This is a genomic window from Bradyrhizobium sp. MI1.11 (genome assembly GCF_055811255.1).
Genome location: NZ_JBVVPM010000025.1, coordinates 1 through 89,411, shown reverse-complemented (window position 1 = coordinate 89,411; position 89,411 = coordinate 1). Strand labels below are relative to the sequence as shown.

The window sequence follows — 89,411 nt, the reverse complement described above, 5'->3', positions numbered from 1 at the left end:
CGGCGTGCTCGTTTGTGGGCGTCGCCCCTAACCTCCCCGTCTTTTTTTCCCTCCCCCCCCGCGGGGGGGCCGGGGCCCCCCCCCGGGGGGGGGCCGCCCCCCCCCCCCCCCCCCCGCTTGCCTGGGTAAAGCGCCGTGACCGGTTAATGGCCATCCATTCCGGGCTCTGCTGCACCGCAGCAGCCCGCCCATCGGGCTGATTGATTTGTCCCCGCCGAATTCGCTAGCCTGAAACAACCGCCGCGTCATATCCGTATGACAGGCGCGGGCGTATCGTACCGCCTCATGCTGGCGAGAGGATGGGAATCGTGGCCGACGAGAATAAGACGCAGGAATCGCCTCACTTATCGGCCAACGTATCCGCCAAACGGCTGCCGCTGGTGGAAGAGGGGATCATGGAAACCCTGCTGCTGCCATTCTCCCCGCGCTTCATCGTCCTGACGATCTGCGCGGTGGTCACCGCGCTGCTGATCGGCATCGGCATCGCCGACCGCAAGATCTTCGACATCCTGCTGATCCCGATTCTGATCTTCGGCGCGTTGACGCTGCTGGGCGTCCGTGACCTCATGCAGAAGGGCCACGCCGTTCTGCGCAACTACCCGATCTCGGCGCATATCCGCTTCCTGCTCGAAGAAATTCGCCCGGAGATGCGGCAGTATTTCTTCGAGAGCGAGAAGGACGGCATGCCGTTCTCGCGCGACATTCGTGCGGTGGTCTATCAGCGCGCCAAGATGCAGCTCGACAAGCGTCCGTTCGGCACCCAGGAGGACGTCTACCGCGAGGGTTATGAGTGGATGCATCACTCGGTCTCGCCGAAGACGCATGCCGAGGAGAAATTCCGCGTCACCATCGGCGGACCGGATTGCGCCAAGCCGTATTCGGCTTCGGTGTTCAACATCTCCGCGATGAGTTTTGGCGCGCTCAGCCCGAACGCCGTGCGCGCGCTGAATGCCGGCGCCAAGAAGGGCGGCTTCGCGCACGACACCGGCGAGGGCGGCTTCAGCCCCTATCACGCGGAGATGGGCGGCGACATCATCTGGGAGATCGGTTCGGGCTATTTCGGCTGCCGCCATCTCGACGGCGCCTTCGATCCCGAAGCCTTCGCGCGCGTCGCGAGCCAGGACCAGATCAAGATGGTCGAGCTCAAGATCAGCCAGGGCGCCAAGCCCGGTCATGGCGGCGTGCTGCCGGCGGCGAAAGTCTCGGAGGAGATTTCCAAGATCCGCGGCGTCGCGATGGGTGAGGATTGTATCTCGCCGGCCTCGCATCGCGCCTTCTCGACACCTGTCGGCATGATGCAGTTCATCGGCGAGATGCGAAAGCTCGCCGGCGGCAAGCCGACCGGCTTCAAGCTGTGCATCGGCCATCCCTGGGAATTTTTGGCGATCTGCAAGGCAATGATAGAGACCGGCATCTATCCTGACTTCATCGTGGTCGACGGCAACGAGGGCGGCACCGGCGCCGCGCCGCTCGAGTTCATGGACCATTTGGGCATGCCGATGCGGGAGGGCGTCAATTTCGTCCACAACGCTCTGATAGGCATCAACGCACGCGACCGCATCAAGATCGGCGCCTCCGGCAAGATCGCCACCGCGTTCGACATGGCACGTGCCATGTCGATCGGCGCGGACTACTGCAATTCGGCGCGCGGCTTCATGTTCTCGCTCGGCTGCATCCAGTCGCTGAGCTGCCACACCGACCGTTGCCCGACCGGCGTCGCGACGCAGGACCCGACGCGTGCGCGTGCGCTCTATGTGCCGCTCAAGATCGACCGCGTGCACAATTACCACCTTGCGACGCTGCACTCGCTGACCGAGCTGATCGCCGCGGCCGGTCTCGAACATCCGCAGCAGCTGCGCCCGATCCATTTCTCGCAGCGCACCTCGACGACGGACGTGAAATCGTTCGCGCAGCTTTATCCGTCGCTGCGTCCGGGCGAACTGCTCGAAGGCACCGAAGACCCGCGCTTCCGCGACGCCTGGCGTATGGCGCGGACAGAGACGTTCCAGCCGGCGCTGTAGGCGCCGGTCCACTTGCAAGGCCGCAGGCCCCGCGCGCAAAAGCATCGCAACGAGGGCTGCGTTTAACGTTTGGTTCAACTTTGGGTGTAGATTGTCGCCATGGATGAGCGGCGCGACAAGGCAAGGCATCGCGTGCTGAAGGCCGGAACGATCGAGTTCGGCGGCGGCGGCGCGATCGACTGCACCATCCGCAACCTGTCCGATACCGGCGCCGCGCTCGACGTCAGCAGTCCCGTCGGCATCCCCGACCATTTCAGCCTGTTCGTCCAGGCCGACGGAACACATCTCGCCTGCACCGTGATCTGGCGCAAGGAAAAGCGGATCGGGGTGAGGTTCGGGTGAGGGCCAGCGCAACAAATTCCACTGTCGTCCCGGCGAAGGCCGGGACCCATACCGCGTGATTTATCGATAGTGCGCAGACGGCAGCACCGCGCAACTCTCAATCTTCGCCAAACTCAATTGTGTGGTTATGGGTCCCGGCTTTCGCCGGGACGACGTGTTGAGAGTATCGCGAGCGCGCGCTCATCCCGTCTCTACTTCACCCAGCCGGCTTGCGAGAATCTTGTCGATCCTCCGTCCGTCGAGATCGACCACCTCGATGTGCCAGCCGCCGAAGTCGAAGGCGTCGCCGACATCAGGCAGCACGTTGAATTGTTGCAGCACGAGGCCGGCGACGGTGTTGTAGCGGTGTGGCGGCAGTTCGATGCCGAGCAGTTCGCCGAACTCGTCGACCGGCATCCAGCCCGAGACCAGCAGCGAATCGTCCGCGCGCTTGACATAGGCCGGTTCCGGCGGGCCTTCCTCGGAATGGAAGGCGCCGACGATCGATTCCAGAATGTCAGCCGTCGTCACGATGCCTTCGAAGGCGCCGTATTCGTCGTAGACGAGGCCGACATGCACCGGCGCAGCCTTGAGGATCGCCAGCACGTCGCGGGCATCGGCCGAGGCGGGAATGCCGGGCGCCTCCCGAACCAGCACGCGCAAATCCGGCGTGCGCTCGTTCATGAAGGCGACCAGCAGGTCCTTGGCCTGGAGCACGCCGATCGGCTTGTCGCGGTCGCCGTCGGAGACGGGAAAGCGCGAATGCGGACTCTTGGCGATGGTCGCTTGAATGCTCTCCGGCGTATCGTTCAGGTCGATCTCGTTGACCTCGGTGCGCGGCGTCATGATCGCGCCGACCGGCCGGTCGCCGAGCCGCATCACGCCCGCGATCATCTCCTTTTCACCTGACTCGAGCACGCCCGCGCTTTCGGCCTCGCTGACGAGATGATGGATCTCGTCTTCCGACACCTTCTCTTCGGACTTGCCGCCGTGGCCGAGCAGCGTGAGGATCAGCTTGCCGGAGAGATCGAGCAGGAAGACCAGCGGCAGCGAGACCTTCGCAAGCACGTGCATCGCGGGTGCAACCCTGACCGCGATGCTCTCGGGGTCGCGCAGCGCCACCTGCTTCGGCACCAGCTCGCCGACGATCAGGGTGGCGTAGGTGATGAGCGTGACGACCAGGCCCACTCCGACGATGTCGGCAATTCCTGCGGACAGGCCGAGCTCGAGCAGCCATTGCGTCAGCCGCTGTCCGAGCGTCGCGCCCGAGAACGCGCCGGAGAGGACGCCGACTAGCGTGATCCCGATCTGCACCGTCGAGAGGAATTTGCCGGGATCGGCCGCGAGCGTCAGCGCCCGCTCGGCGCCGCGGACGCCCTTTGCGGCGAGCATCGACAGCCGGGCCGGGCGTGACGAGACCACGGCCAGCTCGGACATGGACAGCAAGCCGTTGATGACGATCAGGACGACGACGATGGCGAGTTCGGCGGAAAGCATTGATGTTCCGAGGTAAGGGAGTGTGGCGCGGATGGCGGCACAGGCCTTGATATAGGTATTCGAGAGAGAAATGCCGACGATTCTGTCGCATCCGGCATCGCCAGGGAACTTCGGCGACACCGTCCGGAAGGCACTCGAAGCCCAAGACCCCGCGGAACTACGGGCATGCCGTTGCTTAACGGGCTCTTAGCGGCAACCGGCTAAGTTTTCGGCATTTGCAGGAATGTATTCGGGGGATCAGATGCGGATCGGGAAGCTCTTTGCGCTGTCGATGCTGACGGTGACGGTGTTTGCAGTCATCCTCGGCGCCGAGGTGCTGATACCCCAGGCGCGTATCTTCGCGAACCGCTCCGACGCGATCAAGACGGTCGACGCCTTTGGTGCGACCCTGATGGTCAGTCAGCAGATTGCTAGCCTTCGTGCCCCCTACATTTCCCCGATCTTCCAAGAGAACGCTGCGACGCAGGTCCAGATCGAAGCCGCCGCGAAGGCCGCGAAAGCAGTCGATGCCGCATTCGGGGGGGCAAGGCGCGCCATCATGGTGCTGGATGATTCCGGCGCGATGATCGAAAACCTGGACCGTACCGCGCGGCGGCTCAAGGACATCATCACGGGGGCAGATCGCGCGATGAGCGTGCCGCTGGCGACACGCGACAGCGCTGTGATCAAAGGCTTCCTTCCGGGCGTTGCCGAGGTCATCGGCAATATCGAGCCCATCATGAACGGGCTCGAAGCCAAGGTCATCAATGCCGATTCCTCGCTTGCGGCGCTGTTGAGCCTGGCGCGAACGGCGCAGGACCTGCGCGTCTCGGCCGGCAGCCGCGCCGCCACGCTGTCGCCGGCGCTGAGCGCACGCCGCCCGCTCACGTCGACCGAATTCTCGCTGATGGATCGTATGCAGGGGCGCGTCGATGCCGACCGCGAGCGCATCGCGGCCGGCATCGACCAGCTCGGAAGTCCGCCCCGCATCGCCACCGCGCTGAAAGCGGCGACGGATTCATATTTCGGAAAAGCAGCGCTCGTCGTGGACAAGGAGATGCCTGCGGCACGTGGCGACGGCAAGTACGGCATCAACGCCGAAGAGCTGGCCAATGTCATCGTACCCGCCATCCAGATGTTCTACGGCGTGCGCGATGCTGCGCTGGCCGAAGCGGCCGAGCGTGCCTCGGCCGCGCGCGACGGCGCGCTGGCGATGTTCGCGCTCGCGGGCGTGGCGGTGCTGGCTCTGCTGGGGACGCTCGGTGGCGTGACCATGATGCTGCGCCGGCGCGTGGTGACGCCGCTGAGCCGGCTCGCGGACGTGATCGCAACGCTTGCCGCCGGACAGCACGAGGTCGAGATTCCCGTGACCGGCCGCAATGACGAGATCAGCCAGGTGGCGGGCTCGCTCCAGCACTTCAAGGACTCGCTCTCCGCCAAGAAGGCCGCCGACGAGGCCGCCGCGGTCGAAGCCGAGGCAAAACTCCGGCGCAGCCAGCGCATGGACCAGATCGCGCGCGATTTCGAAGCGTTGATCGGCGACGTCATCAACACGGTGTCGTCGGCATCGTCGGAGCTGGAAGTGTCGGCGGGAACGCTGACGAGCACCGCCGATCAATCGGAAAAGGTCACCGCGACGGTCGCGGCCGCCTCCGAGCAGGCCTCCAGCAACGTGCAGACCGTCGCCGCGGCTGCGGAGGAAATGGCGTCCTCGGTCGACGAGATCAGCCGGCAGGTCCAGGACTCCGCGCGCGTGGCCAGCGAAGCGGTGCAGCAGGCCGCGCGGACCAACGACTATGTCGGCGAGCTCGCCAAGGCGGCCGGCCGGATCGGCGACGTGGTCGAGCTCATCAGCCAGATCGCGGGCCAGACCAATCTTCTGGCGCTCAATGCAACGATCGAGGCCGCGCGCGCCGGCGAGGCCGGGCGCGGCTTCGCCGTGGTCGCCTCCGAGGTCAAGGCGCTGGCCGAGCAGACCGCCAAGGCCACCGGCGAGATCAGCCAGCAGATCACGGGAATCCAGAGCGCGACGGAAGATTCGGTCGGCGCCATCAAGTCGATCAGCGACACCATCACCCGCATGTCCGAGATCGCATCGGCGATCGCTTCCGCGGTCGAGGAGCAGGGCGCGGCGACGCGGGAGATTTCCCGCAACGTGCAGCAGGCGGCACGCGGCACCCAGCAGGTCTCCGCCAGCATCGTCGACGTGCAGCGCGGCGCGAGCCAGACCGGATCGGCCTCCTCCACCGTGCTTGCGTCAGCGAAGTCGCTGTCCGGCGAGAGCAGCCGCCTCAAGGTCGAAGTCGGGAAGTTCCTGGACGCGATCCGGGCCGCCTAAGAAGGTCATTGTGGAGGGAAGCGGCTTCACCTAGGCTCGCACCACCGGGGATGTCGCAGCCTCCCCGTGAAGTGGTGATCCCACGCAAGCGCTGCTCGCTGACGTTTGGAGCGAGCAATGGACGGGATCGCAGTCGAACTACCGCTTTTTCTGTTGGCCACCTTCGCCGGCGCGTTCGTCGCCGGCCTCTCCGGCTTTGCCTTCGGCCTCGTTGCGGCATCGCTGTGGCTTTACGTGCTGACGCCGCTTCAGAGCGCCAGCCTGATCGTCGGCTTCGGCCTCCTGGTGCAGGGCTACTCGGTCTGGAAGCTGCGCAGCGCGCTCGACTGGCGCCGGCTATGGCCCTTTATGATCGGTGCCGTCGTGGGCGTGCCGGTCGGCGTGTCACTCCTGACTTCGGCCGATCCCAAGACCGTCCGCATCGCACTTGGAGCGATCCTGATCGTCTACAGCCTCTATGCGTTCTTCAGGCCAAAGCTCAAGGTCGCGACCATCGTGCCGCCGGCCGCCGACATGACCATTGGTTTCGTCAACGGCCTGCTCGGCGGGCTGACTGGCCTTGCCGGCATCATCGTCACCATCTGGTGCAATCTGCGCGGTCTGCCCAAGGACGTCCAGCGCGCCACGTTCCAGCCCGTCGCCGTCGTGGTGTTCGCCACGGCGGCACTCTTCCTGGGTGCCAAGGGAGCGCTGACGTTCGAGACCGCAAAGCTGTTCGCGCTCGGTCTGCCGTTTCTCTTTGCGGGAACGTGGCTCGGGCTGAAACTGTTCGGCCGCATCGACGAGGCCACGTTCCGCAAGATCGTGCTTGCGCTGCTGTTCGTCTCGGGCGTCGCGCTGTTGTTCTGAGCAGCGCTCAGAACTCGCCGTGCAGCCGTCCCGAGAATACCGACACCGGGCCGCGATCAGCATTGTAGGCGGGGTTGACGATCAGCTGGTAGTCGGCGGTGAGGGTGAGACTCTTGTTCAGCGCGTAGGCGTAATAGGTTTCGAGGATGCGCTCGCGGCGATAGTTGAGCGCGCCATCGCCGATGAGAACACCGAGGCCGCCGGCGGCCAGGAAGTCGCGATAATCCTGCGAGATGGCATTGATGGCGCCACCGACGCCGATCACGTCATCGGGTCGGCCCCATTTCGTGCCCTTGATCGACAATCCCGCGGACAGGCTGCGGTGAATGTCGGTGAAGGCCAGCGTCTCGGTCTTGCCGTCGTTCCAGCTCCAACGCCCGAACAGACCGACATCCTCGGTGATCGCCTGCTCGAGGTTGAGCACGTAGCCATACTTCAGACGGCCGCGCCGGGTCTGCGCGATGTCGAGGTTGAGCGCAGGATTGTTCAGCGTCTCGCGGAAGCTGCCCATGTTGGCGCTGTCGAGCCAGCCTATGGTCCTGAGCTTGCCGGGCTGGCCAAGCAGCGAGAAGCGCGTTTCGAGCTCGAGCACGTACTGGCCGCGCTCGCCGACCCTGGTGTCGAAATGATTCGAATTGGACTCGGCGACCATCAGGAAGTAGCCGCCGCGCAACGCCCACTGCTTCTGGTTCAGCTCGGCGGTGACGCCGTAGGTGAGGCCAACCTTGTCGGCGGAATAGTCGAAGGCGCCTGGCGCCCACAGCGACCAGTTCATGAAGTCCTTGCGGGTGTCCTTGGCGTAGGCGTTGCCATCGAACACGTCGATCACCGGGAATTTGCCGGCCTGCACCGTGAGCCTGGAAACATCGACCTTCTGCCCGAGCTGCAACTGGCCGCTCGCGAGCTCTTCCTGCTCGCCGCCAAAGCCGAACGTCTGGCGCACGAACAGGCGCGAGGTGTTGTAATGCGGATAGGGAAAGTTCGACTTCTGCGCTTCGCCATTCGGGAAGCCGGCGGCACCGACGGTGTCGTTCAATCCAAATCCCTGCAGCAGTTCGGGATTGTAATAGACCTCGCCGCCGTCCCACAGCTTTGCGTTCAGGAACAGGCTGTTGCTCCAGGTCGCCTTGGCCTGCCGTGATGGCGAGAGCGAATTCGGCCCGGTGTAGAGGGCGGGGAACGAGGGGTAGCCTTGCGGCAGATACGTGCTCTGGCCGTGGATCTCCCAGCGATCCGATTCCGTGTCGATCAGCGAGCCAATCCCCGAACTCTTGGGATTGTAGCTCGGCATGCCCGGCCAATCGACCTTTCGGTTGAGGCCGAGCCGGACCGACTGGAAGTCGAGCGATGACGAATTGTACTGTGCGCCGGTGGAGAAGGCGACATTGGCGCCGTCGAAGCGGCTGTAGAGATATTCGACCCGTGCGCTCCAATGCGGTGCGAAACCGTATTCGATGCCGGCACCCGCGATCCAGCCGGGCCGCGTGTTCAGGATTTTCGGGACTGCTTCGCCTGTGGCCGGCGTGTCGAAATAGCGCTCGCCCATCCATGCAAAGCCGCCGGTGGCGTAGACCAGCCAGGGACCGCTGGTGTAGCCGACGCGGCCGCGCAGGCTCGCGGTGTAGTCCCATTGCTGCGTGACGGTGTTGGCGGGTGTCGCCAGAAAGGAAACGATCGAGTTGGAGGTGATGTAGTTCGGAAACGAAAAATCGCCTTCGACGCCGACCAGCCAGCCGGAATTGAGCCGGTAATTGTAGCCGGCCTGCACGCCGCCGATCATGCCGCTGAAGACGCCGCTGTCGTTGATCCCGGTGCCGTCGTTCAGCGCAAAGCGCGACGAGCCGAGGCTGTAGCCGGCATGCGCGCCGATATAGAGGCCGGTCCAGTCATAGACGGCCTTCAGCGCCGGTGCCTTCAGCGGCAGATCAGCCGCGCGGCTGCTGGCGGGCAAAGCCAAGACGCCCGAGGCAATCGCCGCGGCCGTCCGCAAATACCTGTAACGGTGACCCCTCAACGTCAAAACGCACGCCCCCAAAGCGAGTGTGTCCACTCGCCGCACTATCCCTGCCGATTCGCGGCGACCCTGTCATCAGGATTAGGTGCTCCGCGAGCGAACGAGATGATCTCGATCCGGCGCGACTTCTTCCCAAGCCCCTGAACCTGTTGCGAACGTTATTGCGATTAATTCGCAATAGCAACTAGTGCAGATTGCCGCAGGGGATGGTTCGCACCGCTGTGTGACGGGACTGCAACAACTTCCCGAGGCGCTAAAACGGTTGACCCCGCCCGGGGGGACATCCGGGCGGGGTCGGGGGCACGACACGGGGTGGATGAGGCGCCCGTGTCGGACGCAGGATCCACGTGAGATCGGCCTCAGGCACTCAAATCAGAAGCAGGTACGAACGCGGCCAACGTACTGGCCAAAGGCGTTGTACTGGGCGGCCCAGCCGCAGCGGTGATAGCCGTTGTAATAGGGGTCGTTGCTGGCGGCGATCGCGGAGCCGACGACGGCGGCGGTAGCGATGCCCAGGCCGACGCCGACGCCCCAGCCGAGCGGCTTGGCTTGCGCCTGCGAGGTGGTGGCGACGACGCTGCCAGTCAGGGTGAGCGCGGTGAGGGCAACTGCAAAAATCTTGGTCTTGATCGACATGTGAAACTCCATCCGGGTTGAGGCGGTCCGTTGTGGCCCGCGTACCGAGTTGGACGGAGGCTCCGCGCGTCCGGTTCGAAACCGGCAAAAGCGGAGGTCGAGTCTGGCTCTTTCCCGAATGTTTCCAGGAGGATAGGCGCTAACCGAGAGGGCCTTTGGCGAGCCTGTTCACGTCGAAGTTATCAACCTCGGCAAGCAGCTCGCAAAAAGCGCGGGCGCCCTGGTCGATCAGCCGCTCGCCTTTCGCGGCGACGGCTAGCGTCGCATTGCCGATAGCGCCACTTGGGTTGAGATCCTGGGCCTGCCAGGCGAACGGTGCGGGTCGCTGCGTCGACAGCCAGCGATATTGTTGCTCCATCGCGATGCTGCTCGCGGGAAAATCCGCGATCGCATCCATGCGCACCTGATCGGGATAGCGGGCCAGCATGATTGAGGTCTCGACTGCACCGCCGTGGATGCCGTGCCGTACTTCGTCGGCCGGGAACAGCTGGTCCGCGCCCGACAGCCGCGACCACGACGTGGTCACCACGAACAGCTTCTGATGCGCGCGAAGATCTTGCGCGATCAGCATCATGGCCGCGCTGTTGCCGCCATGGCTGGTGATGATGACGAGCTTCTTCAATCCGCGGCGCGCGACGTCTTCGCCGATCGCGTTCCATTTTTTCAACGCGATGTCGGTCGGCAGCGTCTGCGTGCCCGGATAGTCGATATGCTCGGTGGAAATCCCGATCGGTTCAACGGGCAGGAAACTGGCCGGAGCGCTCCCGGGCAGGAGCTCGCGCACCCGCGCCAGATAGGCGTCGGCGATCAGCACGTCAGTCTCGAGCGGCAGATGCGGGCCGTGCTGCTCGGTCGCCGCCAGCGGCAGCACTGCGATCCAGCGCGACACCTCGGCGGGGCTGGCATCGGCCCAGCGGATCTCGGTCCAGTCGCGGGAAGGCGTCATCAAGGTTTCTTTGCCCGAATTTGTCACGTAATTTGGGTTATCAGGGGACGCGGGCCAGGTCGGCTCGCGTCCCTGAATGTCTTGCGGTTTTATCGCGTTGCTTGGACATCGGCTAGAAGCGATCGACGGAGTCCCATCATGAGCCCTTCTCATCTGCGGCGAGCCTTAACGGCGGGCCTGATGGCCGCTTTGGTCTCGGTCGTTCCGGCGCGCGCCGAAACCCTGGACAAGGTCATGTTCGGCACCAATTGGGTCGCCGAGGCCGAGCATGGCGGCTTCTTCCAGGCGGTCGCAGACGGCACCTACAAGAAATATGGGCTGGACGTCACCATCGTCCCCGGCGGGCCCAACGAGAACAACCGGATGCTGCTGATCGCCGGCAAGATCGATTTCTTCATGGCAGCGAACACGCTGATGTCGTTCGACGCGGTCGCCAACAACGTCCCGGTCGTCACGATCGCCGCGGTCTTCCAGAAGGATCCGCAGGTGATGCTGACGCAGCCCGATGCCAAGGTCGCCAAGATCGAGGATCTCAAGCCGCTGACGCTGTTCGTCTCCAAGGAGGGCATGACCAGCTATTTCCAGTGGCTCAAATCCGAATACGGTTTCAGCGAGAAGAACGTTCGCCCCTATAATTTCAATCCGCAGCCCTTCATCGCCAATCCCAAGAGCGCGATGCAAGGCTACGTCACCTCCGAGCCCTTCGCGGTCGAGAAGGCCGCCGGCTTCAAGCCCAACGTGTTGCTGCTCGCCGATTACGGCTTCAACACCTATTCGACCCTGATCGAGAGCCGCCGCGACGTGGTCGAGAAGAAGCCCGACCTGGTGCAGCGCTTCGTCGATGCCTCCATGGTCGGTTGGTACAATTACATCTACCGCGACAATTCCGCGGGCAACGCCATGATCAAGAAGCTCAATCCGGAAATGACCGACGAGCTGCTCGCCTATTCCGTCGCCAAGATGAAGGAATACGGCATCGTTGATTCCGGCGATTCGCTGAAGAACGGCATCGGCGCGATGAGCGACGAGCGCTACACCTCCTTCTTCAACAAGATGGTGAAGGCGGGCGTGGTAAAGGCAGACCTCGATTTCCGCAAATCCTATACGCTGCGCTTCGTCAACAAGGGCGTCGGCGCCGAGCTGCGCCCGAGCAAGCCGTAGCGCAAGGCCGATGTCATCAGTCCAAACGTCGGCGGGGGTCGAGGCCGGCCTGACGGCCCTGGCTGTCAGCCTGCGCGGCGTGACGAAGACCTATGACAACGGCGTGCTGGCGCTCGGCCCGCTCGATCTTGCGGTGCGCAAGGGCGAGTTCATCTCGCTGCTGGGCCCCTCAGGCTGCGGCAAATCCACCGCGCTGCGGTTGATTGCCGAGCTCAGCGCGCCGTCGTCCGGAATCGTGAGGCTGGCGCGTCGCGAGGGCAAGGTGCAGCCAAGTCTTGTTCAACCAGGTCATGGCATCGGCTTCGTGTTTCAGGAACCGACCCTGATGCCCTGGACCAGCGTGCGCGAGAACGTGCGATTGCCGCTGAAGCTCGCAGGCGTTCCGAAGGCGGAAGCGCGCGCGCGTGCCGACGAGGCGCTGGCAAGCGTCGGGCTTGCCGATTTCGCCGACGCCTTTCCGCGCGAGCTCTCCGGCGGCATGAAGATGCGGGTGTCGCTGGCGCGCGCGCTCGTCACCGACCCTGATATCCTCCTGATGGACGAGCCGTTCGCGGCGCTCGACGAAATCACGCGCTTCCGCCTCAACGACGATCTGCTCGCGCTGTGGCGCAGGCTCGGCAAGACCGTCATCTTCGTCACGCATTCGGTGTTCGAATCCGTCTATCTGTCGCAGCGCGTGGTGGTCATGACGGCGCGGCCGGGCCGCATCCAGGCCGACTTCCGCATCGAGACGGTCGAGCCGCGTGGCGAGGAGTTTCGCACTTCAGTCGCCTATTCCGATTATTGCCGGAAAGTGTCGGCGGCGCTGGCGCCGTCCTATGCGGGGCAGTCGACGCTATGAACGCGCAAGCTTCCGTCACTGCGAAGCCGTCCGGCGCAAAACGCGCGGTGCGCTTCGTGCTGCCGGTCATCGTGTTCGCGGCGGGACTTCTCGCCTGGGAGCTCGTGGTCCGCATCAAGGACATCCCGCCTTACGTGCTGCCGGCGCCCTCCGTCATATTCGTGACACTGATCAAGGATTGGTCGGTGCTGTCACAATCGCTCGCCGCGACGCTGCTGACCACGCTTGAAGGTTTTGTCGCGGCCAGTATCGGCGGCATCGCGCTGGCGCTGCTGTTCAACCAGTCCAAATGGGTGGAAGCATCGCTGTTCCCCTATGCCGTGGTGCTTCAGGTCACGCCTGTCATCGCGATCGCGCCGCTGCTGCTGATCTATCTGGAGCAGCAGACCGCGGTCGTGGTCTGCGCCTTCATCGTCGCCTTTTTCCCGGTGCTGTCGAACACCACGCTCGGGCTCAATTCGGTCGATCGCAACCTCGCGGGCCTGTTCCAGCTCTATGGCGCCTCGCCGCAGCAGACCCTGCGCTTTCTCAAGCTGCCGGCGGCGCTGCCTTATATTCTCGGCGGCCTGCGCATTGCCGGCGGCCTGTCGCTGATCGGCGCGGTCGTGGCCGAGATCGCGGCGGGAACGGCCGGGGCCGGCTCCGGGCTCGCCTACAGGATCGCAGAATCCGGCTACCGCTTGAACATACCCCGCATGTTCGCAGCGCTGCTGCTGTTGTCGCTGGCCGGGATTGTCATCTATGGGGTGCTGGCGCTAGTTTCCCACCTCGTTTTACGGCGCTGGCACGAGAGCGCGCTTGGAAAGGACAACTGATGACCACCGGTTCGATTTCGTCCGAAAAGATCGACCTCCTGATTTATGGGCCGGTCCGGCCGATCCTCGAGAACGGGTTTTCCGATCATTTCGTCGTGCACAAGGCGGAGACGTGGGGGGATCTCGAGCGGCTGACGCCGGCAATCCGCGAAAAGATCCGCGGCGTGGCGGTGACCTATCACACCGTGCGCGCCGACAAGAATTCGCTGTCGCAATTGCCCAAGATCGAGATGGTGGCGAGCTTCGGCGTCGGCTACGACCACGTCGATGCCAAATACGCCGCCGAGCACAACATCATCGTCACCAATACGCCCGACGTGCTGACCGAGGAGGTCGCCGACGTCGCGATGGGCCTTCTGATCTCCACCGTGCGTGAGTTCATCAAGGCCGACCGATATGTGCGCTCCGGACTCTGGCAGACCCAGAACTATCCGCTCAGCGTCGGCTCGCTGCGCGACCGCAAGGTCGGCATCGTCGGCATGGGCCGGATCGGACAGGCGATCGCACGGCGGCTCGATGCCTCGCTGGTGCCGGTGGTCTATCACACCCGCAATCCGTCCAAGGACGTCGCCTACAAGCATTACCCCGACCTGATCGACATGGCGAAGGCAGTGGACACGCTGATGGTGATCGTGCCCGGTGGCGCCAGCACCAACAAGATGATCAACGCCGAGGTGCTGAAGGCGCTCGGCCCGCGCGGTGTGCTGGTCAACGTCGCGCGCGGCTCGGTGATCGACGAACCGGCGCTGGTCCAGGCGCTCAAGTCCGGCACCATTCTTGCCGCCGGCCTCGATGTGTTCGCGGCCGAGCCGAACGTGCCGGACGAGCTCAAGACCATGCAGAACGTCGTGCTGCTGCCGCATATCGGCTCGGCCTCGGTGGTGACGCGCAACGCGATGGATCAGCTCGTGGTCGACAATCTCAAGTCCTGGTTCTCAGGCAAGGCGCCATTGACGCCGGTTGCGGAAACGCCGTTTAGGGGACGCTGATGGGAGGTCTTCGGGTCCTAGCATCTGTGATCGCGGCATGCGTTGCCGCGATCGGCATCGCGCAGGCGCAGGATACGACGACCCTGAAGAAGGAGATGCCCGGGCAGTGGGAGCTCTCGACCACTGAGCGCAGCAAGACCTGCGTCGTCACGCTCAAGGCGGACGCCGCCGCTCAAGGCTTCAAGCTCGAGCTGGAGCCGGCCTGCAAGGCCGCGCTGCCTTTCACCAAGGACATCGTCGCCTGGAGCGTCAGGGGTCTCGACATCGTCCGCTTGCAGGATTCGAGTGGTGAAGCCGTGATCGACTTCACCGAGGTCGAGGCCGGCATCTTCGAGGGCCTGCGGCAGGGCGAGGGCGTCTACATCCTGCAGGACCTTGCCGCCGCCCGCTCGATGGCAAAGTCGATGGACCAGATGATCGGCGACTGGTCGATCGTGCGCGGCAACGGCCAGCCGGTCTGCGGGCTGACGCTGACCAACACGGAAGCCGGGCCGGACAATTTCCAGGTCTTCCTCAAGCCGAAATGCGATCCAGCCATCGCGCAGTTCAACCCGACGCAATGGCGGCTCGACCGCGGCCAGATCATCCTGCTGTCGAAGGCCGGTGAGGCCTGGCAGTTCGAGGCCGACGACAACGCGCAATGGCGGCGCGTCCCCGATACCGCCGAGCCCCTGATCATGCTGCGTCAGTAGCGTTCGCCCGGCCTCGCAATTTTCCCGTTGCTGATGTCGATCCGGCGCCGGCTGGATCGTCATCCCAATAGCGAGCTGATTTCGCGGCCGAACTGGCCGCGTCTCGCCTCAACAGGAGTTTTGCATGCGCTTCATGTACATCGTTACTTCTCCGAAGCCCCTGGCAGGGCCGTCCCCGGCGCTGGCGGAGGCGATGCAAAGGATTTCCGAACGGGAGATCAAGGCCGGCCGGATGCTCGATAATGGCGGCCTGATGCCGCTTGCGACCGGCGCGCGGGTGTATGTCGCTGACGGCGAGCTCAGCGTCATCGACGGCCCGTTCGTGGAGGCCAAGGAGGTGATCGGCGGCTATGCCATTTTCGAATTGCGCGACAAGGACGAGGCCCTGGCGATGGCCAAGGAATTCATGCAGTTGCACCTCGACCACATGCCGGGCTGGGAAGGCACCTGCGAATTGCGGGCATTCGCGACGCCGGGCGTGGACGTGGCCTGTGAGGTCAACGCGCGTGCAGGGGTCGCCGCCCACGCCTGATGGACAACTCCGCTCGTCTCCTTCGGCGGCGATGACGGCCGCCGACACCGACATCGATCGTGTCATCCGCGCCACTTGGCGCGTCATGCAGCCGCGGCTGATAGCCACGCTGTCGCGGATGCTGCGCGACGTGCCGCTGGCGGAAGAGCTGACCCAGGACGCGCTGGTTGCGGCTCTGGAATCCTGGCCCATCGTCGGCGTGCCCGAAAATCCCGGCGCCTGGCTCATGACCGCTGCCAGGCGCCGCGCGCTTGATCATTTGCGCCGCGGCAAGATGCTCGCGGAGAAGCACGACATGCTGGCGCGGGACATGTTGCAGGAGCAGGCGACCGTGCCGGATTTCGATGCCGCGCTCGACGACGACATCGGCGACGAATTGTTGCGGCTGATCTTCACGGCCTGTCATCCGATCCTGTCGCGCGAAGCCCGCGCGGCGCTGGCGCTACGCATGATCTGCGGCTTGACCACATCGGAGATTGCGCGCGCCTACCTCGTGCCGGAAGCAACGATCTCGCAGCGCATCGTCCGCGCCAAGCGAACGCTGTCGGAATCCGGCCTCGCCTACGAGACCCCGAGCGGCGAAGCTCTGTCGGAGCGTCTCGCCTCGGTGCTGGAGGTTGTCTATCTGATCTTCAACGAGGGCTATCTCGCGGCGCGGGGAGAGGAATGGTTGCGGCCGCAGCTCTGTGACGAGGCGTTGCGCATGGGCCGGGTGCTCGTCGGTCTGGCGCCGGACGAGCCGGAAGTTCACGGCCTCATCGCCCTGATGGACCTGAATGCTTCGCGTGCGCGTGCGCGCACCGATGCGAATGGTGATCCCATTCTGCTGATGGACCAGGATCGCACGCTCTGGGATCAATTGCAGATCCGTCACGGCCTGCGGTCGCTCGAACGTGCCTGCGAGCTCGGCGGCGCCGGAGGATTTTACGCGCTTCAGGCCGCCATCGCGGCGTGTCATGCCACGGCGGCGGATTCTGCTGCAGGCACGGACTGGCGGCGCATCGCGCAGCTCTATGCCGCGTTGGCGCTTCTGGTGCGCTCGCCAGTCATCGAGCTCAATCGCGCGGTCGCGGTCGGCATGGCGGAGGGACCGCAAGCCGGGCTCGACGTGCTGGACGCAATCGCCGTCGAGCCGGCGCTGACGGCCTATCATCATCTGCCGGCGGTTCGCGGCGACTTCCTGCAAAAGCTCGGGCATCTCGCAGAGGCGCTGCTGGCGTTCGAGGCTGCCGCTACTCTTGCGACCAATGGGCGTGAGCGCGCGCTGATGCAGCGTCGCGCCGCGGCGCTGCGCGACCAGTGTCTCTAGGTCGTCGGCCTGGGCGGCGGCGCGGTGCCTTGGGCCCACTTCTCCATCTTGCCGAGTATGCCCCAGGCCGTGAGCGCCAGCGAGATCGGCATCGCGAACTGGCCGAGGCCCGGCACCGCCGACACGAGCGTCCCGAGCAACCCGGCTATGCCTCCCGCGTTGGGGCTCGCCGTCACCGACGAGAGCAGCGCCGTGATAAGCGAGCCGCCGATGCCGAGCGCAGTCTTCTTGCCGTCGAGCATCTTGCCGATGGTATCGCCGAGCGCGCCATTGACCTGGCCGAGGACAGGCTTGCCGTCCCGGTTGAGCAAGGTGCCGAGCAGGTCGACGACCTGCTTCAACTGGTCGACGGGAGCGGTGCTGGTCGGGGTGAGGGGGCCTGGCATGGGGGCTGTCTTGTTGACGAGGGAGAAGAGCCGTTCGAACAGGCTGATCGGATCATTGGTGGCGGGCAGTGTATTGCCCGATGTAGTCGTTGCCGGCGTCACACCGCCGACCGGCGGCCGCAGCAATTGCGCGAGGTCCTCGAGCCGCTTCATGATCCGGGACACATCGCCGGTCGGTCCGGTGGGGGCCGACTGCGTCGCGCGCGTGAGGGCGGCGACCGTGGCGCCGTCGAGAAGTCCGGTATCTCTCAGGCCGTTCTGCTGCTGAAATTGCGAGACCGCGGTTCTGGTCTTCGGTCCGCTGATGCCGTCCTCGGCGAGCGGCGGATTGGCGCCGAGCTTGTTGAGCGCCTGCTGCATGAGAACGATCGTCGACGCCGCGTCGTCTTCCGGCTCCGCGCGGCTCGCGAATTGCGGGCTGTCGTCGAGGGTGATCGAGGAATCCAGCGACATCATGGCATGCAGGATTACCGCGGTGCCGAGCTGGGAATCGACGTGGTTCGAATCGAACACGTGATCGCGAACGAATTTGCCGGCCCTTGCCTCGGGCGGGCCATACAGCGTCGAACCGCCATAGAGATAGGGCGAATTGCAGCCCTTGGCGTGATAGCCGAAGCCGTTGAACGCTTCGAGCCGGAACAGAATCCGCGCGATCCCCCAGTCGTGAGCGCCGACGAAATTCTCGATCCTGAAGGCGTCTACGGCGCCGTCCACGAACGTGGCAAACGGACCGCGCCCCTTCGGAACGAGCGCCGTCACGCGATGAAGCGTTTCGCCGTTGCCGAGATAGGTGTCGAAATCGAAATTGGACTCGCGGTAATGGCAGAGGGCAGCGAAATGCCAGGGGACGCCGGTCAACCGTTCGATCTGCTGATAGGTCGCCTTGCCGTTGATGGCCTTGCGCGCGACCGCATTCGCGTCGGACAGGCGCGAAGGCCGGATCTCGAGATTGGACCAATTGCGCTCGTATTCGCTTTTCAAACTCTCGAATGAAATCATTTTCCGCTCCCACAATGAATGAACTATCGCAACTCCGCGTCAGACGAAGTGAACCAGGTGCCGTGATCAGGGCGTGAGGCCAGCGTGATCTCCCGCAAGTCTGGCAGGCCGCCGCGGCGCCGCGTGTGAAGTGGGTTACAACCTCGCCGGGAAATGAGCGGCAGGACCGGGATCAGGGCGGCCGCCCGCGAGGGAACCGGCAGGGCCGCTGCCCCGTTAGCGACGCGAGACAGTCCGGCAAGGAGCCCTGCATGACCACGCGCGTCCTCGCGATCGGCATCGAACCCGGCAATGCGGACTACAGCGCATTCCCGCAGCTCACGCCGGAGCTCATGCGCAACTATATCGATGCGCAGCTGCTGCGCCTGCGCGATCTCGGTTACGAGGTCACGAGTTGCCTGATCGATCTCGATGCCGCGGCGGAAGCCGCCGTCACGGCGGCGTTGCGCGAGGAGAATTTCGACTGCATCGTGATCGGCGCGGGGCTGCGCGAGCCGAAGGAGCGCCTGCTGCTGTTCGAGAAGGTGCTCAACCTCGTCCACCGCCTGGCGCCGGATGCGGCGATCTGCTTCAACACCACGCCGGCCGACACCGCCGAGGCCGTGCAGCGCTGGGTCGATGCATGAGATGAAGCATCCGGCCGCGCGGCGCACGCGGCATGGCCTGAGCCGCCTTCGAGCCGAGCCTCCGACGCCATCGCGAGACGTGCCGGGTCCCGGCATGGTGATTTTTCTGGTCCGAATCCGGTTGCGGCGCTATGACTCGTCTGACCACAGGGGAGGGCGAGCATGCTTCGAGGTCTTCGCATTGGAAGTTTCGCTATCGCGGCATGTCTGGCGGTCGTAATCGCGATGCCGGCTCATGAGGCGGCGGCGCAGGACGCAATTGGCGGTGCCATCCTCGGCGGCGTCGGTGGAGCGATCGTGGGTGGCGCCATCGGCGGAGGCCGCGGAGCCGCCATCGGCGCTGTCGTCGGTGCCGGCACGGGCGCCGCGATCGCCTCCGAGGGCGAACGCCGCCGCTCCGGCTATTACGCCTATCAGCGCGGCTGCTACATGCAGCGCCGGGACGGCTCCTATGTCCCGGTCGATCCGCGATATTGTTACTAGATCAACCGCATCCCGCGCAAACTCGCATGCCCGCTCTTGCCCACGATGATGTGGTCGTGGACGGCGATGCCGAGCGGCTTGGCGATGTCGATGATCGCCTTGGTCATCTGGATGTCGGCCTGCGAGGGCGAGGGATCGCCTGAGGGGTGGTTGTGCACCAGGATCAGCGCGGTCGCGGATAATTCCAACGCGCGCTTGATCACCTCGCGCGGATAGACCGGGGTGTGATCGACGGTGCCGGTCTGCTGCACCTCGTCGGCGATGAGCTGGTTGCGCTTGTCGAGGAACAGCAGGCGAAACTGCTCCTTCTCGGCAAACGCCATGCTGGTGCGGCAATAGTCGATCACCTCGTTCCAGGACGACAGCGCGTTGCGGCTGTTGACCCCGCCCTTGGCGACGCGGTGCGCCGCCGCCGCGAGCAGCTTGAGCTGGTGGATCGCGGATTCGCCGACGCCGTCCACCTCGCGCAGGCGCGCCACCGGCGCGTGCACGACCTCGGCAAACGAGCCAAAGGTCTTGATCAGCGACTTCGCCAGCGGCTTGGTGTCACGCCGCGGCAGCGCCGGAAACAGCGCCATCTCCAGCAGCTCGTAGTCGCTGAGCGCGTCCGCACCCGCGCTGTAGAAGCGCTCGCGCAGCCGTTCGCGATGGCCGAGATAGTGCGGCGTGTCTTCGGGCTTGCTCTTGTCGTGGTCGGGCTTGGCCGGCATCGGCCGCCAGCATTGCCGCGGGTAACCGTTTTTGCAACCGTCAATTGCGCCTGCGGCGCGCTGGTCCCAACAGCTGACCCAGAAGATGGTGGCTCAGCCTATCGGCTTCTTGGCGCTGTGCGCCGGCGGGGACACCGTAATCGCCACGACGCCGACGAGAATGAGCGCCATGCCGGCAAGGCTGGACCAGGTGAAGTGCTCGCCGAGCCATACGGTGCCGAGCGCCACGGCAAAGCCCGCACGCAGGTAGCTCCCACTGGTCGTGCCAAGCGGGCCGAGCACGCGGATCAAGCGGAAGTAGATCACCATCGCAAGGGCCGTACAGACAATCGCGAGCGTGATGACCGCTGCGATCGCGCTCGCGGGCGGTGGCGGGAGGGTCCAGGGCCGTTCGATGGCGGTGGCCGCGGGCAGCATCAGCGCTGCGGCGCAACTCATGGCGCCGGCCGCGGTGACGATTGCGGGCAGGCCCGAGAAGCGTTGTCCCCATATCGGTGCCAGCGCGTAGCAGAGGCTCGCGCACAGCACGGCCGCCTGCGCCAGCGGTGCCGTCGTGCCGATCCCTGAGAGCGCGTCGGCACCCATGGTCACCGCGACGCCCGCAAGGCCGAGGGCGACGCCGATGATCTTCCGGCTACTCATGGTCTGCCGCCCGAGCCGGGTCATCAGCGCGATCGCGAGCACGAACATCGGCGGGGTCGCATTGAGCACGCCGGCAAGACCGCTTGCGATATGCATCTCGCCCCAACTGATCAGGGTGAACGGCAAGGCGCTTTGCAGCAGCCCTTGCACGAAGAAAGCCGCCCATACCGATCCACGGCCGGGAAGGGCGTGTCCCTGCGCGCGAGCGACCGCAATCAGGAGAATGGCCGCGATCGTCACACGCGCGGCAACCATCGTGAAGGGCGGGATCGTCGGGATCGCGACCTTGATCAGCGTGAACGAGCTGCCCCAGATCAGCGAGAGCAGCAGCAGAAGCCCGATATCGAGCGCGAGAGTGGTTTGTTCTGTCGTGTGTTGCGCCTGCGGGCTCATGCGAATCTGCTCCGGGATGGACCGGGACCATGATCCGGCGCGGCGGCGCAGGCTGGCTGGATTCGGACCTCATCGCCCGACCGAGTCCGATTTCGGCTACTCGGCGTGCAGCGCGGGCATTATTGTCGCGCAATGGCGACAGGTTCGGAACATCGGCAGACGCTGCCACCGCATCTCGACTGGGACACTTGCGATCGCGCGCGCCTCGCGCGTGCGCGCGCATTCGACGGCCTGTTCTTTTCGGGTGTCCGCTCGACGCGGATCTACTGCCGGCCGGTCTGCCCGGTTCGCCCCGCGCGCTCCGAAAACGTCACCTTCTATCCGACCGCCGCCGCCGCCGAACGTGCCGGCTTTCGCCCGTGTCTGCGCTGCCGGCCGGAAACCGCGCCGGGGTCGCCGGCCTGGATGGGAACGGCGAGCACCGTTGCGCGCGGCGTGCGCCTGATCAATGAAGGTTTCCTGGATCGTGCATCCATGGCGGAGCTTGCAGAAGCCCTTGGCGTCGGGCCGCGCCATCTGCTCCGCCTGTTCATGCGCCATGCCGGGGCGAGCCCGAGCGAGATCGCGGCGACGCGGCGCGTGCAGGAAGCCAAGCGCCTGATCGACCAGACCAGCATGACATTGGCGGAGATCGCCTTCGCCGCAGGCTTCGGCAGCGTTCGCAGATTCAACGATGCCTTTGCCGCGACCTACAAGCGGCGGCCGTCGTCGTTCCGCCGGCCGCGATAAGCGCGCGGTGGGATCACCCGATCTGCTTCTCGCCGTGCCGCTCCGACAGCGTGAAAATCTCGACGCCGGTGGCGGTAACGCCCACCGAATGCTCGAACTGCGCCGACAGCGAGCGGTCACGGGTCACGGCGGTCCAGCCGTCGGAGAGGATCTTCACATGCGGCTTGCCGAGATTGATCATCGGCTCGATGGTGAAGAACATGCCGGGCTTGAGCTGCACGCCTTCGCCGGGCCGGCCGATATGGATGATGTTCGGCTCGTCGTGGAACATGCGCCCGAGGCCATGGCCGCAGAAATCGCGCACCACGCTCATGGCCTGCGGCTCGACGAAACTCTGGATGGCGTGGCCGATGTCGCCGGTGGTGGCGCCGGGCTTCACTGCGGCGATGCCGCGCATCATCGCCTCATAGGTCACCTCGATCAGCCGCTCCGCCTTGCGCGCGATCGGGCCGACCGCATACATCCGGCTGGAATCGCCGTACCAGCCGTCGACGATGAAGGTGACGTCGATGTTGACGATGTCGCCCTCTTTCAGCGGACGGTCGCCAGGCATGCCGTGGCAGACCACGTGGTTGAGCGAGGTGCAGGTCGAATAGCGGTAGCCGCGATACATCAGCGTCGCCGGATAGGCATTGTTGCTGAAGGCGAAGTCGCGGACGAACTGGTCGATGCGCTCGGTCGGAACGCCGGGCCCGACGATGTCGGTGAGCTCGTCGAGGCACTTCGCCACCAGCGCGCCCGCCTTGCGCATGCCGGCAAAGGCGCTTGGCCCATGCAGCTTGATCTGTCCGGTCTTGCGCAGGGAGGTATCGGAGGCTTCGACGTAGCTCATGCGGGCGCAATCTTCTGAGGTGGGCTCGATATCGGCGGAAAGGCTTGATTTCGCGCCCCAATTTAATGATTGCGCGCCTTCATGCAAGTCAGGCCTGCCTGCCTTGCGCCCCTAAGCTGGCCTAATTCGGGACTTCCATGATGGTTTCCACCGGCAGGGCACCGCCGCGGACGCGGATTTCGCGGACCGGGTAGGGAACCCGGATACCCTCGCGCTTGAAGGCGTCCCACAGCGCCAGCATCACGTCGCTCTTGACGTTGTCCATGCCGTCGGGGTCGGCGATCCAGAAGGTCAGCGAGAACTTCATCCCGGCTTCGGCGAACTCGGTCAGGATGCAATTCGGCGGCTTGCCCTTCTGTGCGCGCGGATGCGCGGCCGCGGTCTCGGCGGCGAGCTTGCAGACCAGCCGTGGGTCCGCGTCGTAATTGGTGCCGAAGGCGATCTTCACCAGCGTGTTCTTGTCGGTGTAGGTCCAGTTGACGACCTTCTGCGTCACCAGATCCTCGTTCGGCACCAGGAATTCGCGGCCATCGCCGGCGGCGACGGAAATATAGCGCGTCTTCATCGCGCTGATCCGCCCGGTGTTGTCGCCGATGGTGACGAGATCGCCAGGCTTCACCGATTTGTCGGCGAGCAGGATGATCCCCGAGATGAAATTGGCGACGATCTTCTGCAGGCCGATGCCGATGCCGACGCCGACCGCGCCGGAGAACACCGCGAGCGCCGAGAGATCGATGCCGACCGTGCCGAGCGCGATCACGATCGCGACCGCAAGCAGGCCGATGCGGATGATCTTGACCAGCAGCACCTGTACCGACGGGGTCAGATCGGTGGTCGAGTTGATCCGGCTCTCGGCGAAATTGCTGGCGATGTTGGTGAGCCAGAGCGCGATGAGCAGCAGCGCGCCGGCCTTGATCACCAGCAGCGGTGTCAGCCGCAGCCCGCCGAGCACGATGGCGAAGGAATCGAGCAGGTCGACCGTCGCATCGAGCTGGCCGAGGATCGAGAGCGCCGCGACGAACCAGGCCGTGATCGACACCAGCTTGACGATGAAGGCGTTGCGCAGCACCGAGGTCAGCAGCCGGATCGCGAGCCAAGCCAGCCCCAGCTTGGCGGCGACCATTAGGAGATAGCTGCGGCTTGGCCAGGTCGCGTGGTACATGACAACGCGCGAGACGATCACGAGCAGCGTGAACACCGCCGTCGAGGCGCTGGCGACCATCACCCGGGCGAAGTGCCGGAGCGGCAGCGGCCAGCGCATCGCCAGCGAGGTCATGTCGACCCGGCTGCGAACGGCGGCTTCGGCGGCATAGGCGATGCCGGCCGCGGCCAGAATGAGCCCGAACTGCAGGTAGAACCAGGGCGAGGAGATTTCGGCCCCGACGCTGCGCGCAGTGGTCTGCACGAACTCCATGAAGTCTTTGAGGTCCATGTCTATCGGTCTCGTCGGGGAGCGGGCGGGAGGCATTGATTCGAGCGCGCCGGAGAATCCCACAAAGGGCCCGGCCGGGCCACCGATACACCGCTAAGTAAAGAGCGTTAAGGCCGCAAAATGCGGGCAGATTGCCGCGAGCGGGAGAAAATGGGTTGGCGTGGGAGTCCGCCGACGATAAGGATGCAATTCCAGCGATTTCGTACCCGGAAGGTGGATGGCTTCCCTCGACACTGTCAGCCTCGCCATATTGCTCGGCGCCGTCCTGGTGTTGGCCGGGATCCTGTCAAGCCTGCTTGCGCTGCGCTTCGGCGCGCCCCTTCTGCTCGTCTTCCTCGCGATCGGCATGCTCGCGGGCGATTCCGGTCCCGGACAGCTGCAGTTCGACGACGTCCGAACCACCTATCTGGTCGGCTCGGTCGCGCTCGCACTGATCCTGTTCGATGGTGGCTTGCGGACCCGATTTGCCAGCATTCGCACCGTGCTCGCGCCTTCCATGGTGCTCGCGACCGTCGGCGTGCTGCTGACCGCGCTGATCACGGCGCCGTTCGCTAAATACGCGCTCGACCTCAACTGGACGGAGTCGCTGCTGGTCGGCGCGGTGGTGGCCTCGACTGACGCGGCCGCAGTGTTCCTGCTGGTGCATACCCAGGGCCTGCGCCTGCGCCCGCGCGTCGGGGCGACGCTGGAGGTCGAATCCGGCACCAATGATCCCTTCGCGATCTTCCTGACCCTGATGCTGGTCGAATACATCTCGCTCGGAACGGGCACGGCCGTGCATGTGCTGATGGAGTTCGCCCAGGAGGCCGTGCTGGGCGCCGTCGTCGGGGTGATCGGCGGGCGTCTGGTGGTCATCGCGCTCAACAAGGTCGCGCTGCCGCAGGGCCTCCATGCGCCGTTTGTCACCACCGCCGCGCTCGTCATCTTCGGCGGCTCGCAGATCATGCACGCCTCGGGCTTCCTCGCGGTCTATCTCGCCGGTATTATCATCGGCAACCGGCCGACGCGTGCGCATAATTCGGTGGTGGCCTTCCTGGACGCCGCGACCTGGCTCGCGCAGATCGTGATGTTCGTGCTGCTCGGCCTGCTGGTCTCGCCGAGCCGGCTTGGCGGCAGCGTGCTGCCGGCGGTCGGGATCGCATTCGTCCTGATGCTGGTGGCGCGGCCGATCGCGGTGTTCGTGTGCCTGGCGCCGTTCCGCTTCAACTGGCGCGAAAAGATCTTCATCGCCTGGACCGGTCTGCGCGGCGCGGTCGCGATCTTCCTGGCCTCGATCCCGATGCTGGTCGGGCTGTCGAAGGCCTATCTCTATTTCGACGTCGCCTTCGTCGTCGTCATCACCTCGCTCCTGCTGCAAGGCTGGACGCTGGCGCCGGCCGCGCGCAAGCTGCACGTGGCGCTGCCGCGCGCCGAGCGTGGCCCGCGCCGTGTCGAATTGGATCTGCCCGGCCAGCTCGAGCAGCAGCTCGTCGGCTATCCGGTGCGGTCCAAGAGCCTGTATTTTCGCCGCGGCCTGATCCCGTCCTGGTCGAAGCCGACGCTGGTGATCCGCAACGAGAACATCTTGACGCCGATTGAAGCCGAGCCGATCGCGCCCGGCGATTACATCTATCTGCTGGCGCCCCCGGAAAAGGCCGAATCGCTCGACCGCTTCTTCGTCGACATGCAGCCGAGCTCGGCGCCGGACCCGCATCTGCTGGGCGACTTCATGGTCTCCGGCGAGCACACGCTCGCCGAGCTCGCGGAGATCTACGGCGTGAAGGTCGGCGAGGACGAGAGCGGGCACACGCTCGCTGATTATTTCGACGTCCATCTCGACCGCGCGCCGAAAGAGGGGGCGGAGCTCGTGCTGGATCCGATCGTGCTTGTGGCGCGCTCGATCTCCGGTGGCCGAGTCAACGTCGTCGGCCTGCGCCTGCCGGAAGATGAGGAAACCCCCGCCCCGCTGACGCGCATGCAGGTCCTGCGGCGCAAGCTCGCGGATTTGTGGAGCTCGGTGGCGGGGGTTTAACGCTACATCCGCGTCGGCGGTCATTGATGAAGCGCACGTCTGCTTCTTCGTCGTCCTGGCCTAGTGCGCAATTGCGCACGGGGGCCAGGACCCATAACCACCGCCAGCTGTTTCGCGAAGGCTGGTGGTGACGATCTGCCCCACCCGCTTCTCCCTAGGGTAATGGGTCCTGCCTTTCGCCAGGACGACGGCGGGGTCCGTGGCGACAGCGCGGGAACCGCCACCAAATCGCCGCAACCGCCGAAGATTTGCGCGTCTTCGTGACCGCCGCTCCCGGAACGCTCCGCGATGCCGCTCGTTCTTAGCGGCGTAAACGCAGCTGACAGGAGTAATCCATGCGAAAGCTCATCTTGCCGGCGATCGTTGCGATCGGCATCGGATCGGCCGCGCCCGCGATGGCCTATGACACCGGAGATCAGATCTCGATGCAGGTCGCGCTCGATGTCGCCACCGATATCGGCGTCATGACCGTCTCGCACACCGAGTTCCTAGGCGATGAATGGCAGATCGAAGGCCGTGATCGCGCCGGCCGCTGGATGGAGGTCGACGTGGACGCCCGAACGGGCGAGGTGCGCAACGTCGATCGCGGCTGGTAGTTGCGGTTCCCGGTAGCAGAGCGCGCCGCCGCAACGCGCGGCGACCGCGTCGCCTCGGTGCGGCTGTCGAGCGCGCTCCACGTTCATCTGGTGGAAGCGCTCGGCAATGCGGAGCTGTCGCACTTCCTCGCCGATCTGCTCAGCCGGTCCTCGGTGATGGTCTCGGTCTACGAGTCCGCCCCAACGTCGTCCTGGCGAAAGCCAGGACCCATTACCCCGGGGAGTAGTTTTGCGAACACGGGCAGTTACGTTTTCTTCGCTGGTACGCACACCACCTGCCGCTGATAGATCACGCGGTATGGGTCCTGGCTTTCGCCAGGACGACGGCGGAGGGTGGGCCGGCGGCTTGCCTCATCCGTTGCCTGCTCAACCGCCCCTCACGTCAGCACCTTCACCCCGCCGAACGACGTCACGCGGCCGTGCTTCAGCATCACGATCTGCGTCGCGAGCTGGCGCAGCTCGGCGGCGTCGTGGCTGACATAGACCATGGGGACGTTGGCCTCGTCGCGCAGCCGCACCAGATAGGGCAGGATCTCCAGCTTGCGGCCCTCGTCGAGCGCGCCGAGCGGTTCGTCGAGCAGCAGCAGGCGCGGCCGCGACAGCAGCGCGCGGCCGAGCGCGACCCGCTGCCGCTCGCCGCCGGAGAGCTTTCCGGGACGGCGACCCTGCAGTGCGCCGATGTCGAGCAGCTCGATGACGCGCTTGTGCTGCGCCGGATCGGGCGCGAGGCGGTTCATCCGCCTGCCATAGTCGAGATTTTGCGCGACGTTGAGATGCGGAAACAGCCGCGCATCCTGAAACACATAGCCGATGCGACGGCGCCAGGTCGGGACATGAATGCCGGCCACGCTGTCGTCGACAGTCTCGCCGTCGATCACGATGATGCCGCGGTCGGGCCGCAGCAGCCCCGCGATCATGTTGACCAGCGAGGTCTTGCCGGCGCCCGACGCTCCGAACAGGCCGATGACGCGGCCCTCGCTCGCGAAGGCGGCGGACAGCGAGAATTCGCCGAGCTGCTTTTCGATGTCGACACGCAGCATGGTCAATTCCCGTGCAGGCGCGCGGTGGCGCGGCGGGCGAACCATTCGGCGGCAATCAGCGCACCGAGCGCCAGCACGATCGAGACGATCACGAGCCGTCCCGCGGCGGCGTCGCCGTCCGGGGTCTGGATCAGCGAATAGATCGCGGACGAAATCGTTTGGGTCTCGCCGGGAATGTTGGAGACGAAGGTGATGGTGGCGCCGAATTCGCCGATCGCTTTGGCAAAGCCAAGCACCATGCCGGCGAGCACGCCGGGCAGCGCCAGCGGCAGCGTCACCGTGAAGAACACTTTGAAAGGAGTGGCGCCGAGCGTCTCGGCGGCCTGCTCGAGCCGGCGGTCGATCGCCTCGATCGACAATCGCATCGGACGCACCAGCAGCGGAAACGCCATCAGGCCGCAGGCAAGCGCGGCACCGGTCCAGCGGAAGGCGAAGACGATGCCGAGATGGTCCGCCAGGAAGCCGCCGACGAGTCCGCGGCGGCCGAAAGTGAGCAGCAGCAGATATCCGGTGACGACGGGCGGCAGCACCAGCGGCAGATGCACCAGCGCATCGAGCACCGACTTGCCCCAGAACTCACGCCGCGCGAGCAGCCACGCCAGCGCAATGCCGAACGGCGTTGCCACCAGCGTTGCGATCACGGCGACCCTGAGCGAGAGCAGGATCGCCGTCCATTCGGCGGGAGAGATGTCGAGCATCAAATCGCAAAATTAAGTGGAGGGGCTGATCAGGAACTTGAAACCGTATTTTTCCAGAATGGTCTTGGCGGCGGTCGAGCGCAGGAAGGCGAGATAGTCGCTGGTCTCGCCCTTTGCCGTCGCGGTCGCAGCGACGGGATAGATGATCGCGGGATGCGAATCCGCCGGGAAGGTGCCGACGATCTTCACGCCGGGCTCGACCTTGGCATCGGTGGAATAGACGATGCCGAGATTGGCCTCGCCACGCGCGACCAGCGTCAGCGCGGCACGCACGCTCTCGGCCATGGCGAATTTCGGCTCCGCCGCCTGCCAGGCGCCGAGCTTTTCCAGCGCCGCCTTGGCATATTTCCCGACCGGCACCGACTTGACGTCGCCGGTCGCGATCCTGCCATCGCCGGCGAGTTTTGCGAGGTCGAAGCCCTGCGCGATGGCGACGTTGTCGAGTCTGGAATCCTTCGGCGCAATCAGCACGATGCTGTTGCCGAGCAGATTGACCCGGGTCGGCTCGTTGATGGTCTTCTTGGAGATCGCGTAGTCCATCCAGTCGGTGTCGGCGGAGACGAACACATCGGCCGGCGCGCCCTGCTCGATCTGCCTGGCGAGCACGGAGCTTGCGGCATAGCTGACGCTGAACTTGACGCCGGTCCTCGCGGTGTAGGCCGCGTCGACCTCGTCGAGCGCGTTCTTCATCGAGGCTGCCGCGAACACGGTGATGGTCTTGTCCTCGGCGGCGGCAGGCGAAAGGCCCGCGCCCGCGAGGATCACGAAAGCGGTGAAAAGTCCGGCAATACGAATCATGGATGCGCTCCGTGCGAGATCGCGCGCGCAAGAAGCACGCGCAGATCCGGCGTTGGTGGGTCTGAGCGACGAGCGGAAGCGCTGTTCCACGGGTCCCGGCGGCGGCTTACGGCCGGCAGGGATATCGCTACTCTCGAAGATAGCAGGCCAGGGCCTCAGGTCAAAGGCGACCGCTTGGCTCATTGCGCCGGTAGGATGGCGATTGAGAGCGAATTGTCCTTGGCGCCGCTGACCTGGAGCACGACGGGCTGGCCCGACAGCTCGTATTTCATGGTCTTGCGGATGCCGTCGCAATCGGTCGCGCCACTGAACGCCACGGGCTTGAGGGCATGCCCGTCCTGGACCAAATCGACCCACGCGCCCGAGGACAGGCTGACCGTGTAGAGCCCGGCCTTCGGGGCCTTGATGCCAGTGAAGCCGGCAAATGTGCCGTCCTTTGGCGCGCGCTCCGGAGGCGTCGGCAGTTTTGCCTCCGCGGACGCGACCAGCCCCAGCGTGATGGCCGACGACGGCAACGCGGCCTGCTCGCTTCCCGATGCCATCTTGACACCGTCGGGCGCGGTCAGCGCGGCGCGCTCGCGCTCGATCGACCATTTGAATTTGTCGCAGCCGCTGGGTTCTTCCGCCGCAAAGGTGGGCGCGATACCGAGCAACAGCAATCCAAGCAGCAGAGGGATGCGCATCTCAGTCCACCGCGATCATCACATCGGAGGCCTTGATCACCACCGTGACCTGCCCCTTCGCCTTGATGCCGAGGTCGTCGACCGCCTCGTTGGTGATCGAGGAGGTCACGATCGTACCGTTGCCGATGTCGACACGGACGTGGGACGTCGTGGCGCCCTTCGTGACTTCGATGACCGTTCCCTTGATCTGGTTGCGTGCACTGATGCGCATGGGCTCTCACAATGGCTGGCGCGCGCGACGAAGCCGCACGCGTGAGGAGGGATTTGGTTGATGAGGGCGGGATTGCATCCCGGCAGGGCCGACCCGCTTACGGCAGGGCAGCGCCGCACTCTAACGCATTTGGAGATCCGAGGACTAGCCGCTGACGAAGTTGTTACAGCCTGACCGGCTACGGCTTCGCATTGCCCGCGTGCAGCACGGCCTTGCACGCCGCCGGCATCTGCGCCAGCGTCATCGGCGGTTTCGGCTTCGGTGGCTCCGGCGGGGGTTTGGGGTGCAGCACGCCGTCGCTGAACCAGTAGGAGAGATCGGACGGCTTGCAGCCTTCGTCCTCGGATTGCGACGGCTGGCCCTCGCAGTCGCTCGCGCCCGCCGGGCAGTGCATGCGGATGTGGAAGTGGTAGTCGTGGCCCCACCACGGCCGGATCTTCGACAGCCAGGAACGGTCGCCCTTGGCCTCGCGGCACAGCGCCTTCTTGATCGCGGCATTGACGAAGATGCGCTGCACCGCCGGCTCCTGCGCCGCGTCGCGCAGCACCAGCACATGCCCCGGCGTGAACACCTTCGGATCGATGTCGAGCCGGTCCGGCCGCACCATCATCACCGCCGACATGTCCTCGCGCTCTTCGCGCGAGAGCCGATGGTCGGGCATCGGCGTCAGCCAGATGTCGGCATCGAGGCCGATCTGGTGGCTGGCATGGCCGGACAGCGCCGGCCCGCCGCGCGGCTGGGCGATGTCGCCGACCAGGATGCCCGGCCATCCCGCGTCCTTGTGCGCCCTCGCCGCAAGCCGCTTGATCAGCGCGATCATCGCGGGGTGACCATAGCTGCGATTGCGCGATAACCGCATCACCTGCCAATTGTCGCCATTGAGCGGCATCTGCTCGGCGCCGCCGATGCAGCCCTTCACATAGGAGCCGATGACGTGCGCCGGTCCCTTCGACGGCAGCAGCTTTCGCGCGAACAGCTCCTTGGCACCAATACTCGGATCGTTCGGATTAGCGAGCGGCGGCAGCGGTTTTGGGTTGATGCTGCCCTTGTCCTGGGCCAGCGCGTCGCCGGCGGCCAGGAGCGTCATGACGAGCAGGAGAGGGGCGAGGCGGCGGGGACTCATGTTGACATTCTTATAGCCCAACACCGCGTCAGGGTTAAGGAACAGTCCAGCAGATGAAATCTCGTTCAAAAGTCGCAGTTCCGCAGAGTCGGACGGCCGATTCTTAACGAGGCGATAACCCTCTCATGCATTGACCAAAATTCGTGCGCGGGACGCGTGCTCACTCCCTTCTGCATGCAATCGCGCGCGATCGCGGAAATGATTCAAGGCAGCGCGCAATTTTGCGCCATCTCGTTCTCCGATGACGACAATGCGATGTGCTTGGAGCGCCCATCGCCACTGCCGCGCCTTGCAAACGGGCAATGAGGGCTGTTTTTTCGAGACTGCCAGACCGTGCGTGCCACCGCCATGCCACCCAAGATTACCTTTTTTTCAGACACTTGCCCCAAGAGTTGCGGTGGCTGGGCGCGACTGGGGCGAGTGAAGTTGAGTTTGGGGTTTCGAAAGCCAAAAAAGCGAAAGGGAAGCGTGCTTGGCAGGTCCGGCCTGCACCCGCGCAAGCCGCGCTTTGCGCGCGCCCATCATCCTCCGTCCGAACGCGACGAAGTTCTGCGCCGCCGTGCCGAGGCTGCGATCGCGGAAGCGCGCAAATCCCATGAGCGCCTGCGCCAGGCCATCGACATCCTGCCGCAGGGCATCGTGTTTCTCGATGCCGAGGGCCGCTATGTCCTCTGGAACAAGCAATACGCGGAGATCTACAGCAAGACCGCCGATCTGTTCGAGGAGGGCGCCCGCCTGGAGGACACGCTGCGCATCGGCGTCGCCCGCGGCGACTATCCCGAAGCTGCCGGCCATGAGGAAGAATGGATCGCGGAGCGGCTGCAAAAGCTCTATCAGCCCGGCTCGCGCCACGAGCAGAAGCTGGCGGACGGCCGCGTCATCCTGATTGACGAGCGGCTAACCGAGGACGGCGGCGTCGTCGGCCTGCGCGTCGACATCACCGAGTTGAAGCAGCGCGAGGCCTCGTTCCGGCTGCTGTTCGACGGCAATCCGGTCCCCATGATCGTCTGCGCGCTGGACGACGAGCGCATCCTCGGCGTCAACGATGCCGCGGTCGCCCATTACGGCTATAGCCGCGCCGAGTTCGAGCGGCTGACGATCCGTTCCCTTCAGGCTTTCGACAGTGAGCCGCCCTGGACCGCCGCTTCGGCCGGTGAGGAGCAGGCCGGACGCACCTGGAAGCACGTCAAGGCCGATGGCGCCCTGATCGACCTTGCGATCTATTCCCGCGAACTGACCTATGCCGAGCGGCCCGCGGTGCTGCTCGCGCTGATGGACATCACCGAGCGCAAGCGCGCCGAGGCGCGGCTCGCCTTCATGGCCCAGCATGACGGGCTGACCGGTCTGCCGAACCGCAATCTGCTGCGCCAGCAGGTCGACGAGATGCTGCTGCATACGAGGCGCAGCACCGACAAGGTCGCCCTGCTGATGCTGGGGCTCGACAATTTCAAGGCGGTCAACGACACGCTGGGGCACGCGGTCGGCGACAAGCTGCTGCGCGGCGTCGCCAAGCGGCTGCGTTCGTCCTTGCGCGAGGACGACGCGCTGGCGCGGCTGAACTCGGACGAGTTCGCGATCGTGCAGAGCGGCCTGACGCGTCCCGAGGATGCGGTGCTGCTGGCCAAGCGCCTGCTCGAAGCCATCGCCGATCCCTATCTGCTCGACGGCCATTCCGTGGTGATAAGCGCCTCCATCGGCATCGCGATGGCGCCGGGCGACGGCGACGATTCCGAAAAGCTGCTCAAGAGCGCCGACATGGCGCTGTCGCGCGCGAAGCTGGATGCGCGCGGCTCGTTCGCGTTCTTCGAGGCGGCACTCGATGCGAAAGCGCAGACCCGCCGCAAGATCGAGGTCGAGCTGCGCGACGCCATCCAGAACGACGTCCTGCGGCCGTATTACCAGCCGCTGATCGACCTCCAGAGCGGCCGCATTACCGGCTTCGAGGCGCTGGTGCGCTGGCCGCATGCCGAGCGCGGCATGGTTTCGCCGGCCGAGTTCATTCCGGTCGCGGAAGAAACCGGGCTGATCAATCCGCTCGGCGGCCTGATGCTGCGCCGGGCCTGTCACGACGCAGCGACCTGGCCGGACGACGTCCGCGTCGCCGTCAACCTGTCGCCGCTTCAGTTCCGCAGCGGCAATCTGCTTTCGGTGGTGACGGATGCGCTGAAGCATTCCGGCCTGCCGCCGCGGCGGCTCGAGCTCGAGATCACGGAAACGCTGCTGCTGGAAAAGAGCGCCCAGGTGCTGGCGACGCTGCATGCGCTGCGCGCGCTCGGCGTGCGCATCTCGATGGACGATTTCGGCACCGGCTATTCCAGCCTGAGCTATCTGCGCAGCTTCCCCTTCGACAAGATCAAGATCGACCAGTCCTTCGTGCGCGATCTCGGCGCCAATCGCGAGGCCCAGGCGATCATCCGCTCCATCGTCAGCCTCGGCAAAGGCCTCGGCGTCACCATCACCGCCGAAGGCGTCGAGACCGAAGCCGAGCTGAGCTGCCTGCGTGCCGAAGGCTGCGACGAAGGCCAGGGCTTTCTGTTCAGCAAGGCCCGGCCGAATGCCGAGATCATCAGCCTGCTCGCCGCGCAGCGCGGCATCGACGGTGCCGAGGAAGACGCCGCGCTGGTGGCCTAGAGTTAGGATGCTGACCTGTTGTCTCGCGTCTCGACATGCCCAAACCTGGAAGCTCACCGACCGACAAGTGTTACGGCCTCTTGCTCCTCGGCAGGAGCGGTTTCATGGGACCGCACGAATACGAACCGGGATGCCGCGGGGATCTGTGCCTCGGCACTGCCATCCTGGCCGATGAGGATGAGTCCCGCGCCGCCATTGGCTACATTCAAGATGACGGGCGCGCCCTGCCAGGTCCCGATTGGCTCCATTCCGATGATGAGAAACTCGCCGATCGGCTGGTCGAAATATTGAAGCCTCAGTTGTGGTCCGACTTCTGCAGCCGCCAGGCCGAAACCCAATTGTTTGGCGCGCGCATAGATCTCCGCCAGCAACGCCGTGTCGGTCCGAAAGCCCAGTTCGGCTGCCGACACCGTGAAAAGCTCTACACTCGTTTTCGTGGCGCTAACGGTAAACGTTGGCCGCGCCAGAATTTCGCCAGCCGAGTTTCCGATACCACAACCTGCCGCATCCAAAGCGTTACTGAGGGCGAAGAAATTTGCAAACGTCCCGATCCTGATCGTCTTCCACGCGGGGAGATCGACGGCGGATGTGATTGGGACTTGCGGCCGATCAGACGGCGCCTGCTTGAGCTTCAGCTGATTCCGCAGGACGTCTCGCGCCGAGCATTGCGCCACGGCTTCGCTCGCAAACAGGAGAGTGCAGAGGGTGGCAACAAAGAGAATGCCACCATGGCGCCATCCCGGCGAATGACCCTGAATGGCATGGCAACTGACTTTCCTGCCAGCTGTGCGGCCCATAACGGACCTCTCTTGCGCAAATGCAGCGCGCTAAAAACAATTCGGAATTATCGCTTCCACATGGTCGGCGCGGTCACGGCGGAAAAGCCGTCGTCCTGTAGCTATGGAAATTAGTCGGAGAAAATTCACGAAGGTTCAGCGACGAAGACGCCGGATGGCGAGTTCAATATAGGTCAGCGTGCGTGCACTTTCGCAACTGGTTGACGTCAGCGGTCCCCTGAAAGGATCATCTTACCGACATCCTCGTAATGGGTGTCGCGCGCCTGGATCTGCTGGGCGATGGCGTGCATGTCGCGAAACCGGCGCTCGAACGGATTGCTGCGGAATACGGCGGTCGCGCCGGCCATGTGATAGGCGGTGTCGACCACCTTGGCCGACTGGTGAATGGTCCAGGTCGCGGCGAGGCGAACCGAGCTCCGATGCGCCGCGCTGAACGCGCCGGTCGCGCAGAGATCGCGCCACATCGCACTTGCCGTCGCATAGAGATAGGCGCGCGCGGCCCGCAGGTCGCCCTCGGTGCGGCCGATCAGGCCCTGGACCGCCGGGTTGTCGTGCATGGCGCTGGCCGCCAGCGACTGATGCTTGCCGCGCGCCAGCGCGATCGCGGCATCCAGCGTGGCGCGCGCCCCGCCGAGCGACACCGCGGCAAAGCCGAGGCTGAAGGTCGAGCCGGTGCCGATCCTGTAAAGTGGACCCTGCTCGCGTAGCGCGGACGGCACGTCACGAAACGCGGTGAAGCGCTCGGGGACGAACAGGTCGGCGACCTCGTAGGAATCGGTGCCGGTGCCGGCGAGCCCGATCGCCTGCCAGACGTCGTGCAGCACGGCGCTGGCGACCGGAAACAGGATGGTGCGCACCTCCGCCGAGCCGTCGGCATTTTTCCGCGGCGTGCCGTCGGCGCCGACGATGCGGACATGCGCCCCGAGCCAGCTCGCCTGCCGCGAGCCCGAGGCAAAATCCCAGCGCGCCGTGACGCGATAACCGCCCTCGACCGCCCGCGCCTCATGCGCGATTGCGCCCCAGGCGAGGATGCCCGGCGCCGTGTTGAAGATCTCCTGCGCGGTGTCGTGGTCGAGCGAGGCCGCGATCATCGCGCAGACCGCGCATTGACCAAGGCACCAGGCGGTGGAGGCATCCGCTTTCGCGATCTCCTCAAGCATCTGCATGAAGGCTTCCGGCGGCGCTTCGACCCCGCCAAGACTCTGCGGCAGCAGCGCGCGATAGAGCCCGTTCTCGATCAGCGCGCCGACGACAGCCGGCCTCAGCCGCCGCGACCGCTCGATATCGTCAGCCTCGCCCGCGATGAGAGGTGCGATGGCGCGGGCGCGTTCGACGAGGCCAAATCCGGGAGTTGCGTTCATGCGCGTTTCCTCGCCCATTCTTGCTGTGAGCGGTAAGAGGCAATGGTGGTCTATCTGGCGGGGAGGATCAAGCTGGTCCCAGCGTCATTCCGCACGCGCCAATTGGCGCGCCGCGGGATGACGGTTCGATCTCGCAAGCTCGCGCTGACGCGGCCGACATCACAGCTCGGACAAACCCGGCGGCGGCTTGCGTGCGTCGGTTGCTTGCTCGAAGGCATACGCCAGACGCAGCAGCTTGTGCTCGCTCCAAGCGCGCCCTGCGAAAGTGACGCCGAGCGGATAGTCGGGCGTGTCTTTGCCGTCGTCTGTCCCCGAGACGAAGCCGCCGGGCACCATGACGCTGGGATAACCCGCCTTGGCGGTGACTACGGCGCCGTAGGCGCCGGGGAACAGCACCGCGTCGAGCTCGTGCTGGTTCATATAGGCCTCCATGCCGCGCGTCCTGGCGGAGAGCAGGTCCATGACACGTGCAGACTTGTATTCGGGCTCGCTCAAATCGCCCCTGGTCAAGTCAGCGGCGAGAAAGTAGTCCTGTCCGAAACGGAGCGCTTTGTTGGCGTTCGCTGCGTTGAAGGCCACGATGTCGGCCATGGTCTTGATGTCTGTGTTGGTCGCCCATTCCCGCAGATAGAGATTGAGACCGTGCTTCATCTCGTACAGAAAGACGATCGGCGGTCTTGCGACCGTGCCTTTGTGGGCGCTCAGCGGATTGCGGTTGAGCACGGCCATGGTCGTGCCCGGTCCACCGATCCAGCCAAGTGTCGGCATGCTGGCGTGCACGATGACGGCGCCGAGATCCTCCAGCACCTTGATCGCCTCGGTCATCAGCTTGGTCGACTTCGGCAGCAGCTTGCCGTAATAGCAATCGTTCAGCGGGTCAGCGGGGTCGCTCGGCACGCCGATGCGCGCGCCCTTAACGGCGTCCGACGCGAGGCCGGCGGTGTAGTCGGCCGGGCGCCGCTGCGCTTGCGTCACTGGGTCGAGCGGGTCCTTGGCAGCCAGCACATTCAGCAGCATCGCCGCATCGCGCACCGTGCGCGTCATAGGCCCGGCGGTGTCCTGGCTGTGCGCGAGCGGCAGGATGCCGGCACGGCTGATCAGCCCGACCGTCGGCTTCACGGTGACCAGTCCGTTCAGGCTGGCAGGAAACAGCAGCGAGCCCGAGGTTTCGGTACCGATCGAGGCCGCGCACAGTCCGGCTGCCACCGCGACGGCCGAACCCGAGCTTGAGCCCCCTGGGGTCAGAACCGGGATGCCGTGCTCGTCCATCAGGCCTGGTGCGTAGGGGTTCTTCACCTGCCCGCCCAGCGATGAATAGCCCGAGGGCATGTCGATCGCGAGCATGTTGGCGAACTCCGTCAGGTTCGCCTTGCCCAGGAGCACCGCGCCGGCGCTCCGCAGCAGCTTGACGATGGTGGCATCATCCCTGGCGTGCGCGCCCTCGAGCGCCAGCGAGCCCGCCGTGGTCGGCTGTTCGTCGCCGGTCGCGATATTGTCCTTCAGCAGGATCGGTACGCCCGCCAGCGGCCGCTGGACCGACGGCCTCGTGCCGTCGAGCGTGCCCGCGAGCGCATCGGGATTGAGCGCGCGGACCGAGTTGAGTTTAGGCCCATCGCGGTCATAGACCGCGATGCGGGCAAGATAGAATTCGGCCAGTGCCCTCGCGGTGATCCGCCCGCCGGCCAGGGCATCGACGATGTCGCTCATCGGCGCGTGCGCGAGCATCTGCATGGTCGGTGCCGACGGCGTCCGTTCAGTCAGGCCAGCTCCAGGAAGCTCGGACATGCGCGTTTCCTCGCCCATTCTGCCGTGAGCGGTCAATCGCGCGATGGTGATCTATTTGCAGAGGAGGATCAAGGTGGTGTGGCGTCAATCCGGCAATCACTACGTGAAGTGCGGAATCGGAGATGATAGCGCAAGCTCGAAGAGCTCACGCCGGCCCCAAGAAACTATTGGTGCTGCTCGGACATTATCGTTGTCCAGAAGAGCATGATACTGTTCCGAAACAGGCAGCGATTTTGACCTCCAACCGGCAGCGGCAAATGTCCTCGTCTGATGCTCCGATGAAACGCGGTGACGCAGCCCGCCGAGGGCGGAGACAGACGAAGACCCTACTGCTGATTTTAGCCATCGGATTTCTCGTTTTCGGTGCCGCTGCGGGTACATTGTATTACGCGCTGCGGCCGATAACTCTTCGGATTGCCGTCGGACCGCCGGGAAGCAACGATCACAAAGTGATCGAGGCGATGACCGAGGCCTTTGTCAACGAGAGCAGGACCGTGAGGCTGTCTCCGATCACGACCGCCGGAGCGGCCGAAGCTCTCGCTCTGCTCGGTGCCGGCAAGGTCGACCTTGCGGTGGGTCGCGGCGATCTGGAAATGCCCGCCGACGCGCAAACAGTCGTCATCTTACGCAAGAACTTCGTCGTGCTGTGGTCTTCTTCGGGACCGGCGGGCAAGGGCTCCAAGCGAAAGCCGGCGGCGAAAATCAAGGAGGTCGCCGATCTCGCGGGACACAAGGTGGGGGTGATCGGCGCGACCCCGGCGAACGCCGCGTTGCTGAGGGTGATCCTGAGCGCCGCCGGTGTGGAGCCGGACAAGGTCACGGTCACTCAATTCGGCACGGGCCAACTCGAGGAGCTGGCGCGCGACCCGAGCCTCGACGCCTTCATGGCGGTCGGTCCGCTCGACAGCAAGATAACCGCCGACGCGATTGCCGCGACCGCCCGGATGCGGGGCGAGCCGAAATTTCTCGCGATCGACGCATCGGAAGCCATCGCCCTGAAGCATCCTCGTTATGAATCGGAGGAAATTCCGCCAAGCATTTTCAATGCGAATCCAGCCCGGCCGGATGACAAGGTGGAGACCGTCAGTGTCAGCCATTTGATCGTCGCACGGAAAGCCTTGTCCGAAACGACAGTGTCAGCGTTCTACCGCCAGCAATTCGCCCTCCGCCAGGCGATCGCCAGGCAGGTGCCTGGCGCTGCGCAAATCACCAAGCCGGACACAGAGAAGGAAGCCGAGCTGCCGGTTCACCGGGGAGCGGCGGCCGTGATCGACGGGACCGAGCGCACCTTCCTCGACAGGTACGGCGACTACTTCTGGTTTGCGCTCCTGCTTCTCTCCGGCATCGGCTCGGCCGGCGCCTGGCTGCGTCAATATCTGAATCGGGATGAAAGGGACGAGAACACCAGCCATCGCAACAGAATCCTGGCCCTGGTTTCCAAGGTGCGCACCGCGGAGTTCGACCACGAACTGCTGGCCATGCAGCAGGAGGTTGACAGCATCATCGAGGAAACGCTTGGCTGCTACGATGACGGCGCCATCGAGGAGGAGGAGCTGGCAGCCTTCGGCCTTGTGCTCGAACTGTTCGACCATGCCCTCAGTGAGAGGCGCGCAGCGTTGCAAACCCCTCCTTCGAACGTGCTCGCCGCGCGGCGGTAGGCGAAACAATAAGCCCGCTGCCCGCTGAATCCCAGAGAACAGTCCAAACCGGATCTAGGTCGGGTCCTTTAGCAGGCGCTCCATGATAATCGTGCGTTCGTCACCATGATAGCTGTCGTGCACCGCCTTGAACCCGAGCCGCGCGTAGAAAGTCTCGGCGGTAACGGAAGAAGGGACGGTCAGCGAAGCAATGTTTCGCGCGCGCGCCGTGCGCTCAATCTCGGCCATCAGCAGCTTGCCGATGCCCCGGGCCTGAACATCGGGAGCCACGAAAACGGTGCGGACCACATTTCCGTCGAGACCTGCGGTCGCAACGATGCGGCTGCGGATCGTGGCGACAAACACGGTGCGTTGTCCGATCAGTCGCCGTACGTCTTCGGGACTGAAGCTATGCGCGATCCTTTCGATGATCCCGTCCGCATAGTCCTTCGCGTTCGTTTCCCGCAGCGCCCACAAGATGACCGCGCTGATCTCATCGGCATCATCTGCGCGTGCAGGCCGGATTGCGCATTCCATGGGCCACTCCAGTCGGCGCGCCGGGTTCGCTCCGTGAAAAGCGCAATGACCCCTCGCTATTGCAGTCCCAGACCGCTGCAGTACCACGCCATGTCTTCGTGTCTCCAGCCCCGCTTGACGCCTGATTCCTTGCATTCGTTGTAGGTCTTGAAGTTTGCTCCGTTTCGGCAGCCTGACGGGTAGCTCCCGAAGCCGCCACCCGAGGTGGAACATGCGACCGGGCTGGCTGCCGTGGTCGGGGCGGCCGTGGCTTTGGGAGCTGCGTTCGCTGATGTGATCGACAAAATGATCAAGCCCCCTAACGCTAAAACCGAAGCTTTCATTGCCTTCTCCTGATCGCAGGGATGCGTCATGCTATCCCAGGATGTGTTGTAGCAGAAGATGCAACCGAGATGAAGGAACACTGTGCTGCGCGCGCTTTCTGGTTGTGCCATTCAACAGCAAACCCCCACTGCGTCGGTTCCTTCGGAGGAACGGTCATCAGCTCCAGGCGTTTGAGGTAGCGAAAGGACACTTGCATGACCGAGAAATTCGATCCGGCGCCGCCGGACAAGAACGCGGAAGATCTCAAGCGTGGCATCCGACGCGACAAGGCCAAGGACGACGAATTGGAAAAGGGCTTGAAGGACAGTTTCCCGGCGTCGGACCCGGTGAGCAGCACCCAGGCGTCGAAGGCGACGCCGGACGCATGAAGGAGGGATAGATTATGGGCATCGCAGCCTATGATATTGTTGGCAGGGATGGTGCATGGCACGTCGACCACGATGGTGAAATCAGGAACACTTACCAGACCAAGGAAGCCGCTTTCGAGGCGGCTGTTGCGGCGGCATCGCTTGCCATGCGGCAGGGTCACTCCGTCCGGCTGACGGTGCCGGAGAGCGAGAACGCCGTCGGCGCGGAAAATTCGGGCGGATGACCTTCGAGGAAATCCCCGTTCTACACGGCCGCCAGCAAATGAGCTGGCGCAAACGGCTTGCGCAAAAAAATCGTGTTGGGCGGCAGCGGCGCCATCATTGTCCCGGACATCAGCACGATGTTCAGCCCCGGATGGGCACTGCGAGCGTACTCTGCGAGCTCGAGCCCGGTCATTCTCCCTGCGAGGTTGTGATCGGTGATGAGCGCCCGCAGCTCCGTGCCCGTCGACGCCACGATAAGCTCCGCCGCTTCTGCGGTGGCACATTCGACGACTTCGAACCCTTCGTCCTTGAGGAGGTCGGATAGAACTTCGCGCTGGAGCGAGTCATCCTCGACCAGCAGCGTGACGAAATTCGACATGCGGTCATTCCCAACTTATCGGATGTTAATGCGCATCCCGGAAGATTGTTCGGTTGTGATGTCTTCGTTCGCAGCGACCTGCGCACGGCATGATCAGTCGAACATGTTGCATTCTCCTTGAGGCTTCGACGGAGGCGCCGAAGCGGGGATCGGACAGGAGTGGCAATGGCAATCGTCTTCATCACGGGCAGCACGGACGGTCTGGGCCGCGCAGCTGCCCAGTCTCTCCTCGAACAGGGCCACCAAATCGTCCTGCACGCACGATCGGCGGAACGTGCGGCGGCAATCTCCGAGCTTGACTCGCATTCCGCACGGGTCGTGATCGGCGATCTCAAGAGCGCCGCCCAGACGAGGCATGTGGCAGATCAGGTCAACGCGATCGGACGAATGGACGCGGTCATCCACAACGCCGGCGTCTATACCGAGCGCAGCCGCGGCCCGACGCCCGAAGGCCACGCCTCCACCCTGGCGGTCAACACGCTCGCGCCCTATTTGCTCACCGCCCTGATGAAGCGCCCCGATCGCCTGGTGTATCTCAGCAGCGGACTACATCGCGGCGGAGAGGGATCGCTAGGCGATCTCGACTGGACGAGGCGAGCCTGGGATTCGGCCAAGGCGTATGCGGAGAGCAAGCTGCACATGGTCGCACTGGCCTTTGCCTTGGCGCGGCGTTGGCCGCAGGTGCTGAGCAACGCCGTCGATCCCGGCTGGGCGCGCACCAAAATGGGCGGTGCCGGAGCGCCGGTCGGCGTGGCCACCGGACAACGGACGCAGACCTGGCTCGCCGTGAGCGATGATCCCGCCGCCCTGGTCAGCGGTCGTTACTGGCATGACCTCCGGCAACAAGAGCCGGCGCACGAAGCGACCGATCCCGATTTTCAGGAAAAGCTTCTCGACAAGCTGGGCGAGTTAACCGGGGCGACGCTGCCTCCGGCGTAGAAGCAATTCGCCTGATGCTCGTAGGATGGGTAGAGCGCAAGCGAAACCCATCAAACTTCCAGACAGCGCTCGTCGGCCGATGGGCTTCGCAAGAGCTCAACCCATCCTACGAGCTGATCGGGCGTTGGTCCAAATGACCGGAATGTGCACCGATGCCTTGTCGAGCCGGTGTTTCCTCCAAGCGCACCGAAGACCTCGCGTGAGGTCCGTCAGACGTCCGCTATCGGAAACACTTCCAGCTTGGCTGCTGATTTTTCCAGCAACGAGGCCTGACCTGTCCGCCGAGGGTCATTCCGATAGTTTTGAAAGTCCTCATCGGATGCGAAGCTGACGATGTGCATCTCGATGGTGCCATCCGGAGTTCGAAGCCGACGGTCCAGACGTCCGTTGAACTCGGGCAATAGCGGCAGAACCGCGCCCTTGTAGGCTCGAAAGTTCGCGATACCCTCTGCCGGTATTCGGGCCACGAGCACGACTGGTTTGCTTTGATGGGACATCGCCGCCTGCCGACCGCACCGCTGCCATGATGCCATCATGCTCCTGTTTTGCCCGACGAGTCAAACAGGATTCGTAAAATCGGAAGTTGGAAAAACCTTGTGCCAACAACGTGCCGGCTACTGTGCATGGGGTTGTTTTCGCGTTTTTTGTTATCCGGCCCCAAACATCCCTACCGGACCTGTGTTGTTTCGCTCGAGCCGGGCTAGGCCCCCGCCTCAGCTATCCACCTTCAGCGCGGCAATGAAGGCTTCCTGCGGGATGTCGACCTTGCCGAACTGCCGCATCTTCTTCTTGCCTTCCTTCTGCTTCTCCAGAAGTTTGCGCTTACGCGTGATGTCGCCGCCGTAGCACTTTGCGGTGACGTCCTTGCGCAGCGCACGCACCGTCTCGCGGGCGATCACCTTGCCGCCGATCGCCGCCTGGATCGGGATCTGGAACATGTGCGGCGGGATCAAATCCTTCATCTTCTCGACCATGGCGCGGCCGCGCCCCTCCGCGCGGGTGCGGTGGACCAGCATCGAGAGCGCGTCGACCGGCTCGTTGTTGACGAGGATCTGCATCTTCACCAGATCGGCCGGCTTGTAGTCGGTGAGATGATAGTCGAACGAGGCGTAGCCTTTGGAGACCGACTTCAGGCGGTCGTAGAAGTCGAACACGACCTCGTTGAGCGGCAGATCGTATTTCACCATGGCGCGGGAGCCGACGTAGGTCAGCTCCTTCTGCACGCCGCGGCGGTCCTGGCACAGCTTGAGCACGCTGCCGAGATATTCGTCGGGCGTGAGAATCGTGGCCTCGATCCAGGGCTCCTGGATCTCCGCGATCTTGACCACATCAGGCATGTCGACAGGATTGTGAATCGAGATTTCCTGCCCGTCGGTCAGGCTCATCTTGTAGATCACGCTCGGGGCGGTCGCGATCAGGTTGAGGTCGAATTCGCGCGACAGACGCTCCTGGATGATCTCCAGATGCAACAGCCCGAGGAAGCCGCAGCGGAAGCCGAAGCCGAGTGCGGCCGAGGTCTCCATCTCGTAGGAGAAGCTGGCATCGTTGAGGCGCAGCTTGCCCATCGCCGCGCGCAAGGTCTCGAAGTCGTCGGCGTCGGCGGGGAACAAGCCGCAGAACACCACGGGAATGGCCGGCTTGAAGCCCGCCAGCATCTCGGTGACAGGCTTCTTGTCGTCGGTGATGGTGTCGCCGACGCGGGTGTCGGCCACTTCTTTGATCGCGGCGGTGATGAAGCCGATCTCGCCGGGGCCGAGCTCGTCGACCTGCGTCATCTTCGGGGTGAAGAAGCCGACGCGCTCGATGTCATAGGCCGCGCCCGTGCCCATCATGCGAACCCGGCTGCCCTTCTTCATGACACCGTCGACGACGCGGATCAGCACGACGACGCCGAGATAGACGTCGTACCAGCTGTCGACCAGCAGCGCCTTCAGCGTCGCCTCGCGGTCGCCCTTCGGCGGCGGCAGGCGGGTGACGATCGCTTCCAGCACATCGGGCACGCCGAGGCCGGTCTTGGCCGAGATCATCACGGACTCGGAGGCGTCGATGCCGATGACGTCCTCGATCTGTTGCTTGACCTTCTCGGGCTCTGCGGCGGGGAGGTCGACCTTGTTCAGGACCGGAACGATCTCATGCCCCGCATCGAGCGCGTGGTAGACGTTGGCGAGCGTCTGCGCCTCGACGCCCTGGCTGGCGTCGACCACCAGCAGGGAACCCTCGCAGGCCGCCAGCGACCGCGAGACTTCGTAGGCGAAGTCGACATGGCCGGGCGTGTCCATCAGGTTGAAGATGTAATCCTTGCCGTCCTTGGCGCGGTAGGCGAGGCGCACCGTCTGCGCCTTGATGGTGATGCCGCGCTCGCGCTCGATGTCCATGGAATCGAGCACCTGCTCCTTGCCCGCCATTTCCCGGTCGGTGAGGCCGCCGGTCATCTGAATCAGGCGGTCGGCCAGCGTCGATTTGCCATGGTCGATATGGGCGACGATGGAGAAATTGCGGATGTTGGAAATGGGGACGGTCGTCATGGGCGCGGGATACCACTCACATCCCCGTGCGGCAACCATATTGCTGTATTTTCAGGGCCTTTGTTCACGCCAAGCTGATTCCACGACAGCCCGAAACGCGCTACGCAACGCCTGATGTCCAGGCCCATGTCGACGACCTCGATCCCGTCTGCCCGAGCGCGCGCGAAGACCCGGGTGAGCTATGCCCGCTTTCGGGCCTGGCTGGTTGCCAGCGCGACCCGCCCCGAGGCGCGCCTGTGGCTGGTGATCCAGCTCGCCATCCTGCATGCGGTGCTCTGGACCTTCATCCTGATCAATCTCAAGGCAGCGCAGGACGTTCACATGGACGTCGCGGAAGCCTGGGGCTGGGGGCAGAAATTCCTCTGGGGCTATGGCAAGCACCCGCCGTTGTCGGGCTGGGTCGCCGGCCTCTGGTTCACGGTGTTCCCGCCGACGGACTGGGCGACCTATGCGCTGGCGATGGCGACCGTCGGCACCGGTATGGTGATCTGCTGGCTCATCGCGCTACGCGTCGTGGATGCGCGGCGCGCGTTCCTGGTCGTGGTGATGGTCGCGCTCTACCCGATCTTCAATTTCAAGGGTTTCAAGTACAATCCCGATCTGCTCCAGCTCGTCACCTTGCCGCTCCTCGTGCTCGCTTATCTCAATGCGTTCGAGAAGCGGAGCTGGCAATCCGGGATCTTGCTCGGCCTTGCCGGCGCGCTGGCGCTGATGACCAAATACTGGGTGCTGACCATGATCGGCGCCATCGGGCTCGCCGCGCTGATCCATCCGGAGCGGATGAGATTCCTGTCGTCGCCGGCGCCATGGGTTGCGATCGCGTCGATGATGGTGGCGATGATCCCGCACATCGTCTGGCTGGCGGACGCGCATTTCGTGCCGCTGACCTATGCGGGCGATACTTACAGCCTCGAGGACAGCGGCCAGGTGCATCAGCTGGTGGCCGGCTATGCCCTGCACAATGTCGCGCTGCTGGCATTGCCGGTGGCGCTGGCGGCGCTGGCGATGGCGCTGGTGCCACCTTGGTTCAGGCTGCTCCTGCGTGCGCCCTTGCGCATCGTCACGCGCGCCTGGGCGCGCGGCGCGAATGCGAGCGTGAACCTTTCGCAGGCGCGCAACGTCTGGATCATCCAGATCATCGTCGCGGTCGGACCCGCGCTCGGCGCGCTGGCGTTCAGCATCTACATGAAGACCGATTGGGGCATCTCGCTGTTCTTTCTGGTGCCGCTCTCGCTGGTCGCGATCCCGGCGTTGCGGGTGCAGAGTGCGGCGCTGTTCAACATTGTCGCGATCTGGCTCGTGCTCAGCGTCGCCACGCTCATTGCCTCGCCCTGGATCGCCGCGCGCGAGATGACGGCCAATGCCGGCAACACGGCGACTTATGGCGCGCGCTCGGATCTCGCACGCGAGCTGACGCAGGCCTGGCACGCGCGCTTCGCCTCGCGCTGGGCGGTCGTCGCCGGCACCATGGAGTCGATCCAGCCGATGGTGTTCTACAGCCCGGATCATCCGGCCGCGTTCACGCCGCTCGAAGCCTGGGGGTCCGGGTTGATTTCGCCCGATGACGTCAAGCGATACGGCTTCATCGGCGTGTTCGACCCGGCCGACGGCCGCCTGCCGGCGTTCGAGAAATGGGTGTCCGAAGTTGCGCCAAACGCCGAGCGCATCGTCATGACGACGCGCCGTTTCACCCACGGCAAGGCCGGTCCGTCGATGAGCTGGAACATCTACATCGCGCCGCCGGGGAAATGATCGAGGCGAAGCCGCCTAAATCCCTTCCTCGTTGAATTTGCTTTCAACGAGTTCGGTGATCGCCGCGAGCGCGGCTTCGGCATCGTCGCCGGAAGCGGCGACCGTGATGGTGGTGCCGGGACCGGCGGCGAGCATCATCAGGCCCATGATCGAGGTGCCGCCGACGGTTTCGCCGCCGCGCGTCACCCAGACCTGCGCGTTGAAGCGCTCGACGGCCTGGACGAACTTGGCGGAGGCCCGCGCGTGCAGGCCGCGCTTGTTGATGATCAGGAGGTCCTTGGAGATCGCGCCCGCGGGCACGCCCGTCCCGGCTTGCGGCGCCTCGTCGCTCATTTGCCGGCGAGGACGCGGCTGGCGATGGTGACGTATTTGCGGCCGGCTTCCTGGGCCATCGCGATCGCATCGGGGAGCGGACGCTCCTCGCGCACCTTGGCGAGCTTCACCAGCATGGGAAGGTTGATGCCCGCGAGCACTTCGACCTTCGGCCGGCTCATGCAGGATATTGCCAAATTGGACGGCGTGCCGCCGAACATGTCGGTGAGGATCGCGACGCCGTCGCCGGAATCGACGCGGTTAACCGCCTCGATAATGTCGCTTCGACAGAGATCGGAATCATCTTCGGCGCCGATCGTGATCGCTTCGATTTGCTTTTGTGGGCCCATGACATGTTCAAGCGCTGCCTTGAATTCGTCGGCAAGGCGCCCGTGGGTCACAAGTACTAGACCAATCATCGGAAAACTCCTCGCGGGCGCTTTTGGTGCACCGCACGAACGCGCCACTTTGACCATCCAGAGCCCCCGCGCAAGAGGGGATGTTGCGTATCTCCCTGAATCTAGACGGATGGATAAGGGGAGCTGCGCCGGTCTATTCGGTCGCGAGTGTGGGGTTCATATGGTTACCATTTCCCTTCAAACAATCGGCTGAAGGGTTAACGGAAGATGAACTCTTGGTAGTGGTCAAGGCCGCGACAACCAGAGGGAGGGGCAAATAGTCGCGGCCCACAGGTATTCGCGGTATTTCGACACCGAAAATGACTGTTTTCAAGGATTCTGCCGGCGGCAGTCGCTCTGCATCCGCGGCGTCCAGATCGACCACGAGGCCGACGGTCGCATGCTCCACGAAGTCGCAGCTGCGGATTCCCAGCCCCCGGATCTCGATCAGGCCGGCCAGGACCGGGGCGGGGCGGACCTCAATTTCGCGGCCGAGTGTCGCCAGATGGACACGGTCATCACCGACCAGAACGGCCCTTTCGAGCACGCCGCTACGCCCTGCCATGATCAAATCGAAGGCAAGGCGCGACTTGCCGGAGCCCGAGGGCCCGCGGATCAGCACCGCCAGATCTCCAACCTTGACCGCTGAGGCGTGAATGCTGGGACCGCCGTCGCTCATAGCGCCGGCAGCCTCACCACGAAGCGCGCGCCGACAACACTAGGCGCTCCGTCCTCGTCCGCCGGGCCGGGGCGGTTCTCGGCCCAGATGCGTCCGCCATGCGCGTCGACGATCTGCTTGGAGATCGACAGGCCGAGGCCGGAGTTCTGGCCAAAGCCCTGATGAGGTCGGTCGGTGTAGAAGCGCTCGAAGATGCGCTCCAGCGCGTCGTCGCGGATTCCGGGGCCGTCGTCGTCGACCACGATCTCGATCTCTCCGCGCACGCGGCGGCAGGTGAGGCGCACCTTGTTGCCGGGCTCGGAGAAGGACTGTGCGTTCGAGAGCAGGTTGGAGACCACCTGTCCGAGCCGCGAATCGTGGCCGGTCACGGCGAAATTGTCGGTCGGGCTGCGACCCTCGAAACGCATTTCGACCGCGACGTCATGGCCGAGCTTGGTTTCATTGGCGACGGAGACGAGCGTCGTCAGCAGGCGGCGCAGGTCGACCGGGATCGCATCCTGGCGCTGCAGTTCGGCATCGAGGCGGCTGGCGTCGGAGATGTCCGAGATCAGCCGGTCGAGCCGCTTGACGTCATGCTCGATCACCTCGAGCAGCCGCGCGCGGCTGTTCTCGTTGCGCGCCAGCGGCAACGTCTCGACCGCGGAGCGCAACGAGGTCAACGGGTTCTTCAATTCGTGGGCGACGTCGGCGGCGAACATCTCGATCGCTTCGATGCGGCTGTAGAGTGCACTGGTCATGTCGCGCAGCGCACCGGAGAGATGGCCGATCTCGTCGCGACGACGTGTGAAGTCGGGAATTTCGACCCGGGTCCTGATGCGGCGGCGGATCAGCTCGGCGCTGTCTGCGAGCCGGCGGACCGGACCTGCGATCGTGCTGGCGAGCAGCAGCGACAGCATGATCATGACCGCGGCGGCGACACCGCCCACCTTGAGGATCGCGAGGCGCTCCGCGGTGACCATCTGGTCGATGTCGTCGCCCTGTGTCGACAGCATCAGCGCGCCGTGGATGGCGCGCGAGCGCAGCACGGGGACCGCGACCGAGACGATCACCTCGCCGCGCGCATTGACCCGCACCATCGAGCGCTTCTGGCCCTGAAGCGCGTCGCCCACCTCCGCATAGCCATTGCCGTTCTCGGGGCCGAGCTCGCGATAGAGCGGCAGGTCGCCGCGATTGAGCCAAGTACGAACCGCGACCATGCCGCGTTCGACCATGCCCGGCTTCTCGGCGGAGACTGACGGCAGGGGGAAGCGCACCACGGTATCGAGGCTGCGGCTGTCGACCAACAGGCTGCCGTTCGGGTCGTAGATGCGGGCGCGCGTCTTGGTCGGCGAGATCAGCGTGCGCAGCACCGGCGCCACGCGCTCCGGATTGATCGGAAAATCCAGCGGGGAATACTCGTCCGACCCGCCATAGGTCTCGCCCGGCTTGAGGTCGAGCAACCGGTCGGGGTCGATGGTGATGGCGTTGGTCTGCACCGTCGCGGAGGCCGCGATCGCGCCGGCGATGATCTCCGCCTGCACCAGCAGGCTCTGCGCGCGCGCGTCGATCAGGCCGGCGCGGAATTGCGACAGATAGAGGATGCTCGCCACCAGCGCGACGAGGCCGGCGAGGTTGAGCGAAACGATGCGGCGGGTCAGGCTCGAGAAGGACAGCGCGAAGAAGAACTGCCCGGCGCGTTTCAGCCAGTTCAGCGGACGCCAGCCCCGCACGGCCGGCTTGTCATCGGCCAATTGATCCGGAGCGCCGCGGGCGGTGACGTCCTCGGCGTTCTGGTTCTCGTCAGGCTGCGTTCGGTCAAGCAATGCTCACGCCCGCGTTAGGACAGCTCGTGCGAAGGTCCCCGCATCCTAGAGCCATCCCGGTCCCGATGGAATCAGAACCGGCGATGCTCTCGGTCTTTCGTGGAGGCGCGCGCCTCAGGCTTCCTTGAAGCGGTAGCCGACGCCGTAGAGCGTCTCGATCATCTCGAACTCGTTGTCGACGACCTTGAACTTCTTGCGCAGCCGCTTGATGTGGCTGTCGATGGTGCGGTCGTCGACATAGACCTGGTCGTCATAGGCGGCGTCCATCAGCGCGTTGCGGCTCTTCACCACGCCGGGCCGGGTCGCGAGCGCCTGCAGGATCAGGAATTCGGTGACGGTCAGCGTCACCGGCTCATTTTTCCAGGTGCAGGTGTGCCGTTCAGGATCCATGCGCAGCAGGCCGCGGTCGAGCGCCTTGGCGTCGTTCTCCTTCGGCGTGACGGTCGGATCCTTCGGCGCCGAGCGGCGCAGCACCGCCTTGACGCGCTCGACCAGCAGGCGCTGCGAGAACGGTTTGCGGATGAAGTCGTCGGCGCCCATCTTGAGGCCGAACAGCTCGTCGATCTCTTCGTCCTTGGAGGTCAGGAAGATCACCGGCAGATCGGATTTCTGCCGCAGCCGGCGCAACGTCTCCATGCCGTCCATGCGCGGCATCTTGATGTCGAGGATGGCAAGATCGGGCTGGGTGGTGCGGAAACCGTCGAGCGCGGAGGCGCCGTCGGTATAGGTCATGATGCGGTAGCCTTCGGCCTCCAGCGCGATCGAGACGGATGTGAGAATGTTGCGGTCGTCGTCGACCAAAGCGATTGTGGGCATGAGCCTCTGCTTTCTGCTTTCCGTTTGGGTCGTGGCTTGAAAACGGCGAGCAATCCACTGATGCGCCGCATACATGGGTGCCGATGTTGGCATTCGAACCTTGTCACCGAGCAATGCAAGCTAGGCTGAAGTGTGACCAAGTTCCACGAAACACGGCAGATTCGCCGCATCTCGACCCATATCCGGGCCCCGGTTTACCCGAAAAAAGGCCCTCCATGCAACCACCTGACCCGAGAAAGCCGATGCAACCGACCTCCGATTTCGACCCCGGAAAGCTCGCCAAATCGCTGCTGCGGCGGTCACGGCAGGGGGCCCTGGCGACATTGATGGCCGGCAGCGGCGATCCCTATTGTTCCCTGGTCAATCTGGCGAGCCATCCGGATGGCTCTCCGATCCTGCTGATCTCAGGATTGGCCGTGCACACCAGGAACATCCTGGCCGACAGCAGGGTGTCCCTGATGCTGGATGAGCGGGCGGCGGGCGATCCGCTGGAAGGTGCCCGAATCATGCTGTCCGGCCATGCCGAGCCGGCCGATGCGGACAAGGATCTGCTCCGGCGACGGTATCTCAATGCTCATCCCTCAGCGGAGGCCTTTGTTTCCTTTAAGGATTTCTCCTTCTTCCGGATTCGGCCCACGGGAACCCATCTGGTCGCCGGCTTCGGCCGGATCGTCGATCTCAAGCCGAAGCAATTCCTGACGGACCTCACGGGCGCCGAGGAATTGCTGGCGGCGGAGCAGGGCGCGGTAGAGCACATGAATGCCGACCACCGCGAGGCCATGGGCCTCTATGCAACAAAACTGCTGGGCGCTGCCGCGGGCGACTGGCGCTGCACCGGCTGCGATCCGGAGGGCCTCGACATGCAGGACGGCCAGACCGCCTTGCGGCTGGACTTCCCGGAGCGGGTTACTGATGGCACCTTGCTGCGCAAGATGCTGGTTCGCCTCGCCGGCGAAGCGCGCACCAGGATGGACCAGAGCGCAAAAGATTGAACGCTGCTGCCCATCGCCGCGACCCAAGACCATAATTGGTCAGAAGGCGGCGGCGAGAGCGTCATGGCAGAATGGAATAGACTGACGCTGGTTGCGGGTTTGACGCTCGCGATCACCGCATCGTTTGTCACGCCCAGCCTTGCCCAGACAAGCCTTGCTCAGAAAGGTCTCGCCGCGGAGGGCGAGCGGATCAACGCACTCATGAGCGCCGGCAGATATTCGGAAGCACTGCCGTTGGCGCAAGGCATGGTCGCGAGCCTGGAGAAGAGCGACACCGGTCGCGACCTCGCCGCCGCGCTGAACAACCTCGGCCAGGTTCATGCCGGTCAGGGCCACGACGATCTGGCGGAGCCGCTCTACAAGCGCGCCATCATGCTGATGGAAAAGTCGCTCGGTCTCGAAACCCCGTTGATTGGAGCCGAACTGAGCAATCTCGCCGCGCTTTACCAGCGGCAGAGCCGCTACGCCGAGGCCGAGCCGCTGTTCAGGCGAGCGCTCGCCGTTCGCGAGAAGGGGCTGTCGCGCGAGCATCCCGATGTCGGGCAGTCGCTCAATAATCTCGCCACGCTCTATGTGAAGCAGCAGCACTATGCAGACGCCGAACCGTTGTTTCACCGGGCGCTCGCGATCTATCAGAAGGCCGGCGGCCCCGAGCATCCGGCGGTGGCGACGGTCCTGAACAATCTCGGCCAGGTCTATCGCGATCTCAACCGCGATGCCGACGCGGAAGCGCCGATCAAGCGCTCGCTCGCGATCCGCGAGAAGGTGCTGGGACCGGATCATCCCGACGTCGCCCGCTCGCTGAACAATCTCGCAGGCCTCTACGAGCACCAGCAGCGCTACGGCGACGCCGAGCCGCTCTATCGCCGCGCGCTGCTCATCCGCGAACGCGCGCTTGGGCCTGATCATCCCGAGGTCATGACCTCGACCAGCAATCTCGCTTATTTCCTCTACGTGGCCGGGCGCACCGCGGACGCATTGCCGTTCGCGGAAAGGACGCTTCGGGGCGATCGCGCCCAGTTGCGCGTCGTGTTGCCGGTCCTGTTTGCCGCACGCCAACAAGATCTGCTGCCCGGCGACAAGGCGCTGGACGAGGCCCTCGCCGCGATCCAGCGCGGCACACAATCCTCCGCCGCATCCGCCGTGAACAAGCTCGCGGTTCGGCTTGCCGCCGGCAGCGACCGGCTCGCCGAGCTGGTTCGCCGGGACCAGGATCTTGCGGCTGAATCCGAGGCACTCGACAAGGCGATCGTCACCGCAGTGTCGAAGCAATCCGCGCAGCGCGATCTCGCAACCGAGCAGCGCAGCCGCGCGCGGATTGCAACGATTGCCAACGAGCGTGCGGGCTTGCAGAAGACGCTCGCGGTCGAGTTTCCCGACTACGCGTCGCTCTCCAATCCCCAGCCGTTGACGGCAAAGGACATCCAGCTGCTGCTATCAGCCGACGAAGCGATGGTGCTCTACTCCGTCGTCGACAAGCAGAGCTATGTCATCGCGATCACGCGCGAGGGCGTCGACTGGATGGCCATCCCACTCGGCGCGGATGCGCTGACGCAGAAGGTGACGGCATTCCGCAAGGGACTCGACGTCGGCAAGGCGCGCGATGCCTCCGGCAAATCCGGATTGTTCGATCTCGCGCTCGCCAACGAACTCCATGTCGCGCTGCTCGGTCCGGTCGAGGCGTTGACAAAGGACAAGCGCAGCCTGCTGGTGGTGCCGTCGGCTGCGCTGACCGCATTACCGTTTCATCTGCTCGTCACCGAGAAGCCGCAGGCTGCGATCCCCGACACGCTCGAAGGCTATCGCAGCGCTGCCTGGCTGCTGCGGCGTCAGGCCGTCTCGGTGCTGCCGTCGGTGGTCAGTCTGAAATCGTTGCGGGCCTTTGCGCGTCGGGACCAAAGCGTGAAGCCGATGACCGGCTTCGGCGATCCCGTGTTCAATCCTGCACTGGAAGCGCCCGCCGAGCGGCGCGCCGCGAACGGCAAGGTCGCCGCGCGCAGCATCGCGACCATTGCCTATAGCGATTTCTGGCGCGGTGCCGGCGTCGATCGCGCGCGGCTTGCGCAGGCGCTGCCGCAACTGCCCGACACCGCCGATGAGTTAAACGCGGTGGCCAGGGATGTCGGGGCTGCCGAGGCCGATATTCATCTCGGCCGCGACGCCAGCGAGACGACACTCAAGCGTGCAGCGCTTGCTCAATACGGCATCATCTACTTTGCCACCCACGGCCTCGTTGCCGGCGACATCAAGGGACTGGGTGAGCCCTCGCTCGCGCTCTCCATTCCCGATCAGCCGACAGAGCTCGACGACGGTCTCCTCACTGCAAGTGAAGTCGCTCAGCTCAAGCTCAATGCGGATTGGGTTGTGCTGTCGGCCTGCAATACCATTGCAGGCGACAAGCCGGGCGCCGAGGCTCTGTCGGGACTGGCGCGCTCGTTCTTCTACGCCGGTGCGCGCGCACTCCTGGTCTCGCATTGGGCCGTGGATTCGGAAGCTGCCACCCGCCTGACCACGATGACTTTCGAGCTGCTCAAAAACGAACCAAAAATGGGGCGTGCCGAAGCCTTGCGCCGCGCGATGTTAACCTACGTTGACGACACCTCGTCACCGCGCAACGCCTATCCTGCGATGTGGGGGCCCTTCGCGCTCATCGGCGAAGGCGCGGTAAGATAGGGTGGGCTTGGAATTTTCGCTGCGACTGTCTTCGGAATTGTGCGTCGCAACAACCTTGGGAAACGCCGAAGCGCGCATTTGGTTGCGCGATCATTGTCGATTTTTTGACGCACCTGCTCAGAGCTGACATGCGCGACGTTTGGCGCGGTCCTTGAATAAACCAAATCCTAAGGGATCAGCTTGGCAACGCCTGCGTTCATCAGTATTAGGTCGTTCCAACCGAGGCCGAACGGCCTGTAATCACGGTGACCGCGGCGGCGCCAAGCATGATCGCGCTGAGTGGGTTCTAGGAGGATTTTTCGTGCAAGAGACGGGCGTGCGCAACGGTGCCTTCGGCGCCGACAAATTCGGCTTAAAGAATCTCAAGCAGGTTCACTGGAACCTCGGTGCGCCGCAACTCTATCAATACTCGCTCTCCGCGGGCGAGGCGGTGCTGTCGGCCGATGGCGCGCTCTGCGCCGACACAGGCGAGTTCACCGGCCGCAGCCCCAAGGACAAATTCACGGTGCGTGATGCCACCACCGACAAGAAGATGTGGTGGGCCGGCAACCAGTCGATCACCGCAGAGCAGTTCGAGACGCTCTACCAGGACTTCCTCAAGCACGCCGAAGGCAAGTCGCTGTTCGCGCAGGACCTCTACGGCGGCGCCGATCCGGCATATCGCATCAAGACCCGCGTCTTCACCGAGCTCGCCTGGCATTCGCTGTTCATTCGCACGCTGCTGATCCGCCCCGAGGCGGTCGAGTTATCGAGCTTCACGCCAGAGCTCACCATCATCGACATGCCGAGCTTCCGCGCCGATCCGAAGCGCCATGGCTGCAAGTCGGAGAACGTCGTCGCGATCGATTTCGCCCGCAAGATCGTGCTGATCGGCGGGTCTTATTATGCCGGCGAGATGAAGAAGTCGGTCTTCACCACACTGAACTACTATTTGCCCGAGCGCGGCGTGATGCCGATGCATTGCTCGGCCAATGTCGGCGCCAAGGGCGACGCCGCGATCTTCTTCGGCCTGTCCGGCACCGGCAAGACCACGCTGTCAGCCGATCCGAACCGCACGCTGATCGGCGATGACGAGCACGGCTGGGGCCCGAACGGCGTCTTCAATTTCGAAGGCGGCTGCTATGCCAAGTGCATCAAGCTGTCGCAGGAAGCCGAGCCCGAGATCTACGCCGCCTCGACCCGCTTCGGCGCAGTGCTCGAGAACTGCGTGCTCGACGAAGACACCCGCGTGGTCGATTTCGACGACGGCTCAAAGACCGAGAACACGCGCTCGGCCTATCCGCTCGAATTCATCCCGAACGCCTCGCGCACCGGTCGCGCGCCGCAGCCGAAGAACGTGGTGATGCTCGCCGCCGACGCCTTCGGCGTGCTGCCGCCGATCGCCAAGCTCTCGCCGGCGCAGGCGATGTATCACTTCCTGTCGGGCTACACGGCGAAGGTCGCGGGCACCGAGCGCGGTCTCGGCAATGAGCCGCAGCCGGAATTCTCGACCTGCTTCGGTTCGCCCTTCCTGCCGCTCGACCCCAGCGTCTACGGCAACATGCTGCGCGACCTGATCGCCCAGCACAATGTCGACTGCTGGTTGGTCAACACGGGGTGGACCGGCGGCAAATACGGCACCGGCTCGCGCATGCCGATCAAGGTGACGCGCGCGCTGCTCACCGCTGCGCTCGACGGCTCGCTTCGCAACGTCCAATTCCGCACCGACAAATATTTCGGCTTCGCGGTCCCGACCGCGCTGCCGGGTGTGCCGAGCGAGATCCTCAATCCGGTCAACACCTGGAAGGACAAGGACGAGTTCGACAAGACCGCCCGCGCGCTGGTCGGGATGTTCCAGAAGAATTTTGCCAAGTTCGAAGCCCAGGTCGACGCCGAAGTCCGCGCCGCTGCACCGGACGTGAAGCTCGCGGCGGAGTAAGATCGCCGCGCTTGAAATCGAAAGGGCGGCCGCGAGGCCGCCCTTTTTTATCTTTCCTTCTCCCCTTGCGGGAGAAGGTGGCGCGAAGCGCCGGATGAGGGGTTCTCTCCGCGCGTTCAACCGCAAGAGAAGCGCTCGCGGAGAGAACCCCTCACCCGTCTCGTCGCTTCGCGACGAGCCACCCTCTCCCGCAAGGGGAGAGGGGAAGCAGCTACGCCTTGAAATACGCGATCTGCGTGCTCGTCGCGAGCAACCTTCCGTTCGGCGACCACAGCTCGGCGTTCTGGTCGGCGTAGCTCTTGTGCATGATCTTGGAATCTGCGGTCGCCAGCACGCGGGTGATGTCCTCGGCCGCGAGCTCTTCGCTGTCGGTGTGGAAATACGTCGTCAGCGACACCGTGCCGAACGGCACCAGCTCGCGCCGCGCATGGAAGATGCGGCCGAAGAAGGCGTCCGACATCGACATCAGCGACGGCATGTCGAGCTTGCGCGGCTCGCGATCACTGATCCAGAGCTTTGAGTAAGTGCTGGCGAGCTCGGCCCGCGGCGGGCCGATCCGCATCTCGCCCTCGACGAAGCGGAATTCATACTGGTTGGCCCAGGACGCCGCGATCTTCGGGAACGGCATCGTCTGTTCGAACGGCTTTGCATCGGGATATTGCGCCACCCTGTGCTCCCAGGACGGCCGGCGTTCGGCGAATACGGCGGTGGCGAGCGTTGCGACCTCGCTGCCGCCTTGCGACAGTTCGACGCTCCAGTGCTGGCTGGAGCGGTTGGCCTTCACCAGCCGCACGTCGAGATCGAACGGTCCCTTCGCGATCGGCGCGCAGTAATTCACGGTGAGCGCCAGCGGATCGCCGGCACGTTCCGGATGCTCGATCAGCGCACGCAAAATGGTCGCAGCAGTGGCGCCGCCGAACGGGCCGACAAAGGCCCAATAGTCGTCGCTGGTGTGTCCCTGCCAGCTCGAGTCACCGGCGGTGACGCGGGTGGCGTCGTCGAAAGGGTGCGGGAGCTTGGCGTGCATCGTTTGATCCGGCGTTCAATGACGGACGTCATATCACGTCCGCCGCCGGCTTGTGCAATTACCTCGCGGGTAACCGATTTCACGCAGCGGAAAATCAGCCCGCGACGTCGCGCAGGGTCGGCAGCAGCGGTGTGGTCGGATTCACCGGCACGTTCCAGATCTCCTCGGCGTATTCGCGGATGGTGCGGTCGGAGGAGAACCATGCCATGCGCGCGACATTGAGGATCGAGGCGCGGGTCCAGGCCGGCGCCACCTGCCAACGTGCGTCGACGCTGCGCTGCGCCTCGTAATAGGAATCAAAATCGGCGCTGACCATGTAATGGTCGAGATAGCGCAGCGCGTGCGCGATCGATTCGAAGCGGCCGGGATCGCCGGGCGAGAATTCGCCGGCGCCGATCGCGTTGATGGCGCGCTGGAGCTTCGGCGAATTGCGGATCACGTCGGAGGCGTCCAGCCCCTGCTTGCGCCGGATCATCACGTCGCCGGCTTCCATGCCGAAGATCGCGATGTTCTCCGCGCCGACATGGTCGCGGATCTCGATGTTGGCGCCGTCGAGCGTGCCGACAGTGAGGGCGCCGTTCAGCGACAGCTTCATGTTGCCGGTGCCGGAGGCTTCCATGCCGGCCGTCGAGATCTGCTCGGACAGGTCGGCGGCGGGAATGATCACCTCGGCAAGGCTGACATTGTAGTCGGGCAGGAAGACGACCTTGAGCTTGCCGCCGATCGCGGGATCGTTGTTGACGGCTTCCGCAACGTCGTTGATCAGCTTGATGATCAGCTTGGCGTAGCGGTAGCTCGCCGCAGCCTTGCCCGCAAAGATCTTCACCCGCGGCACCCAATTGCCGTTGGGATCGTCCTTGATCGCCTGGTACAGCGCGACGGTCTCGATGACGTTGAGGAGCTGGCGCTTGTATTCGTGGATGCGCTTGATCTGCACGTCGAACAGCGCGGTCGGATCGACCTTGATGCCGAGCCGCTCGCCGATCAGGCGCGCCAGCGCGGTCTTGTTGTGATGTTTGACGGCGCGGAACTTCTTCTGGAATTCGACGTCGCTGGCGCGGGCCTCGATCAGGCTGAGCTGCGTCGGATCGTCGAGCACGGCATCGCCGCAGGTCTCGCGCAACAGATCGGTCAGCTTCGGGTTCGCCAACATCAGCCAGCGGCGGAAGGTGATGCCGTTGGTCTTGTTGGTGATGCGGCCGGGATAGAGATGGTTGAGATCGTGGAACACGGTCTCTCGCATCAGGTCCGAATGCATCGCCGAGACGCCGTTGATGCGGTGCGAGCCGACGAAGGCGAGCTGGCCCATGCGCACGCGCCGCCCGCTCCTCTCGTCGATCAGCGAGACCGAGGCGCGGAAGTCGATGTCGCCGGGGGCGCGCGCCTCTGCGAGCGCGAGATGCTGCACGTTGATGCGGTAGATGATCTCGAGATGCCGCGGCAACAGCCGTTCGAACAGCTCGACCGGCCAGGTCTCCAGCGCTTCGGGCAGCAGCGTGTGGTTGGTGTAGGCCAGCGTGGCGACCGTGATCTTCCAGGCCTCGTCCCAACGGAAATTGTGGTCGTCGATCAGGATCCGCATCAGCTCGGTGACGGCGAGGCTCGGATGGGTATCGTTGAGCTGCACCGCGACCTTGCTCGACAGGCTGCGGAGTTGGCCGTCGGACGCAAGATGCCGCTTGATCAGGTCCTGCAGCGAAGCCGAGACGAAGAAATATTCCTGGCGCAGGCGCAGCTCGCGGCCCGCCGGGCTCTCGTCGTTCGGATAGAGGAATTTACAAATGGCTTCCGCGCGCGACTGCTCGGCGCTGGCGCTGACATAGTCGCCGGTGTTGAAGGCGTCGAGCTTCAACGGATCGGGCGAACGTGCCGACCACAGCCGCAGCGCGTTGACGTGCTGGCCGCGCCAGCCGACGATCGGCGTGTCATAGGCCATCGCCTGCACGGTCTCGGACGGATGCCAGATCGCGCGATCCCGGCCCTTGTCTTCGACGTGCTCGACACCGCCGCCGAAGCGAATGTCATAGATCACTTCGGGCCGCTGCAATTCCCAGGGGTTGCCGAAGCCGAGCCATTCGTCCGGGTATTCCTGCTGCCAGCCCTGATTGATGATCTGGCGGAACAGGCCGTAATCATAACGGATGCCGTAGCCGATCGCGGGGATCGACAGCGTCGCCATGCTTTCCATGAAGCAGGCGGCGAGACGGCCCAGGCCGCCGTTGCCGAGCGCCGCGTCCGGCTCGCATTTGCGCAGCTCAGGCAAGGAGACGCCGAGATCGCCGAGCGCGACCTCGAAGATCTTCAGCAGCCCCATATTGTTCAGCGCGTCGCTGAAGAGGCGGCCGATCAGGAATTCGAGCGAGAGATAGTAGACGCGCTTGCGTCCCGCATCGTAGCTGTGCTTCTCGGCCGTGAGCCAGCGATGCACGATGCGGTCGCGCAGCGCCAGCGCGGCGGCCTGGTACCAGTCGTGCTTGGTCGCCATGCCCGCATCCTTGCCGATGGCAAGGCGCAGCTTCGCCAGAATCGCGCCCTTGATCTCAGCCAGCGCGAGCTCGTCGATGGGCTGGTTGGCGGCGGGAAAATTGGGCTGGAACGATGAATCTTGCAAAGTCGTCACTTCCTGGTCGCGAGAACACTACTGACCCTACGCATCTTGCCTCTGTACCGGAACCATTGCTGGTGCGACCGTGCACTGCGCTGGCGTAAAATTATGCAAGGAACGGGCCGATTTGGGAACCCGGACGCATACGGGGAAACGTGGATTTGGTGCTAGAATGGCGGCCAATTCAGCCATCAGTGTGGAGGAGACATCCATGAAAGCTCTGATGAGACCTGTGACGCGACGGCTGATCGAAATCGCAGCGGCCATCTTTCTCGTCGTCTGCATCACCGCCTCCAGCGCCGCCTTCGCCGCCGGCAAGATCGGCCGCAGCGTCGACGGCCTGAGCTGCGCCGTCACACTCCCGCAAAACGCATCCCCCGCCGCCCGCTGCGCCGCCATCAAGCGCCAATGCGGCGGTAAGTTTTACGCGAGCGCGTGTGGGGACAGGTTGATGTCGGCGGCGAATTGAGCATGACCGGTGCAACGAAGAAGGTGTCGTCCTGGCGAAAGCCAGGACCCATTACCCCGACTGTCAGAGAAGGCCCGACCGATCATTCCAATCGGGATTTTCCTCCTCGATCAGCTTGATCTTCCAATCCCGCTTCCAGAACTTCAATTGCTTCTCGCGCGCGATAGCTTCCTGGGGAGTCGCGAATGCTTCGACGTGAACGAGGCGGAATGTCTTGTACTTCAGCACGAACTTCGAACCCCGACCCGAGCGGTGTAATTCAAGCCGCGCGCGGATGTCGTTGGTGACGCCAATATAAATTGTCCCGTGGTGGCGGCTCGCCAAGATGTAGACGTAGTAGCTGCTTGCGCTCATGGCCTCAGCTCGCAAGGGCAACGCTGACCGGGTAATGGGTCCTGGCTTTCGCCAGGACGACGCTCTCCAACAATCGCGCCTAGCGTCAGAACAAATTAAGAACACTTTAGCAAGTCTTTGATATATCATTGTGATTCGGCGCGTTGCCGACACAATATCTAGCGTCCGCCAGACTTCGCGAGGACTACATGTCCACCATTGCCTTCGACCAGTTTGCCCTCACCAGGATCGCCGATTTCGCGCGCTCGCTGTCGCGGCTGCATCAGGCGGCGCGGCGCTACGCGGTCGATGACGACCAGTTCGACCGCGAGTTCAATGCGGTGTGCCAGTCGATCTGGGGCTACACCATCGACGACGTCAGCGACGATCTGTTTTCTGCCGAGGACCATCTGTTCCTCGACACGCTGGACGAAGCGCAAGCGCGCATCTTCGCCGCCGAGCAGGGTTATGACCTCGTCGACGATCAGGGCATGCTCACCGACTGGTGGGGGTTTTGCTGGATGATCCTGGCCGAGAAGCGCGGCCTGCTCACGGCAGACAACCGCGCCGCCGCGCGCGCGGCGATCGAGGAGAAATATCTGGCGGCGCCGAACGTGATCGGCGTGATCATCGGACGTTGACGGTCTCAACCCTCATCCTGAGGAGCTTGCGCAGCAAGCGTCTCGAAGGATGAAGGCCGAGCCGTAGCAGCCGGGCCTTCATGGTTCGAGACGCGCGTTCCGCGCTCCTCACCATGAGGATTTCAGTCCAGCCCCGCCCGCTTCGCTGGCTTTTGCGTTTTCGGCACCGTCACGTCGGGCAGCGTCTCGCGCACGATCTCCGTGGCGGGGCCATCCGCCGCCACCGTGTCGGCGCGCACCGGCGCCACCTTCATCTCGCCGAGCCGTGCGCGGACCTGCGCGGTGAGACCGGGATAGGAGGCGACCGGCGTGAAGTCCGCGGCCTGGTCGTTGCCGACGCGAATGCCGGTATAGGCGACGAGGCCGTCGCTGGTGGCGATCACGTCGCCGGGTTTTAGCGACGAATCCAGCGCCAGATCGACCGGAGCAAGTCCGACCGGCTCGCGGCCGTTGCAGGTGCAGTCGGCGCGCAGCGCCTTGCGATAGGCGAACGCGTTCTCGCTATCGGCGTAGCGCTCGCCGGTCTGCGACGCCGCGCCGTCGATCGAGGAGCCGAAATAGATCTTTGTCGCGCTCGCAGGACAGAAGGCCTGACACATCTGCGCGGGCGAGGTGAGACCGCGCATCAGCGGAAAATATTTGCCGTCGCAGCTGCGCACGCAGAACGCCGGTCCCGAGCCGCCGGCTGCGGCCGAACGTGTCGGCGGCACGTATTGCGGGCTCGCGGCATTCTGCTGGCCGGTGAAGGGATCGGCGTAAGAGCTCGCCTGCTGCGGCACCTCACGCTGGGGCCGTTGCTGCTGCTGCATTCCGCCGAAGAAGAAGTCGAACAGGCCTTCGGCCGAAACCGGCGCCGGAGCCGCGAGCAGCGGTGCTGCCAGTGTCGCGGCGACGAGCATCGCGCGACGCCGCCGGCGCGCATGGGACATGACTGTACGCAAACGCTTACTCCACGCGACGCTACCCAACCGGCCGGGACCATCAGGCCCAGCACATGATTCACCATAGAGCGGGATGGTAAATGAGCGGTTGAGGGGGATCTGAACCTCGCCCCGCTTGCGGGGAGAGGCATAGGCCGCCTCCGGCGGCCGTTCCAAAGACGCCGAAGCAGAGCTTCAGCTATGTCGCTCTTGCGATCCGGGTGAGGGGGTACAGGTCTCACGGCTATCTCATCCGTGGAGAGAGGCCCCTCACCCCAACCCTCTCAGCGCGAGCGAAGCTCGTCGCGGCCCCGTAAGAACGGGGCGAGGGGGAAGAAAGACGTCAAGCCTTCAAGAACTCCGACGCCTTGTACAGCGAGCGGAAGGGCAGGCCGGCCGCGCCAAAGGTGTCGTCGGCGCCTTCCTCGCGATCGACCATGGTCAGCACCAGCACCACTTCCGCGCCGGTCTCGCGCACCGCTTCCACTGCCTTCATCGCCGAGCCGCCGGTGGTGGTGACATCCTCGACGATCACGACGCGCTTGCCCTCCAGCGTCTCGCCCCTGGGCAGCCCCTCGATCGCGAGCTTGGCGCCGTGCTCCTTCGGCTTCTTGCGCACGAAGAACGCCGCGATCGGATGGCCCTTGATCCAGGAAATCTGCGCCAGCGCGCCGGCCAGCGGCACCGCGCCCATCTCGAGCCCGCCGATGAAATCGAGATTGTCGTCCTTCAGCGCCTCATAGGTCAGCTCGGCCAGCAGGGTCGCGCCCTCCGGGTCCAACATGGTCGGCTTGAGGTTGAAGTAGAAATCGCTCTTGCGGCCCGACGCGAGCGTCACCTCGCCGCGGCCGAAGGAGCGCCGGCGGATGATCTCGAACAGGCGGGCGCGGGAGGCTGATTTAGACACGGCGGGCCCTCGGGAGCATTTTTGGAAGTGGCGGAATTTATCCGCGACGGCCCCGACATTCCAGAGGGGGCTTCCCCCGTCAACAGGGATCGGCCATCCCGGCCCGCCGGTTGTGGGGGTGCAACCTTCTGGAGTAGGTGGATGCCGGGTATCTTGGGCAAGAAAACCGGCAAGAAGGCTGGGCAAGGACACGCGAAAATGACCATCGAGCTGCACACCTGGAATACGCCGAACGGCCGCAAGATCTCGGTCGCGCTGGAGGAGATGGGGCTGCCCTACAGGGTGATCCCGGTGAATATCAGCAAGGGCGAACAGATGGCGCCGGAGTTCCTGAAGCTCTCGCCCAACAACAAGATCCCCGCGATCCTCGATCCCGATGGCCCGGACGGCAAGCCCGTCAGCATCTTCGAGTCGGGTGCGATCCTGCTGTATCTCGGCGAGAAGACCGGCAAATTCCTGCCGAAATCGCTTTTGGGCCGCATCCCCGTCTATGAATGGCTGATGTGGCAGATGGGCGGTTTCGGGCCGATGCCGGGCCAGGTGCACCATTTCATCGCGATCGAGAACGAGCAGGACCGCGCCTACGGCCTCAAGCGCTACATGGCGGAGACGCGACGGCTCTACGGCGTCCTCGACCGCCGGCTAGAGGCCCGCGATTTTGTCGCCGGCGAGCTCTCGGTCGCCGATTTTGCCATCCTGGGCTGGGCCTGGCGTCACCCTCGCCACAAGGTTGACCTGGCCGACTTCCCCAACGTCAAGCGCTGGTACGAGGCCCTGATGGCACGCCCGGCGGTGAAGCGGGGCATGGAGGCGAAGCTGGATTGAACTGACGGTGTCATCGCCCGCGAAGGCGGGCGATCCAGTATTCCAGAGGGGGTGGTGATTTACCGAGAGGCCGCGGCGTACTGGATGCCCGCCTTCGCGGGGCATGACAGCGTTGCGCCTCACACCTTCCGCGCCTCGACCGCCATCCGCACCGCAAGCCCGGCCAGCACCGTGCCCATCAGCCAGCGCTGCACCAGCATCCAGCTTGGCCGGCTTGCGAGAAACAGCGCGATCGATCCGGCCGCGAGCGCGATCATCGCATTCACGCTGACACTGATCGCGATCTGGATCGCGCCGAGCACCACCGACTGCGCCAGCACGCTGCCGGCGGTGGGATTGATGAACTGCGGCAGCAGCGCGAGATAAAGCATCGCGATCTTCGGGTTGAGCAGATTGGTGACGAACCCCATTGCGAACAATTTGCGCGGGCTGTCGATCGCAAGCTGCTTCACCTGGAACGGCGAGCGACCGCCCGGCTTCACCGCCTGCCAGGCCAGCCACAACAGATAACCGGCGCCGGCAAAGCGCAGCGCGTCGTAGGCGAAGGGAACGGCGAGCAGCAGCGCCGTGATGCCGAACGCCGCGCACAGCATGTAGAACACGAAGCCGAGCGCCACGCCGCCGAGCGAAACGATGCCCGCTGCCGGCCCTTGCGTGATCGAACGCGAGATCAGGTAGATCATGTTCGGCCCCGGCGTGAGCACGAGGCCGAGGCAGACGAGGGCGAAGCCGAGCAGGGCGGAGGTGTGGGGCATGGCTGAACCGGTGCGGGAGACGGCACGGTTCTAATATGGGTGGCGCGGTCGGGCCATCGCGCAATTGCACGGAGGACAATTCAACCCGACCGGCCGGTGGTGAACGCGAACCAGACCGCTATCGCGACCAGTGCCAGGGCGAACAAGCGCCGCACCACGTTGCGGTTGTTCGCGACGTCGATGGTCGATTGCAGCGAGCCCGCCAGCGCGACGATCGCCGCATGGATCAGCGTGGCGATTGTCACGTAGATGACGCTGAGCATCAGCGTCTGCCGGACCACGGAGCCGGCATCGGCGCGCACGAACTCCGGCAACACCGCCACGTAGAACATCGCGGCTTTCGGGTTGAGCAGGTTGGTGATCAGGCCGCGCCGGAACGCCGGCCACGGCCGCGCGTCGGCACCGACCGTCCTGCCCGGCGAAGCGTCCTCCTTGCCCGACCACGCGTCCCAGGCAAGCCACAGCAGATAGGCGACGCCACCCCATCGCAGCAGGCCATAAAGCCACGGCGAATGGTCGATCGCCGCGGCGAGGCCGAAGGCCGCGATCACGCCATAAGTCATCAGCCCGAGCGCGATGCCGGCCACCGCGGCAAAGCCCGTGCGCATGCCGCGCGAGAGCGACAGCGCGGCGAGATAGGTCATGTTGGGACCGGGCGTGATCTCGATGACGAGCGCCGTCAGCGCGAAGGCGAGCAGCGGGCTGAGATCACTCACGCAGTTCGCCTCTGGACTCGATCACGGTGACGGATCAGTGCGCCTCGTCCCAATTGTTCGCCGCGCGTGCATCGACATGCAAAGGCACCGAGAGCAGCACGGCCGGGAACGGCGCGTCCTGCATCACGTGCTGCACGACGGGGAGCGTGGCCTCGACCTCCGCGTCGGGCACCTCGAAGATCAATTCGTCATGCACCTGGAGCAGCATCTGCGCCGACAGCTTCTTCTCGGCCAGCGCGTCCTCCATCCGCGTCATGGCGCGGCGGATGATGTCGGCGGCGGTGCCCTGGAGCCGGGCGTTGATCGCGGCGCGCTCGTTGAAGGCGCGCACCGAGGCGTTCGAGGCCTTGATGTCGGGATAGTACATCTTCCGTCCGAACAGCGTGGTGACGTAGCCGTGGCTGCGGCAAAAGTCGCGCGTCTCGTCCATGTAGGCGCGGATGCCGGGGAAGCGCTCGAAGTACTTCTTGATGTAGGCGGAGGCTTCCTCGCGCGCGATGCCGAGCTGGTTGGCGAGGCCGAACGCCGAAATGCCGTAGATGATGCCGAAATTGATCGCCTTGGCGCGGCGCCGGATTTCGCTCGGCATGCCCTGGATCGGCACGCCGAACATTTCCGATGCCGTCATGGCGTGAATGTCGAGACCGTCGCGGAACGCCTGCTGCAGCACGGGAATGTCGGCGATCTCGGCGAGCAGCCGCAGCTCGATCTGCGAATAGTCGGCGGAGACCAGCTTGTGCCCTGGCGTTGCGATGAAGGCGCGGCGGATTTTTCTGCCGTCCTCAGTACGTACCGGAATGTTCTGCAAGTTCGGCTCGTTCGACGACAGCCGCCCCGTCGTGGTCGCGGCCAGCGCGTAGGTCGTGTGGACGCGGTGGGTCTGGGGATTGACGTAGGTCGGCAGCGCGTCGGTGTAGGTCGATTTCAGCTTCGAGACCTGGCGCCACTCCAGAATCTTCTTCGGGAGGTCGTGGCCCTGCTCGGCGAGCTCGTCGAGCACCTGCGCGGTGGTGGACCATGCGCCGGTCTTGGTCTTGGTGCCGCCGGACAGTCCCATCTTGCCGAACAGGATGTCGCCGATCTGCTTCGGGCTGCCGACATTGACGGGCTCGCCCGCGATCTGCTGGATCTCGGCCTCGACGCGCGCCGCGGTCTGGGCGAAGTCGCCGGAGAGACGCGACAGCACCTGGCGGTCGATCGAGATGCCGCGCCGCTCCATGCGTGCGAGCACTGCGACCAGCGGGCGTTCCAGCGTCTCGTAGACCGTGGTCATGTGCTCGGCGACGAGGCGCGGCTTCAGCACGCGCCAGACGCGCAAGGTGACGTCGGCGCCTTCCGCCGACAGCACCGCGGCCTTGTCGATCGGCACCTGGTCGAACGTGATCTTGCCCTTGCCGCTGCCGAGCAGCTCGTTCTCCTTCAGCATGGCGTGACCGAACCAGCGCTCGGACAGCTGCTCCAGCGCATGCGAGCCGCGACCGGCATCGAGCACGTACGAGATCAGCTGCGCATCGTCGGTGTTGCGCAGTGTGATGCCGTGCTGCGCCAGCATCACCGCGGTGAATTTGACGTCGAAGCCGATCTTGAGAATGCCTGACGATTCCAGCACCGGCCGCAACGCCTCGACCGCCTCGGCATGCTTGACCTGATCGGGCGCGAGGCCCGCGTCGAACAGGCCGGCGCCGCCGCCGGACTGCTTGTGCGCCAGCGGCACGTAGCAGGCTTCGTTCGGCGCCAGTGCGAGCGCGATACCGCAGAGATCGGCCTGCATCGGGTCGATCGAGTTTGCCCGGATCTCGACCGCGACATGGCCGGCATCATGGATGCGCGCGATGAAGGCGTTCAATTCCGCGAGGCTCTTGATCGCCTGGTACTTGCTGCGGTCAACCGGAAGCTTGCGCAAAGCCTCTTCGCGCGCCGCGGCGAGAGAGATCGGCGCGCCCTTCGGGCTCGCGGCCTTGTCCTCCTTGGTCGCCGATGCGTTGCGCTGGCCCGCCGGAACTTGCGGCGCGCCGGTTCCCGGGGCCGGCACGACGTCCGAAGGCGGCAGCGGCGAGAAGACGCTGGCGCCGCTGGAATAGCCTGGATCGGCATCGACGTTGGCCGGATCGATCTGCGAGAACTCGGCGACGCGGCGCGTCAGCGTGGAAAATTCCATCGCCTTCAGGAACGCGATCAGCTTGCGCGCATCGGGCTCGTGGACGGCGAGATCGTCCAGCGGGACTTCGAGGTCGACCTTGTCGTCGAGCAATACGAGCTGCCGCGAGATGCGCGCCTTCTCGGCGTGCTCGATCAGCGCCTCGCGCCGCTTCGGCTGCTTGATTTCGGTGGCGCGGAACAGCAGCTGCTCGAGATCGCCATATTCGACGATCAACTGCGCCGCGGTCTTGATGCCGATGCCGGGCACGCCCGGAACGTTGTCGGTGGAATCGCCGGCCAGTGCCTGCACTTCCACCACCTTCTCCGGCGGCACGCCAAACTTCTCGATCACCTCGGGGATGCCGATGCGGCGGTCCTTCATGGTGTCGTACATGGTGACGCAATCGGTGACGAGCTGCATCAGGTCCTTGTCGGAGGACACGATCGTCGCGCTCGCGCCGCGCTCGCAGGCCTGCCGCACATAGGTCGCAATCAGATCGTCGGCCTCGAAGCCGACCTGTTCCAGGCAAGGCAGGTCGAAGGCGCGTACCGCTTCGCGGATCAGCGAAAATTGCGGGATCAGATCGTCCGGCGCCGGCGCCCGGTGCGCCTTGTACTCAGGATAGATCTTGTTGCGGAAGGTGATTTCCGACTTGTCGAAGATGATCGCCAGATGCGTCGGCCGGTTGTCCTCGGGCATCTCGCGCAACAGCTTCCACAGCATGTTGCAGAAGCCGAGCACGGCATTGACCTGCAAGCCGTCGGACTTGCGGTTCATCGGCGGCAGCGCGTGATAGGCGCGGAAGATGTAGCCGGAACCGTCGACCAGGAAAACATGGTCGCCCTTGCCGGCGGCCTTGGCGGCGACGGGCTTGGCAGCAGCTGTCGCTGCAGTGGGCTTGGTTTCGACGGCCTTGGGCGCGGCAGCCTTGGTGTCAGCTTGGGCGGTGGTCTTTGGGGAGCTCTTGGGCATGGCCGCAATGTATGAATTTTTGCGGGATTTGACAGCCTCGGGAGGTGGATTTTTGGCTTGCGGATGCCGCTATCCCCACTGTCATTTCCCGCATCCCCCGCTGTCATTCCCCGCGAAGGCGGGGAATCGAGTACGCTGCGGCTTATCCGTATACGACTGCTGCCTCTGGAATACTGGATCCCCGCCTTCGCGGGGATGACAACAGAGCATCACTCCGCCGCCTGCAATCGCGCCTCTGTCTTCTTCGGCGCGATGCAGAACGCATCGGGCCGCTCGAACAGGAAATTGCCGCCAAGCCGCAGAGCGATCTGCCAGATTGCGAGCGAGCCGATCACGCCGGCGATGGTCACGATCAGCGACACCGCACCGATGTCGGGAATGATGCCCGTGCGCAATAGCAGCGTCCGTGTCGCCGCCATCGGCAGGAAGAAGGCGAGATAGATCACGATCGAATGCTCGCCGCAGAAGCGGAAGACATTCAGCCATTGCACGCGTGCAAGCAGCGTGCCCATCGTGATGATGGCGCAGGCCCCGGCGAAGCCGAGCACGAGCGATACGAATCTCCACTCACTGGCGCCGAGCGCAACCAGACCGGCATTGACCAGCGCCCATGTCGCGAGCGCTGCCAGCGCCCATGCGGGATGATTGCGCGCGCGGTCCGACAGCGCGAACACGAAGGGCGCGAACAGATAGCCCGAATAGAAATAGACGAAACGCGCGCAGAACTCGTCGATCGCGGTCCAGCCGGTTGCGACACGTGCCGTCTCCAGTGCGGCCGCGATGAGCCAGATCGCGGGCGACGGGACTCGCCGTGTCAGTTTTGTGACGACGAAGAAGATCGGCAGGAGGTAGATGAACCATAGCGTGCCGAACGGCTCGACGAAGGATTCCAGATACAGCAAGCCGGCGTCGCGCCAGCTCGTTTCCGCCGCGAATGCGGGGGCCTTGAAGCCGAACTGGATTGTCACCCAGACGACATAGAAATAGGCGAAATGCACCACCTTGCGGTCGAGATAGGTTCGCCAGTCCCGGTCGATCACCAGTGGCAGGAACAGGCCCGAAATCAGGAAGAAATCCGGCATCCGGAACGGCTTTGCGAAGGCGACCAAAACATGCATGAAACCGGTCTCACCGGCAGCAAGCTCGACCCCGAGCACCGAATGCATCATCACGACCATGACGATGCAGATGCCTTTGGCGTAATCGACCCAATCGACACGCGCAGCAGCCGGGGCCTTGAGTCCCCCGCTCGCGGCGATTGTGCCTGATGGTGCCATGGTGTCTCTTTTTGAGGCGTGTTCCGCCAGGATCTGCGTGAACGCGGGGCAGTTTGCCGCCTTGCGGCTTACGATTTCTTTACCGGTACAAGCGCTGTGCCGTTTTTTGTACGCGGGCTGTTCCCTCACCCCGGGAAAATGCTAAACCGCCTTGGAATAGGGGTTTTGTTAACCAAGCCAAACAGGGTTTTTCATGCGCATTGCTATGATCGGCACGGGCTATGTGGGACTGGTGTCCGGGGCCTGCTTTGCGGATTTCGGTCACGACGTCATCTGCGTCGACAAGGACGAGAAGAAGATCGCGGCCCTTCATCGCGGCGAGATCCCGATCTACGAGCCCGGGCTTGACGAACTGGTCGCGACGAATGTGAAGGCCAAGCGGCTGGAGTTCACCACCGATTTGTCCAAGCCGGTCGCGGATGCCGATGCTGTCTTCATCGCGGTCGGCACGCCGTCGCGCCGCGGTGACGGCCACGCCGATCTGTCCTACGTTTATGCCGCCGCGAAAGAGATCGCGCAGTCGCTGTCCGGCTTCACCGTCGTCGTGACCAAGTCGACCGTACCGGTCGGCACCGGCGACGAGGTCGAGCGCATCATCCGCGAGACCAATCCCAAGGCCGACGTGGTCGTCGCCTCGAATCCCGAATTCCTGCGCGAGGGCGCGGCGATCCGCGACTTCAAATTCCCCGACCGCATCGTCGTCGGCACCTCCGACGAGCGCGGCCGCAAGGTGATGAGCGACATCTACCGTCCGCTGTCGCTGAATCAGGCGCCGCTGATGTTCACGGAACGCCGCACCGCCGAGATGATCAAATACGCCGCCAACGCGTTCCTCGCGACCAAGATCACCTTCATCAACGAGATCGCCGACCTCTCCGAAAAGGCCGGCGCCAACGTGCAGGAGGTCGCGCGCGGCATTGGCCTGGACAACCGCATCGGCACCAAGTTCCTGCATGCCGGTCCGGGCTTCGGCGGCTCGTGCTTTCCGAAGGACACCAAGGCGCTGATCAAGATCGCGCAGGACTACGACGTGAGCCTTCGCATCGTCGAGTCCGTGCTGGCGGTCAACGAGAACCGCAAGCGCGCGATGGCGCGAAAAGTGAGCCAGGCGCTCGGCGGCTCGCTGCGCGGCAAGACCATCGCCGTGCTCGGCCTCACCTTCAAGCCCGACACCGACGACATGCGCGATGCGCCGTCGATCCCGCTGGTGACCGGCCTGATCGACATGGGCGCGAAGGTGAAGGCCTTCGATCCCGTCGGCATGGAGCAGGCGAAGAGCGAGCTGCCCAGCATCACCTATTGCGAGGACGCCTATTCCTGCGCGGAAGGCGCCGATGCGATCGTGATCGTCACCGAATGGGTGCAGTTCCGGGCGCTCGACCTCGACCGGCTGAAGGCGACCATGGCCCAGCCCGTCATCGTCGATCTGCGCAACATCTACCGCCCCGAGGAGATGGCTGCAGCCGGTTTCGTCTATGAGAGCATTGGACGACCGCCGGTGCAGGGCTGATAGCCACATATGATTGTCATACCCCGCGAAGGCGGGGTATCCAGCAATCCGCGATCTTCGTAATAGCCGGGATCCGAGTTTACTGGATCACCCGCACCAGTGCGCAAGTGCGCACAAGGCGGGTGATGACGGAAGCGAGATATTTGCCCCGCAGTTTCGACACGCCCCTCCCGATCGATGCCGTGCTCGACGACCTCTCGCGCACGCTGGAGGCGCATAATGCCGCCGTGCTGGTGGCGCCCCCGGGCGCCGGCAAGACAACGCGCGTGCCCCTGGCGCTGCTCGATGCCCCCTGGGCCAAAGGCAAGAAGATCATCGTGCTGGAGCCGCGGCGCATCGCGGCGCGCGCCAGCGCCGACCGCATGGCCAAATCGCTCGGCGAGCGCGCTGGGGAGACTGTCGGCTATCGCGTCCGCTTCGGCTCGAAGATCTCGCGCGCGACCCGCATCGAGGTGGTGACGGAGGGCATCTTTACCCGCCAGATCCTCGACGATCCCGAGCTGTCGGGCATCGCCGCCGTCCTGTTCGACGAATTCCACGAGCGTTCGCTCGATGCCGACATGGGCCTCGCGCTGGCGCGCGATGCGCAAACCGGCCTGCGCGAGGATTTGCGCATCCTCGTGATGTCGGCAACGCTCGATGGCGCCCGCGTCGCAAAATTGCTCGGCGAAGCGCCCGTCGTCGAAAGCGAGGGCCGCGCCTTTCCGGTCGAGACGCGCTATCTCGGTCGCAAGGCGGACGCGCCGGTGGAGCGGCAGATGGCGGATGCGATCGCCTCGGCGCTGCGGGCCGATGCCGGCTCGGTGCTGGCGTTCCTGCCGGGCGCCGCCGAAATCCGCCGCACCCAGAACCTCCTCGCCGAGCGCGTGCAGGACGCTTCGATCGAAATCGTGCCGCTGTTCGGCGCACTCGACGCCGCCGTGCAGGATCGGGCTATCTCGCCGGCGCCCAAGGGCACGCGCAAGGTGGTGCTGGCGACCTCGATCGCGGAGACCTCGCTCACCATCGAGGGCGTGCGCATCGTGGTCGATTCCGGCCTTGCCCGCGTGCCGCGCTACGAGCCCGACATCGGCCTGACCCGACTCGAGACCGTGCGCGTCTCGCGCGCGGCGGCTGACCAGCGCCGCGGCCGCGCCGGCCGCACCGAGCCCGGTGTCTGCTACCGGCTCTGGGATGAACCTCAGACAGCCTCGCTCGCGGCCTACACCCAGCCCGAGATCCTCAGCGCCGATCTGTCCTCGCTGGTGCTCGATCTCGCGCAATGGGGCGTCGCCGACCCTGCCGCGCTGTCGTTTCTCGACCCGCCGCCGCAGCCGGCCTGGAAGGAAGCAAAAAGCCTGCTCTGCGAGCTCAACGCGCTCGATGCCGATGGCCGCATCACCGCGGAGGGCAAGAGCCTGCGGGCGCTGGCGCTGCCGCCGCGGCTCGCCCGCATGATCGTGGATTCGCATCGTGCCGGCGAGGGCGAGGCCGGCGCCGAGATCGCCGCCATCATCACCGAACGCGGGCTCGGCGGCGACAGCGTCGATCTCGAGCACCGGCGCGACCAGTTCCGCCGCGACCGTTCCCCGCGTGCTGCAAGCGCGCGCGACCTCGCGCGGCGCTGGGCCTCGCAGGTGGCGGCGTCGGAGAAGGCGGCGACCGGCGAAGACGGCCTCTCGACCGGCCTGATGCTCGCCTACGCCTTCCCGGATCGCGTTGCGCGCAACCGCGGCAATGGCAGCTTCGTGCTCGCCAACGGCCGGGGTGCTGCCGTGGATCAAACCTCCTCGCTCGCCCGTGCACCCTATATCGCGATCGGCGAGATGACCGGCACGGCGGCGAGCGGGCGCATTCTGCTCGCCGCGCAAATCTCGCAGGACGAGATCGAACGGCATTTCGCCGAGCACATCGAATCCGCCGAGGAGATATCGTTCGATCGCGGCGCGATGGCGTTGCGGGCGCGGCGCAAGCGCGCGCTGCACGCGATCACGCTCTCCGAGGCGACGCTTGCCGTCTCGCCCTCGGAGGACACTGCGCGCATCTTCGCGGACGGGCTGATCGCCGCCGGCCTCGACCGGCTGCCCTGGTCGAAGGCAGCCAAACAATGGCGCGATCGCGTGATGTTTTTGCGCAAGGCCGAGGGCGACAGCTGGCCTGATCTCTCGGACGACGGATTGATCGCGCGGCGCGACGATTGGCTGGTGCCGGCGCTCTACGACAAGATCGCGCTGAAGGATATGTCCGCCGGCGAACTCTCCGACGCGCTGATGACATTGTTGCCGTGGGAGATGCGCGCGCGGCTCGACCGCGAGGCGCCGACGCATTTCGAGGCGCCGACCGGCAGCGTGCTCGCGATCGACTATGAAGCCGAGCAGGGGCCGACCATCGCGGTGCGGCTCCAGGAATTGTTCGGCCTCAACACTCATCCGTCGATCGCCGCCGGCAAGGTGCCGCTGGTGCTGGAGCTGCTGTCGCCGGCGCAGCGCCCAGTGCAGGTGACACGCGATCTCCCCGGTTTCTGGCGCGGCAGCTACAGCGCCGTGCGCTCCGATTTGCGCGGCCGCTACCCGCGCCATCCCTGGCCGGAAGATCCGGCGAATGCGCTGCCGACCCGGCGGGTCAAGCCGCGCGGCACGTGAGGCGCAAGAAGACCCTCATGGTGAGGAGCGCGGAACGCGCGTCTCGAACCATGTAGGCCCGCCTTTCACCCGCGGCCATCCTTCGAGACGCCCGCTTCGCGGGCTCCTCAGGATGAGGATATGCCGTATCTGCGACACCGGCGCATTAACCGTCCGCTCATCCTTTTCGTCAAAATAGCACAGCTCTGGCCGCAGCGTCGCTCGCGGACAGGCCTGCCGCGTGGTGAAATCGAGCCTTCCGGCTCGGAACTGGTGTGATGCGTAACATAATGATTTTCGCGGCGATCATGATCGGCCTCGGCACCTTCATGGCGCAGATGGCGGACAGGATGAGCTCCGCCTCGGCGACGTCGGTGCCGCGCACGGTAGCAGTCGCGTCCATCGCGCCGGCCGGCGGCCGCAGCCTCAACATCCCTCGCGACGGCCGCGGCCACTTCCAGACTGAAGGCCGGATCGAAGGCCAGCGCATCGGCTTCATGGTCGACACCGGCGCCTCCGTGGTTGCGCTGAACGAGACCTCGGCCGCCCGTTTCGGCCTGCGTCCCTCGCGCGGCGATTACAACGCCACCGTCTCCACCGCCAACGGCACCATCAAGGCCGCGCGCACCCGCATCGCCATGCTCGATGTCGGCGGCCTCGTTGTGCGTGACGTCGATGCCATGGTGCTGCCCGACGAGGCGCTGTCCGAGAACCTCCTCGGCCTCTCCTTCCTCTCCCGCCTCAAACGTTTTGAGTACGCCAACGGTCAGATGGTGCTGGAGCAGTAAGGGTCTCCCAAAGGCTCCAGCGACCGCATATTTCAAGAAAATCTCTATTCCGACCGCTCTCGCGGTTAGATTTTCCCGTTACCAAACTGCCGCAATTATCATCCATAAGCTGCCATTCCCGCCTTCCGCTGCAGCCCGGCATTCGCTAAGGCTGCATCAAATCTGGCTCTTTTTCACGAGACCGTCTCCATGTTCCCCAAGCCGAAATCCGTGTTGCTGCCCAACACCTATGCCTTCGAATCCGAGCCGATGGTGAAGGCCACGGGCTTTCGCGAATACGACGCGCGCTGGCTGTTCCAGAAGGAAATCAACCTGATGGGAATCCAGGCGCTCGGCATGGGGTTGGGCGCGCTGATCGCGGAGCTCGGCGTCAGCCAGGAGATCGTCACCGGTCATGATTTCCGCGGCTATTCGGCCTCGATCAAATATGCGCTGATCTCCGGCCTGATGGCGGCAGGCTGCAAGGTGCACGACATCGGGCTCGCGGTGACGCCGATGGCCTATTTCGCCCAGTTCGACCTCGACGTGCCCTGCTGCGCCATGGTCACGGCCTCGCACAACGACAATGGCTGGACCGGCGTGAAGATGGGGGCCAACCGCCCGCTGACCTTCGGCCCGGACGAGATGACGCGACTGAAGGAGATCGTGCTGGGCGCCGAGTTCAAGAACAAGGCCGGCGGCTCCTATCAATTCCACGAGAATTATCCGGCGCGCTACATCGCCGATCTCACCAGCCGTCCGAAGCTCAAGCGCAAGCTCAAGGTCGTCGCGGCCTGCGGCAATGGCACCGCCGGCGCGTTCGCGCCGCAGGTGCTGGAGGCGATCGGCTGCGAGGTGATCCCGCTCGACACCGAGCTCGACCACACCTTCCCGAAATACAATCCGAACCCCGAAGACATGGAGATGCTGCATGCGATCCGCGACGCGGTGCTGCAGCACAAGGCCGATGTGGGCCTCGGCTTCGACGGCGACGGCGATCGCTGCGGCGTGGTCGACAACACCGGCGAGGAGATCTTTGCCGACAAGGTCGGCGTGATGCTGGCGCGCGACATGTCCGCGATCCACAAGGACGCGCAGTTCATCGTCGACGTGAAGTCGACCGGCCTGTTCATCACCGATCCGGTGTTGCAGAAGCAGGGTGCAAAAACCACCTATTGGAAGACCGGCCATTCCTACATGAAGCGCCGCACCCATGAGACGGGTGCGCTCGCCGGCTTCGAGAAGTCCGGCCACTTCTTCTTCAACAAGCCGTATGGACGCGGCTATGACGACGGTCTCGTGTCGGCGCTCGCGATCTGCGACATGCTCGATCGTGCCCCCGGCAAGTCGATGGCCGATCTCAAGAACGCGCTGCCGAAGACCTGGTCGTCGCCGACGATGTCGCCGCATTGCGGCGACGAGGTGAAGTACGGCGTCATCGACAAGGTGGTGAAGCACTTCGAGGGCTTGCAGACGAAGGGCGCCAAGATCGGCGGCCAGTCGATCCGCGATCTCGTCACCGTCAACGGCGTTCGCGTCACGGTCGAGGACGGCAGCTGGGGCCTGGTGCGTGCCTCCTCCAACAAGCCCGAACTCGTCGTCGTGGTCGAGAGCCCGGTCTCCGAGCAGCGCATGCACGACATGTTCGAGATGGTGAACAGCGTGCTGCGCACCCATCCCGAAGTCGGCGAGTACAATCAGAAGATTTGAGGTGCGAGGCTAGCCTCACTTGCTGTCATGCCCCGGCTTGACCGGGGCATCCAGTACGCCGCGGCTCATCCGTACCCCATCGTCGTCTCTGGAATACTGGATCGCCCGGTCAAGCCGGCGATGACAGTTTGCGTGTGGTGAGCCTTAACCCGCCACCACAGCCGGGATCGGCAGCGCGGTGACTGACTTGATCTTCTCCATCGCGAAGCGCGAGGTGACGTTCTTCAGCGGCACGGCGCTGATCAGCTTCTTGTAGAACACGTCATAGGCCTGCATGTCGGCGACGACGACGCGCAGCATGTAGTCGACGTCGCCGGCCATGCGATAGAACTCCATCACCTCGGGCATGGCGCTGACGGCTTCGGCGAACTTCTTGAGCCAGGCGTCGGAATGGTCGGAGCTCTCGACCGACACGAACACCGAGATGCCGAGCCCGATCTTGTTCTGGTCGACCAGCGCCACCCGCTTGGTGATCACGCCGTCGGCTTCCAGGCGCTGGATGCGCTTCCAGCAGGGGGTCGAGGACAGGCCGACGCGGTCGCCGATCTCGGCGACGGAGAGGGAGGCATCATCCTGCAGCACCATCAGAATCTTGCGGTCGATGGCGTCGAGGCGGCGGCTGGTCTCGGGGAGCGGGACGGCGAGATCGGTCATTTGAAGAACTTTGTTCCATATCAAGGGTCGTTTTTCCTGATATAGAGAAAATCCTTCTATAGCAAGTCTATAATCTCGGCATCCGTCCGAGCGTCGTCCCGCGCGGCATGTTCAAAAGCTCTTCAACTTCAACGCGTTGCGGAGCGGCCAGGCCGCCGCCGTGACGGGTGCATTTCAGCGCCGCGGCAGCCGCGGCGAATTGCAGCGCCTCCCGCACGCCGCCGCCTTCGGCGAGGCGAAGCGTGAAAGCGCCATGGAAGACGTCGCCGGCGCCGAGCGTATCGACCGCCTGAACCGGGACCGCCGGCGTCTGCTCCAGTTCGCCGCTCTCGTTCAGCCAGATCGTGCCGCGCGGGCCGCGGGTGGCGGCGAGGAAGGCGGGCGTGAGCGCGGCCAGGCGCTTCAACGCATCGCCGTCATCGGAGATGCCGGCGGTCTCCTGCACCTGTTCGCTGGCGAACAGCAGATGCGAGGCGGTCGTGAGCAGGCCGTCCTGCAACGACATCGCGCGGTCGACGCCGACGACGACGGCAATGCCGCGCCGGCGTGCCTCAGTGCAGAGCGAAGTCGCGAACGCGGCGCAGCGGCTTTCGACGAGAACCGCCCGGCAATAGGCGAGCAGCGCGTCCGCGTCCGGCAGCTGCACGGTCGACAACGCAGGATCGCGGTAGATGGTGAGGGTGCGTTCGCCCGAGGGCTCTATCATGATCGCCGACACCGGCGTCGCGAGTCCCGGCATGCGGACGATGTGTGTGGTCTCGATACCTTCAGCTTCCATCCGGTCGAGGATGAAGCGGCTCGAGGTCTCCCCGGCATCGCCCATGGGGCCGGCGAAGGAGACGCGGCCACCAAGCCGCGCGATAGCGATCGCGGCATTGAGCGCATTGCCGCCGCAGATCTCCGCAAGGTGCGTGGCGTTGGCCTTGCTGCCGCGCGCGGGCACTGCCTCGACACGAAAGGTCAGGTCGCGCACGGGAATGCCGATGCAGAGGATGCGCGGCGCGATCACAGAGTGCGCCATCGGCGGTCTCAGCTCTTGTCGTGCACCCAGCGGCCGAGCAAGTGATGGGCGATGGCGAACGGGTGCGGACCGGCGAGCCCGTCGGGATGGGTCCGCGTCAGCATCAGGGCGGCCTCCTCGCGCGTGAACCAGCGCGCATCTTCCAGCTCGGAATGATCGACGACGATGTCCTCGCTCACGGCCCGCGCGCTGCAGCCGATCATGAGCGACGACGGATAGGGCCAGGGCTGGGTCATGTAATACTGCACGTCGGTGCAGCGGATTCCGGATTCTTCGAGGATCTCGCGGCGTACCGCGTCCTCGATGGTTTCGGCGGCCTCGACGAAGCCGGCGAGGCACGAATACATGCCGGGCGGAAACTGCTTCTGGCGGCCGAGCAGGCACCTTTCGCCGGAGGCGACGTGCATGATCACGACGGGATCGGTGCGCGGGAAATGCTCGGCCTTGCAGCTCGGGCACTCCCGCTTCCAGCCGCCTTCCTTCATCGCGCTGCGCGTGCCGCAATTGGCGCAATAACCATGGCGCTGATGCCAGCTCACCATCGACTTCGCCATCGCGATCGCCGACAGCTCCTGCGGCGGCACCGCGCCCTGCGTCGCCATGCCGCGCAGCTCGCTCAGCGCGTAGTCCTCGCGCCCGATCAGCTTCTCGGACGCGGCCTGCGAGAGGCCCATGCCGAACATCGCGGCGCCGTCGCGCAAGCCTAAGAAGATCGTGCCGGGATTGGCGCCGCATTTCAGCGCCTCGTCGATTCCGAGCAGTGCGCGCACCTTGTCGCCTTCGCGCTTCACCAGCAGCGAGTCGCGGTAGACCACATAGGCGCGCGACGACGGCTTCTGCTCCATCGCGAACAGCTTTTCGTCGTCGCGGCGCAGATGCGCGGCGCGGTCGAGAATGTTGGTGACGAAGGCCGGCTGCCCCAGCGGAAACGAGTCGAATGCTGACATTTCTTGTTCTTTCAACCCAACCAGATCTTGCGGCGAAGCGCGCTGATGAAACTCTGCACCTCGGTGGCGTCGTGCGCCAAGGGCTGCATCACGCCCCAGACCGGCCGCGGCCAGGCGGCGTCACTGGTGCGGCGCGCGATGATGTGGACGTGAAGCTGGGGCACGAGGTTGCCCAGTGCCGCGATGTTGAGCTTGTCGCATTGGGTGATCTCCTTCAGCGCGCGCGAGACGCGGGAGATTTCGGTCATCAATTGCGCCTGCTGCACCTCGTCGAGGTCGATGATCTCGACCGTATCCGCGCGCCGCGGCACCAGCAGCAGCCAGGGATAATGCGCGTCCTTGATGACCAATACCTTGGACAGCGGCAAATCGCCGATGTCGATGGTGTCCTCTTTCAGGCGGGAGTGCAGCGACCAGGCGGGTTCGGGCATGAAGATTTCCGGATGGCCCGACGGGAATCGGGCATGGCGGGGCGGAACCCCTGAATATTTGCTCCGACCATACGACAGCGATTCCGATAGGGGAAGGATGGCGCTCCGCAGGGGCCGCATACGCGATCGTCGTCCTGGACAAGCGCAGCGCAGATCCAGGACCCATTACCACAGGATTGGGCTTGGCGAAGATTCCGGGTTTACCGACTTCGTGCCACAAACTTCTCCTTGGGGTAATGGGTCCTGGCTTTCGCCAGGACGACGGTGGGGGCGTGCTTTTACGCCTCCGCCAGCACCCGCGCATTGGCGCGGACCGAGGCTTCGCTCACACGAATCCCGAGACCGGGGCCGTCGGGGACCACGACGTGGCCGCCGCGATTGGCGACGCGCTCTTCCAGCACGTCCTCGGTCAGCACATGATGCGGCATGTAGAATTCGCAGCCGAGCGAGATCCCCGGCGTCGCTGCGATCAGCTGCGTGCCGGCGGCAAGTCCGATGCCACCCTCCCACAGCGTGCCGCCATAGCCAGGCAGGCCGGCGATGTCGGCGATCGCCATGATCGCCTGCGCCTCGAACAGGCCGCCGGCCTTCATCAGCTTGATCGAGACGGCATCGGCCGCCTCGCGGCGCACCACCTCCATCATGTCGCGGCGGTCGAAACAGCTTTCGTCGGCGAGCACGGGCGTCTCCAGCGCCGCGGTGAGCTGCGCCATCACGTCGAGATATTTGCGCGGCACCGGCTGTTCGATGAAGGTCGGCGCAAACTGCTCGACGTCGCGCAGGATCTTGATCGCGCCGAACGGCGCCAGCGCCTGGTTGTAATCGACGCGAAGATCGACCTTGTCGCCGAATTCTTTCCGGATCGCCGCAAGATGATCGAGATCCTCGCGATGCGGCTTCACGCCGGTCTTGACCTTGTAGATGACGTTCCCGTCCGGAACCATCTTCCGCATGCGTTCGAGATCGGCAGTGAAATCCGGATCGGCGATGGAGAACGACAGCGGGATCGTGTCCCGCACGCGGCCGCCGAGCAGGTCAGCGACCGAAAGTCCCGAGGACTTGCCGACGATGTCGAGCAGCGCCATTTCGATCGCGACCTTGGCTTCGGCATGTCCGACCAAGGCACGATCGAGCTCGGCCATCAGCGCGCGGATGCGACGCACCGACTTGCCCATCACGATCGGCCGCAAATAGATGTCGAGCGCGGCGAAGGCCGCTTCCGGCGTTCCCGTGAACACTTCCCACGGTGCCGCCTCGCCCCAGCCTATCACGCCGTCGCTCGACGTCAGTTCGAGCAGCACGCGTTTCACCGTGCCCTTGACGTTGCCGACGCCCTGGAGGCGCGCCATCTTGATCGGGCTCTCGATCAGGAACAGCCTGAGACGTGCGACGGTCGCTTCGGTCATGTCAGGCCTCCATTGACGTGCCAGACCTGGCCGGTGACGTAGGATGCTTTTGGGGAGGCCAGAAAGGCGATGATCTCGGCCACTTCCTCCGGCCGCCCGCGGCGATTCATCGGGATCAGTGCTTCGGTCGCCGCGATCTGCTCGGGTGACAGCCGGCTTTCGCTGGGCTTGTCCTTGATGATCAGGCCCGGCGCGACGGCGTTGACGGTGATGCCCTCCCCGGCGAGCTCGACTGCGGTGAGGCGCACCAGCGCTTCGAGCGCGGAGCGGCTCGCGGCCGTCGCTGCAAAGGGTGCGAACTCCGGCCGGATCGCGTGCGCCACGAACGACGACACTGCCACGATCCGCGCATCTCGTCCCGCACGCAGCAGCGGGAGCGCGGCGTCCACCAACCGCGTGAACGCCAGCGCCGATTCATCCATCGCCTTGCGGAACTGATCCGCCGGCGTACCGATGGCGCTGCCGCGGCGGGCATGGCCGCCGACCAGGATCAATCCGTCGAGCCGGCCGAAGGCGCTTTGCGTAGCGGCGAGGGCGTCGGTGACCGCGGCCTCCTCGGCGAGATCGCCGAGGCATTTTGCGACGATCGCACCTTGCGCTTCGGCTTCCGCGGCCGTGACGTCGAGACCCTCTGCGTTCGAGCGCGTGTGGAGCAGCAGCGCCGTGCCGGGCGTTGCGAGCAGTCTTGCGGTGGCGCGGCCGATGCCGCTGGCGGCGCCGGTGACGAGATAGACGCGGTTGATATCGGACATCACGATGCCGTTGTGGCCGGCGGCAATGCGCCGGTGCGGTGGAAATGGCTAAGGAAGGCGCGGGTCGCAGCTTCTCTTGGATTGTCGATCACCTGCCGCGCCGGGCCTTCCTCGATCACGACGCCGTCGCGCATGAAGATCAGACGGTCGGCGACTTCGCGGGCAAAGGCGATCTCGTGGGTCACGATCACCATGGTCATGCCCTCCGACGCCAGCTGCTGGATCACGGCGAGCACCTCGCCGACAAGCTCGGGATCGAGTGCGGAGGTGGCTTCGTCGAACAGCATCACGTCCGGCTCCATGGCAAGCGCCCGGGCAATCGCGACGCGCTGCTTCTGTCCGCCGGAGAGCGTTGCCGGATATTGGTCGGCCTTCTCTGCAAGGCCCACCTTGACGAGTTGCGCTCGTGCGAGTTTCTCGGCGTCCGCCCTGGCCATGCGCCGCACCGTGACCGGTCCCTCCATCACATTCTGGAGCGTCGTCATGTGCGGGAACAGGTTGAAATGCTGGAACACCATGCCGGTGGTGGCGCGGAATCCTGCCAGCGTCTTCACGTCGGGCAGCTTTGTGCCTTGTCCGAACGAAAAGCTCGTGTCGCCAACGCGGACGCTACCGCCGTCGGGCGTCACCAGGAGGTTGATGCAGCGGAGCAGCGTCGATTTGCCGGAGCCGGACGGGCCGATCAGCGCGACGACGCCGCCCTTGGGGACATCGAGGCTGATGTTCTTCAGGACTTCGTTGCTGCCAAAGCTCTTGCGCAGCGCCCGGATCTCGATCTTGGAAGAGGTGTCGCTCATTCGCCGACCGCCAGTCGCTTCTCGCCGCGCCGGACCATGATGGTCAGGGGAATCAGGATCGCCGCATAGGCAACCGCGACGGCGGTGTAGGTCTCCAGCGGACGGTAGCTGTCATGGGCGGCGACCTGGCTCTGATAGACCAGGTCGGGCACCGCCAGCACCGAGACCAGCGAGGTGTTCTTGAACTGGATGATCGACTGGTTCATCAGCGCCGGGATCATGCGCTTGATCGCCTGCGGCAGCACGATGCGCCGCATGCTCTGGCCTGGGGTCATGCCGAGCGCGGCGCCGGCTTCGGACTGGCCGCGATCGATCGAGATGATGCCGCCGCGGATGATCTCCGAATAGAACGAACCGCCATAGAGCGAGAGCGCCAGCGCCGAGGCCGTGATCGGCGTCATCTCGACGCCGGCCAGGATCGGCAGCGCGTAATAGAACCAGATCAGCTGCACCAGGATCGGCGTGCAGCGGAACGCCTCGATGAAGGTGAGCGCGAGAAGGCGCACCGCGCGAAAGCGCGACAGGGTCCCGAACGCGCCGAACAGGCCGAAGACGAGGCCGAGCACAACGATGACCAACGTGAAGCCAACGGTGACGCCGAGCCCGTTGAGAAAGAGCCAGCGATAGCTCCAGAGGATGCCGAAATCCCACTGATACATATTATCTTGGACCTCAGTCGCGCGCGAATTGAAGACAGTCGAGCCGCATGCTCGGTGCACCTCTCCCGCTTGCGGGAGAGGTCGGCGCGAAGCGACGGGTGAGGGTTCTATCCTCTTGGGGAGTCTCCCTAGAGGAGACACCCTCTCCCCAACCCTCTCCCGCAAGCGGGAGAGGGGGAGCACAGGCGCTCGGGGATCCAGCCCGATCCAAATTCAGCATACCTTACAACGACACGCCCGGCGGGATGTCCGCCTCGGTCACGCCCACCAGCTCCATATTGGTGATGATCGCGTTGCGGATGAAGCCGAGGCCCTTGTTGAAGTCGATCCAGGTGTTGACGTAGTCGCGCCAGGTCTTGTCGGTCTCGCGGCGGAAGCCGGCGTTCGACGTCGTCGCAAAGATCGGCGTCGGCAGCACGAACTGGCCGAGCGAGGGGTTCTTCTTCAATACCGTCAGCGACAGCATGGTGATCAGGCACTGCGCGTCGACGCGGCCGGTCTGCAGCGCGGCGGTGGCGTCATCGGCAGTCTTCAGCCGCGAGATCTGCGCCTTAGGCGTCAGGCGGCTGACGACCTGGTCGTGCGACGAGCCCTGGTCGACCGCGATCTTGACGTCGGGCGAGTTCAGCTCGGCCCAGCTCTTCGGCTTGAAGTCCTTCTTGCAGAGGATACCGAAGGCGTTGTTGAAGACCGGCACCGAGAAGTCGACCACCAGCGCACGCTTCGGAGTCGGGTTGAGGCCGAAGAAGATGTCGATCTTGTTGGACTGCAGGTCGAGCACCGAATTGCCCCAGGTGGTCTCGGTGATCTCGAGCTCGGCCTCCATGTCCTCGGCAAGCGCCTTGGCGATGTCGAAGTAAAATCCCTTCCACTGGCCCGTCGAAAGATCCTTCATGTAATAGGGCGCGCCGCCGCCGACCGCGCCGATGCGCATCTTCTTGGTGCGGCGGATGCGGGCGAAGGTCGATTCATTGGAATCGGCGGTCTGCGCCACGGCCGGGGAGGCCAGCGTCGCCGCAGCCATCGCGCCAAGTCCGACAATCGATGCAACATCACGACGTGTAACCATTGGGATCAATCGCTTTTCTGTTGGAAGGGGTTCCGGCAGCGTTCTTACCAAGGCGCCTCCGGCAGTGAAAGCACAGCCTATCGGCTAGGCAGACCGGGAATTGCCCGGATGCTGGGCAAGCCACCACGAAGCCCAGCCGGTTCAAGCTGATACCCGCTTGCTTTCCGGGCCTTTTGGCCCCAAATAGGGACCGGGAGATTGGCGGTGGACGAGCCACTCGCCAACCGGGTCAGGTCCGGAAGGAAGCAGCCCTAACGAGGTCCGGATCGGGTCGCTCGTCAGTCTCCTACCTGTTTTTCCGAGCGAATTGCGCCGGCGGCTCGGGCCGCCAGCGCGCTCCTTTCCGCAAAGCCGGCCGAAAGACACTTCATTGCGGATCGACCGATGACCGACGCTGGCGCCTCTCCCAATCCTGACAGCGCCGGCCGGGGCAGCACGCCCTACCGGGTGCTGGCGCGGAAATACCGTCCTTCCTCATTCGACGATCTGATCGGCCAGGAGGCCGTGGTCCGCACCGTCTCCAATGCGTTCGAGACCGGCCGCATTCCGCAGGCCTGGATCCTCACCGGCGTCCGCGGGGTCGGCAAGACCACCACTGCGCGCATCCTTGCCCGTGCGCTCAACTACGAGATGCCGGATGGCTCGGTGAAGGGCCCGACGGTCCAGATGCCGACGCTCGGCGTGCATTGTCAGGCGATCATGGAAAGCCGGCACATGGACGTGCTGGAGATGGACGCGGCTTCGCATACCGGCGTCGACGACGTTCGTCAGATCAATGACAGCGTCCGCTACGCGCCGGCCAGCGCCCGCTACAAGGTCTACATCATCGACGAAGTCCACATGCTGTCGACAGCGGCGTTCAACGCCTTCCTGAAGACGCTGGAGGAACCGCCGGAGCACGCCAAATTCGTGTTCGCCACGACGGAGATCCGCAAGGTTCCGGTGACCGTGCTGTCGCGCTGCCAGCGTTTTGACCTGCGCCGCGTCGAGGCCGACGTGCTGATGAAGCATCTCGCCAACATCGCGGCCAAGGAAAACGTCGAGATCGAGCCTGAAGCGCTCGGCATCATCGCGCGCGCCGCGGAAGGCTCGGTGCGCGATTCGCTCTCGCTGCTCGATCAGGCGATCGCGCATGCGGCGGGCACCGTGAAGGCCGATGCCGTCAGGCAGATGCTGGGGCTCGCCGACCGCACCCGTGTCATCGATCTTTTCGATTCTCTGGCGCGTGGCGACATCGCATCCGCGTTCAGGGAGTTCCGCGACCAATACGACGTCGGCGCCGATCCGATCGTCGTGCTCTCGGATCTCGCCGAATTCGTCAATTTCGTCACCCGCGTGAAGATCGTGCCGGCGACCGCCGACAACGTCGCCTATGGCGAGACCGAGCGTGTGCGCGCACGGGATTTCGCCTCGAAGATCTCGATGCGCGTGCTGTCGCGGATGTGGCAGATGCTGCTCAAGGGCATCACCGAGGTGCAGGCCGCGACGCGGCCCGCGGCTGCCGCCGAGATGGTGCTGGTGCGCATCGCCTATGTCGCCGACCTGCCGACGCCGGACGAAGCGATCAAGATGCTGGAGCAGAACGGCGGCGGTTCGCCGGTCGTGAGCGGCGGCGGTGCCACGCGCAGCGCGCCGGCCGGGCCGGTGGCGTCCGCGGCTCCAGTTCGCATTCCGACATCGTCGCCGTCCTCCTTCGGCGGCGGTGGTGCCCGTCCGCAGATGGCAACGCCCGCGCCGGATCCGCAAGCTGCCGCGCCCGTGTTGCGCGTCACGAGCTTCACCCAGCTCGTTGCGCTGGCCGGGCAGAAGCGCGACCTCCTGACCAAGGGCGCGCTCGAAGGCGACATGCGCCTCGTCCGTTTCGAGGAAGGCCGGCTGGAAGTCGCGCTCGAGCCCAACGCCTCCAAGACCATGATTTCCGATCTCGCGCGCAAATTCGAGCTCTGGACCGGACGCCGCTGGACCGTGATCGTCTCCAACGAGCCGGGCCAGCCCACGCTGCGCTCGGTGAACCAGGCGGCCAAGCAGGAACATGCGCGCACCGCCGAGGCCGATCCGCGCGTGCGCGAGGTGCTGTCGCGTTTTCCGGGTGCGAAGGTCGTCGAGGTCCGCAGGCTTGCCCCCGAGGCGCCGGAATCCGATATTAATGCCGACTATGGCAGTGACGATCCGCCCGACGGTTCCGACGGCGACGATCTCTAGAGCCGATTTTCAAGGACAGCACCGATGGTCGATATATTCGGCATGATGAAGCAGGCGCAGCAGCTGCAATCCAAGATGCAGGAGATGCAGGATCAGCTCGCCAACGTGGAGGTCGAGGGCATCTCCGGCGGCGGTCTCGTCGCTGTGCGCATGACCGCGAAGATGGACGTCAAGGGCGTCAAGATCGATCCTTCGCTGATGAAGGCGGAAGAGCGCGAAGTGCTCGAGGATCTGCTCGTCACCGCGTTCGGCGAGGCCCGCCGCAAGGCGGAAGCCGCTATGCAGGAGAAGATGCAGTCGCTCACCGGCGGGCTCGGCCTGCCGCCGGGGCTGTCGGGGCTGTTCGGCCAGTAGGATGGGCGCTGTTGCGGGTCCTGAAATCGAGCGGCTGGTCCAGCTTCTCGCGCGGCTGCCGGGCCTCGGCCCGCGCTCGGCGCGGCGCGCCGCGCTGCATCTGATCAAGAAGCGCGAAGCGCTGATGATGCCGCTGTCCTCGGCCATGCAGGTCGCGCTCGAGAAGGTCCAGGTCTGCAAGACCTGCGGCAACATCGACACGCAAAGTCCCTGTACGGTCTGCACCGATCCGAGGCGCGATCCCTCGATCATCGTCGTCGTCGCCGACGTTGCCGATCTCTGGGCGCTGGAGCGGGCCAATGCCACTCAAGGGCGCTATCACGTGCTGGGCGCGACATTGTCGCCGCTCGACGGCGTCGGTCCGCAGGACCTCACCATCGAAGCGCTGGTGGCGCGCGCGCATGAAGCGCAGGTGCACGAGGTCATCCTGGCGCTGAATGCCACGGTCGACGGCCAGACCACGGCCCATTACATCACCGACCTGCTTCAGGACGCCAACGTAAAAGTAACCCGGCTCGCCCATGGTGTGCCGGTCGGCGGCGAGCTTGATTATCTCGATGAAGGCACGCTATCGGCCGCGATGCGGCAGCGTACCCTGTTCTAGCCATCCAGACTCACGGAACGGACGACATGACGAAACTTTTCGCCACACGATGGGCTTTGGTCGCGACGCTGACGATGCTGGCGACGCCGGCCATCTCCGCGCAGCAGGACGATGGGGCTCCGCCGCCGTCGAAGCCCGGCAAGCCGATCAATGCCGGCGAGGTGCTGTCGGGCGAGCTGAACACGATGAAAGTGCGCGACGTCAAGAACGTCGGCAAGCGGGTTGCGACCTACCAGATCACCTCCGAGCCGCGCCGCCTGCCGCCGCCGAGCGGGCTGTGCAATCTCGAGACCGGACCCGAAACCTTCCAGCTCGTTCCCAGCGGCGACGCCCAGGCCGCGCAGCTGAAGACGTTCGCCGGCAAGGAGATCTCGGTCAAGGTCGACGAGATCGCCTGCGCCAGCGATCCCGGCCAGATGAGCGAGGCCGTGATCACGAAGTGGAGTTTGATCAAGAAGCAGTAGCGGGGTGGGCGCGCTACCCTCTCCGTTCGTCATTGCGAGGAGCTCTTGCGACGAAGCAATCCAGATCGTGTCCGCGGCGGCAGTCTGGATTGCTTCGCTTCGCTCGCAATGACGAGGAGAGAGGGCAGTGTCAAACCCTCACCGGCCCCAGTGCATCAAAATGCCCGCGCTTCTGCAGCCAGGCCAGCAGCACCAGGCTCGGGATCGCCACCAGCATGCAGATCACGAAGAACAGCGGCCAGCCGGTGGTATCAGCCACGAAGCCGGCGCCTGACGAGAGATAGGTCCGCCCCACCGCGGCAAGCGCGGTGAGCAGCGCATATTGCGTCGCCGTGTGCAGCGGGTTCTGGCAGAGCGCCGAGAGATAGGCGACGAAGATCACCGTGCCGATGGCGCTGGTGAAGTTCTCACAAGTGATGGCGAAGGCGAGCGCCCATTGGCTGGTGCCGACGAAGGCAAGCCAGGAGAAGGAGAGGTTCGCCAGCGCCTGCACCACGCCGCCAATCCAGAGGCTGCTCGCAAGCGAATAGCGCCGCGCCACGAAGCCGCCGGCAAAGCCGCCGATCAGCGTCGCCGCGAGGCCGACGCCCTTCACGATCGCCGCATAGTCGTTGCGGGAGAAGCCGAGGTCGATCACGAACGGCGCGGTCATCGTGCCGGAGAAGGCGTCGGTGAACTTGAACAGCACGACAAAGGCGAGTGCGGCAAGCGCGTCCTTGCGCGTCAGGAATTCCGAGAAGGCGCCGATCGCGGCGTGCAGCACGCGTGCGAACGCGGTCTGCGTCTGCGTCGCGGCTTCCGCCCGCACCGACTGCTCGGGCTCGGTCGCGACCAGCGCCGTGATCGTCCCGATCAGCACCATCGCCGCCATCACCACATAGCCCCACATCCAGGCGGACGTGCGGGTGATGCCGGTGCTCTCGAAGCCCGACACAATGAACAGCGCGCCGGCGGTCGAGACCAGCATGCCGATGCGATAGGCCGCGACATAGGACGCCATGCCGGCGGCCTGCTCGCTTTCCGGCAGGCTCTCGACGCGGAAGGCATCGACCACGATGTCCTGCGTCGACGAGACCGTCGCCACCAGCAATGCGCCGAGCGCGACATAGAACGGCGAGCGCGCGGGATCGGTCAGCGCCAGCAGCAGGATCGCGACGATCAGCAGCAATTGCGAGAACAGCAGCCAGCCGCGGCGCCGCCCGAACGCGCGCGTGAACAGCGGCACATGCATCGCATCGACCAGCGGCGCCCACAGGAATTTCAGCGTGTAGGGCGTGCCGACCAGCGCAAACAGCCCGATGGTCTTGAGATCGACGCCGGATTCCCGCATCCACACCAGCAGCGTCGAGCCCGACAACGCCAGCGGCAGCCCGGACGAGAAGCCGAGGAACAGCACGATTAGCACCCGCGGTTGCAGGTAAACGGCAAGGCTGTCACGCCAGGAGGTGGGGGTCGTATCGGGCCTGGCGGGGGAGGTCGCGTCGGGTGCGGTCATGGGTGGGTGTTAGCAGATTCTGGCCGCCACAAGTGAGGTGTCGCTCCTGCCGGCCAAAGAGGAGGTGTCGTGGGGGGGGGGGGGGGGGGGGGCCCCCGGGGGCCCGGGGGCGGGGGGGGGGGGGGGGGGGGGGCGGGGGGGCGCGCGGGCGGGGGGGGGGGGGGGGGGGGGGGGGGGGGGGGGGGGGGGGGGGGGGGGGGGGGGGGGGGGGGGGGGGGGGG

83 protein-coding genes and 1 other RNA gene are annotated in these 89,411 nt (G+C 64.9%); 38 read left to right on the top strand and 46 right to left on the bottom strand.

The genetic code is table 11. The features are described from left to right. The first annotated feature begins 299 nt into the window (after positions 1-299). Both AC0L30_RS23935 and AC0L30_RS23930 read left to right on the top strand, forming a co-directional pair. Complete coding sequence (locus AC0L30_RS23935; protein ID WP_198288258.1) at positions 300-2,021, top strand: FMN-binding glutamate synthase family protein; 1,722 nt, start codon at positions 300-302, stop codon at positions 2,019-2,021. Positions 2,022-2,120: 99 nt separating this feature from the next. Next, on the top strand, positions 2,121-2,363 hold the full coding sequence (locus AC0L30_RS23930) for a PilZ domain-containing protein (protein WP_007597823.1): 243 nt from the start codon (positions 2,121-2,123) through the stop codon (positions 2,361-2,363). A gap of 180 nt (positions 2,364-2,543) precedes the next feature. Here the strand turns inward: AC0L30_RS23930 and AC0L30_RS23925 are convergent, their stop codons facing one another. After that, positions 2,544-3,839, bottom strand: a complete 1,296-nt coding sequence (locus AC0L30_RS23925) for a hemolysin family protein (protein WP_007597821.1) — start codon at positions 3,837-3,839, stop codon at positions 2,544-2,546. 241 nt (positions 3,840-4,080) lie between these two features. Here AC0L30_RS23925 and AC0L30_RS23920 point away from each other — a divergent pair, with 241 nt between their 5' ends. Both AC0L30_RS23920 and AC0L30_RS23915 read left to right on the top strand, forming a co-directional pair. Then, positions 4,081-6,156: a methyl-accepting chemotaxis protein gene (locus AC0L30_RS23920; RefSeq protein ID WP_007597819.1), complete on the top strand. Its 2,076-nt coding sequence runs from the start codon at positions 4,081-4,083 to the stop codon at positions 6,154-6,156. A 117-nt stretch (positions 6,157-6,273) separates the two neighbouring features. After that, positions 6,274-7,005, top strand: coding sequence for a sulfite exporter TauE/SafE family protein (locus AC0L30_RS23915; protein WP_007597810.1), 732 nt, complete (start codon positions 6,274-6,276; stop codon positions 7,003-7,005). Positions 7,006-7,012: 7 nt separating this feature from the next. Here AC0L30_RS23915 and AC0L30_RS23910 read toward each other — a convergent pair whose 3' ends face one another. The 3 genes from AC0L30_RS23910 to AC0L30_RS23900 form a co-directional block, all read right to left on the bottom strand. Beyond that, positions 7,013-8,995, bottom strand: a complete 1,983-nt coding sequence (locus tag AC0L30_RS23910) for a carbohydrate porin (protein ID WP_035993773.1) — start codon at positions 8,993-8,995, stop codon at positions 7,013-7,015. Between the two features lie 396 nt (positions 8,996-9,391). Further along, positions 9,392-9,655, bottom strand: a complete 264-nt coding sequence (locus AC0L30_RS23905; protein WP_007597808.1) for a hypothetical protein — start codon at positions 9,653-9,655, stop codon at positions 9,392-9,394. 139 nt (positions 9,656-9,794) lie between these two features. After that, entirely contained in the window at positions 9,795-10,601 is an 807-nt protein-coding gene (locus tag AC0L30_RS23900) for a creatininase family protein (RefSeq protein WP_473405328.1), read from the bottom strand. Positions 10,602-10,739: 138 nt separating this feature from the next. Here AC0L30_RS23900 and AC0L30_RS23895 point away from each other — a divergent pair, with 138 nt between their 5' ends. The 7 genes from AC0L30_RS23895 (at position 10,740) to AC0L30_RS23865 (ending at position 16,940) form a co-directional block, all read left to right on the top strand. Continuing rightward, complete coding sequence (locus AC0L30_RS23895; protein ID WP_027565862.1) at positions 10,740-11,762, top strand: ABC transporter substrate-binding protein; 1,023 nt, start codon at positions 10,740-10,742, stop codon at positions 11,760-11,762. Positions 11,763-11,772: 10 nt separating this feature from the next. Beyond that, on the top strand, positions 11,773-12,603 hold the full coding sequence (locus tag AC0L30_RS23890) for an ABC transporter ATP-binding protein (protein WP_007597804.1): 831 nt from the start codon (positions 11,773-11,775) through the stop codon (positions 12,601-12,603). Then, entirely contained in the window at positions 12,600-13,418 is an 819-nt protein-coding gene (locus AC0L30_RS23885; protein ID WP_007597800.1) for an ABC transporter permease, read from the top strand. Before AC0L30_RS23890 ends, AC0L30_RS23885 begins: the two co-directional genes overlap by 4 nt. Beyond that, complete coding sequence (locus AC0L30_RS23880; RefSeq protein ID WP_354200106.1) at positions 13,418-14,407, top strand: 2-hydroxyacid dehydrogenase; 990 nt, start codon at positions 13,418-13,420, stop codon at positions 14,405-14,407. The genes AC0L30_RS23885 and AC0L30_RS23880 overlap by 1 nt, the downstream gene beginning before the upstream one ends. After that, positions 14,407-15,099: an AprI/Inh family metalloprotease inhibitor gene (locus AC0L30_RS23875; RefSeq protein ID WP_473405327.1), complete on the top strand. Its 693-nt coding sequence runs from the start codon at positions 14,407-14,409 to the stop codon at positions 15,097-15,099. Before AC0L30_RS23880 ends, AC0L30_RS23875 begins: the two co-directional genes overlap by 1 nt. A gap of 124 nt (positions 15,100-15,223) precedes the next feature. Then, entirely contained in the window at positions 15,224-15,631 is a 408-nt protein-coding gene (locus tag AC0L30_RS23870) for a YciI family protein (RefSeq protein ID WP_007597797.1), read from the top strand. Between the two features lie 31 nt (positions 15,632-15,662). Then, positions 15,663-16,940 (top strand): RNA polymerase sigma factor, encoded by a 1,278-nt coding sequence (locus tag AC0L30_RS23865; protein WP_473405326.1) that lies wholly within the window; start codon positions 15,663-15,665, stop codon positions 16,938-16,940. Here the strand turns inward: AC0L30_RS23865 and AC0L30_RS23860 are convergent. Further along, positions 16,937-18,325 carry a peptidoglycan-binding protein gene (locus AC0L30_RS23860; RefSeq protein ID WP_007597795.1) on the bottom strand — a complete coding sequence of 463 codons (1,389 nt, stop codon included), beginning with the start codon at positions 18,323-18,325 and terminating at the stop codon, positions 16,937-16,939. The two genes, AC0L30_RS23865 and AC0L30_RS23860, sit on opposite strands and share 4 nt — an antisense overlap. Positions 18,326-18,576: 251 nt before the next feature. On the opposite strand from AC0L30_RS23860, the gene AC0L30_RS23855 reads away from it, so the two are divergent. Further along, the gene (locus AC0L30_RS23855; RefSeq protein ID WP_473405325.1) at positions 18,577-18,951 is read left to right on the top strand and encodes a hypothetical protein; all 375 of its coding nucleotides are present in this window, start codon (positions 18,577-18,579) and stop codon (positions 18,949-18,951) included. Between the two features lie 162 nt (positions 18,952-19,113). Further along, complete coding sequence (locus AC0L30_RS23850; protein ID WP_007597793.1) at positions 19,114-19,434, top strand: glycine zipper domain-containing protein; 321 nt, start codon at positions 19,114-19,116, stop codon at positions 19,432-19,434. Here AC0L30_RS23850 and radC read toward each other — a convergent pair. Together radC and AC0L30_RS23840 are read right to left on the bottom strand one after the other, a co-directional pair. After that, on the bottom strand, positions 19,431-20,144 hold the full coding sequence (gene radC / locus AC0L30_RS23845; RefSeq protein WP_473405324.1) for a RadC family protein: 714 nt from the start codon (positions 20,142-20,144) through the stop codon (positions 19,431-19,433). The genes AC0L30_RS23850 and radC overlap by 4 nt on opposite strands. A 93-nt stretch (positions 20,145-20,237) precedes the next feature. Then, positions 20,238-21,179, bottom strand: a complete 942-nt coding sequence (locus AC0L30_RS23840) for a DMT family transporter (protein ID WP_473405323.1) — start codon at positions 21,177-21,179, stop codon at positions 20,238-20,240. Positions 21,180-21,311: 132 nt separating this feature from the next. On the opposite strand from AC0L30_RS23840, the gene AC0L30_RS23835 reads away from it, so the two are divergent. Continuing rightward, positions 21,312-21,908, top strand: a complete 597-nt coding sequence (locus AC0L30_RS23835; RefSeq protein WP_007597788.1) for a bifunctional transcriptional activator/DNA repair enzyme AdaA — start codon at positions 21,312-21,314, stop codon at positions 21,906-21,908. 13 nt (positions 21,909-21,921) lie between these two features. Here the strand turns inward: AC0L30_RS23835 and map are convergent, their stop codons facing one another. Both map and AC0L30_RS23825 read right to left on the bottom strand, forming a co-directional pair. After that, entirely contained in the window at positions 21,922-22,740 is an 819-nt protein-coding gene (gene map, locus AC0L30_RS23830) for a type I methionyl aminopeptidase (protein ID WP_007597786.1), read from the bottom strand. 121 nt (positions 22,741-22,861) lie between these two features. Beyond that, positions 22,862-24,178: a mechanosensitive ion channel family protein gene (locus AC0L30_RS23825; protein ID WP_035995330.1), complete on the bottom strand. Its 1,317-nt coding sequence runs from the start codon at positions 24,176-24,178 to the stop codon at positions 22,862-22,864. Positions 24,179-24,389: 211 nt separating this feature from the next. Between AC0L30_RS23825 and AC0L30_RS23820 the strand changes: the two genes are divergently transcribed. From AC0L30_RS23820 to AC0L30_RS23810, 3 genes are all read left to right on the top strand, one after another. Then, positions 24,390-26,183, top strand: a complete 1,794-nt coding sequence (locus tag AC0L30_RS23820) for a potassium/proton antiporter (RefSeq protein ID WP_473405322.1) — start codon at positions 24,390-24,392, stop codon at positions 26,181-26,183. Between the two features lie 335 nt (positions 26,184-26,518). Continuing rightward, positions 26,519-26,779 (top strand): PepSY domain-containing protein, encoded by a 261-nt coding sequence (locus AC0L30_RS23815; RefSeq protein WP_007597783.1) that lies wholly within the window; start codon positions 26,519-26,521, stop codon positions 26,777-26,779. Further along, entirely contained in the window at positions 26,780-27,064 is a 285-nt protein-coding gene (locus tag AC0L30_RS23810; protein ID WP_246648522.1) for a GntR family transcriptional regulator, read from the top strand. It begins immediately after the preceding gene. A 92-nt stretch (positions 27,065-27,156) separates the two neighbouring features. Here AC0L30_RS23810 and modC read toward each other — a convergent pair whose 3' ends face one another. The 6 genes from modC to mepA form a co-directional block, all read right to left on the bottom strand. Further along, positions 27,157-27,819: a molybdenum ABC transporter ATP-binding protein gene (modC, locus tag AC0L30_RS23805; protein WP_007597782.1), complete on the bottom strand. Its 663-nt coding sequence runs from the start codon at positions 27,817-27,819 to the stop codon at positions 27,157-27,159. Positions 27,820-27,821: 2 nt separating this feature from the next. Beyond that, positions 27,822-28,517: a molybdate ABC transporter permease subunit gene (gene modB / locus AC0L30_RS23800; RefSeq protein ID WP_007597781.1), complete on the bottom strand. Its 696-nt coding sequence runs from the start codon at positions 28,515-28,517 to the stop codon at positions 27,822-27,824. 12 nt (positions 28,518-28,529) lie between these two features. Continuing rightward, a complete protein-coding gene (gene modA, locus AC0L30_RS23795) occupies positions 28,530-29,315 on the bottom strand; it encodes a molybdate ABC transporter substrate-binding protein (RefSeq protein WP_354162396.1) in 786 nt (261 codons plus the stop codon). A gap of 179 nt (positions 29,316-29,494) precedes the next feature. After that, the gene (locus tag AC0L30_RS23790; RefSeq protein WP_219679134.1) at positions 29,495-29,998 is read right to left on the bottom strand and encodes a hypothetical protein; all 504 of its coding nucleotides are present in this window, start codon (positions 29,996-29,998) and stop codon (positions 29,495-29,497) included. A 1-nt stretch (position 29,999) separates the two neighbouring features. Next, on the bottom strand, positions 30,000-30,209 hold the full coding sequence (locus AC0L30_RS23785) for a TOBE domain-containing protein (protein ID WP_007597777.1): 210 nt from the start codon (positions 30,207-30,209) through the stop codon (positions 30,000-30,002). Between the two features lie 178 nt (positions 30,210-30,387). Further along, on the bottom strand, positions 30,388-31,332 hold the full coding sequence (mepA, locus tag AC0L30_RS23780) for a penicillin-insensitive murein endopeptidase (RefSeq protein WP_035995328.1): 945 nt from the start codon (positions 31,330-31,332) through the stop codon (positions 30,388-30,390). 468 nt (positions 31,333-31,800) lie between these two features. On the opposite strand from mepA, the gene AC0L30_RS23775 reads away from it, so the two are divergent. Then, entirely contained in the window at positions 31,801-33,963 is a 2,163-nt protein-coding gene (locus AC0L30_RS23775; RefSeq protein ID WP_007597774.1) for a putative bifunctional diguanylate cyclase/phosphodiesterase, read from the top strand. 53 nt (positions 33,964-34,016) lie between these two features. Here the strand turns inward: AC0L30_RS23775 and AC0L30_RS23770 are convergent, their stop codons facing one another. The 3 genes from AC0L30_RS23770 to AC0L30_RS23760 form a co-directional block, all read right to left on the bottom strand. After that, positions 34,017-34,760, bottom strand: coding sequence for a hypothetical protein (locus AC0L30_RS23770; protein ID WP_473405321.1), 744 nt, complete (start codon positions 34,758-34,760; stop codon positions 34,017-34,019). A 206-nt stretch (positions 34,761-34,966) separates the two neighbouring features. After that, complete coding sequence (locus tag AC0L30_RS23765) at positions 34,967-36,121, bottom strand: acyl-CoA dehydrogenase family protein (RefSeq protein ID WP_473405320.1); 1,155 nt, start codon at positions 36,119-36,121, stop codon at positions 34,967-34,969. A gap of 159 nt (positions 36,122-36,280) precedes the next feature. Continuing rightward, positions 36,281-37,906 carry an amidase family protein gene (locus AC0L30_RS23760; RefSeq protein WP_473405319.1) on the bottom strand — a complete coding sequence of 542 codons (1,626 nt, stop codon included), beginning with the start codon at positions 37,904-37,906 and terminating at the stop codon, positions 36,281-36,283. A gap of 278 nt (positions 37,907-38,184) precedes the next feature. On the opposite strand from AC0L30_RS23760, the gene AC0L30_RS23755 reads away from it, so the two are divergent. After that, positions 38,185-39,564 carry a TAXI family TRAP transporter solute-binding subunit gene (locus AC0L30_RS23755; RefSeq protein WP_473367576.1) on the top strand — a complete coding sequence of 460 codons (1,380 nt, stop codon included), beginning with the start codon at positions 38,185-38,187 and terminating at the stop codon, positions 39,562-39,564. 54 nt (positions 39,565-39,618) lie between these two features. On the opposite strand, the gene AC0L30_RS23750 is transcribed toward AC0L30_RS23755, so the two are convergent. Further along, positions 39,619-40,080, bottom strand: a complete 462-nt coding sequence (locus AC0L30_RS23750; RefSeq protein ID WP_473405318.1) for a GNAT family N-acetyltransferase — start codon at positions 40,078-40,080, stop codon at positions 39,619-39,621. 518 nt (positions 40,081-40,598) lie between these two features. On the opposite strand from AC0L30_RS23750, the gene AC0L30_RS23745 reads away from it, so the two are divergent. Together AC0L30_RS23745 and AC0L30_RS23740 are read left to right on the top strand one after the other, a co-directional pair. After that, a complete protein-coding gene (locus AC0L30_RS23745; protein ID WP_219679146.1) occupies positions 40,599-40,772 on the top strand; it encodes a hypothetical protein in 174 nt (57 codons plus the stop codon). 14 nt (positions 40,773-40,786) lie between these two features. Beyond that, positions 40,787-40,996 (top strand): hypothetical protein, encoded by a 210-nt coding sequence (locus AC0L30_RS23740; RefSeq protein ID WP_219679148.1) that lies wholly within the window; start codon positions 40,787-40,789, stop codon positions 40,994-40,996. Between the two features lie 20 nt (positions 40,997-41,016). Here the strand turns inward: AC0L30_RS23740 and AC0L30_RS23735 are convergent, their stop codons facing one another. Continuing rightward, on the bottom strand, positions 41,017-41,355 hold the full coding sequence (locus AC0L30_RS23735) for a response regulator (protein WP_473405317.1): 339 nt from the start codon (positions 41,353-41,355) through the stop codon (positions 41,017-41,019). Between the two features lie 165 nt (positions 41,356-41,520). On the opposite strand from AC0L30_RS23735, the gene AC0L30_RS23730 reads away from it, so the two are divergent. Further along, on the top strand, positions 41,521-42,294 hold the full coding sequence (locus AC0L30_RS23730; RefSeq protein WP_473405316.1) for an SDR family NAD(P)-dependent oxidoreductase: 774 nt from the start codon (positions 41,521-41,523) through the stop codon (positions 42,292-42,294). Positions 42,295-42,503: 209 nt separating this feature from the next. Here AC0L30_RS23730 and AC0L30_RS23725 read toward each other — a convergent pair whose 3' ends face one another. Together AC0L30_RS23725 and lepA are read right to left on the bottom strand one after the other, a co-directional pair. Further along, positions 42,504-42,791: a hypothetical protein gene (locus AC0L30_RS23725; protein WP_473405315.1), complete on the bottom strand. Its 288-nt coding sequence runs from the start codon at positions 42,789-42,791 to the stop codon at positions 42,504-42,506. A gap of 216 nt (positions 42,792-43,007) precedes the next feature. After that, a complete protein-coding gene (gene lepA / locus AC0L30_RS23720; RefSeq protein ID WP_007597755.1) occupies positions 43,008-44,819 on the bottom strand; it encodes a translation elongation factor 4 in 1,812 nt (603 codons plus the stop codon). A 126-nt stretch (positions 44,820-44,945) separates the two neighbouring features. Here lepA and AC0L30_RS23715 point away from each other — a divergent pair, with 126 nt between their 5' ends. Further along, positions 44,946-46,571 (top strand): glycosyltransferase family 39 protein, encoded by a 1,626-nt coding sequence (locus tag AC0L30_RS23715; RefSeq protein ID WP_007597754.1) that lies wholly within the window; start codon positions 44,946-44,948, stop codon positions 46,569-46,571. Positions 46,572-46,586: 15 nt separating this feature from the next. Here AC0L30_RS23715 and AC0L30_RS23710 read toward each other — a convergent pair whose 3' ends face one another. From AC0L30_RS23710 to AC0L30_RS23690, 5 genes are all read right to left on the bottom strand, one after another. Next, positions 46,587-46,904, bottom strand: coding sequence for an HPr family phosphocarrier protein (locus AC0L30_RS23710; RefSeq protein WP_007597753.1), 318 nt, complete (start codon positions 46,902-46,904; stop codon positions 46,587-46,589). Further along, positions 46,901-47,302, bottom strand: coding sequence for a PTS sugar transporter subunit IIA (locus tag AC0L30_RS23705; RefSeq protein WP_007597752.1), 402 nt, complete (start codon positions 47,300-47,302; stop codon positions 46,901-46,903). The genes AC0L30_RS23710 and AC0L30_RS23705 overlap by 4 nt, the downstream gene beginning before the upstream one ends. Positions 47,303-47,435: 133 nt before the next feature. Beyond that, positions 47,436-47,960 (bottom strand): HPr kinase/phosphorylase, encoded by a 525-nt coding sequence (locus AC0L30_RS23700; RefSeq protein ID WP_473405314.1) that lies wholly within the window; start codon positions 47,958-47,960, stop codon positions 47,436-47,438. Continuing rightward, positions 47,957-49,762 carry a sensor histidine kinase gene (locus AC0L30_RS23695; protein ID WP_219679159.1) on the bottom strand — a complete coding sequence of 602 codons (1,806 nt, stop codon included), beginning with the start codon at positions 49,760-49,762 and terminating at the stop codon, positions 47,957-47,959. Before AC0L30_RS23695 ends, AC0L30_RS23700 begins: the two co-directional genes overlap by 4 nt. 114 nt (positions 49,763-49,876) lie before the next feature. Continuing rightward, complete coding sequence (locus AC0L30_RS23690) at positions 49,877-50,578, bottom strand: response regulator transcription factor (RefSeq protein WP_007597749.1); 702 nt, start codon at positions 50,576-50,578, stop codon at positions 49,877-49,879. Between the two features lie 242 nt (positions 50,579-50,820). Between AC0L30_RS23690 and AC0L30_RS23685 the strand changes: the two genes are divergently transcribed. The 3 genes from AC0L30_RS23685 to AC0L30_RS23675 all read left to right on the top strand — a co-directional run bounded on the left by AC0L30_RS23685 (position 50,821) and on the right by AC0L30_RS23675 (position 56,161). Continuing rightward, complete coding sequence (locus AC0L30_RS23685) at positions 50,821-51,570, top strand: HugZ family pyridoxamine 5'-phosphate oxidase (protein ID WP_473405313.1); 750 nt, start codon at positions 50,821-50,823, stop codon at positions 51,568-51,570. A 63-nt stretch (positions 51,571-51,633) separates the two neighbouring features. Beyond that, entirely contained in the window at positions 51,634-54,243 is a 2,610-nt protein-coding gene (locus tag AC0L30_RS23680) for a CHAT domain-containing protein (protein ID WP_473405312.1), read from the top strand. A gap of 301 nt (positions 54,244-54,544) precedes the next feature. Next, a complete protein-coding gene (locus AC0L30_RS23675) occupies positions 54,545-56,161 on the top strand; it encodes a phosphoenolpyruvate carboxykinase (RefSeq protein WP_007597743.1) in 1,617 nt (538 codons plus the stop codon). Between the two features lie 211 nt (positions 56,162-56,372). Here the strand turns inward: AC0L30_RS23675 and AC0L30_RS23670 are convergent, their stop codons facing one another. Further along, a complete protein-coding gene (locus AC0L30_RS23670; protein ID WP_007597740.1) occupies positions 56,373-57,188 on the bottom strand; it encodes an acyl-CoA thioesterase in 816 nt (271 codons plus the stop codon). Positions 57,189-57,282: 94 nt separating this feature from the next. Next, a complete protein-coding gene (locus tag AC0L30_RS23665; RefSeq protein ID WP_473405338.1) occupies positions 57,283-59,799 on the bottom strand; it encodes a glycogen/starch/alpha-glucan phosphorylase in 2,517 nt (838 codons plus the stop codon). Between the two features lie 205 nt (positions 59,800-60,004). Here AC0L30_RS23665 and AC0L30_RS23660 point away from each other — a divergent pair, with 205 nt between their 5' ends. Next, a complete protein-coding gene (locus tag AC0L30_RS23660) occupies positions 60,005-60,262 on the top strand; it encodes a hypothetical protein (protein ID WP_007597738.1) in 258 nt (85 codons plus the stop codon). 63 nt (positions 60,263-60,325) lie between these two features. On the opposite strand, the gene AC0L30_RS23655 is transcribed toward AC0L30_RS23660, so the two are convergent. After that, positions 60,326-60,616: a GIY-YIG nuclease family protein gene (locus AC0L30_RS23655; RefSeq protein ID WP_007597736.1), complete on the bottom strand. Its 291-nt coding sequence runs from the start codon at positions 60,614-60,616 to the stop codon at positions 60,326-60,328. 188 nt (positions 60,617-60,804) lie between these two features. On the opposite strand from AC0L30_RS23655, the gene AC0L30_RS23650 reads away from it, so the two are divergent. Continuing rightward, positions 60,805-61,236, top strand: a complete 432-nt coding sequence (locus tag AC0L30_RS23650) for a hypothetical protein (RefSeq protein WP_007597734.1) — start codon at positions 60,805-60,807, stop codon at positions 61,234-61,236. Between the two features lie 122 nt (positions 61,237-61,358). Here AC0L30_RS23650 and AC0L30_RS23645 read toward each other — a convergent pair whose 3' ends face one another. After that, positions 61,359-62,135 (bottom strand): DUF2865 domain-containing protein, encoded by a 777-nt coding sequence (locus AC0L30_RS23645; protein ID WP_473405337.1) that lies wholly within the window; start codon positions 62,133-62,135, stop codon positions 61,359-61,361. A gap of 364 nt (positions 62,136-62,499) precedes the next feature. After that, positions 62,500-63,063: an orotate phosphoribosyltransferase gene (pyrE, locus tag AC0L30_RS23640; RefSeq protein ID WP_007597730.1), complete on the bottom strand. Its 564-nt coding sequence runs from the start codon at positions 63,061-63,063 to the stop codon at positions 62,500-62,502. Positions 63,064-63,261: 198 nt separating this feature from the next. Here pyrE and AC0L30_RS23635 point away from each other — a divergent pair, with 198 nt between their 5' ends. Beyond that, positions 63,262-63,888 (top strand): glutathione S-transferase family protein, encoded by a 627-nt coding sequence (locus tag AC0L30_RS23635; protein ID WP_473405336.1) that lies wholly within the window; start codon positions 63,262-63,264, stop codon positions 63,886-63,888. 119 nt (positions 63,889-64,007) lie between these two features. On the opposite strand, the gene AC0L30_RS23630 is transcribed toward AC0L30_RS23635, so the two are convergent. The 4 genes from AC0L30_RS23630 to AC0L30_RS23615 all read right to left on the bottom strand — a co-directional run bounded on the left by AC0L30_RS23630 (position 64,008) and on the right by AC0L30_RS23615 (position 69,748). After that, entirely contained in the window at positions 64,008-64,643 is a 636-nt protein-coding gene (locus AC0L30_RS23630; RefSeq protein ID WP_473405311.1) for a LysE family translocator, read from the bottom strand. 80 nt (positions 64,644-64,723) lie between these two features. Further along, entirely contained in the window at positions 64,724-65,359 is a 636-nt protein-coding gene (locus tag AC0L30_RS23625; protein ID WP_007597727.1) for a LysE family translocator, read from the bottom strand. 34 nt (positions 65,360-65,393) lie between these two features. After that, entirely contained in the window at positions 65,394-68,471 is a 3,078-nt protein-coding gene (gene polA, locus AC0L30_RS23620) for a DNA polymerase I (RefSeq protein ID WP_473405310.1), read from the bottom strand. A gap of 209 nt (positions 68,472-68,680) precedes the next feature. Further along, entirely contained in the window at positions 68,681-69,748 is a 1,068-nt protein-coding gene (locus AC0L30_RS23615; RefSeq protein WP_473405309.1) for an acyltransferase family protein, read from the bottom strand. 193 nt (positions 69,749-69,941) lie between these two features. On the opposite strand from AC0L30_RS23615, the gene AC0L30_RS23610 reads away from it, so the two are divergent. From AC0L30_RS23610 to AC0L30_RS23595, 4 genes are all read left to right on the top strand, one after another. Then, positions 69,942-71,258, top strand: a complete 1,317-nt coding sequence (locus tag AC0L30_RS23610) for a UDP-glucose dehydrogenase family protein (RefSeq protein ID WP_354162470.1) — start codon at positions 69,942-69,944, stop codon at positions 71,256-71,258. 143 nt (positions 71,259-71,401) lie between these two features. Continuing rightward, positions 71,402-73,879: an ATP-dependent helicase HrpB gene (gene hrpB / locus AC0L30_RS23605; RefSeq protein WP_473405335.1), complete on the top strand. Its 2,478-nt coding sequence runs from the start codon at positions 71,402-71,404 to the stop codon at positions 73,877-73,879. 257 nt (positions 73,880-74,136) lie between these two features. Beyond that, a complete protein-coding gene (locus AC0L30_RS23600) occupies positions 74,137-74,646 on the top strand; it encodes a TIGR02281 family clan AA aspartic protease (protein ID WP_473405308.1) in 510 nt (169 codons plus the stop codon). 189 nt (positions 74,647-74,835) lie between these two features. Then, a complete protein-coding gene (locus AC0L30_RS23595; protein ID WP_354162476.1) occupies positions 74,836-76,335 on the top strand; it encodes a phosphomannomutase/phosphoglucomutase in 1,500 nt (499 codons plus the stop codon). A gap of 144 nt (positions 76,336-76,479) precedes the next feature. On the opposite strand, the gene AC0L30_RS23590 is transcribed toward AC0L30_RS23595, so the two are convergent. The 9 genes from AC0L30_RS23590 to AC0L30_RS23550 form a co-directional block, all read right to left on the bottom strand. After that, positions 76,480-76,989, bottom strand: a complete 510-nt coding sequence (locus AC0L30_RS23590) for an Lrp/AsnC family transcriptional regulator (RefSeq protein WP_354126968.1) — start codon at positions 76,987-76,989, stop codon at positions 76,480-76,482. A 67-nt stretch (positions 76,990-77,056) separates the two neighbouring features. Continuing rightward, the gene (locus tag AC0L30_RS23585) at positions 77,057-78,010 is read right to left on the bottom strand and encodes a sugar kinase (protein ID WP_473405307.1); all 954 of its coding nucleotides are present in this window, start codon (positions 78,008-78,010) and stop codon (positions 77,057-77,059) included. Between the two features lie 8 nt (positions 78,011-78,018). Then, positions 78,019-78,957, bottom strand: a complete 939-nt coding sequence (nudC, locus tag AC0L30_RS23580) for an NAD(+) diphosphatase (protein ID WP_473405306.1) — start codon at positions 78,955-78,957, stop codon at positions 78,019-78,021. 11 nt (positions 78,958-78,968) lie between these two features. Continuing rightward, positions 78,969-79,388, bottom strand: a complete 420-nt coding sequence (locus AC0L30_RS23575; protein ID WP_007597711.1) for an HIT domain-containing protein — start codon at positions 79,386-79,388, stop codon at positions 78,969-78,971. Positions 79,389-79,666: 278 nt separating this feature from the next. Next, the gene (locus AC0L30_RS23570; RefSeq protein WP_473405305.1) at positions 79,667-80,794 is read right to left on the bottom strand and encodes a muconate cycloisomerase family protein; all 1,128 of its coding nucleotides are present in this window, start codon (positions 80,792-80,794) and stop codon (positions 79,667-79,669) included. After that, positions 80,791-81,546 carry an SDR family NAD(P)-dependent oxidoreductase gene (locus tag AC0L30_RS23565; protein WP_007597709.1) on the bottom strand — a complete coding sequence of 252 codons (756 nt, stop codon included), beginning with the start codon at positions 81,544-81,546 and terminating at the stop codon, positions 80,791-80,793. The genes AC0L30_RS23570 and AC0L30_RS23565 overlap by 4 nt, the downstream gene beginning before the upstream one ends. Further along, positions 81,546-82,343, bottom strand: coding sequence for an amino acid ABC transporter ATP-binding protein (locus AC0L30_RS23560; protein WP_354126964.1), 798 nt, complete (start codon positions 82,341-82,343; stop codon positions 81,546-81,548). Before AC0L30_RS23560 ends, AC0L30_RS23565 begins: the two co-directional genes overlap by 1 nt. Next, positions 82,340-83,002: an amino acid ABC transporter permease gene (locus AC0L30_RS23555; protein ID WP_354126963.1), complete on the bottom strand. Its 663-nt coding sequence runs from the start codon at positions 83,000-83,002 to the stop codon at positions 82,340-82,342. The genes AC0L30_RS23560 and AC0L30_RS23555 overlap by 4 nt, the downstream gene beginning before the upstream one ends. A gap of 223 nt (positions 83,003-83,225) precedes the next feature. Beyond that, entirely contained in the window at positions 83,226-84,071 is an 846-nt protein-coding gene (locus AC0L30_RS23550) for a transporter substrate-binding domain-containing protein (protein ID WP_473405304.1), read from the bottom strand. A 193-nt stretch (positions 84,072-84,264) separates the two neighbouring features. Between AC0L30_RS23550 and ffs the strand changes: the two genes are divergently transcribed. The 5 genes from ffs to AC0L30_RS23525 all read left to right on the top strand — a co-directional run bounded on the left by ffs (position 84,265) and on the right by AC0L30_RS23525 (position 87,695). Continuing rightward, positions 84,265-84,361, top strand: an RNA gene (gene ffs, locus AC0L30_RS23545) — signal recognition particle sRNA small type. A gap of 94 nt (positions 84,362-84,455) precedes the next feature. Then, positions 84,456-86,273 (top strand): DNA polymerase III subunit gamma/tau, encoded by a 1,818-nt coding sequence (locus tag AC0L30_RS23540; protein WP_473405303.1) that lies wholly within the window; start codon positions 84,456-84,458, stop codon positions 86,271-86,273. 24 nt (positions 86,274-86,297) lie between these two features. After that, a complete protein-coding gene (locus tag AC0L30_RS23535) occupies positions 86,298-86,627 on the top strand; it encodes a YbaB/EbfC family nucleoid-associated protein (protein ID WP_007597704.1) in 330 nt (109 codons plus the stop codon). A gap of 1 nt (position 86,628) precedes the next feature. Then, positions 86,629-87,231: a recombination mediator RecR gene (recR, locus tag AC0L30_RS23530; RefSeq protein ID WP_007604678.1), complete on the top strand. Its 603-nt coding sequence runs from the start codon at positions 86,629-86,631 to the stop codon at positions 87,229-87,231. A 26-nt stretch (positions 87,232-87,257) separates the two neighbouring features. Next, positions 87,258-87,695 (top strand): hypothetical protein, encoded by a 438-nt coding sequence (locus AC0L30_RS23525; protein ID WP_007597700.1) that lies wholly within the window; start codon positions 87,258-87,260, stop codon positions 87,693-87,695. Positions 87,696-87,825: 130 nt separating this feature from the next. Here AC0L30_RS23525 and AC0L30_RS23520 read toward each other — a convergent pair whose 3' ends face one another. Then, positions 87,826-89,190 (bottom strand): AmpG family muropeptide MFS transporter, encoded by a 1,365-nt coding sequence (locus tag AC0L30_RS23520; protein WP_473405302.1) that lies wholly within the window; start codon positions 89,188-89,190, stop codon positions 87,826-87,828. Positions 89,191-89,411: the final 221 nt, after the last annotated feature.

What these genes read in the sequence shown, in the direction of transcription:
- AC0L30_RS23935 (WP_198288258.1), top strand. Translation starts at nt 300, where the DNA reads ATGGGAATCGTGGCCGACGAGAATAAGACGCAGGAATCGCCTCACTTA.
- AC0L30_RS23930 (WP_007597823.1), top strand. Translation starts at nt 2,121, where the DNA reads ATGGATGAGCGGCGCGACAAGGCAAGGCATCGCGTGCTGAAGGCCGGA.
- AC0L30_RS23925 (WP_007597821.1), bottom strand. Translation starts at nt 3,839, where the DNA reads ATGCTTTCCGCCGAACTCGCCATCGTCGTCGTCCTGATCGTCATCAAC.
- AC0L30_RS23920 (WP_007597819.1), top strand. Translation starts at nt 4,081, where the DNA reads ATGCGGATCGGGAAGCTCTTTGCGCTGTCGATGCTGACGGTGACGGTG.
- AC0L30_RS23915 (WP_007597810.1), top strand. Translation starts at nt 6,274, where the DNA reads ATGGACGGGATCGCAGTCGAACTACCGCTTTTTCTGTTGGCCACCTTC.
- AC0L30_RS23905 (WP_007597808.1), bottom strand. Translation starts at nt 9,655, where the DNA reads ATGTCGATCAAGACCAAGATTTTTGCAGTTGCCCTCACCGCGCTCACC.
- AC0L30_RS23900 (WP_473405328.1), bottom strand. Translation starts at nt 10,601, where the DNA reads ATGACGCCTTCCCGCGACTGGACCGAGATCCGCTGGGCCGATGCCAGC.
- AC0L30_RS23895 (WP_027565862.1), top strand. Translation starts at nt 10,740, where the DNA reads ATGAGCCCTTCTCATCTGCGGCGAGCCTTAACGGCGGGCCTGATGGCC.
- AC0L30_RS23890 (WP_007597804.1), top strand. Translation starts at nt 11,773, where the DNA reads ATGTCATCAGTCCAAACGTCGGCGGGGGTCGAGGCCGGCCTGACGGCC.
- AC0L30_RS23885 (WP_007597800.1), top strand. Translation starts at nt 12,600, where the DNA reads ATGAACGCGCAAGCTTCCGTCACTGCGAAGCCGTCCGGCGCAAAACGC.
- AC0L30_RS23880 (WP_354200106.1), top strand. Translation starts at nt 13,418, where the DNA reads ATGACCACCGGTTCGATTTCGTCCGAAAAGATCGACCTCCTGATTTAT.
- AC0L30_RS23875 (WP_473405327.1), top strand. Translation starts at nt 14,407, where the DNA reads ATGGGAGGTCTTCGGGTCCTAGCATCTGTGATCGCGGCATGCGTTGCC.
- AC0L30_RS23870 (WP_007597797.1), top strand. Translation starts at nt 15,224, where the DNA reads ATGCGCTTCATGTACATCGTTACTTCTCCGAAGCCCCTGGCAGGGCCG.
- AC0L30_RS23865 (WP_473405326.1), top strand. Translation starts at nt 15,663, where the DNA reads ATGACGGCCGCCGACACCGACATCGATCGTGTCATCCGCGCCACTTGG.
- AC0L30_RS23860 (WP_007597795.1), bottom strand. Translation starts at nt 18,325, where the DNA reads ATGATTTCATTCGAGAGTTTGAAAAGCGAATACGAGCGCAATTGGTCC.
- AC0L30_RS23855 (WP_473405325.1), top strand. Translation starts at nt 18,577, where the DNA reads ATGACCACGCGCGTCCTCGCGATCGGCATCGAACCCGGCAATGCGGAC.
- AC0L30_RS23850 (WP_007597793.1), top strand. Translation starts at nt 19,114, where the DNA reads ATGCTTCGAGGTCTTCGCATTGGAAGTTTCGCTATCGCGGCATGTCTG.
- radC (WP_473405324.1), bottom strand. Translation starts at nt 20,144, where the DNA reads ATGCCGGCCAAGCCCGACCACGACAAGAGCAAGCCCGAAGACACGCCG.
- AC0L30_RS23840 (WP_473405323.1), bottom strand. Translation starts at nt 21,179, where the DNA reads ATGAGCCCGCAGGCGCAACACACGACAGAACAAACCACTCTCGCGCTC.
- AC0L30_RS23835 (WP_007597788.1), top strand. Translation starts at nt 21,312, where the DNA reads ATGGCGACAGGTTCGGAACATCGGCAGACGCTGCCACCGCATCTCGAC.
- map (WP_007597786.1), bottom strand. Translation starts at nt 22,740, where the DNA reads ATGAGCTACGTCGAAGCCTCCGATACCTCCCTGCGCAAGACCGGACAG.
- AC0L30_RS23820 (WP_473405322.1), top strand. Translation starts at nt 24,390, where the DNA reads ATGGCTTCCCTCGACACTGTCAGCCTCGCCATATTGCTCGGCGCCGTC.
- AC0L30_RS23815 (WP_007597783.1), top strand. Translation starts at nt 26,519, where the DNA reads ATGCGAAAGCTCATCTTGCCGGCGATCGTTGCGATCGGCATCGGATCG.
- modC (WP_007597782.1), bottom strand. Translation starts at nt 27,819, where the DNA reads ATGCTGCGTGTCGACATCGAAAAGCAGCTCGGCGAATTCTCGCTGTCC.
- modB (WP_007597781.1), bottom strand. Translation starts at nt 28,517, where the DNA reads ATGCTCGACATCTCTCCCGCCGAATGGACGGCGATCCTGCTCTCGCTC.
- modA (WP_354162396.1), bottom strand. Translation starts at nt 29,315, where the DNA reads ATGATTCGTATTGCCGGACTTTTCACCGCTTTCGTGATCCTCGCGGGC.
- AC0L30_RS23790 (WP_219679134.1), bottom strand. Translation starts at nt 29,998, where the DNA reads ATGCGCATCCCTCTGCTGCTTGGATTGCTGTTGCTCGGTATCGCGCCC.
- AC0L30_RS23785 (WP_007597777.1), bottom strand. Translation starts at nt 30,209, where the DNA reads ATGCGCATCAGTGCACGCAACCAGATCAAGGGAACGGTCATCGAAGTC.
- mepA (WP_035995328.1), bottom strand. Translation starts at nt 31,332, where the DNA reads ATGAGTCCCCGCCGCCTCGCCCCTCTCCTGCTCGTCATGACGCTCCTG.
- AC0L30_RS23770 (WP_473405321.1), bottom strand. Translation starts at nt 34,760, where the DNA reads ATGGGCCGCACAGCTGGCAGGAAAGTCAGTTGCCATGCCATTCAGGGT.
- AC0L30_RS23765 (WP_473405320.1), bottom strand. Translation starts at nt 36,121, where the DNA reads ATGAACGCAACTCCCGGATTTGGCCTCGTCGAACGCGCCCGCGCCATC.
- AC0L30_RS23760 (WP_473405319.1), bottom strand. Translation starts at nt 37,906, where the DNA reads ATGTCCGAGCTTCCTGGAGCTGGCCTGACTGAACGGACGCCGTCGGCA.
- AC0L30_RS23755 (WP_473367576.1), top strand. Translation starts at nt 38,185, where the DNA reads ATGAAACGCGGTGACGCAGCCCGCCGAGGGCGGAGACAGACGAAGACC.
- AC0L30_RS23750 (WP_473405318.1), bottom strand. Translation starts at nt 40,080, where the DNA reads ATGGAATGCGCAATCCGGCCTGCACGCGCAGATGATGCCGATGAGATC.
- AC0L30_RS23745 (WP_219679146.1), top strand. Translation starts at nt 40,599, where the DNA reads ATGACCGAGAAATTCGATCCGGCGCCGCCGGACAAGAACGCGGAAGAT.
- AC0L30_RS23740 (WP_219679148.1), top strand. Translation starts at nt 40,787, where the DNA reads ATGGGCATCGCAGCCTATGATATTGTTGGCAGGGATGGTGCATGGCAC.
- AC0L30_RS23735 (WP_473405317.1), bottom strand. Translation starts at nt 41,355, where the DNA reads ATGTCGAATTTCGTCACGCTGCTGGTCGAGGATGACTCGCTCCAGCGC.
- AC0L30_RS23730 (WP_473405316.1), top strand. Translation starts at nt 41,521, where the DNA reads ATGGCAATCGTCTTCATCACGGGCAGCACGGACGGTCTGGGCCGCGCA.
- AC0L30_RS23725 (WP_473405315.1), bottom strand. Translation starts at nt 42,791, where the DNA reads ATGTCCCATCAAAGCAAACCAGTCGTGCTCGTGGCCCGAATACCGGCA.
- lepA (WP_007597755.1), bottom strand. Translation starts at nt 44,819, where the DNA reads ATGACGACCGTCCCCATTTCCAACATCCGCAATTTCTCCATCGTCGCC.
- AC0L30_RS23715 (WP_007597754.1), top strand. Translation starts at nt 44,946, where the DNA reads ATGTCGACGACCTCGATCCCGTCTGCCCGAGCGCGCGCGAAGACCCGG.
- AC0L30_RS23710 (WP_007597753.1), bottom strand. Translation starts at nt 46,904, where the DNA reads ATGAGCGACGAGGCGCCGCAAGCCGGGACGGGCGTGCCCGCGGGCGCG.
- AC0L30_RS23705 (WP_007597752.1), bottom strand. Translation starts at nt 47,302, where the DNA reads ATGATTGGTCTAGTACTTGTGACCCACGGGCGCCTTGCCGACGAATTC.
- AC0L30_RS23700 (WP_473405314.1), bottom strand. Translation starts at nt 47,960, where the DNA reads ATGAGCGACGGCGGTCCCAGCATTCACGCCTCAGCGGTCAAGGTTGGA.
- AC0L30_RS23690 (WP_007597749.1), bottom strand. Translation starts at nt 50,578, where the DNA reads ATGCCCACAATCGCTTTGGTCGACGACGACCGCAACATTCTCACATCC.
- AC0L30_RS23685 (WP_473405313.1), top strand. Translation starts at nt 50,821, where the DNA reads ATGCAACCGACCTCCGATTTCGACCCCGGAAAGCTCGCCAAATCGCTG.
- AC0L30_RS23680 (WP_473405312.1), top strand. Translation starts at nt 51,634, where the DNA reads ATGGCAGAATGGAATAGACTGACGCTGGTTGCGGGTTTGACGCTCGCG.
- AC0L30_RS23670 (WP_007597740.1), bottom strand. Translation starts at nt 57,188, where the DNA reads ATGCACGCCAAGCTCCCGCACCCTTTCGACGACGCCACCCGCGTCACC.
- AC0L30_RS23660 (WP_007597738.1), top strand. Translation starts at nt 60,005, where the DNA reads ATGAAAGCTCTGATGAGACCTGTGACGCGACGGCTGATCGAAATCGCA.
- AC0L30_RS23655 (WP_007597736.1), bottom strand. Translation starts at nt 60,616, where the DNA reads ATGAGCGCAAGCAGCTACTACGTCTACATCTTGGCGAGCCGCCACCAC.
- AC0L30_RS23650 (WP_007597734.1), top strand. Translation starts at nt 60,805, where the DNA reads ATGTCCACCATTGCCTTCGACCAGTTTGCCCTCACCAGGATCGCCGAT.
- AC0L30_RS23645 (WP_473405337.1), bottom strand. Translation starts at nt 62,135, where the DNA reads ATGCTCGTCGCCGCGACACTGGCAGCACCGCTGCTCGCGGCTCCGGCG.
- AC0L30_RS23635 (WP_473405336.1), top strand. Translation starts at nt 63,262, where the DNA reads ATGACCATCGAGCTGCACACCTGGAATACGCCGAACGGCCGCAAGATC.
- AC0L30_RS23630 (WP_473405311.1), bottom strand. Translation starts at nt 64,643, where the DNA reads ATGCCCCACACCTCCGCCCTGCTCGGCTTCGCCCTCGTCTGCCTCGGC.
- polA (WP_473405310.1), bottom strand. Translation starts at nt 68,471, where the DNA reads ATGCCCAAGAGCTCCCCAAAGACCACCGCCCAAGCTGACACCAAGGCT.
- AC0L30_RS23615 (WP_473405309.1), bottom strand. Translation starts at nt 69,748, where the DNA reads ATGGCACCATCAGGCACAATCGCCGCGAGCGGGGGACTCAAGGCCCCG.
- AC0L30_RS23610 (WP_354162470.1), top strand. Translation starts at nt 69,942, where the DNA reads ATGCGCATTGCTATGATCGGCACGGGCTATGTGGGACTGGTGTCCGGG.
- AC0L30_RS23600 (WP_473405308.1), top strand. Translation starts at nt 74,137, where the DNA reads ATGCGTAACATAATGATTTTCGCGGCGATCATGATCGGCCTCGGCACC.
- AC0L30_RS23595 (WP_354162476.1), top strand. Translation starts at nt 74,836, where the DNA reads ATGTTCCCCAAGCCGAAATCCGTGTTGCTGCCCAACACCTATGCCTTC.
- AC0L30_RS23590 (WP_354126968.1), bottom strand. Translation starts at nt 76,989, where the DNA reads ATGACCGATCTCGCCGTCCCGCTCCCCGAGACCAGCCGCCGCCTCGAC.
- AC0L30_RS23585 (WP_473405307.1), bottom strand. Translation starts at nt 78,010, where the DNA reads ATGGCGCACTCTGTGATCGCGCCGCGCATCCTCTGCATCGGCATTCCC.
- nudC (WP_473405306.1), bottom strand. Translation starts at nt 78,957, where the DNA reads ATGTCAGCATTCGACTCGTTTCCGCTGGGGCAGCCGGCCTTCGTCACC.
- AC0L30_RS23575 (WP_007597711.1), bottom strand. Translation starts at nt 79,388, where the DNA reads ATGCCCGAACCCGCCTGGTCGCTGCACTCCCGCCTGAAAGAGGACACC.
- AC0L30_RS23570 (WP_473405305.1), bottom strand. Translation starts at nt 80,794, where the DNA reads ATGACCGAAGCGACCGTCGCACGTCTCAGGCTGTTCCTGATCGAGAGC.
- AC0L30_RS23565 (WP_007597709.1), bottom strand. Translation starts at nt 81,546, where the DNA reads ATGTCCGATATCAACCGCGTCTATCTCGTCACCGGCGCCGCCAGCGGC.
- AC0L30_RS23560 (WP_354126964.1), bottom strand. Translation starts at nt 82,343, where the DNA reads ATGAGCGACACCTCTTCCAAGATCGAGATCCGGGCGCTGCGCAAGAGC.
- AC0L30_RS23555 (WP_354126963.1), bottom strand. Translation starts at nt 83,002, where the DNA reads ATGTATCAGTGGGATTTCGGCATCCTCTGGAGCTATCGCTGGCTCTTT.
- AC0L30_RS23550 (WP_473405304.1), bottom strand. Translation starts at nt 84,071, where the DNA reads ATGGTTACACGTCGTGATGTTGCATCGATTGTCGGACTTGGCGCGATG.
- AC0L30_RS23540 (WP_473405303.1), top strand. Translation starts at nt 84,456, where the DNA reads ATGACCGACGCTGGCGCCTCTCCCAATCCTGACAGCGCCGGCCGGGGC.
- AC0L30_RS23535 (WP_007597704.1), top strand. Translation starts at nt 86,298, where the DNA reads ATGGTCGATATATTCGGCATGATGAAGCAGGCGCAGCAGCTGCAATCC.
- recR (WP_007604678.1), top strand. Translation starts at nt 86,629, where the DNA reads ATGGGCGCTGTTGCGGGTCCTGAAATCGAGCGGCTGGTCCAGCTTCTC.
- AC0L30_RS23525 (WP_007597700.1), top strand. Translation starts at nt 87,258, where the DNA reads ATGACGAAACTTTTCGCCACACGATGGGCTTTGGTCGCGACGCTGACG.
- AC0L30_RS23520 (WP_473405302.1), bottom strand. Translation starts at nt 89,190, where the DNA reads ATGACCGCACCCGACGCGACCTCCCCCGCCAGGCCCGATACGACCCCC.